Source organism: Corynebacterium kutscheri, assembly GCF_000980835.1.
GTDB classification, from domain to species: Bacteria; Actinomycetota; Actinomycetes; order Mycobacteriales; family Mycobacteriaceae; genus Corynebacterium; species Corynebacterium kutscheri.
Genome location: NZ_CP011312.1, coordinates 2,191,521 through 2,306,863, shown reverse-complemented (window position 1 = coordinate 2,306,863; position 115,343 = coordinate 2,191,521). Strand labels below are relative to the sequence as shown.

Here is a 115,343-nt window from a genome sequence, read left to right as displayed (position 1 = left end):
CTGATCAATGGCGTACCGACGGTTTTCCGCTGACGCTATTAAATCGCCACTTTCTACCGGATCTCTTGATGGGTTGCACACAGCAGATGCTGTAGCATTGTCTAACCGTTTGGGTTGGATGCCTTTCTATCCACAATTTGATAACAATCCGCTCGATTTAGCTGATGAAGCAGAGGCAGCTGTTGCACGTGGTGAAGCTGCTAGTGTCCAGGAATATATTGCGGCGGGATTAAAATCTGGCGAAATTAAGAGCGCAATTGAAGATATTGATGCGCCACAAAACTGGCCGCGCACAATGATGCTATGGCGCTCTAACCTCTTTGGTTCGTCGAGTAAGGGCAGCGAATACTTCCTGCGTCATCTATTGGGAACGCATAACAACGTCATGGAAAATGGCCATGGTGCAGATCAGCGGCCTAAGAACGTTAAATGGCATGATGAAGCTCCAGAGGGCAAAGTTGATTTGCTTATGACCTCTGATTTCCGCATGACTAGTTCGACACTTGTCAGTGACATCGTGTTCCCGGCTGCAACCTGGTACGAAAAACACGATATTAGTTCGACAGATATGCACCCTTATGTGCATGCTTTTACCCCGGCAATTACTCCACCGTGGGAAGCAAAGACTGACTTTGACCTCTTTGCTGATCTAGCCTTTAAGATTTCTGAGTTAGCCAAGGGACGTCTAGATACTCGTCACGATATTGTCGCCGTGCCGATGCAACACGATACCCTAGGCGAAATCGCCCAGCCAGGTGGTCATGTACCAGATTGGAAGAACACCGATCTACCAGCAATGCCTGGCAAGAATATGCCAGTTTTGCAGGTAGTAGAGCGTGATTACACTGCCATTGGTGATAAATTGCTAACGGTTGGCCCGCTTGCCGATAAGCTTGGTTTTACTGTTAAAAATATTACTTATGATGTGAAGCACCAGGTTCAAAAACTAGGGGAGCTTCATGGGGTATATCCATCCGGTGCTGCAGCTGGCCGGCCAGCTATTGATACCGATGAACGCTTTGCACAGGCAATTCTCTCATTCTCAGGAACAACGAATGGCGAATTAGCTACCCAAGGTTTCCGCACCCTAGAACAGAAGACGGGTCGAAAGCTTGCTGATTTAGCCGAAGGCTCTGAGGAACGTGCCATTACTTTCTTACAGACTCAGCAAGCACCACAGCCAGTAATTACCTCACCAGAATGGTCGGGATCTGAAACTGGTGGGCGTCGTTATGCGGCCTTTACTATTAATACAGAACGCCTCAAGCCATGGCACACCTTGTCGGGACGAATGCATTTCTTCCTTGACCATGATTGGATGATTGACTCCGGCGAGCAACTTCCCACTTTCAAACCACCATTGGATATGACCAGGGCATATGGTGAGCCAGAGATTGGCCTTAATGGTGAAAAAGCAATCACTTTGCGCTACTTAACAGTGCACAATAAGTGGGCAATTCACTCACAATATTTCGACAACCTATTTATGTTGAGTCTTGGCCGTGGTGGCCCACAGGCATGGCTAAGCGTGGCAGATGCTGCTTCTATTGGTGTCAAAGACAACGATTGGGTAGAGCTAACAAATGCCAATGGTGTTTTCGTAGCGCGCGCCGTCGTTACGCCAAAATTGCCTGATGGTATCGCTTATGTACAGCATGCACAGGAGCGTACCGTCGATGTGCCGAAGTCGGAAGCTACTGGTCGTCGTGGCGGTATTCATAATTCGGTAACCAGAATTTTGCTGAAAGCAACACATCTTATCGGCGGTTATGCGCATCAGTCCTATGCCTTTAATTATCTTGGCCCAACCGGTGTGCAGCGAGACATCGTTTCGACAGTACGCCGTCGCAAGCAGGAAGTAGATTACTAATGACTAGACGAGTAATGGCTCAAATGGCCATGGTAATGAACCTAGACAAGTGTATTGGTTGTCATACTTGTTCGGTGACCTGCAAGCAGGCGTGGACAAACCGCGCTGGAACGGAATACGTATGGTTTAACAACGTAGAAACCCGTCCCGGTCAAGGTTATCCACGCACCTATGAAGATCAGGAAAAATGGCAGGGTGGCTGGGTTCGTACCGCTAATGGCAAATTAAAACTACGTGCCGGCGGACGCTTTAAAAAGCTTATGACCATTTTCTCTTCGCCCTCACAACCTGAGATTAGCGATTATTATGAGCCGTGGACATACGACTATGAAACCCTTACCCAAGCACCGCTTGGCGACGATTTCCCAGTCGCACAGCCACAATCGCTGATTACCGGCGAAAAAATGGCCATTAAGAATTCTTCCAACTGGGATGACGCTCTAGGTGGTATTGCCGAGACCGGCGATGAAGATCCGATCGTAAAGAAGCTGCGGGAAGAATCGAATTTAAAGATCAAGTTCGAATACGAGAAGACCTTTATGTTCTTCTTACCGCGCATCTGTGAGCACTGCTTGAACCCCTCCTGTATGGCATCGTGTCCATCGGGAGCCATTTATAAACGCAGTGAAGATGGTATCGTGCTTGTCGATCAAGATGCCTGCCGTGGCTGGCGTCAATGTATTACCGGTTGCCCATATAAGAAGATTTACTTTAACCACCGCACCGGCAAAGCTGAAAAATGTACTATGTGCTACCCGCGCCTAGAAGCCGGCTTGCCTACCGTATGCTCGGAAACCTGTGTGGGACGACTGCGCTATCTTGGCATTATTCTTTATGATCCCGACAAGATCACCGAAGCAGCACTTGCCGACGATAAAGATCTATACCAAGCACAGCTTGATGTCATGCTTGATCCTCATGATCCTGAGGTTATTGCTGATGCCAAGGCAAGCGGCATTCCAGAAGATTGGCTGCTGGCTGCTCAAAGATCACCGACTTATGCACTCATTAAGCACTTCAAAGTTGCTTTGCCACTGCATCCTGAGTATCGCACGATGCCAATGGTTTGGTATATCCCACCACTTTCACCAGTGGTTGATTTGCTTAAAGAGCAAGGCCATGATTCGGAAGCCGGTGGTAACCTCTTTGGAGCTATCGACGCTTTGCGTATTCCGGTGGAATACCTAGCAGAACTTTTTACTGCTGGCGATACCGATACCATAACCCTGGTTCTGCAAAAACTTGCCGCCATGCGTTCTTATATGCGAGATGTCACATTAGGACGTGAGCGTCAACCAGAATTAGCCGAGGCAGTAGGTATGGAACCCGGCGCTCTAGAGCAAATGTATCGTCTACTTGCTATTGCTAAGTATGAGGAACGCTACGTTATTCCTAAGGCACATGTGGAACAAGCACATGCCTTAGAAGAAATGGGTTGCTCACTCGATTTCGAAGGCGGCCCAGGTTATGGCGGCACTGGTCCTGAAGCAGGTGGTTGTGGAACAGCTATGGCACCGGGACGACCTGTACCAGTAAGTATTGGTAGTTTTGCAGAGACTCAAGCACGACGTGAGCAGGAAGATTTAAGCCTGTGAATGCAGTAATCTTTCAAGCGGCAGGGCTTTTGTTATCGTACCCAGACGAAGAACTTATTGAACGTCTGCCCATGATCGAACAGGCGGTGGCTGAGGTTGGAGCAGCTGATGCTTTCGCTCCTACTATTGCTCATCTACGAAGCCTGTCTTTGATGGATGCACAAAGTTGGCACGTTCAAGAATTCGATCTTAGTAGGCGACACGCTTTGCATCTGACCTATTGGACAGATGGTGATACTCGCCGTCGGGGTGAAGTACTGCTTGCAATTAAGCAAACATATCGTGATTCAGGATTACTTGTTGATCTCGATGGTGAGCTACCTGATTATTTACCGATGGTGCTGGAGTTTGCTGCTACCGGTGATCCCGAATTAGGTGTGGGCATTCTTAACACCTACCGGGCGTCACTAGAGCTACTGCGCATGAGTCTTAGCGACGATAAATTACCCCAAGCAGCTATTTTGGAAGTGATTTGTCAAACTTTAGGTGGTGGATCACCAAAGACGCGTGCCGAAGTGCAGCAGCTCCTACAAGAACCACCGCAGGAAACCGTAGGTCTGCATGATCCCGTACTCCTGCCCTATCCAAAAGTGCAAGGGAGCACATCATGAATATCTTTCTTTGGGCCGCTTTGCCTTATCTCACATTTGCGGTTCTTATTGGTGGCCTAGTTTGGCGCTACCGTTATGATCAATTCCATTGGACATCGCGGTCGTCGCAGCTGTATGAATCAAAGATTTTACGGGTAGCTTCGCCATTATTTCACTTTGCAATGTTAGCCGTTATTGCAGGTCATATTATGGGTTTGGTTATTCCAAAGCGGTGGACAGATGCTATGGGAATTAGTCAACACAACTACCACCTGGTTGCTCTTATTGGTGGCGCAATTGCTGGTATTGCCGTAGTAATTGGCTTGGTTATGTTGGTTTATCGCCGGTTAACTAATGCGTCAGTTCGTAAAGCAACTACGGTTGGCGACAAAGTGATGTATGTAATTTTGCTCTGTGCTGTAGGTTTAGGAATGAACGCCACTTTAACGGGCGGACACTACCCTAATGGTGAAGAGCACAATTACCGTGAGACAGTTTCCATTTGGTTCCGTTCTCTTTTTACCTTGCAACCAGATATTGATTCTATGGTTGCATCGACCTGGCAATTCCAAACCCATGTGATTATGGGACTGCTGCTGATTGCGATTATTCCTTTCACCCGACTCGTTCATATCTTTGCTGCACCCATTCACTATTTATTCCGCCCATATATCGTGTATCGGTCGCGTAGTACCACTCCAGAAGTAACCCAAACTAAACGAGGTAGCGGCTGGGATCCAGTTGGTACTTTTGATAATGAACACGCAGCTAATCGCTAATTTCTTATACCAGCCCACTGATTCGTATTTCAAGCCCTTCTAGGTGTAAAGAAAGTTTTGATGAGTAAATTAATTGAGGTCGCTCCTATCCATGACACTGGAAAAGGTGCCGGCCGTGTGATGACGATGTCTACAATCGCCTTTACGTGTATTTTTGCCGTATGGCTGATGTTCGGCATCTTAGGTGTGCCCATTCAAAAAGAAATGGGACTCACCGATGGCCAACTAAGTTGGATCGCCGCTCTTGCCGCGCTTAACGGTTCTTTGTGGCGGTTACCTGCTGGTATTATCACCGATCGTATTGGTGGACGTAAGGTAACACTGTTTATTGTTTTTGCTTGTGCTATCCCTACCTATTTAGTGTCGCTCAGCAATAGCTACACAATGGTGCTGATTTTGGCATTCTTTGTTGGTTTTGCCGGCAATCTTTTTAGTGTAGGAACTGCCTGGAACTCGGCTTGGTATTCGAAGAATCGACAGGGTCTAGCACTGGGCGTTTTTGGTGCTGGCAATGTAGGTGCATCAGTAACTAAATTTATTGGTCCACCATTGATTGCAGCCACTGCCGGTTCTACCTATTTTTTAGGAATTCAAGGTGGCTGGCGGTTAATTCCGGTCATTTATGCGGTCTTGTTGATCGTCATTGGTATCGCTACCTATTTTGTTGTTCCACGCGTTGATCGCGCGCCGGGTAAAACAAAATCTGTTATCGAAATGCTTCAGCCATTACGCTATATGCAGGTATGGCGATTCTCTTTGTACTACGTGGCAGTTTTCGGTGCTTATGTGGCACTTTCGGCATGGCTACCAAAGTACTATGTGGATAACTTCCATATTGATTTAACTAAAGCTGGTCTGCTGACCGCTACGTTTATTTTCCCGGCTTCACTACTTCGTCCACTTGGTGGTTGGATGAGTGATAAATGGGGTGCACGCAAAGCTATGTATCTTTCTTTAGGTTTGATGCTATTAAGCAGCGGCATTCTTATGATGCCTAATGGTTTTCTCACGGTAGTTAATTCAGATGGCTCCACTAGTGAACACTTGCACTATTCAATTCAACTTCCCTTGTTTGTATTCTTAGTATTTTTACTTGGTTGCGCCATGGGTATTGGCAAAGCAGCAGTGTATAAGCATATTCCAGAGTACTTCCCAGATAATGTGGGTTCAGTCGGTGGTCTTGTTGGCATGCTCGGTGGATTAGGCGGATTTTTCCTACCACCACTATTTGCTTACTCCAAGAGCTGGACAGGTATGCCAAGTAGTACCTTCTTAGTTATTTTTATTCTTACCGCAATTTGTGCCATTTGGATGCAAGTTAGTATTCACCGCATGCTTGCCAAAGCAACACCCCAATATGACGGCAAAATTGATACCGTTCCTACTAACAACATGGAGAAAGCATGAGTACCAAACTTGCTACTGATGGTGACTGGCTACGGAGCTGGGATCCAGAAGATGAAAAAAGCTGGGATAAATCTCTTGCTTGGAATACGCTTGCTGTTACCACAGTAAGTTTGACCCTATGCTTTGTGGCGTGGTTTTTACCAAGCGCTATCGTCCCAAAAATGGGTGGCCTAGGCTACCAATTTACCTCTAGCCAGCTATATTGGCTTGCCGCTATGCCCGGTCTATCCGGTGGTTTGCTGCGCTTAATGTGGATGGTTTTACCACCTATAATGGGCACTCGTAAAATGGTCTCGCTGACTACTGCCCTACTGTTACTTCCTATGTTGGGGTGGGGTTTCGCTATTCAAAGTCTGAATACTCCGTATTGGGTATTCCTTTTGCTAGCGTTTCTTGCCGGTATTGGCGGCGGCGCTTTCTCTGGCTTTATGCCTTCTACCTCTTTCTTCTTCCCGAAGCGCATGTCCGGCACGGCACTGGGTATTCAAGCCGGCGTAGGTAATTTTGGTGTTTCCTTTGTACAGCTGCTTACCCCATGGCTTATTGGCTTTAGTATGTTTGGCCTATTTGGTGCCTCGCAAACCTTTAACTTCCCTGGCCGTGAGGCACGAGAAGTGTGGTACCAAACAGTTGCCTTCATTTATGTTCCCATTATTATTGCGGTAGCAATTTGGGCATATATCGTACTTCGATCAGTTCCAATCAAGGCTAATGTACGTCAGCAGTTCGATATCTTCGGTAACCAAGATACTTGGTGGATGACTCTCCTTTATATCTTGACCTTTGGTACGTTTTCTGGCCTTTCTGCTCAGTTCGGTTTGTTAATGAGTAACCTTTATGGTCAAGGTAACGCTGCTATCGTTAGTGGTTCTGGTAGTTCTGCTCAGGTACTTATCGACGGCTACTCGCTACCAGATCCAGTTAAATATGTATTCCTTGGCCCACTTATTGGCGCTGGCGCTCGCGTGCTATTTTCACCTTTGACTGACCGCATGGGTGGAGCTATTTGGACGCTTATTTCTAGCGTGGGTATTCTCGGATCGATCATTTATACCATCCCGGCACTTACTCCGGATCTTTCTTCAGCGGAAACGCTCAAGAGTGATTTCAATCATTTCCTCTGGGGAATGCTGTTGATCTTCCTTTTTGCTGGTATTGGTAATGCTTCCACGTTCAAGCAGATGCCTATGATTTTTGAAAAACGCCAAGCAGGTGGTGTGATTGGTTGGACATCGGCTATCGCAGCATTTGGTCCATTCCTATTTGGTATTGGTCTGTCCATTATGTCGAGCACTGTATTCTTCGCAATCGGTGCTGTATGGTCCGTACTTTGTATCATTATCACTTGGTTACGTTACGCTCGTCGAAACGCTCCTAAACCAAGTTAAGGTATTAGTTTTACTAATGAATCAAAGTTTTTCATATATCACCGACAGTGATATTGACGTTAGTGCACTAAGCGCGGCTGTTGAGGATGCTCGCGCTGGTGCACTCGTTACTTTCGCTGGCATAGTTCGCAACCATGACCACGGGAAATCCGTGAGCAGTATCGAGTATGTCTCGCACCCCTCGGCAGAAGAAACAATGCGCGAGTTAGTTGCTGAGTTTGCTTCTCGCGAAGATATTCATGCGATCGTTGCACAGCATCGCATTGGCACACTTGAAATTGGTGGGATCGCACTTTATGTTGCTGTTTCTACTTCGCACCGTAAAGAAGCATTTGAGTACTGCCACGAATTTGTCGATAAGGTTAAGCAATCCCTGCCCATTTGGAAAAAACAATTTTTCCCTGATGGTAGCTATGAATGGTCGTTATGTCCCTAAGTGAAATTCAGCAAGAACGGTATCAACGAAATATCAGCATCCCTGGACTCGGTGAAGCTGGTCAAGAAAAATTACTCGCCGCATCGGTATTGGTTATTGGTGCTGGCGGATTAGGCTCTGCGGCACTTCCTTACCTAGCCAGTGCCGGGGTTGGTCGTATCGGTGTAGTCGATGGCGATGAGGTTGAGCTAAAAAATATGCAGCGGCAAGTGCTGCATACTGAGATTGGTCGAAATAAAGCAGAATCAGCTGCTGAGCGGTTATGCCTTATTAACTCCGATATAAAAGTTGAGGTTTATCCGGAGTACCTAACCTTTGATCGTTGTGTAGAACTATTTCCACAATACGATCTCATACTTGATTGTTGTGATACCTTTGGCGCAAAGATGATGATCTCTGATGCTGCCCAGCACGTTAACGCGGTTCTAGTATGGGCATCAGCGGTATCTATGCAAGGACAATGCTCAGTATTTGGTCTTCCTGATGCTTATGGCGATGCGCTGTATTTACGTGATCTCATTCCGGAAGAACCAGACGCAAGTGATTATCCTTTAGCGGTTAATGTTGGCGTTCTAGGCGCTATGGTGGGACAAGTAGGCACCATGCAGGCAACCGAAGCATTAAAAATACTGGGTGGTTTTGGACAGCCTCTGGTCGGTCGAGTCATGCTCTTGGATGCACTTACTTCTCGGTGGGATGTTATTCCACTGCGGAAAGCTTACTAAGTCTTAGCAGCCATAATAAGCACAGTTATGGGAGGAATATGATGCTAACTGTTGAAGAGTATCTCCAAAAAGTTCTTAGTCTTGGAGCACAGCTACCAGCACAGAAACTGCCCATTGCGGCTGGTATTGGTGGCATCCTTGCTGAAGATTTAACGGCACGGTTTCCAGTACCACCTTTTGATAATTCAGCTATGGATGGTTTTGCTGTGCGGGCTGCAGATATAGCCACTGCTGGCAATGATGACACGGATCCGTGCGCCGGTGGTTCTGCACCTAGCAGCAATCAAACAGTAGTGTTAAAAGTTGTTGGTGATATTCCAGCAGGAGCCCAGCAGGTACCTAGTATTGGTGCAGGTGAATGTGCTCGAATTATGACTGGTGCGCCACTTCCTCCCGGAAGCGATTCTGTGGTACCAGTGGAATTAACCGATCACACGGCTGGGAAAAACGAAGTACCGCAAACGGTGACCATATATGATTCGGTAACACACGGAAAGCACGTACGTCGTAAAGCAGAAAATTGTGCGGTGGGAGAAAAAGTACTGCCGGCGGGGTTACTGTGGACCCCAGCGGCAGCTTCTTCGGCGGCATCTTTAGGCTATGCAGAAGTATCACTTATTCCTCGGCCACGAGTAGCAGTGCTTGCTACTGGATCGGAACTCGTAGCGCCTGGTCAACCATTAGGGTTCGGCCAAATTCCAGATTCAAACTCCATTTTAGTCACTGAGTTGTGCAAACAATTTGGTGCGGAAGTTATTATGGCGGAAGCAGTTTCAGATGATCCAAAACTTTTTAGTAGTGCACTATGTCGCGCCGCCGAAGCTGACATTGTTGTGACCACCGGTGGAGTTTCCGCGGGAGCATATGAAGTTGTTCGCCAAGTAACTGAAGGAGAAGTTCAGTTCACCAAGGTTGCCATGCAACCAGGCAAACCACAGGCATGTGGCACGATACAAGCAGCAGATAGCCGGAAAATTCCGCTTTTAGGTTTACCCGGAAACCCGGTAAGCGCCTATATTTCAGCATGGCTTTTTGTTCGCCCACTTATCGAATTGTGTGCGGGGCGAAAAACTGACTTAGAGTTGGAAGAAGTGGTAGTCGAGGTAGGGTGGCGAGGAGCTAAAAAGCGACGCCAATATATTCCAGTAATTGTAGAAAATAAGTGGGTTCGACCGGCACATCGCTTGGGTTCTGGTTCGCATTTGGTGGCATCGTTAGCATTAAGCAATGCAATAGCGATTATCCCGGCAGAAGTAGCAGAGATTAGTCCTGGAGAAACCGTGCAGATTTTTCGCACGGATAGATTTTCTTAATACTAATAAATGATGTGCTCGTCTAGCGAGTGAAAAAGCGTCGATAGGCAGATAGAAAGAGATAGCTAAATATGGAATTTACGCACCTCAACACATGTGGTGAAGCCCGAATGGTAGATGTTACTGCTAAGCAACCAACCGTTCGCACAGCAGTAGCCCAAGCACTCGTGGCTGTTTCACCAACAGTTGTTGCGGCACTGAGAAATGGCACAGTCCCTAAAGGTGATGTATTAGCAGTAGCACGGGTAGCAGGTATTGCCGCAGCTAAGAAAGTTCCTGACTTGCTTCCCTTAGCGCATGTGATCGGAGTACACGGAGTTACTATTGATCTAGAAATTATCGACGAGGGTGTTTCTATTACAGCTACCGTGCGCACAGCAGACCGTACCGGAGTAGAAATGGAAGCTCTGACAGCGGTAACAGTGGCTTCGCTAGCGGTTGTTGATATGGTCAAAGGCGTTGATCGGTCTGCCGAAATTCAATGCGCCAAAATTATTGCGAAAAGTGGTGGTCGTTCAGGAGACTGGCGACGACAATAGGCTGAAAAATAAAAACGAAAAACTGCCTGGTTGGAGGTAAAAATTAACCAGGCAGTTTTTGCTTAAAACAACTAGTTTTATGCCGTTGATTTAGTTTCCTGGTTCAATGGGATCCATGGGGTGATCGACACCATCGAGTTGTTCCACAATGTGTTCTAGTAGTGGACCAACGACGGCAATAGTATCGCGAGCACCACCGCGTGATCCTGGGGCATTAATAATAACTGCTGTTAACGCATTTTCACGTTGAATAACACCGGCAACTCCACGCGAAAGTAGAGCGCGGGGTTCTTTTTCACTACCAAAACGACGCACGCCTTCCATAATTCCTGGAATTTCATAAGTAATAAGCTCTTTTGTGACTTCAGTGGTGAGGTCAGTAGGGCTGATACCAGTACCTCCAGTAGTAATAATAATTCGATTACCCGCTGTCACAGCATTATGGATAGCTTGGCTAATAAGTTGTTTATCATCGGGAACTATTGTTGCTTCAGCGACGCTAAACCCAAGCTCAGCTAATGCTTCCCGCAAGATTGGTCCGGATCGATCCTCATAAATATTGGCAGCGGCTCGATCAGAGCAGGTGATAACGGATGCAGAATAAGACATATTTTTAGTATACGCCTTATAAAATGGCAATAAATCCGCTTTTTCAACATATAATGTTATTTCATGACGTATTTGCGGATTTCGCAGGCTGCTGCCTTGCTAGGGGTTAGCGACGATACTTTACGCCGATGGATTGATGCGGGTCGGATTAGTGCCAGCCACGATGATTCAGGACGTGCGGTCATAAATAACAAAGACCTTGCTCAACTTGCTGTCGAATTAGCTGATGATCAACTCGAAATTTTTAGTCCGAAAGATTCTTTAAAATCTGCGCGTAATAGCTTGACTGGAATTGTGACAAAAGTTATTTCCGACAAGGTAATGAGCCAGGTTGAGATGCAGTGCGGCCGCTACCGTTTGGTATCACTAATTTCTACCGAAGCAGTCCAGGAACTAGGAATTGAAGTTGGTTCGGTATCAACTGCGGTGGTTAAGGCAACTAATGTTTCTATTGAAAGATCAAAATAATGAAAAAAGTCCTTGTAGCTTTGATTTCTTCTGTAGCTATTTTTGCTGCTGCATGTAGCAGTTCCTCGCAGAATACGGCAGAACAAGAAGTGCCACCAGTAGTTTTTGCTGCTGCATCTCTCAATAAAATTCTCCCAGAAATAAGTAGCGAAGCAGAATATTCCTTTGATGGTTCTTCTGGTTTGGTAGATCAGTTGGTTGGCGGCGCACCAGCCGATGTATTCCTTTCTGCTGATAAGAAAAATATGGATCGTGCCGTTAGCGAGGGAGTAATTGACGGTGATCCAGTTATGTTTGCTACTAACTACCTAGTACTAGTTACTCCTGTTGATAATCCAGCAGGCATTACCGGATTTGATGCCAGCTTGGCAGGAACAAAACTTGTAGTCTGCCAAGTCGAAGTACCCTGTGGTCAGGCGACAGCTCGGGTTGCTGAAAAAGCCGGCATGACTTTGACTCCGGTCAGTGAAGAAACAAAGGTCACCGATGTTTTAGGAAAGGTGCTATCTGGGGAAGCTGATGCGGGTTTGGTTTATGCCACTGATGCCGCCGGTAAAGATGTACTTACTATGGAAATTCCGGGAGCATCTGATGACCCTAATACTTATTGGGCAGCAGTTGTCAAAGATGGTAAGAATCCAGTAGCTGCACAAGAATATATCGACAAACTTACTCATCAATGGCAGCCGCAGCTTGCCGAAGCAGGCTTTGGCGCACCGATTAAGTAACTGTTTTTCAACAATGATTAATTACCCTCGCTGGACACTTATCTTTTCTAGTATCGGATTTATTGTGCTCGCCGTGCCATTGGCGGGCATGCTTATTCAGGCTCAGTGGACGCAGTTTCCGATGTTGTTAGCCTCGCGACGTTCCATTGACGCGATTGTATTGAGCCTAGTTACCTGCTCCATTTCGACAATATTGGTATTAATTATTGGTGTTCCTTTGTCGTTAGTGCTTGCTCGTTCAACCGGGAAATGGGTGACCTGGGCACGGACACTTATTACTATCCCGATGGTTTTGCCACCGGTAGTGGCAGGTTTAGCCCTTTTAACGACACTTGGTCGACGAGGATTAATAGGTAGTTCATTATCAGCGATTGGTATTGAACTTAGTTTCACTACCTGCGCGGTGATTGTGGCACAAACTTTTGTGGCATTGCCTTTTTTGGTGGTTTCCCTAGAAGGCGCATTGCGTACCCAGGGTATGGATTATGAGCGAGCCGCTGCGTCTTTGGGAGCCTCACCCTCGCGCATTTTTTGGCAGATTACTGTGCCTATTTCGGCTCCAGCAATTGCCTCGGGTACCGCATTATCTTTTGCGAGAGCGCTTGGTGAGTTCGGGGCAACCTTAACTTTCGCCGGTTCCCTTCAGGGAAAAACACGAACTTTGCCATTAGAGATTTATCTTCTGCGCGAAACTGATACAGATTTAGCAATTGCCTTATCCGTAGTTCTTTTAGCAGTTGCTGCCATTATTGTTGCTTTATCGGGGAGGCTGCGTGGCCGCTAGGTTGCACATCGACGCTCAACTGCAAGCGCGCAATTTTGATCTTACTTTCAATATTGATCAGGGGGAAACACTTGCAGTTGTAGGTAGCAATGGCGCCGGTAAATCTACATTAATCCAGCTCATCGCTGGAATTTTAATGCCAGATTCTGGTTCGTTGCTTATCGACGGAAAAGAACTTTTAGGCAATAGCCCAGTTTTAGTGCATCACCGAAAAATTGGCTACCTTAGCCAAAAGCCATTGTTATTTCCGCATCTTAATGTAATTGATAATGTTGCCTTTGGCGCGCGTGCACAAGGTTTAAGCAGATCAGAGTCTTATCAGCGTGCTGAGGAAGAATTAGAATTAGTTGGTTGTGGGCATCTTAAATTGCGTCGTGTTCAGCAACTGTCTGGTGGCCAAGCCCAACGGGTTGCTATTGCTCGTGTATTGGTTACTGATCCTGCGGTTTTACTACTTGATGAACCCTTTGCAGCTTTAGACGCAACGGTTTCTCCAGAGTTACGTGGGTTGATGCAGCAACGGTTCAAAGAGAGAACCGTTGTTATTGTTACCCACGACTTCCTTGATCTAGTGGCGTTAGCCGATAAGGTCATTGAAATTAAAAACGGCCATATTGTTGCTTCTGGACAAGTAGAAACCATTATCCGTCATCCACCAACCGCTTTTCTGGCTAAATTTGTTGGGCTTAATTTAGTTCCAGCATATTTTTCCAATGGAGAGCTACTAGTTGATGGCACCTTTTTTGCCATAGAAGATGCACAGCTACAAGACAAACTTAATATGCAATCATCTACGCCGGTACACATAGTTTTTCCCCCAACCGCAATACAGCTTTATCCAGTTGATTTAGCTACCGATATACCTGTGGAAGATAAAAGAACTTTAGCAACTGTAGTTGCTATTGAAGACCGTGGCTTAGCGCATCGAGTGACACTTTCTTGTGTAGGACAATCGCTTATCGCTGATATAACCCCTCACCAATTAAAAGAGTTTAATCTTGCCGTAGAAACAAAGGTGCTGATAAACGTCGACAAGCCAGTGATATATCAACCCTGATTTTCCCTAAAACGTGTCTTATCGCTCACACCTGTGCAAATACCAAGTTCTCAGAGCACTGTTGTGTAGATTCAAAGGGGGAAATGTGCCGGTATTCGGCAGTAGTTCACCTTTTTAAGAAGGGAAAATACATGGACATGTCTACCTGGGAGCCTACGCTTGGTGCGGCTCCACTATTAGCAATCGCGGCAGCAGCGGTGGCAGTAATTCTGCTGCTGATTATTTACTTCAAGGCGCACGCCTTTGTCACCCTGATTGTGGTTTCCGTGCTTACCGCACTTGCTGCGGGTATTCCGCTTTCTGGTGTTGTGGCTACCTTGACTTCTGGCTTTGGTTCTACCTTGGCATCGGTTGCTTTGTTGGTGGGGCTAGGGGCTATGATTGGTCGCTTAGTTGAGCAATCTGGGGGAGCAAAAACGCTTGCTGATGCGTTAGTGAACCGTTTTGGCGAAGATAAAGCACCTTTTGCACTCGGTGTGGCTTCGTTGCTCATGGGTTTCCCGATCTTTTTTGATGCTGGTCTGATTGTGATGCTGCCAGTTATTTTTGCGGTAGCACGACGCCTTAATGGTCCGGTACTTACCTATGGTATTCCCGCAGCCGGTGCATTTTCGGTTATGCACATTTATCTACCACCGCATCCAGGACCGGTAGCTGCTTCGGGATTTTTCCACGCTGATATTGGCTTAGTGCTGCTTTTTGGCCTGATTGTGGCTATTCCTACCTGGTATGTTTCTGGTTACCGGTTAGGTTTATATTTAGGCGGAAAATATAATTTTAAAGTTTCGGATATGCTCAATGGTCCGCAACTAAACGAAGATGAGTTGCCCAAGAATCCGGCTAGCCCAGCACAGGTGATCGCTATTTTGCTGCTGCCACTGGTGCTTATTTTTGGTAATACTGGGTTAACCACCTTGGCAGCTAACGAGACTATTGCGAAAGATAGTAGTTGGTATAGTTTCTTTGTTTTCCTTGGCCAAACTCCCATTGCCTTGCTTATTACCCTGTTGGTGGCCATCATTGTGCTCGGTATTAGGCGTGGTGTAGATCGATCGGTTATCGAGAAAACTTTAGAATCCTCGCTGGCGCCAATCTGTTCGGTTATTTTAATTACTGGTGCTGGTGGTATGTTCGGCGGCGTGCTACGTACCTCAGGCATTGGCGATGCACTGGCTGCTGCTATGGATGGGCTAGGAATTCCGGTGATTTTTGCTTGCTATCTTATTGCTGTAGTGCTGCGCTTAGCTCAGGGTTCGGCTACAGTTGCTTTGACTACAGCTGCCGCGTTGATGGTTCCCGCGGTAGAAGCCGGTGGTTACTCTGAGATGCAATTAGCGCTGATTGTTTTAGCAACTGCCGCTGGTTCTGTATTTGGTAGCCATGTTAATGATTCTGGTTTCTGGTTGGTTGGTCGGCTTATGGATATGGATGTTCCTACTACTTTGCGTACCTGGACAGTTAACCAAGTGCTGGTTTCGGCGGTGGGGTTCGCTATTGTGTTAGCACTGTACGGGGTGACTTTCGCTTTATAAAAAGAAGCGTGATGATGTTAAGCATGGGCGTTATCTGGGGTTTTTACTTGTAACGAAAAGTTTATTTGGTTGGTGTGTGGCTGTGGAGATGCGCGAACTTTTTTATATTTCGTGTTTTGGTCTCATCTTCGATGAGCGTATGTGTTCATCTCAAACAACGGTCGAATACGAGCTGGATTATTGTTGGTTGGTCAGGGAAATATTTTGACTACGAATTAGAAGGTTGGGGGTTTAAATCCCTCCAGGAGAATCACGAAAACACCTAGTAAAAGTTAGTTTTACTAGGTGCTTTCGTATTGTTTTAGGTTTTGCTGCCTATATTCCGGTTGTGGGGAGTCCGATTTATAGGAAGTAGCGCGTGGTTGATAGTGGGGGGGCATATTGTGTTTTTCGGGCAATAATAACTTTAATAGGGGTCTTTTCCCTGGTGGTTCTGTGTGCAAATAGTTATACCAGATTACAAATTTAACCTTTCCTAAGATTTTTCTTAGAAAAACTTTAGTTTTTGTGGAAATTGTTGTAGTGTTTCATAGTGTTCCTACTGGATCGTTTATTTGTTTTCCTATTTTCTGTTAAAGGGGGATTTTCTTGTGAAGATTCGTAAAATCGGCCTAACTATTGCTAGCGCTCTTATGATGGTGGGCTCGGCAGCTGCAATTGCTCCAGCACATGCAGAAACTGTCTCGGATTACACAAAATATTTTACCGGAGAACAATTTGCTTCATGGAAGAGTCGCACTGAAGGTTGCACTAGCTTGTATGGTGAGCAGTATCGTGAAGACTGTGAGTATTACTCCGTAGCGATGGAGTATTATGAGTTTTATTATCAAGAGGGCGATCAGGAAGAATATGAGCGCTATGGGGCTAGGGCAGGTGAGATATGGGGCAAGCTCTTTGACTTAACCTATGGCAAAAATAGCGCTATGGGCTAAAGTAGTATTGGCCTTTTCTGTTTCATTGCTACGCATACTCTTACGATTCTTCATTTTGGGTCGTAAGAGTTTTTGTTGTTTACGCTGGTGGGTATCCATTTTTCTTTACATCTGAAGATATTTATCTTTTAGTTGCGAACAAATACCGAACGGCGTTTATATGTACAGGCAGAAGTGAAAAAACCTTTAGCTTAATAAACAGCATTGCATATCAACTGCAAGTTCCTTAGTGTTTAAAACCAGAGTACGTGCAGTTGATAGTGGAAGTGTTTTAAGAAACTGCAACCTCACGTATCCAGGAAGCTGCCTGCTGAGCGATCTTCTCTGGCGGATCGAGAATATCAAAAACGCGCCCTACTTCATCTGCACTGAGTGCTTCGAGGGTGTCCCATTGTGATTGCAAAAGTGTCGGGGGCATAAAATGCCCTGGTCGGTTATTCATGCGTTGATATAAGGTATCGAAATCGCCGTGGACGTGCACAAATATCACAGTGTTGCAGTGCGAGCGGATAAGATCACGGTAGCTGCGCTTTAATGCGCTACACCCGACGATCGCACCATCGGGTTGCTGGGCAAGCCAGCTGCCAATGCTTTCTAACCAGGGCCAGCGATCTTTATCGTTAAGCGCGATACCTTGTGCCATCTTGTCGATATTTTCTTGTGGGTGCATATCATCGCCATCGCGGTAGTCGATACCCAGTAGCGGGGCAAGTAGTGCGCCTACAGTTGATTTACCGGAGCCAGAAACACCCATAATGACAATATGTTGTGCTGACATTTACCTGCCCACCTTGACGAGCACTTTTCCCGAAAGCTGTGCATTTTTCGCGGTAGCAAAAGCGGTGTGCACCTCGGAAAGATCAAAGGTATGCGTGATGACGGCGTCGAAAAGCTCGTGCTCAGCAAGCAATTGGATAGACTGATTAATTTCGTCATTAAAACGGAATGTACCTTTAAGGGATAACTCTTTTGCTACGAGCGGAGCAAGATTAATACCTACCGGCTGACCTGGTAACATGCCCACCTGCACAACAGTTGCTTGGCGACGAGCCGCCACCAGCGCAGCCGTAGTTGCTGCGGCAACACCGGCGCACTCTAGAACAATATCGAATTCCTCTTCCGGAAGCTGGTCGGTAGAAACATTCACCGTGGTTATCTCACCAAGAGCATGAGCACGCTCAAGTGGTTCATCGAAAATATCGCTAAGCCATACTTGTTGTGCACCTTTAACTAGTGCGGCGGCGGCAGCTAATTGGCCAATAGGTCCAGCTCCAGAAACCAATACTTTCTTGCCATTGAGGTTTCCAGCAAGAGTGATCGCATGTAGTGCAACACTTAACGGTTCTACGAGAGCTGCGCGTCGAATATCTAAGGTAGCGGGTAAAACGTGCACTTGATCTTTACGTACCAGAATTCTTTCTACCATGGCGCCTTGGGTATGTGGCCAGGTGGAGGCGGAACCAAAATATGCACCGTGTGGCCAAATATGCGGCTGATCTTCTAGACCAGGTTGGCAGGTACCAAAAGTGGCGGGGTGAATGGTCACCGGAGTTCCGTCGTCAAGGTAACCACTCATTTCATGTCCAGGAATAAGTGGTTCGCGTAATTCAAATGCGCCTACCTGGCCGTCATAATAATAGTGCAAGTCAGAGCCGCAAATTCCTACATAAGAGACATTAATAGCAACCATATCCTCATTGCTATGGGCGCTAGGCAGGTCAGGGACATCGGTGACCACAAGTTCGTTTTTCTTAAGGATCAGCGCTGCTTTCACTATCTCTTCTTTCGGTACGAGGTTTTATCGACGTCTAGCTCAGGTTTAGACCACGGCGGTCATGCCACCATCAACAGCTAGATTCTGTCCGGTAATAAAAGACGATGCATCTGAGGCTAAGAAAACAAGTGGGCCAATGAGCTCGTTCGGATTACCCCAGCGACCGGCTGGGGTACGGTTGGCTACCCAGGCGCTGAATTCAGGATCGTCGACAAGCGCTTTATTCATATCTGTATCGAAATAACCTGGTGAAATAGTATTAACCTGGATATTATCTTTGGATAATTCCGCTGCCAGCCCCTGAGCGAACATGGCTACTCCACCTTTGGTCGCACAATAAGGCGCAATAGTAGCCCGGCCAAGACGCGATTGCACCGAACCGATCATAATAATTTTGCCACTACCGCGTTGTTGCATCGCCGCCGCAATCGGCCGAGTAACATGGAAAACCCCAGAAAGATTGGTGCCAACAATATCGCGCCAATCGGCATCGCTAAATTGTGCAATGGGGTTGCGACGCTGAATCCCAGCATTATTGACCAAAATATCTGGGGTACCAAACTGATCTAATAACTGTGCCATCGCCTCTGCTGTTGCTTCTGGATTATCTACCCGAAAGCCAACACTGCCATGTGCTCCTAACACCGCCGCCTGTTGTTGGGCAGTTTCTGGGTTGGAACCATGGATAATAACCTTCGCCCCATGAGCAATAAGACCCGCGGCTAAAGTAGCGCCCAAACCCCTCGTCGAACCAGTAACAAATGCCAGTTTACCTGCAATATTAAAGTGATTGTCAGGGTGATAGTTAGACATGAAGTTAAGCGTACCAGCATCAAAAATCATTAGTGCCCAGTATCATGTGGTACGTACTACACCTAATAATAGTTACGTGTCGACGAGGCACTTAACTACACTTCCTACCGCGCCGGGCGCTTAGTATGAGCTACCCGGCGCAGCACCATAGTGACCTAGAGGCTGATGTATTTGGTGTCTAAATATTCCAGTATTCCTTCTTGGCCGCCTTCTCGACCAAAACCAGATTCTTTGATGCCACCAAAAGGTGCGGCAGCATCAGAAATAGCACCTTTATTAATACCCACCATGCCAGCTGTTAACGCAGTAGCTAAGTGGTGTGCAGTATGCACATTCTCGCTAAAACCATAAGCAGCTAGACCATAAGCGGTATCATTAGCTAACTTAATTCCCTGCTCAAGCGTACTAAAAGTAGTAATGGTGGCAACGGGGCCAAAGATTTCTTCGTTAAAAATCCGTGATCTAGTGCTTACATTATCGAGTACTGTTGCCGGATAGAAGAAACCTTTACCCGACGCAACAGTGCCACCACAACGGATAATCGCACCATCATCTACCGACTGTGTTACCAGTTCAGCCACCTGATCACGTTGTTTTTGTGAGATCAAAGGACCCAATTGAATATTGCTATCGAGACCGTTGCCTAGGGTTATTGCTTGCATTTTAGCTACTAACCGGGCACTAAAATCTGCTGCGATTGATTCATGGACAAGAAAACGATTAGCTGCAATACATGCTTGGCCACCATTGCGCATTTTCGCCTGCATAGCACATTCTAAGACCAGATCAAGATCGGCATCGTGGTGAATAAGAAATGGCGCATTACCACCTAGCTCCATCGAGGTACGCACCAAATTACGCGCTGAAAGTTCCACGAGGGTTTTACCTACCGCAGTAGAACCAGTAAAGGTAAGTTTGCGCAATCGAGAATCGTTAAGCAAAGTGGCAGAAAAATTGGTTGCATCTGTGGTGGGAAGAATATGAATCAGGTCGGTAGGTGCATTGGCTTCTGCCAACACTGACTTTATTATTTTTCCGGCCAACAGCATTGTTAGTGGCGTGAGTTGGGCGGGTTTAATCAATATTGGACAGCCAGCCGCTAGTGCCGGGGCAATTTTGCGTGCAGCCATGGCTAGCGGGAAGTTCCATGGGGTAATTGCTAACACCACACCTACCGGTTGATGCGTTACGACGATGTGTCCCCCACCCGCAGGCGCTGGGGTAATACGCCCCGGAATCCGAACTGCCTCTTCGGCAAACCAGCGGAAGTATTCATTGGCATAGTCTACTTCCCCACCGGCTTCGGCAAGTGGTTTACCCATTTCCAAGGTCATTGTGCGGGCGAAATCATCGCGCCGGGCGGCGATACGAGAATAGATTGTGCGCAATATTTCGCTTTTTTCTCGGGGTGAAAACTCAGCCCATTTACTTTGTGCTGCGTGAGCGCGCGCTAAAGCTGAAAGCCACTGAGTCGAATCAGTATCGCAGACCTGGGCAATGACTTCTTCGGTAGCGGGATTAATAACCTCAAAAAACTTATCAACACCGTCATGCCGAGTAGGAATATCAGTTGGTAGGTAAGTAGAAAGAAGCATGGAGATCCTTTTCTTCGTAGTAAATGCCGGTTATTTCTAGTGTGACACATCTTGCTTGAGCCGGTAGTGAATGTATTTTCACTATCTGGAACTATTCGATATGTGAAGACTCGTCGATAAGCAAAAATGAGTTAGCAGAAGTGATAAGAGGCATATTTATCTAGCTCATATGTGTGTTTCTCTGTTATGCCTTAAAGGATAAAATTATTGTCGCACCAAGGAATATGAAATGGATTCGCTGGCTGATTATCGGCGTATGGGCATTGAGGCGGATGTAGTTTTACGCCTTGGAATGATGTTGATGGGAGCCGGTACCTCGGGTTATCGGGTGTTACGCGCTATGAAGCGTACTGCACGCGCAGTTGGTTTTGATCAGCTCGATGCAGTGGTAGGCGTTACTCAAATTACCGTTACTTTTCACCGAGGTGAGCATTTTCGCACTATAGTCGCCCAGCAAAACCCACCCACGGTGGATGCTTCCCGAATTGAAGCGCTCGAAGATCTCACCCACAATCGTCTGTATTACGGGATTAGTGCCTATGAGCTTACGACGTTGCTTGATGAAATCGAACATAATGTGCGCAAGCGATGGAATATTGGGGTGCTTTGTTTGGCAGCAGCTTTCGCCTGTGCAGCTTTTGCCTTATTGAACTTTTTCCCCTGGAATTTTGCTATTATCGTCGGTATTTCTGCTGCTTGTGGACAATTGGTACGTGGGTTATTGCATCGTTGCCACATTAACCAATTAGGCTGCATTGTGATGGCTGGGCTTAGTGCATCCTTGAGTTATTTTCTGCTTGCTCCAGAGTCCTATGCTCCTGGTTATATTGCTGCCGTCCTCTTTTTGATCCCCGGTTTTCCACTTTTCTCTGCACTTATTGACCTCGCCCGCTTTGATCTTGATGCAGGTATTAGTCGGCTAGTGTACTCACTGACTATCATTGGCGTAGCTGCATTTACCGTTGCCCTTATTAGCTGGGGTACCGGGTTAAGTCCGGATCTGCCGCCCCAAGAAAGCAATTTAAACTGGTATTTAGTTGCTGCCGGAGCAAGTTTTGTTGGTATCGCTGGTTTTGCTTTTTTGTTTAATTCTTCGCGACGAATGGTTCTCGTGGCTGCTTTAGTAGGAACCATAGCGAATATGGCGCGTTTGGGCATTATTGTCTTAGGTGCAACTGACTATGTGGCAGCATTTGCTGGTGGTTTAATTGTGGGATTACTTGGTGCGGTAGTTGCTCGGTGGACATCCTTGCCACGAATTACTACTACTGTTCCGGCTGCGGTGATTATGATTCCCGGAACCGCAATTTTTAGATCGGTCTATTACTTTACTACTGGGCAAATGGATCAAGCGCTTTCTTTTGCCAGTACCGCAATGATGTTCATTGTAGCCATTGGTTGCGGCTTGGTGGCTGCTCGAATGTTTAGCGATCGAGATTGGACGATTGGCCGCCATATTGATTTTAGTCGTCGATAAGTAGGGTTAATGAACACCCACCTTAGTTTTGGAGAGAAAATAAGGTGGGCGAAAGAGCATTAAAAAATAGAATCTTAGCTACTTAAACGATTGAGCATGTCCTTAAAGCCGGGGAAAAGCATATTAGCCAGGAAAGCAATAACACCACTGATCAGCGCAGTTGCGGAAAGAACCGCCAAAATTGTCTTCCATACGCCAGGCTTGGCACTTGAGGAATCATCAGGGTCTTGTGGCTGAGACTGTTTTTCAAAGAGGTCAAAACCAACCTTGATTGGATCGTGGTCGGAAGAACGGAACACATTGTCCTGGTAGAAATCCACGGCATTGAAATTACGCAGTGCATATTCAAATGCAACCGGTTCATCGGAGTTAATATCCCACACCTCAGCACCACGCACAAGCTTCATCGCAGCCTCATTGCCTAACGCATGATCGAGCGAACCTAGCCGACCACTAAACTGATAAGAAATACCAGCGTCATATTTCTCAGCAATATTACTAAAACCAGCTTTTTCGATGGTGGTTACTGCATCTTCGCGACTATAAGAATTAAGGTCACCTAAAATAAAGACCGGCGAATTATTCCATTCAGTATGTGATTTCAGATGTTTGATTAATGCCTCGGATTGCTTACGACGAACAGTGGCATTATTGCCCTGACCATCGCCGGTGTCCTGGTCATTATCAATAACTGAACCCTTGGACTTGAAGTGGTTAACTACTACAACAAAACGTGCCTTTTCATCTTTAATTGCCGAAAATTCCTGTGCTAATGGTTGACGAGCTTTGCCGGTAAAGGCATCATCATTAAAGATATGAGACTGACCTACTGGTTTAATGGTGGCGGGATTATAAATAAAGGCGACCCGGATAAGATCTTCGTTATCGCCACGAGTTTCTGGTGAAGCAACATATGCCCACCGCTGTGAACCAGCCGCTGCATTAAGCGCATCAACTAAGTTCTTGAGTGCATAATCACGATCACCTGATCCAGTGGTTTCAGTGTTTTCAATTTCTTCGAGACCTAACACATCAACATTAAGTCGGTTGATTGCGGCAACAATTTTACGCTGCTGATCTGCAAATGCGTTGTGGGTATGTGCACCGCGTACCGCAGAACACTTTGCCGTGACTGGGTTGCCGTGGCGATCATTATTCGATTTACACCCTTTAGTCTCGCCCAAGGTGGTGAAGTAATTGAGCACATTGAAGCTAGCAAGTGAATATTGACCAGCAACATTATCGACTCTACCTAGTTCTGCCTCACGTGATTCTGTCCAGGTAATGGGCAAATCAACCCCAGCGGTATTACCGGTAATCGGCGTAGTTGGCTGGAAATTCCACTGGTCAAAACGATAATCCACAATTACTGGGTGCTGGAAACTTACTGGATCACCGGTACGCAATGATTTAATAACGGTGGCATTATCTTGTGCGATATAAGGCAAGGGGGTGTTTTTATCGCTGTACAAGTAGTTAACGCCGCGTCCGTCATCAAGCGTAAATTGTTCAGCAGCTTGCTGAGCCATGATCTCGGCAGCTTTTCGCCCTGGTGCAATAAAGTCAGTGGCTTGACGATACGCGGAATCTCCTAGGGCAAGACCAATAGTGCCGTATGTATTTAAGGTGTAGTTACTAGTAACTGTATGAGCACCAGTAGGTTGTACCAGCATACCTTCATACGCTTCTCGAATATCACCGGCAGGAATATTGGTTACCTGGATCGGTACCACTGGTTCAAAGGCAGTATCGCTTATGGTAACCACGGGGTTGTTAAGCTGGGTGAGCTCTTTAAATTCGACGACCTGTCCACGCACTATGACAGAATCCCCAACTTTAGGCATTGTTTTTAGTTTTTTCTCATTCTTTCCCAGGTAAACATACAGCCCATCGGAAGCATCACCGCTGTGCTTTTCCGTTTTACCGGTTCCGGGTGTTTGGATATAAAAGCCACGGAAACCACCTTCTGGATAAGCCGCAGTCACAATACCTTGGGTGGTTACTTGTTGTTTGAGCAGCGGACTTTCTGCACTGGTTCCTTGAATTTCAGCAATAGGGGTGATGCTGGAATCTGGGTGAGCAGCATTTGCTGTCTTAGTCTCATCTTTTTCTGCTTCCTCAGAACCATCAGGATCATCGGGTGGCGGTGAGTCTATGTCTTCGCTGAAATCCGGGACATAATCGGGATCATCCGTGTTGTCTGTTATTTTCTCAAGCTGGCTGTCTGTGACAACTGTACTGGTATCAGAAGGAGTTGCCTGCGCTACAGGAGCAAATCCGGTAGCTATAAGGCTGCTTACCAGAATAGGAAGAGTTACTCTTTTTAACCGGACATAGAGATACTTGTTATGCATAATTCTCCATAAAAATGTGTGAGAAAAAGGAACTCATTTACCATTACTCCGCCGCCTAAACATAGGGGGCATAATTCCTCTGGATATTGCTCACATTGGGCATTTATTGACTATTAACTTGGGGTTCATGAACTTTTCGGGGGTGAAAGAGGGGTGTCCTTAACGGGCTTCGCTCAGGCGGAAAAGTGGCGTCGATAAGCAAATAAAAATAAGGCTGTAACGATTGTTGCTCTCTACACACAAATAAGGTGACAAGACGCTAGTTACGTTGTTTTAAAAGGAGTTGGTTGTCATGAAAAAGAATGCAGTACTTGTGTCTGCTATAGCCAGCGTGGCTCTGGTATTAACCGGTTGTTCTCAATCGCAAGCAGAGTCTGAGCCGGCTCCAACGCTTACCATCCAGGATTCGGTTACCCCAGGTGCGGAAATCCTTGTTTCTTCCACCTGTGAAGGGGTGTCAGCAAAGTTGGAGACCAGTTGGGGCGAGAACACAACAATGAGCCCGGCTGCCGATAAAGGCGAGCTCATCGCTTATGTTAATGCTCCCGACCCGCTCACTGGTGATGAGACGTTGACCGCAACCTGTGCAGATGGCACAACCATTATGGTAAATCTGCTAGGCGATGAGAATTAGTTCCACTGAACAAGTACGTGAGGAGTTTTCCGATATTTATCGGCAAACCTACCCACGCATCCGAGCCTATTTTCGCCGACGCGTCAACAAAGAATTGGTTGATGATCTAACAGCCGAGACCTTTGCGCGTGCGTGGCGAAAATGGCATAGTCGAAAAGGAGAGCCGATGCCGTGGATCTACGGCATCGCTCACCATGTCGTTTTAGAAGCATATCGGGCTAATCCCCCACAGCTTTTCGACGATCTCAGCTTCATGAGTGCTTATAGCGAAGATATCGCTGATGAAGTGTCAACAAGTGTAGACATTTACCGTGCGCTTCGTAGGCTGAGTGAAACAGATCGTGAAATCTTAACTTTGCATGCGTGGGAAGGACTAGAGCCTAAAGAGCTTGCAGAAGTTCTTCAAGTAGGTGGAACCCAAGCACGAGTTCGTCTTCATCGCGCCCGCAAACGCTTAGCTCAAGGAGTAAAAAACAGTGAATCCTATTGATCGACTTCGGGATGCAAACCTAGTCCCTGATGAGGCACTAGATACCTACTCCTATCAGCATGCTGAGGACACTCTCAAAGAAATTTTGAATGAGGAATCCCCAGCGGCTGCTACTAGTGGCCGACGATTGAGAAAAATGCCCGCACTTGTTGCCGCTTGTGCCCTAGCTGCTACTGCTCTTACTGTGACCGCTATGCTTCCCTCGAATAGTAATGAGGCTCGTGATGTGTTGCTGGCGAGTGCCGAGGCAGCAAATGCGCAACCTGATTTAGTTGAGCTTGCTACCACCGGGCGCGATTATGTACTGCGTACTGATTCACGTGGTCAAACGCGAGTACGTACTGAATATGTTATTGATGCCAGCGGCGATGTTCATATGGAACAACAAGTCGAACCTGCGGCAGGCAGCGGCGATAGTGCTGAATTGCTTAAAGAACTTGGTGATCTTTCCCCTGCGATTAGTGCAGAGCAATTTGCAACTACACCTGGTTCCACTCAAGAAATGGGCCGTCTTATTACCGAAACCTATGGTGATGCTTCTGCACGGAGTTTGTTAAAAACTCTGCTTACTCCAGGTATTCGCGGTATTCAAGAAAAAGCTATCTATGAGTTGCTTGCTTCACTTGATGGTAACGATCTTGCCCAAAAAAACGGAGAAATCTTAAGCATTATTCGTGAAGAAGATGAACTGAGTTTCGATATTCTAGCTACTACCGGACAGCTTATTCGTACCTATGGACTAATGGGCGTTGACATTACCACGAGTGTAGAAACCGCAACCATTTTGGATTGTAATGCGGTGACTGGCTTAGCCGGACCAGATCAGATCAGTCTTGGTTGTGCCGATAATAATCACTATGTGGATCGACTAACCTGGCAGAACTGGGGTGGCGATCAAGCAAAAGCAACCGGCACTTCGGTCAGCAACTCTTGTGATCCCTCCTGCGCAGAAGGAAACTATCAAGAATATCCGGTCGTGGTCACCGCGCGGGAAAAGAAAACCTGTGGCTACCAGGTAGATGTCTACACCATATTAGATATTGAATATCAAGGCAAGAACGCACCAGCGAAAGAAAGCGTAGAAATCGGTTGTTTCGATGAGACAACCGGGGCTCCATAAACTGCACTGACCGGCGACATAAGCATGTGTTTATTCATCTGCTTATGTCGTCGTTTTTCTTTTTCATTAGCTGGGGAGGACGTCGAAAAGCAATAAAGTCCACCCAGGGTACTACACTGTTTACCCATGAATACACTGAGCGACCCAGCAGCTAATTTTGCGTTTCGTTACACTCCGGAACTTGCAGGTAGCATTGAGAAAAACTGGCAGCAATTCTGGATTGACCACGGTACTTTTGAAACCCCGAATCCCGTGGGTGATCTAGCAACCGGTGGTGAGCTTTCGCCAGATAAGTTATTCGTTCAGGATATGTTCCCTTATCCCTCCGGAGCTGGTCTGCATGTGGGGCACCCATTTGGGTATATCGCAACCGATGTTTTTGCTCGGTTTCATCGTATGTTGGGCAAAAATGTTTTGCACACCATGGGATACGACGCTTTTGGTTTACCAGCAGAACAATACGCTATTCAAACTGGTACACACCCGCGTACAACGACCATGCAAAATATCAAGAACATGGAAGCGCAACTTGATGCGCTGGGTTTAGGCCACGATCGACGTCGTAAAGTAGCTACTACGGATCCAGAATTTTATAAGTGGACGCAGTGGATTTTCATTCAAATTTTTAATGCCTGGTTTGATAAGCAACAAAACAAAGCGCGACGTATTGAAGAACTTATTCCATTGTTGCTTTCCGGTGAGGTAGCTACCCCAGCTGAGTTTGGTGCCCCCTATGGTGAGTTAGATGAGATTACTCAGCGCAAGGTAGTAGATTCTTTCCGTCTGGTTTACCGCTCTAATTCGATTGTGAATTGGTGTCCGGGTTTGGGAACTGTGCTGGCAAATGAGGAGGTTACCGCCGATGGTCGCTCAGAGCGCGGTAATTTCCCGGTTTTCCGCAAAAACCTTTCCCAGTGGATGATGCGGATCACCGATTATGCTGACCGTCTTGTCGACGACCTAGAACTTCTTGACTGGACTGAAAAAGTTAAGAGCATGCAGCGTAACTGGATCGGACGCTCGCAGGGGGCGGAAGTTGATTTTGCAGCTGGTTCACAAAAAATCACTGTTTTTACCACTCGTCCAGACACGCTTTTTGGTGCTCAATATATGGTGCTGGCCCCAGAGCACGAGCTTGTCGACGTTTTGGTTGCTGAAGGAGCTGGCGTATATGAGGGTGTTGATCCTCGCTGGACTTTCGGTGAGAACTCCCCTGCCGAGGCGGTAGCCGCTTATCGCAAGGCGATTGCTGCGAAAAGTGATGTGGAGCGCCAAGAAAACAAAGAAAAAACCGGTGTTTATCTAGGCATAGATGCCATTAACCCGGTCAATGGTCAGCCTATCCCAGTCTTCATTGGCGATTATGTACTCACCGGCTATGGCACCGGTGCAATTATGGCTGTGCCTGCTCATGATGAGCGTGACTTTGAGTTCGCCACCGAGTTCGGATTGCCCATTGTGGAGGTCGTTGCCGGTGGTGATATTAGTGTGGCGGCCTTTAGCGGTGAGGGAACAATGGTTAACTCCGCTAATGATGAGGGACTAGATATTAATGGTTTAGATAAAAAGTCTGCTATTGCCGCTACTATCGAATGGCTTACCCAGCGTGGCCTGGGGGTTGAAAAAATCCAGTACAAACTACGCGATTGGCTTTTTGCTCGCCAGCGCTATTGGGGCGAGCCTTTCCCGGTGGTCTACGATGAGCACGGTCTTGCTCATACCTTGCCTGAGTCAATGTTGCCTATCGAACTTCCTGAGGTGGAGGATTACCAACCGGTATCGTTTGATCCCAATGATGCTAATTCTGAGCCACAGCCGCCATTGGCTAAGGAAACCCAGTGGTTAGAAGTAGAACTTGATCTTGGCGATGGGCTGAAAAAGTACACCCGCGATGCTAACGTTATGCCGCAATGGGCAGGCTCTTCCTGGTACCAGCTGCGCTATATTGATCCCACCAATAATGAAGAATTCTGCAATATTGAAAACGAACGCTATTGGACCGGACCGCGCCCAGAATTGCATGGGCCACAGGATCCAGGCGGTGTTGACCTCTACGTCGGTGGTGTAGAACATGCTGTGCTGCACCTTTTGTATTCACGTTTTTGGCATAAGGTACTTTTCGACTTAGGCTATGTCAGCTCCCGGGAGCCGTATCGTCGACTCTTTAATCAGGGATATATTCAGGCCTATGCGTATACCGATGCCCGTGGGGTGTATGTTCCAGCTGCTGAAGTAGAAGAAAAAGACGGCGAATTCTACTATCAGGGTGAAAAAGTCACTCAGGAATACGGCAAAATGGGTAAGTCATTAAAAAACGCTGTTTCCCCAGATGATATTTGCCGGGACTATGGTACCGATACTCTGCGTGTTTATGAGATGGCGATGGGCCCACTGGATACTTCGCGTCCTTGGGCAACCAAAGACGTGGTGGGATCGCAACGGTTCTTGCAACGCTTGTGGCGGTTAGTAGTTAATGAAAATACTGGCGAGCTAGCTATCACCGATGCCGAGTTGAGTGAGGATGATTGTAAACAATTACACCGCACAATTGCGGGCATCCGGGATGACTATGAAGGCCTGCGGATTAACACTGTGGTGGCCAAGGCAATCGAATATGTTAACTATCTGACTAAGACTTACTCAGCTGGTGCTCCTCGTGCTGCGGTAACTCCATTGATACAGATGATTTCCCCAGTTGCCCCGCACATTGCTGAAGAGTTGTGGCAGCGACTTGGCCATACCGAGACCATCACCTTTGAACCATTTCCTACCTTTGATGAGAAATGGCTTGTCGACGATGAGATTGAATTACCGGTGCAGATTAATGGCAAGGTACGTACTCGGATTATGGTTCCTGCCGATGCTGATCAGGCTGCGATTACTGAGCTTGTACTAGCTGATGCAGATGTGCGTACGCATATGGCAGGAAAGAATGTGGTGAAGACGATTGTGGTTCCAGGACGCATGGTCAACCTCGTGCTGAAATAAGTATATGTCCCGTTAAATACTGAAACCCATAGGGTCAGTGTGGATACACACCAACTGGGTTGTGATGGGTAAAAATGCTCTGTCTGCCGAAGTTTTTATTTTCCCATTTTTGGGTGAAAACTTCGGCAGATAATTTATTTTCTCTTTGAATGGTGCTGTTGTTTCTGGTGGCTCATACCGTATTGTTTTAGGTGCTAGTGGTGGGGTTATTTCTATAAAAAGCTTGGCATAAGATAGAAATGTCGGCATAAGATGCAGCAGGTATGAGCTTCTGGAGAGGACGAATTTTCATGCGCAAAGATCGTGTCACTTTGGGCGTCGATCGGATTATGCAAAGCATTGCAAATGGAGAATTCCAACCAGGCCAAGCCTTACCGAGTGAGGCTAATCTTGCTGCATTTTTAGATGTTTCTCGACCCACTATGCGTGAGGTGGTGCGTACGCTTGCTGATCGCGGTGTGGTTGAGGTGGTTCATGGTCGGGGCACATTTGTTGCTGAAGTAAGTGCCTGGACGGATGTGCGCTCCCGTGTTGATATTATTTCGCGTACCACCAGCAAAAATCAGGTAGGTTTTTATCTCACTGAAGTTCGACGCATGATTGAAGTGGGTGCTTCGGGGCATGCGGCAGCGCGGGCAACAGATGAGGATATTGCGCGTATGCGAGCAGCATTGGATGCTTATGATGCAGCCGTTGTTGCCAATGATGTGCTAGCAATCGTAGACGCGGACGTTGAGTTTCATACCGCGCTGATTGAGGCTAGTAAAAACCCGTTTATTACTGCGGTGATGATTCCGCTTGCTGATGAATTGGCTGCTTCCCGGTATGAAACTAGCTCGGTGCCTGAGGTGTGCCAACGTGCGCAAAAACATCACCGAGAGATTTTTGTAGCTGTGAAAAATCGTGATGAAGAAGGTGCAAAGAATGCCATGCGCCGACATATGACACAAACCTTCGATGATATTGCGCGTTTTGTAGATGCTGATGATTAACTAGTGGCTAGCACCTTATTTTTAGTAGCTCATGTAGTAGAACTTGGCATGTGGTTGGGGTGTTACCTGGTTAGCACTAGTGAGATCGCGTGATAAAGCGAGTGTAAACCTGGGGTGATCGCTGAGCTTATTTATGTAGCTCAGTAGAATAATTTTGTCGTGGGGGTAGGTAAAACAGAAAACTGTGGCACATCAGGGGGTAAATGGGTGTGTTAATGACGTATTTCACTTTCTTTTGGTGTTGATCTGAGCGCTAATAAGTTATTTTTGATGAAAGATAGTCCTCAGAGGTCTAAGAACAAAGGAATTGTGATGTCTTATCGAAGTGGAACAGAACTACTTGCTCCTTTTCTAGGGGATGTGCCAACCACTGCCGCCGCTGTTCGTGAAACCATTGCTATAGCTGAAAGCAAAGGTCATCACGATCCGATTCTGGTCGTGCTGGACGACGATCCTACCGGTACCCAATCAGTAGCCGATCTACCGGTGCTTACCCGCTGGCGAGAAGAAGACTTAGCATGGGCATTGGAACAAAAAACTCCGGCCATCTATGTAATGACCAACTCGCGCTCGCTAAGCCCAGCAGATGCTCAAGCTATCAACAATGAAGTTGCCACGGCAGCTTATGCTGCAGCACAGAAATATGGCGTGGAACTAAGCTTTGTTTCTCGAAGTGATTCCACCTTGCGCGGACATTTCCCGCTAGAGCCAGATACACTTGCCGATGCTGCCCGGCTGCACGACGTAGATATTGATGGCTACCTACTGGTTCCTGCCTTTGGCGATGCCGGACGTATTACTGTCGCTGGAGTGCACTATGCCGGTAATGACACCGATGGATATTTACCGGTCGGTCAATCAGAGTTTGCCCAAGATGCAACCTTTGGTTACCACAATTCTGAGTTGGCTAAATGGGTGGAAGAAAAAACTGAAGGGCGAGTCACAGCAGATGAAGTCCTCGTCATCGACCTGAACACCATTAGAAGTGGTGCCGATGCCATTGCGGAAAAACTGCTTAGTGCAACTCATCGTCAACCAATTGTTAGCGATATCGTCACCGAAGATGATCTACGTTTGCTAAGCCTGGGTGTGATCCAAGCAGAAGCACAAGGTAAGCGCTTTATTTATCGCGTCGGCCCACCATTTGTTCGTGCTCGTATCGGACAAGATGTTCCTAAGCCACTAAATAAAGAAGATCTACACACACCAGATAATGCCGTTGCTGGCGGACTGATTGTTGTCGGTTCCCATGTTCCCACCACAACTCGCCAGCTTAATCATCTATTGGAAAACACTAAGCCATATGTCGTAGAGCTTGATGTAGCTGAAGTACTAGGTAATCGTCGAGAAGAATACCTCACTGGATTGGTAACGCTTATTGCCAACCAACTAAGCAATGGCAATGTTGTTTTCCATACCTCACGACAACTGGTGAAAGGCAAAGATGGGGAAGAATCACTAGCTATTGCACGCAAAGTCTCAGCAGCACTAGTAGCAGTAGTCAACCAGGTCATTCATCAGGTTACTCCCCGGTTTGTTATTGCCAAAGGCGGAATTACCTCTTCTGATGTTGCCTCAAAGGGTCTAGAAATGACCCGCGCTATGGTGGTTGGCCCGATGCAGGAAGGAATTATTTCCCTATGGGCAAGTGCTGATGGTCCAGCAACTGGGGTGGCCTATATCGTTTTCGCCGGCAATGTTGGCACTGATACCTCATTGGCAGAAGTCGTCGAAAAGCTTTCTTAAACTTACTAATTTTCCCGAAAGGATCCTCCTATGATTATCACCGTTGTTGGACTAGGTGCAATGGGTTTGCCAATGGCTACCAACCTGGCAAAAACTTTTAGCGTACGTGGGGTCGATATTGCCGAAGACCGCTGTGCACTTGCCCAAGCAGCTGGTATTGAGACTTTTAGTTCAGCTCGGGAAGCAGCTCGTGAATCAGATGTTGTTTTATTAGCGGTACGTAATGAACCACAATTACTTGAGGTTCTCTTTGGCACAGAAGGCATTGCTGAGGTTATGCCAGCAGGGGCGGTTGTCCTACTCACCTCAACTGTGGGCATGACCGCCGTGGAACAAGCCGCTGCATTATTAGCCGAGAAAAACCTAGGCCTGGTTGATGCTCCGATTTCTGGTGGCCCGGTACGCGCCGGGGAAGGTGATCTACTAGTAACTGCTGGTGGGAAGCCAAAAGTAGTCGAGTCAATCCGCGAAGTATTAGAAGCTATGGCCTCTAATCTAGTAATTGTTGGTGACGCCCCCGGTAAAGGACAAGCGCTAAAAACAGTGAACCAATTACTCTGTGGCGTCCACATTGCGGCAGCCGGCGAAGCTCTAGCCTTAGCTGATCGCTTAGGACTTGATCCGGCAGCCGCACTCGATGCACTCATGAGTGGTGCTGCGGCTTCCTTCATGCTCGGTGATCGTGGTCAGCGCATGTTAGAGGCCTATACCCCAGAAGGCGCAGAGGTAAAAAGCCGCCTAGATATTTTTGTGAAAGATATGGGCATTGTTACTGCTGCTGCAAAGAAAGCCGGCATTGGTGTTCCCCTTGCTGCCGCCGCTGAACAACAGTACCTAGCCGGACTTGTGCGAGGTAAAGCTGCTCAGGACGATTCCAGCATTATTACCGTGGTAGCCCCAACACAGCTTGCCGATACAGTTGATGACACCGCCCAAGGAGGTAAACCATGACCGGAACAGCGCTTCTTGGTTTAGGTATTGGCGCCGTTGCCGTTTTACTTCTACTAGTTATTTGGTTGCGGGTTCCAGCTTTTGTTGCACTCATTGGCGTAGCCATTGCTACTGCTGTAGTAGCAGGTATTCCGCTTGCCGATGCAGTAAGCACTGTTACCGGTGGCGTAGGAAAAACACTAGGATCAGTAGTGGTAGTTGTTGGCCTCGGTGCAATGCTAGGGCGGATGATTGAAGTTTCTGGTGGTGCGGAAGCAGTTGCACAATACTTCACCACGAAACTTGGGCCAAAGAAGGTTGTTGCCGCAGTAACCTTAGCAGCCTTCGTGCTAGGCATACCGGTGTTCTTTGATGTGGGATTTATTATCCTGGCACCAATTATTTTTGGTTTTGCTGCTGTAGCTAAAATCAATCCGCTAAAAATTGGTTTACCGGTTGCCGGCGCTATGTTAACCGTGCATGTAGCATTACCTCCTCACCCAGGACCGGTTGCGGTGGCAGGTACTTTGGAGGAAGATCCTGGTTTAATGCTTACCTTTGGTCTACCGATTGCCGCCCTTACCTGTGTGATAGGTTATTTTGCTGCCAAACTTTTTAAGGTTGATGGCATCAAGCGGCTTGCGTCACCAGTTGAAATAAATGATTCTGGTCCTACTGGTGTTGCACCATCACCATTTATGATTATTGGGTTGATTTTGCTGCCGATTCTTATGATCATGGTGGGCACAACCGGTGCCATGTTAAGCGAACCTGGTACTAGTTTTCATTCTGCGGTGAGTTTTATTGGCTCCTCCCCCGTCGCGCTATTAACTGCTGTGGTAGTAGCTTGGATTTTTATTGGTCGCCAACAAAAATGGAACCTTGACCAGGGCGCTGGCATTATGGATTCCGCATTACCAGCCGTGGCTGTAATTATCTTTGTCACCGGTGCCGGTGGCGGCTTTGCCAATGTATTAGTCGAATCTGGAATTGGTCAGGTTCTATCCGACATGCTCATTGGCATTAACATGCCACTGATTTTGATGGCCTTCCTATTATCCTTAGCATTGCGTGCTTCCCAAGGCTCAGCCACAGTAGCCATGCTTACCGCGACCGGATTATTAGTACAGCCCATTGCCGATGCCGGACTTAATACCGTGCAGGTCACGTTGATTATGCTATCCATTGGTTTTGGTGCGCTGGGATTGTCCCATATCAACGATTCCGGTTTCTGGATCGTGACCAAGTACCTTGGGCTCAGCGTTAAACAAGGCCTAAAAACCTGGACAGTCTTATCGACGATCTTTGGTACCGCTGGTTTCTGTTTATGCTGGCTACTTTATGCACTGGTTGGTTAAGCCAGAAATATAATAAAGAAAAAACACTTCCCGGTAGGCTGATGCTAACCTGCCGGGAAGTGTTTTTATGTGAGCTAGTCCTAGCTAGTGCGAAGAATTGCCGTTTTCTTGGACAAGCCTGGCTACATGCAGACTCAAATAAGCAAGTTCATCAGCAGAAACTTCCGCCCCTAACCGAAGTTCTAATACCGCAGCAAGTTTAGCTGCACAACGCACTGCTTCTGGATGGGTAAGTTCCATAGAATCTTGTAGCACATGCATTCCTTCATTGAGCTGCTTATTTTGGTTTACTCGAACAAAGAAATACCGCAGGTGAGTAATAAAACGTGCCGCAGAAATAGAGTGCTGGTTGACCTCAATACCAAAGCTTGCCGAGATGATTTTAAATAGTTGTTGAAAAATTCCCGTCATGCGGTAGGTTTCCAACAAACTATCCGTGCGAAAACCAGCATTGACTAGGTGTAGTGCAATAGCAATCGCCTCTTCTTCCGGAAGCTGAAGCGATAATTGAGTATTGACCTCACGCAAAATATTTTGGGCAGCCTGATACTCGGTGGCATAGAGATGCACTACTTCTGCATGAAGTGGATGCACGCTAGTATCCCCAGCCTGATAGCGCTGTTGGGCCACATCTAAGTGATCGGCCAGGGCAATAACCGAAGCTGAGGTTGCTGGTATGTCTAAAGTTGCCGCAACCTTTTTTAATGCGTCGTCGGCAGCTGCTAAAAAGAGGGGATTAATGTGCGCGAGTTGATCGGCAAGATTATCACTATCGCGATCCGCTTCCGGGCGGAAAACCCGATTGATTTTTTGCTTGTCGACGAGTTCCCCCGGCTTCTTTTGAAAGCCGACTCCCCAGCCGGTAAGGACTGCTTCCTGGTGGTGCTCATCAATGGCAAGCACCACGTTATTGTTCAATACGCGCACAATTTTCATAGTGATTATCGTGTGAGGGTTCCACCATTGCTGGCAATGAGTTCGCGGTACCAATTAAAAGACTTTTTCTTATAGCGATCTAAGCTACCGGTGCCATCATCGTTGCGATCCACATAAATGAAACCATAGCGCTTAGACATTTCCGCTGTTGATGCTGAGACCACATCAATGCAACCCCAGGTGGTATAACCCATGAGTTCAACTCCATCGGCAATGGCTTGTTCAACTTGCACGAGGTGTTCATTGAGATAGTCAATGCGGTAATCATCGGCAACGGTGGGTCCAGTTGGGCCGTCGATAAGCACATCCTTTGCACCTAAACCATTTTCGACGATAAAAAGTGGCTTTTGCCAGCGATCCCAGTACTCATTGAGCACAATGCGCAAGCCTACTGGGTCAATCTGCCAGCCCCATTCGGAAGCTTGCAGTGTGGGGTTGGGTACCCCGCCAATGATATTGCCCTTACCTGGGGCTTGTTTGGTGGGGTCGGCGGTTTCGCATACCGACATATAGTAGGAGAAGGAAACGAAATCGACGGTGTTTTTGAGATCATCACGGTCTTGATCCGTGATCTCAAGTTCTACCCCTAATTCACGTAGTTTTCGCAGGTAGTAGCCGGGATAGTAGCCGCGGCAGTGAATATCGCCAAAGGCGTAGTCATCCTGGCTGCGCTGGAGAGCATGCAATGCATCGTGAGGATCTGGGGTCAGTGGATACCGTGGTGCCGCAATAATCATGCAGCCGACCTTATTATCTGGATCAATCTCATGAGCGAGCTTAGTGACCCTGGCGCTGGCCACTAACTCGTTGTGGATTGCCTGGTAAAGACGCTGCGGGCCGATTTCCTCAACGGTACCCTCCAGACCACCAAAAACTGGAATATGTAGGACAGAGTTGACTTCATTGAAGGTCAGCCAATGTTGTACGCGGCCTTTATAGCGGTTAAAAACGGTGCGACAGTATTTTTCAAAGAAGCCAATGACCTCGCGGTTGGTCCAACCACCGTATTCACGCATAATCGCTAGTGGGGTTTCATAGTGCGAGAGAGTAACAAGTGGCGTGATTCCGTATTTTTCTAATTCATCGAGCACACGATCATAAAAAGCCAGGCCTTCCTCATTGGGTTGGTTTTCATCCCCGCGTGGGAAAATACGTGACCAGCCGATAGAGAACCGGAATACTTTAAAACCCATTTCAGCAAATAACGCAATATCTTCAACATACCGGTGATAGAAATCAATGGCAGTGTGCTTGAGGTTATCCTCGGTGGGTTCTGCGGTAGGTAGCGCCATAATGCCTTGGGGCATAACATCTTGAATGCTTAATCCTTTGCCGTATTGGTTATAAGCACCTTCGATTTGGTTGGCGGCAGTAGCGCCGCCCCATAAAAATCCCTCGGGAAAAGCAGTGGTAGACATGGTAGAACTCCTTAATAGAATGATGATAGAACTATTTTTCAGTGCGCAGTAGTGGTTCACCGCTAATAACAGAACCAGGTTGGCCAAGCTTATCGACGCTGGTTAACTTCTTAGAATTAGTCACAATAATAATTGTGGTGTTCTGGTAACCAGCCTCGCTAATATCGGTTAAAGAAACATCAACAAGTTTATCTCCGACAGTGACTTTATCGCCCACTTTGACTGCGGGAGTAAAACCCTTGCCTGCCATCTGAACAGTGTCGATACCGATATGAATGAGCAGTTCAATGCCATTATCTCCCTTAATGCCAAAAGCATGACCAGTTTTTGGGGCGGCAATGATTGTGCCAGTAATCGGTGCCAGGAAAGTACCATCAGTAGGGTTAATAGCTACCGAGGCACCCATGGCCTCAGAAGCAAAGACCTTATCGGCTACATCTTCAATCGGAATTAATGTGCCAGCCACTGGTGCAATAACTGTTGTGATAGCTGAGGCAGCAGTACTTTCAGCGGTATTCTCTTCGGCTTTAGCTGCAGTGGTTTCTACAGGTGCGGGATCAGTGGTGGCATCGAAATTACGCTCTGCTTGTGGAAGTAAAAACCAGGTGCCGACAAAACCAATAATCATGGCGACAACTGTGCCAATAACAAAGAGTGTGAAATTACCGGTACCTAATACTGCGGGGAAAGCGAGTAAGGATGGGAAGACAAAGGAGGTGAAACCAACATCGGCAAGCCCAATGATAATGCCACCGACAACACCACCAGCAATGCCAGCATAGAAAGGAACTTTAAGCGGTAAGTTAACGCCATAGATAGCTGGTTCAGTAACACCTGCTACCAATGCGGAAATAGATGCAGGCCCGGCTAGTTTTTTACGAGCAGCATTGCGGGTGCGCAGACTTACTGCCAGCACTGCCATAGCTTGGGCTAGTACGGCTGCTTGGAGTGGAGCCAGAATTGGTGATAAGCCGGTCGTAGCAATGTCATTGAGGAAAATTGGTACAAAACCCCAGTGCAAGCCAAAGATAACCAGCACCTGCCAGAAGCCACCCATAAGGCCACCAGCTAGCCAGGGGGCAACGTCGGTAAGCCAGGTAACACCAGTAGAAATCCCCTGAGCTAACAGCATGGTCAGTGGGCCAACTGTGAGCAAAACCAATGGCACCATAATGGTCACAGTTAAAACTGGAGTCATAAAATTACGGATTGCGCTGGGCAAGTATTTTTCTAAGAAACGTTGCACATAACTAGCTAGCCAGACTGCGACAATAGCTGGGATGACCGACGAGGTATAGTTCATTGCTACCAGCGGTAGACCAAGTAGAGTCAGTGGCTCAGTGGCATCGGTAAGTGCAACAATACTGGGGTAAACCAGGGGAGCTACGACAGCAAGAGCGATGAATTCATTCATCTTAAATTTGTGTGCTGCGGTAATAGCTAAAAACAGCGGTAAGAAGTAGAACAGGCCATCGCTTGCGGCTTGGAAGACAATATAGGTAACGGATTCAGTACCAAACCATTCTAAGGTGGTACCCATAGACAAAAATGCTTTAAGTAGTGCGATACCAGCAAGACACCACAAAATAGGGCTGAAAATTGAGGAAATAAGATCAATAAAAGCGTTAAATGCATTTTTCTTTTCGACGGTTTGCTCACCGCTGGTATTCTCACCACCGCCTTCTTTAACTCCCTTGGCTGCCATATGCGGTTGGGCAACTATTGCCTCATAAGCAAAAGGAACATCATTTCCGATGACAATTTGATGCTGGCCACCAGCTTTAACCAAGGTGAGAACCCCAGCGGTGTTTTTAATTGCTGCTTCATTAATTGCGGTGCTGTCTTTGACCTTAAAGCGTAACCGGGTAGCACAGTGGGTGACTGAGGTGATGTTGTCACTGCCGCCGAGAGCGGTTATTACACTGCGTGCTAAAGGTTCAAAGTCTGTCTTTGTGCTCATGTGTGTGCCTTAATGAATTGTTGTTAGTTGTTAGTAGAAATAAAAAAAGACCCGAGCGCCACCTCAGTCATAGACTGTGTGGTTCTCAGGTCTTGCCCCGAATTTAATCGGGTTACAATCCTTTCCCATTATTTGGGAAGCCATTGTGGATATTACTCAGTTTTTTCATAATCACTAAGCAAAGTGACTGGGATTACTTGTGTGTTGTTGGGTAGGTAAAAGAATGAGATAGTTCCGCATCGCACATCATAAATAATGCTATTGATTAGTCGTTTTTATTGATATCACAAGGAAAAATTAATGTGATACTTACTACTTACTTTTGTTCGTGTGAGGAGAAAAGCGCAGGTTGGTGCGTCGAAAAGCAAAAAAGAATTATAAGAAATAAGTGAAGTTTTCTACAACCTAAAGGTTTTGTTTCTTAGAAATAAGCATTATAGGCAATAATTGCTAGAGCAAAATATGATTTCGCAGTTGGTATCCCAAAGGAAAACGAGTCCATGTCTATGATGAACACTACACAATCGGGTACGGCAGTCGCCGCAGATGCCCAAAAATTCAGCTGGAAACGCCTTTGTGCAGTGGTGTTTTTATTGCTGCCCGTGTTGGTGAGTGTCATTTATATGTGGGCAATGTATGACCCCACCAAAAAATTACGCGATGTGCGCCTTGCAGTGGTCAATGAGGATGCCGGTGCAGAGATCAACGGTGAGCACTCCGTTTTTGGCGATAACGTGGTAGCCGGACTACTGAAGCGCGAATACCTTTCCTTTGAAGAGGTAAGCTCAGAAGATGCTGAGCGCGGCCTTCATGATGGTACCTATATGTTTACCGTGGTTATTCCGAAGGACTTCTCCGCTAATGTAGGTACCCTCTTTGCCGATGAGCCGATCAAACCAGAAATTGCCATTAATTACAATGACTATAACGGCACGAACGGTTCAATTCTTACCGGCGGATTAGTGCCAAAAATCCAAACTGCCGTGAGCTCTTCCATCTCAGAATCATATGCCAAGAAATTAATTGGTGGCGTCAATAAACTAGGTGATGGTCTTGGCCGCGCCGCTGAGGGCTCGACCAAACTTGACGACGGCGCAGGTCGCTTAAACGCCGGTTTAGCACAGGGGCTCAGCGGAGCGAATCAGCTTAACGACGGTGCCCAGCAACTCGCTGAAGGCTCTACCCGCCTAGCAAGTGGTACTCAGCAACTTAGCGATGGTGCAGGCCGACTTGCTGCCGGTACTGAAAAACTTGGTGATGGTGCCCAGCAGATCAGCGCCGGTGTTGATCAACTCACTGGAACGCTTATTCCCCTGCTCAGCAGTGCCCAACAAGCAGCACCACAATTACACCAAGCCGTTGAAGCGTTACGGTTAGCTGGGATGAATGAGCAAGCTCAAAAGCTTGATGAGCTTGCCACCAAGTTAGATGCCAATAACCCTAATAACCAGGTTGCTCAGCTGAATAAACTCAAAGACGGTACCGCCACCTTGGCGTATATGCTTTCTGACCCTACTAGCGAGTACTACGGTGGCATCCTGAAACTTCAAGACGGTATTAATCGTGCCAATGAGGGCGCAGCCAAGTTAAGTGATGGTGCAGGCCGACTCGCTGATGGTACTCATCGTTTAGCCAGTGGTACCCAACAGCTTTACGACGGCTCCGGTCAGCTCAAGGGCGGCACCGGTGAACTTTCTAGTGCCCTTAGCGATGGTGCCTCGCAAGCACCTCATGCTGGCAACCTAGAAGCTTCGGCAAAACAAGTAGCCGTTCCTATTGTGTACAAGGAAAATAACGTTAACCCAGTGCAAACTGTTGTTGATGCCAGTGATCCGACGGTGAAAAACCTAGGCAGCGGTGCCTCGATGCTGATTATTATGGTTTTCGGTTTCTTGCTCATGGCACTGATCGCCATGTTAGTTCCTACCATCTTTGGCACTGGTGCTCATGGTTCCTTTATTACCCCAACGCTAAAATCTTTTGCCGGCTTGTTTGTATTTGGTCTTATTGCTCTAGGTGTGCTCTCTATTGTGGCAGTAAGCGTGGGTTGGTCACCAAAGAATTGGCTAGCGATCATTCTTAGCTATATTGGTATGAGTGCTGCCGCTGCCGCAAGCAACCAAATGCTACGTGTAGTCTTTGGTCAGTTCATCGGTGGTATTGCAATCTTGGCGGCCTTTGCCTTTGGGATGTTCTCTTTCGGTGGTGTGTGGCCGCTAGCAACAGTGCCAAAGGTATTCCAGCTTATACACCCAATTACCCCAATGACAGCTGCCCGCCAAGCATTTATTGATGCTTCTCAGGGTAACGTTAGTGGGCACTTCGTGGCCTCGTTGGCGGCATTGTTCTTCTGCGCGGCGGTGTGCTTGGGTATAACCTTGATTGTGCGTGCTCGTCGAGCTGGCAAGTATAAGCCAGAAGCTCAAGAGGCTGGGATGCACGCAGCATTAGCCTAAGCGCTAGGTTAATAAGTGTAGTTTTTGCTACAGCTCTTATAGCGGTACCACGTTTTATTGGTGCCGCTTTTGCTTATGCTCTGGTGCTTTTTCCTGCTACCTAGTAGCTGAGTAGCTAGCTATAAAGTACTAGGTAGCAGGTTGTTAAGCTGCTATTTTTAAGGCGATGCTGAAATAACTATGAATGGATTTAGCCAGATTAGATAGCTAGGTTAGCGGGCTATTCTTTTGAAAAATACTGGAGTTCAAAACTGCACAGAGTAGTTATCAGTGAAAATGCAAGTCGCTTTGCGCTAAATTCTTCACCTATCGCATAAAATGCTTCGGTTTCTAAAATTAAGTTATCCACCCATGCATGGGTAATAGGGACTTTTTCAGCTAATAGTTCTTTTTTGGCCGCATAGAGCAGTTCTAAAAACTCTTGATCGGTGGGATATTTGCTTTCTTCCACTGTGAAACTCCTATCATTCGGTACGTGGACTTGCCCTAAAAGTACATATTTTGGGTAGGAAAATTTTCCTACCATTTTTATATTAGTGAGATTGTTTTATGGCAGCTCGTACCACGAATATGACTGAAGTGCCTTCGATTCCATCAGATATAGCTGCCTTTAACCTATAAAAGATCTTTGGGGGCAAATGATCGGAATGACTTTTTCCCAGAGGGACAAGTAGTACTGGGGTGGTGGACTCTCCGGTATGGAATACCAGGCTTTTATATGCTTGCCCCTAAAGGTTAAGGAACATGGTTAGTTACGAAGACGAATTTTTTGTTAGCGTGATAATACATGAACATTTATAGTGAGTAATTGGTTATTTCATAGAGATGCGCAGCAAAAACATATGATCCAAAATTCTTTAGTTTTTACTGGTGTTTATGGGCATAAACAGCCGGTAGGTTGTAGCTCCCATTCATTTGAATGTGGTGTTCTCTATGGAGTCTCCGGTGTAAATGGAAGTGGAAAATCAACACTTTTGCAAACCCTTGCCGGAGAAATAGAACCACTAACAGGAAAAGTTCTTATTGGCGATAAAAGTCCTGGTGATCGTTCTTGCTTGGGAAAAATAAAACTCATTTCTACTCCAACTTTCATACCGGATATCTCTATTGGAGAACATTTCGATCTTGTTTTTCCTCATCACAAAGAAAAACGGTTGGAGCAAATAGAAACGTGGCAATTAGAAGAACTTCTAAAAGTTCCTCCTTCTTGGTTATCAAGTGGGCAAAAACAACGAGTATTTCTTGCTTTACAACTTGCTGCTTCCGTGGATTTCTTATTGTTGGATGAACCTGAAAGACATCTTGATGATTTTTGGGTGAATTTCCTTGCCGAAGTGCTTCAGGTTACCGCAGCTGCTGGTAGCTGTGTCATAGTTGCCACCCACAACTCGACGCTTATTAGGAAGAGCATGCAAGAGATTGTGCTTAAGCTATGAATAAGATTGTGGGCGTTGTTCTTGATTTTTGCTACCGACTGGTTCTGATCGGTCTTGCAGTAGGCGCAGTAGTATCAATTATGTTCAAGGTTTCGGCTTATTTCCCCGAGTTAAAAACCACTTTGCCGATATCACTACAGCTACCTTTATTAGGGGTAACGCTAGTTATTACTTCGATTTTTTGTGAAAAATTAGCGCCCCTGCGAGCTATCACTACAGAAAAATTGCTGTATTTTCCCGATTCATTGAGCACTCGGTGTGGATTATCTTTATTGTCATATCTACAAGTCGGTGTATTAGGAGGTGTTACTTTTCTAGTTTCCCCAATGGGGATGCGTCTCGAAATGTGTGCTGTGGCAGTATTTTTACGAGTGCTTTGGGGAACAAAAAGGTGGCAACTTCCCCGGTTAATTGGAGCAGGCCGTAAACAAACAGCTTTAACGGCACCCTTTTATATATTAGATTCGGAATTGCTTTCTGGCGCATACGCGCAAATATATATGCACTGGCGACTTTTGCCTTGGTTTCCGTTGATTATTCGCAGGTTATTTCGTCGGGGGTACCTGTTATTTTCGTTAGTTTTATTATTTTTATGGAGTGCAGTTTTTTCCTTTCAATCCCCAGTGGGATCAATTTTTATCATTTATGTTGGTGGAGTAATCCTTAATGCAGGGTTACTTCGGTGTACGCGATACCATGGATATGGAAGTGATAATAAAAAGACTGGCTTAGCTATCTTGCTTGCCTCAGATTTACTGTTGGTGGGGTTGTTAGCAGTCGAAACAGGGATCAATTATATTTCTTTAACAATATTTTTGATGTTGCTGGCAATTTTTGTAGGAAGTATTCGACGATCACGCCCGCGACGTACTGATACCCCGAATTATTTTGAAACGGGATTTGGATTATTTTCCCCCGATCTTTTCCGCTACTACACCTCCGGTTTTGGTGGAAGCTCTATTTTAGTAGTCGCATCTTTATACCTATATCAAATAGGAGTATAAGAATATTTGCGGGTGGGTAAATCTAACCCACAAAGAGCAGCTGCAGCTAATACAGCTTGTTCATTCACAGGGTTAGATTTTCACATCAAACACGGCTTCTTTAGATATGTTCTTTCGCCGCTTTACTAATGAACTCATGTTCTTGAAACCGACTGGATTGGGTCGGGAACTATCTATGTATAATCTTTTTCCGTCTGAATTACTCACCCTGGTCAAGTCCATAGATTATGAACTTGACCTGCATATATCTTTAACTACCCCTGAGTTAAATTAGGTATTAGCATCTGCCATATCGGACGTACTAGGTGAGCATGCCGCTGGGAGGCGAGTTACCACTGCTGAGCCAATGAGTGCCACGGACAAAAGAATAGCGGCAGTGTTTGGGTGTTCCGAAAGTACCGCAAACAAGATCATGCCAAGCGGAGTACCAGCGGTAAACACCAATTGATCTTTCGTCGCAAATTGGTGTACTAGTTCATCATTGCCCAAGGATTGCCCCAAAGAGTCCCAGGCTATGCCTGCAGCAGTCATTAATAAGGACGCGCTAGCACCCACTATGACAATGAGAGCAAACACCGGAGAAAATGCCAAAGCTAACACTTGGCCTGTTAAAAGCAACAGCATAAAAAACTGCAAGGTACTAAATCGCACTCGATCCAGTGCCTTTAAAATGGTGGCAGCCGAACCCAATAATGAACCCACGGCCAAGCCAGTAGCCATGAAACCCCAGGTCTTTTCATCAAAAGAGTTCATAATCCACGTCGGACCAGCACTACCTAAGAAACCATTGACAAGGGCTGCCACTAACCAAGTTCCGAGTCCCATGTGTACCCAGCGTGGCAGCACTACCGGAGCTTTTTTAGTATCAGGTGGCCGAATCGCTTGAGAGGTTGATTCAGCGGTGGAAGGGGTGGTTACTTCGGCAGTAGATACAGTTTCCGCATTAAATACGGTGTCAGATGCAAGCATTTCAGCATCATCAGCCGCTGGTGTTCTGCGTACCGAAAGAAACGGTAGTACAAATAGCATCGCCACGAAGAAGGTTGCACCGTCAATCAGTAGTACTGTGCGAAAACCTAACATAAGAACTGCCGCTGTACCGATAAGTGGACCAGCAATAAACAGCACATCACCAAGCATTGATAAGGCGCTATTGACCCGAGTCCGCTGCGCATCAGTAAACAGCTGAGACATGAGCCCAAAGCGAGCTGGTGCGAAGAAGGAAGAAGCACAACCGTACACACAACTAGATACTGCGAATGCACTAATCGAATCACCATAAGCGACCAACCAGGCAACCAATACCCATTGAGCCAGCATACGAACTAAGTCACTGCCTAACATCCAGGTTACCGGGCGCGTTGGTGGTGGTAGCTTGCGCACCACCAAGGAACTGACGAAACGACCCACCCACAAGGCGATAAGTACCATCGTTAAACCCCGACCAGAGGGATCTACCCGGTGAGCTTGCAAAGCAAAAGCAATCGGAATCATTCCGTCTCCCAAACCAGAGACCAATGTGGCAGCGAAGACAAACGAAAAAGTTGCTTTAAAAGATAACTTATTCACTACATTCCATCCGTATCATCAAGCACGGAAGCTAGAGCTAACCGCTTTGATCCCAATTTGATGTGAAACTTACTGTTGATGACTAACCATGTGAGATATTGAAGGGCTAATCTCATAGCAGTAGTAGAGTTAACCGGAAACCCCAGAGCATAGGGGATTTCATTATCTCTACGCAGTGAATTTACTGATCCATTAAAGTTCTTAAATGTAACCATAAGGTGCATGGTTACATCAACCGTACCACTAATGTTACGGTTGTATCCTCGTGGATAAAACACAATATTTTTCGTCCCGATGCGAGCTAAAGGCTTAAACAATAACCCCACCCTCGAAACCTGAACTCTAATTTCCGAGAATCTTTTATCTCAGATCCTTTCTACTTATGGCAATAAATTGATCTAGAGTCACATTTAATCCTGTGACAAGCCATATAACTTAAATATGACACACGTCATATTACGTAAAAATATATCCCACGCCACATTTATTCATAATTGTTATTACAGTGCAGCCCCATCAGAGGGGATATCCACTGGTTAAACAGATATAAAATTATGATCCAAAAATTTTGACAAAATAAGTTCACCCTATTTGGTGTGGAATAACCTTTTGTGCATGGTTTGCATGTGCCCATCAAAGTCAACGTATGAACGTCTAAGCCAAGCGATTTTAAGCCGTTATTGGTTAGTGGACTAAGTGTTAATTCAAAGGTCATAGAACCAATGTTGCCGATAGAGGAATGCATGCAATAGTGATCATAAAATCTTTCACTCTGCTTCTTTCGAAATAACCTGGCTTTGTGTTTCTTGTGATGCGATCATCATGAAGTTTTCATAATTTGGCTAGATTAATTGTCTAGGTTCGGTAACTATGACTTTTGTGAAGATGGCTACTCGGCAAGCAACAGCAGTAACCTTTGTACTGTTCTGTGGCATGTTGCTTACCATAACCCTATTGAAGAATCGCCTGCGCTTGGGGTACATGTGGTCAACGGAAGTCCATAATCAGCGTTCTATTGATCTTGTGCTTTTCGACGGTTGGCAAAGGACAGCCCTGTGGTATGGGGCATGGATGGACAGCCTGGGCAATATTATGCTCTTTTTGCCCTTCGGTTTCCTTATGATGGGTTTGCTACAGCAACGCTTTCGCTACCCTGTGCTCTTAGCTTCACTAGCTGGATTTCTAGCTAGTTTAAGTATTGAGATTGCCCAATATGTATTTGCTGTGGGTTTCACCGATATTGATGATCTTTTCTTTAACACTATCGGTAGTGTGCTGGGCGCAGTAGCTTTTGGGCGAGTCTCGCCTAATACACGAGGTAAGTTTTCGGTTATTACCTTGATTATTGCGGTAGCTGTAGTAGTTGCAATGCTAGTTAGTATGATGTTCTAGTTTGTGCGGAAAGATTTACTCAACGCCTAGATAATACTTTTCTTCGATAGTGTGCACTAAAAATAGCTGCCGCAGTTAATGTTGTAGCACGCTTGAAAAGTGGGCATTTTTGGCTTTGCTCGTCGAAAAGCTTTTATCCATATTTAACTTATGTGTAGTACTGTGGTTGTTCAGTCATCAGTGCTATTGCAGGGGAAATATGTTCGGCGATCTGGCGGGCAGAAATAGGTGCCATACCATAAGCAGTATGCGCGCTTAACCATCCGGCCAGGTTATGCGCGTGAACCCCAGCAATAATAGTGTCAAACACATCATTGGGGTTTCTAGCTAGCCAAGCACCCAATAAACCAGCTAGCACATCACCTGATCCAGCAGTGGCATTCCACGAATGACCAGCATTAATAGCAACACTGCGGTGAGAATCGGTAATAAAGGTGAGTCGACCTTTAAGCAGCACAATACAGCCTAATTTTTTAGCCAATTCTTCTGGATCAGCGGCATCAAAGCGTGCAAACTCGCCCGCATGTGGGGTAAGCACAGTGGGGGCTTTTCGGTGGGTAACCTGGTTGATTAGCTCTGGGTGTTGGCTTAAAGTTGTGAGCGCATCGGCGTCGATAAGCACCGGGAGATCCTCGGCTAGTACTTGTGCCAAAATTTGTGGTTGATCGCCAAAACCTGGGCCGATAACCAGTGATTGAACACGCCCAGGATGTAAGACAACTTCTGGTAACTGCCACACCACATCCCGATCACCATAAAAACGAACCAGCGATGAGCTTGCCCGCACAGCAGCTGTGGCACAGAGCAGCCCCGCGCCGGGATAGGTGGGACTGCCAGCATAAAGACCAACTACCCCGCCGGTGTATTTATTGTCGTGCATACCAGGTTCAAAACTTTTTAGCTGAGGAAAACCAGGCAGATCAAGGCTATGAGGTTGGCGATAAACGCTGGCCTGTACCGCAATATCGGTGTGACGGTGCGCTCGTTGTGCGGCTAACTCACCCAAACTGGGATGCCCAGGGATGTCTACGTCGGCAAGCAAAACCTGACCACAGTCGGGATTAAGCGCATGGGCGCGCCGCAAACAACCAAAAGTAATGGTGTATGTGGCCGGTGTATAGCGCCCTGCCCCAGTATCTGCTGCCATGCCGGAAGGAAGATCAACCGCCAAGATGGCAGCGTCGGTAGGCAAAGAATAATCTAAATCGCGCCCAGCTAAACCTACAATGGCATCAATATAAAGATCCGCCTTATCAGGCTTGTCGACGATTTTTCCACCGGCTTGTTTATATGCTGCGTAGGCTGGTGGATAAAAACTATCCCCGCTGGCAGTGACTATAAAACCTCGCCGGATCAACTCTGCACCCGCATAAAGACCATCGCCACCATTACCACCCGATCCAGCAAAAATATGGATCCGGCAGCTGGTATTGTGTGCAAGAATTTCCTCAGCAGCACCAGCTACTGCATGCGCTGCTGATTTCATTAATCCATCAGGAAGTGCATTAATCAGTGGTGCTTCGAGTGTGCGGATTTCTTCAGCATATAAGGCATAGGGGTACCGGGTGTCGGACATGGTTCTAGCCTAGTCGGATTGCTTAACAGGGTGTCTGTAATTTTAGTTATGTGCGAAACAGTAGATATCCACGTCTTTGATGTTTATGCAGGTGCTGTAGGTTTTTATTGTTTTACGTGTGGCGATGAGGTGTTTCTTCCAATTGCTAATAGGATTAGCCCATTTAAGAGTGCATTAAAAATGGATAACAGATTGAGATACTCCCAATTCCATTCTTGTACCAGAGCGATTCCGAGAAACAGTGATACACATAAGTTACCTATAGCTGCGATAAAAACCCATTTTGCAGTGGTCTTTCGTTGATAGAGCAGCGCTACCCAGATAATGAGCGGAATGCTTATTAGGACAATAAAAGTTTCCATAATTTATATTCTTGAAAATTTTTTAGCACTGTGTGACATATGTGAATATTAGATTTGAAGAGTACTTGGATCCCAATGTGCGAATGATAAAACGTCGCCCAGTACTAACTGCGTGCGCAGTGACGGTAGACGTTTTTGTGTATGTGTCGCTTATGATCCAAGCAGCAAGAACCGGCTGCCCGAATTTTTCCGGTGCCGAATGCAGCTCCGATAACAATCATATTCGTTTCATTTGTAAAAAAACTAGTTCCTGTCCGATCTTCTTACTCTATGCGTAAACATTATGAATATAGGGATCAGTAATTACTGGAGTATCGCTTTCACCCTTGTCCACATGAGTATTCATCTGATTGCATGTAAAAACAAGGTTTTATAGCATCGACGCATGACCGTTATCGCAAAGGGTAACGGGAAAAGCATAGGTAAATATCTTGAGATAAAGGCTGGTATTTTCCTTTGGATAGCAGTAGTAAAACTTAGCCCGGTTGGCAGGTTGGGCACCAGAAAAGATTGCGTCCTTCATAGGTCTGCTCAAGAATGGGGGTGCCACAGATATAGCAGGGTTGGTTGGCGCGTCGATAAACGTAGACTTCGCCGCCGTGATCATCTTTGCGCGGGTCTCGTCCCATGGCTTGCGGGGTGTGTTCTGGTCGAACCGTATCTATTTTGCCAACGCGCACTCCCTCATTCATGAGGAAAACCAGATCCTGCCAAATATCATCAAATTGCCCTAGGGATTTGCCGGTAATAAAAGGATTAATCCCTAACCGGAACAGGGTTTCGGCACGGTAAATATTGCCCACCCCGGCAAAAAGTTTCTGATCCATAAGCAAACTAGCAATACTGCGCTGGGAGCGAGCGATTTTTTGTTTGATTACTTCTGGGTTAGCATCGTCGCGCAGCGGGTCAGCTCCTAGCCGAGAAATAGCTTGCTGCATATCGGCTTCAGTAACTAGTCGACACCACTGTGGGCCGCGTAGGTTGGCTGCGGTATCAGATATTGCTATGCGAAAGCGGATCTGTCCCCAGGTTTCATCACGAGGTTCAAAGCGCAGGGAACCAATCAACCCCAGGTGGATATAAACAATATTTTCTATCTGGGAACTATCAAAATGAATAAAAAGGTGTTTGCCCCACGCCTCGGAATGGCTATAAGCACAGCCGTCGATAAGCGATGCTTCGGTGTTAAAACGCCCCTGCGGGGAACTAACCTGCGGGATAGTGCCCGAAAAAGTTGTATCGAGCATATGGGCGAGGCGATGAATGACGTGACCTTCCGGCATAGTTGAAAAGTGTAGGTATTCGATTCTCAAAGCCCAAACGCGTAGAGTTTTTACCTGTGACCGTTGGAAAAATTCTTCTGTACTACAAATTCACCCCCATCGCTGACCCAAAGGCATTAATGTTATGGCAGCGCGAATTATGTGAGTTGCTCGGGCTCAAAGGACGCATCCTTATTTCCGAGCACGGCATTAATGGCACCGTCGGCGGCGATATTGATGCCTGCAAGGCGTATATCAAGAAGTTTCGGGAGTACCCCGGTTTCAAAAAGACCGCTTTTAAATGGTCCGATGGTGGCGCGGATGACTTCCCTCGCCTATCAGTGAAAGTGCGCGATGAGATCGTGGCTTTTGGCGCGCCGGGCGAGTTAAAAGTAGATGACAATGGTGTCATTGGCGGTGGCGTGCACCTTAAGCCTGCCCAGGTCAATGAGCTTGTTGAACAGCGTGGCGACGAAGTAGTTTTCTTCGACGGACGCAATGCCATGGAAGCACAAATTGGCAAGTTTAAAAATGCCGTTGTGCCTGATGTGAACACCACTCATGATTTCATTCGAGAATTAGAGTCTGGCAAATACGACTGGATGAAGGATAAGCCAGTCATTTCTTATTGCACCGGTGGTATTCGATGCGAGATTCTTTCCGCTTTGATGAAAAATCGTGGCTTCAAAGAGGTGTACCAAATCGACGGTGGCATTGTCCGCTATGGTGAGCAATTTGGTAACGACGGCCTCTGGGAAGGTTCGCTGTATGTGTTTGATAAACGCATGCACATGGAGTTTGGCAATGGTGTGGAAGACCCCGGCTTTATCCAACTCGGCCACTGTAAATGTGGTAAACCTACCAATAAATTTGAGCACTGCATTAACGAGGACAACTGCCGAGACCTTGTTCTCATGTGTCCAGAATGTCATGAAAACCTAGCAACCCGTCACTGTGGGCGACCAGAATGCGCTGAGGTTGCGGCAACAGCTGCTACACGCGTTAAGGTGAGCAACTAAGCCAATACAATAAAAGTACAAAAACCCGCACCCAGCGTTCGTGAATTGTTGAACTGCTCCCTGTTAGTTGGACTGAGAAAATTAGTCACAAACTAGTGGGGAGCAATTCATTGAGAACACAAAGTTCTCTATCTAAGCCTCAACACGAACAGCTCATTGAGCTTTGTGAACAAAACTTGAGATTTAAGACCACCGCTAATCACCTCAAACTCGGCTCTTACCCGGTCAGAGAATTGCATCAACGTTAGGTGCTTCGTGGCAAACTATGCCGCATAGAGAAACCAACTAAACAGTCGTATTCCTTCGAACTGAAGAAGGAATATTATTGAACGCAGTATCTCCAGCGAATCTCGCATGGCGCTGGCCAAAGAGTTTGATTTGTCATCAACAAATTTGACCAAGGATTGGGTACGAAGATGACGCAGGGGCGGTGATGAAGCACTCATACCTCAACCCAAGGACAAGCCGAAAGGTCCTACCAAACCGAAGCTGTCGACTACGGAAGACAAACTTTCGACATAAAGCTGAAAAAGCTACGGGCTGAAAACACATATCTAAAAAATTGCGGGACTTATAGAAACCAGCAACAAGGTTAAAAGCCGAGACCATCATCATTTTTAAGTCAGATCACAAACTCGACTACCTTCTTCACACAGCAGGTCTAATCCATTCGACATATTTCTACCACCAGCAACGCCATGATCAACCAAATAAATACGCTGAGCTAAAGAAAGAAATCCGTATCGTCTTTGAACACAAAAGCCAACACTACGACTACCGCCGGGTACTTACTGAACTGCGGCAATAAGGGTGAAGCATCAACCATAAATTGGTTTACAAACTCATGGATCATATGGGGCTAAAGTCCAAGTACAGAACATGTAAGAAATACAACTCTTATAAAGGGCAGATCAGTCATATTGCTGAGAACATCCTCAATCGCAATTTCACACCAGGGCGATCAAACGCGGTGTGGATCAGTGATGTCACGGAATTTCGTATTGCCGGCACCAAGGTGTATCTGTTACCAATCATGGATCTGTATGATCGGATCACCTTGTCCTATGCACTAGCAACATCACCTTCGATAAAGTTCACATCTTCATCGTTACACAACGCTTTTACCTGGTACCGACTAGCAGAAGGTTTGATCGTGCACACAGATCAAGGTTTCTGGTACCAGCATGCAAGCTGGCAGAAACTGATCGAGTCAGTCGGTGAAGTGCAGTCCATGTCGCGCAAGGCAAACTGCTATGACAATACGGTCATGGAAAACTTCTTCGGGTATTTGAAAACCGAGATGTATCATGGCGAAAGTGCTGACGAGTTTTACTAAGCGGTCGATGACTACATTTTCTGGTACAATAATGGCCAACTCCAACAACGATTCAAGGGTCTGATCCCGATGCAATATCAAAACCAGACCCTTGAAACTCTAACAACCTAGAATTAAACCAGCCTAATTAACAGAGGCTAGTTCATTTGTGGTTGGCAGGGAGGGTTGTTTTTGTGCTTGAGTGTCGAAGTTAACGTGAATCATGTGTTGTCTTTATTAACTAATCGACGCGTGAACATTATTGAAAAAGGCAATGGGAAAAGCGCATAGGTAAAAACCTTGAGACCGATGCCTATATCTTCAGTGCCTAATATAGATTCTAGTCTGCTGCCCGGTACAACTATTTCTGAGAAGCCCCAGATGCAGATTTGAGTTACCGACCAAATTATAAACAGGGTTAGAAAAAAGCGGAGTGATTGCATTTATGGCCTGCAGTTTCCGCTTGCTGGAACAGTATTCATGTAATAAGAACCGACTTTCCACTGATAGCAGGTTCCATCGTTGATTGACCTAAGGTTGTTGAGAGCATAGCGCAGAGATCTTATAGCTACTGGTGATCCAACGGTCAGACACAGTAGTCCGGCAATTGCGATAAGTGCGGGGTGGCGTAGCTGACTGACTTGCGCACATCCGTATCCTGCTGCCAATGCAAGGGAAGTAGAACCAGCTGCTTTTAGGGCGCGAAGTTCTCCACCGTACCAATTGATGTATATTCCTCGACCGTAGGTAACTCGAGGATCCAGAATAATTTTGCCTTCGATATCCTGGGTGTTTACTATCTGTGTAATAGAAGAACCATCGGTGCTGATTTCATACCATGTTTCGAGAGAATTTCCATGTTCATCAACAGCCCATGGTGCAGAGATTGTTGTTTCGGATATTGCAGATACACCGTTTTCGGTTTCCATACGGAATCCGATAGACCCGTCATCGAAAGAAATGGCTTCTACACCTTCAGGTAGAGATAAATCCCATTTACTTTCAATGAATTGTTCATGCTTTTCGACTTTTTCAGTTTGTAACAGCATACCAACTTCAGAAGTTGCCTTTGCTACGGCACCTACTTCTGTGTCTACGGCGTATTCCGTTTGTGCAATGTCTTCGAGTCTTACATGTTCGTCGAAAGATACAGAAATTTCGCCAAATCCAGAGTCTCCGGTTACTCCCTTATCATTTATTTTTGCTTCTGTGGGTTGGGACACTTCCACATGTTTGATGATACCTTTTTGTGTCGCATTGCTTTCTGCAGTGGTTATTGTTTTAAGAAGATTTTCTTCCTCATTTACTACTACGGCAGATACATTGGCGGATCCGAGGGATAGGGTGGCTATTACTGCAATAGCTGTTTTGATAAAAATGGACGTTTTCATGAGATTGACTCCTAAGGAGATTTTTCTATTACAGGTAGAGATGGTAACGATTGTTCCATGTTGTACCTCATTTCAAGTTAACACCAAAAGTTTTTGTTTTGGAATGAAATTATATGGATGGTGGAGAAAGTCTCTTTTTCTTGTATGGTTGCCTGATGCTTGATAAAGGCATGATGTTTTGTTTCCCGTTATTTTTCTTTTGTGTCTGAAATTTAGGTGATAGTGGTTGAAATGGCCGCCTGAACAGTCACCAAATGTAGGTTGAGTTGCTACTGACAGGGAAAAAATATTCTGACTACGGATCTCAGGAGGTTGCGGCAACAGCTGCTACACGCGTTAAGGTGAGCAGCTAAGCCAGTACAATAAAAGTACAAAAGCCCGCACCCAGCGTTAGATAATTTGCTAGGGTGCGGGTTTGTTTAGTCAGTGCCTTTGATACGTGGCCGACCTGGTTTAGTTATTTTCCCGACTTCTTTGGGCAGTCGCCCAGCGCGTCGTAATTGATCCCGCAGCATAACCTCAATTTGCGCATTAACACTGCGGGCCTCATCATTTGCCCACCGGGTAATGGCTTCGGCCACTGCGGGATCAATTCTTAGCGGGATATTTTTCCGAGGCATATTAGGTATAAAGAGTACCGGTATTAATCATCGGCTGGGCATTATTATCGGAGCAGAGAACAACCAAGAGATTAGATACCATTGCTGCGCGACGTTCTGGATCAAGATCAACTATATCTCGTTGTTCTAACTGATCAAGAGCAGTTTGTACCATCGAAACTGCACCTTCGACAATAGTTTCGCGTGCATCGACGATAGCAGTTGCCTGCTGACGCTGCAGCATTGCTTGGGCAACCTCAGGGGCATAGCTGAGATTAGAAATGCGGGCTTCAATAATTTCTAGTCCGGCAACTTTTACTCGTTCGGCAACTTCTGCGGCTAGCTCTTGAGAAACTAACTCGGTTGAGCCGGAAAGGCTCGGCTGATTGGCGCTGCCACCATCATAAGGGTGGGTGGTTGCTACATGTCGTAGTGCGGATTCCGATTGGGAGTAGATAAATTCCTCAACATCTTCCACGGCAAAGTGTGCCTTGGCGGTATCGGCTACCTGCCACACAATAATCGCGCCAATATTAACCGGATTACCATTGAGATCATTGACTTTGATTGAACTGGTTTCAAAGTTACGGATTCGTACCGAAACCTTCGTGGAATTGCTCAGCGGTGGAATGATGGTGAAACCGGTGTTTCGGTTAGTGCCAAGATAACGGCCAAAGAACTGCACAACGTGAGTATGCCCTGGTGAGGTAACTCGAATACTTATCAGCAGTAGGGCAAAAATAATCCAAGAAGCTAAGGTGGCAAGAACAAGAAGAGTCAGGATAGCAGGGTGAAGGCTGGAATTTCCGTCTTCAGAGGAAATAAGTAGTAACAAACCACCAATGCCAATACTTAGCGTAAGCAGCAAAGTAAGTAGCGCGGCACCGGTGTTAAGTAATGGGACAGGTTTTTCGTTGATTTCTACGCGAGCACCGTCATGTCCTACCGGACGGTCGGCGACTTCTGGTTGCGGGGTCTGTGTCGTCATTGTTTTCCCTATCGTTGATAGATGCCTTGAGAAATTTGATATCACATTTAAAAAAATGATATCACTTTTTCTTTCGTGAGTGGAGAAAAAGAAAAACGTGACAATAAAAGCAGTGCGCTTTCGTCGTCACGTAAAAATAAGTAGTTAGGCAAAAAGTGGTTAATGGCCAACAATGCTCATTTGCAAAACAGTCACCATCCACAGCATTGCGAACGGAACCAGAAACCAAAATGTTCCCATCCATGGCCGCCACCGTAAATAATGGGTGTACTTGCGATAAAGCATAATCGCACAACCAATAACCCCTAATACCGGCACAATCGAGGTACTAATTGGCCACCAGATTTCTGCTGAACGGCTACAAATCCACTTAGCCTGGCCAAAATCGCATAACATGCCACCGGTATAACGGGCAACCAACGCGAGGATAAATGCAATAATGAACGTTAGTATGGGGGTCATAACCGCCCAAGCAATGGCCTGGTAGGTGGAACGTCGATTAGCAAGTGCGATCAACAATGGATCAGGACAGGCCGCTAACTCATCAAAATCTGTGGGGTCAGGACGGTAGCGATTGGCAAAGTCGGCATCCGTACTGAGATCATTTTCTGGATGCTCTTGATGCTTATTAAACTTTGTCGCCATCCTCTTTTCCTTAGATAATGCAACCTAGCCACGGGGACGAATCGTGATGTCCGGAATATGGGCATCTGCGGGGGATTCTAATGCGTAAATAATGGCCTTGGCTACTGTCTCCGGGCGAAGAAACCGAGATCCATCATAAGTTTTACCCTCTTGGCTAATAATCTCACGCTGCATATCAGTATCAATTCGCCCTGGATAAATGCTAGTAACCCGTAAGGACGGTTCTTCCTGGCGCAGCGTATCCATAAAAGCTTTAGCAGCAAACTTGCTCGCTGAATATGCACCCCAGTGTGGGTTGGTATGCTGCCCAGCTCCAGAATTGATATAAATAACCTGCCCCGAGGCATTGCGCAAAGCCGGTAATAAGGCCGCAGTAAGTTCCATAGGAGAAAGCACATTAACTGCGAGATGTTTGTGCCACACCTCTCGACGCGCATCGGCAATAGTACCTAATTGAGCTACCCCGGCACAGTGAATAAGCGCATCAAGCTGATCAATATCAGGCGGAGTAATAGGCTGGGCATCATTGCTAAAATCTGCCTGCCAGTGAGTAACTCGTGGATGCTCCAGCGGTACCTGATGACAATAATGCGCGATTATCTCATAGTTACGGCTAATCAGCTCACTAAGCAGCGCATGGCCAACTCCTCTACTTGATCCAGTAATAAGTACTCGGGGCATAGTGGTTTTCCTTTGTGTAGAAATAGATATGGAAAACGCCGATACGCTTGGTGTTATACGGCGTATCGACGTTGGTAAAAGGTGGTTATTTTGCTTGCTAGAATCCGTCTTCGTGTTCTTCTAGGATTCGGGGATAGGTTTGTGCGAGGGTTTTGACCACATCACTGAATTCCTCCACCCGATCGAGTTGATCAGCAGGCAGTGAATCCAACATTTGGGCAAGGTATTGGGTGCGCTCGTCACCAACGCGTTTAAGCTCAGAAAAACCGAGTGTGGTGAGCTGAACTTTCACCCCACGACGATCTTCTTGGTCACGAATGCGCTCCACAAGACCACGAATCTCCAGCTGGTGAAGAGCATTAGAAGCAGTAGGCATACGAATGCCCTCAGTCTGGGCAATGTAGCTAATGCGTGATGGACCATGCTCTTTGAGGCTGGTCATGATAGTGAGCTGAGGACCAGTAAGGTCGGACTGCTCTGCAATACGGAAGTACAAAACATAAAGCTTCGTCAGAGCGGGACGGATCTCAGCAGCAATCTCTAATGGAGTTTTATTAGGCATACCAGATATTCTAACTCTTTAGGCAGAAAGTTCTCTTCTACTAAATAAGTTTGTCTTAAGAAAATGTCTTACATCTCTCATATATTTTGCCCCTAATAGGGGTAGAATGACGCAATGCTTCAATTTTTTAATGAAGTTTCGCATGAATTAACTCGGCATCGCGTGCTGACAGAGTATCGCGCCGGGGCGATAACTCGAGAAAGCATTTGCGATGCAGATTATCTTTTAGCTACTGCTGCCGCACACCACGGTTGGGCGTCGAAAAGCATATGTCCGGTGTGCGAATCGGAAAATTTACGCATGGTGTATTGGATTTATGGAGAACAACTAGGCAAAATATCAGGTAGCGCGCGAAGCCTTGCCGAAATTGAAGACTTTGCGAAAACCGGACGTGAATTTACCGTGCATACGGTGGAGGTATGTCCAGATTGTAGGTGGAACCATCTGCTTACAATCGCAACTGCTGTAGATAGATAGATCTTAAAGGAAGCGCGAATCTCGTGGCAGAGAAAAAAACAGAGGAACAAAGAAAGCCTCGGACGCACAAAAAGAAGGGTGGCTGGGTTAAACCTACCATCTTCGGTACGTTGGCCGTGCTCTTTCTTACCCCAATTATTGCCTTCATGGTGGCATATATGGTGGCGGAGGTGCCAGAGCCAGACGAGCTTGTTTTAGATCAGGTCTCGGAAATCTATGCTTCCGACGGGGTTACTCAGCTGGCCCGTATCGTTCCACCAGAAGGCAACCGGCGTGAAGTTCCGCTAGCACAGATCCCTGAGGTGACTCGAAATGCGGTGCTCGCTGCGGAGGATCGCGAATTCTATACTAATTCTGGTTTCTCTTTTACCGGTTTTGGTCGTGCCGTTATCGGCCAGATTACCGGTGATGCCTCTGCTGGCGGTGGCTCAACTATTACCCAGCAATACGTGAAAAATATGCTGGTAGGAAATGCACACAGCTATGAACGCAAGGCAAAAGAGCTAGTGTATTCCATTAAAATGACCAATGAGTGGACCAAAGAAGAGGTACTCGGAAGTTACCTCAACACCATTTATTTTGGTCGCAACGCCTATGGCATTGATGCCGCCGCAAACGCTTATTTTGGTATTCCATCCAGCGAACTAAATGTTGCTCAATCTGCAGTATTGGCGGCAAGCATTCAGCTACCAAGCCAACTTGATCCCTGGACTAACCCAGCAGGAGCAGAAAGCAGATGGAATTATGTGCTTGATGGCATGGTTTCCGAAGGCTGGTTAAGCGCAGCAGAACGCGCTGAATTAACCTACCCAGAAACCCAAGATCCAGCACTATATCAGGCTTATACTGAAGCCACCGGTACGAATGGGCTTATCCAAAGCCAGGTCATGGCCGAACTGACCACCCTGGGAATTACTCAAGAAGAAGTACAAACCCTAGGGTTAAGAATTACCTCAACTATTGATATGCAGGCACAAAATGCCACCGTCGAGGCAGTAAACACCAATATCGCTGATGAACAAGACAATGTTCGCGTGGCCGCGGTATCTGTGGAACCAGCAACTGGCGCAGTACGTGCCTACTACGGTGGTGAGGAAGCTACCGGTTATGACTATGCAAATGCCGCCCTACAAACTGGTTCTACCTTCAAAGTTTTTGGGTTAGCAGCAGCCGTGCAACAAGGTATTCCCACCTCAACTTATTATTCCTCGGCACCATATACGCTACCCGGAAATATTGTGGTGAAAAATGCTGGTGAAACTCCTGGTTGCGGACAATGCTCGATTAAGGAAGCTCTCAAGCACTCCTATAACACTAGCTTTATTCGCCTGCAGGAAGATTTAGAAAATACCACGCAAGATACCGCTGATATGGCGCATGCACTAGGCATTGCGGAGTCGTTACCAGGTATTGAAAAAACACTGACCGAAAATGGCGAGCAGCCTTATGAAGGCATTATTTTAGGGCAGTACCAATCACGCCCCTTAGATATGGCGCATGCGATTGCTACCCTAGCGAACCTTGGTGTGCGTCACGATGTGTATTTTGTCCAACGAGTAGAAACTGTCGATGGCAAGTTGCTCTATGAACATGAACAGGCAGAAGGACAGCGAGCAGTCAGCGAAGCTGTAGCTACCAACGTATTAGACGCGATGATGCCTATCGCTGCCTATTCTAAAGGTAATGCTCTTGCTAATGGACGCGAGTCAGCAGCAAAAACTGGTACTGCTCAATTAGGTGACACCGGCTATAACAAGGATGCCTGGATGGTTGGCGCAACCCCACAGCTAGCAACCGCAGTGTGGGCAGGCACTGCCGATAACTCCCCACTTTTTAACTCCTGGGGCGGATTAATGTATGGCGCAGATTTGCCGGCAGATATTTGGAAAGACACCCTCGATGGTGCACTGTCCGGCAAAGACTTGGAGCGATTCCCAGATCGACAACCGGTGAACTGGGCCGGCTACGGTTATGGCTCTGGCTATTCCCAAGATAGTTGGAGTGGTCAGTACAACCAAGATAGCGGTAGCCAGGATACTGTTGAAGAAGTTGCTCCAGCACCTGAACCAGAAGTACCGGATACAGATGCTGATACTGGCCTGGAAATAATTCCTGGTGTGGTTATTCCAAATATTTTTGGCTAAACCCTGACCGAATGCTTGTCGACGACATGCGCAGCTAAAGAAGATCGTCGATAGTAAAAAGTTGCCAAACGCTTATGACTGCCTCCTTAAAAATAGGGGGCAGTTTTTTCGTGCATTATCTCTTGTTGCATAGATGAGCAGAAATGATGCGAGAGATGTCCAGGTGAAGTTGTAAGCTATCAAAGAATTCCCTCTTATTCCGCAGTGATTGCGCTAGACCAGTAAAAGGAGATATTGTGACGGCAGAAAAACCTTCGTCGCAAGTAGAAGAATCAAAAGCCAAGAAAACTCGTTCCGGGTTTTTAGGCGATCCAGCGCAACGCATCGGCGTTACCGAACCTTTAGCACGCGATTTTATTGAATTTTTGGGCGGGAAAATGGGGCGCTTTGCCCGAATTGGTACCCAACCTTTTTGGACCCCACTGCGCTGCCTTATCTTATTAAGCTTGACCTTTTTAAGCCTCGGTTTTCTAGCCAAAGCCAATTGCGTCCAAAGCAACTTGGTAGATGGTATTGCACAGTTAGATTGGTCCGGAAATAGGCAATATACCTCTGCCTGCTATAACGATATCGTTCCGCTCTATGGTGGCCGTGGCCTTGATGCACTTTCCTTCCCCTATGCACATTCCTGGCAAGAAGATGGTCTGACCAGATATATGGAATATCCCGTATTAACGGGTATTTTCCAGTGGCTGATGGCAGTACTCGCCACACTGTTTATCCCCGTGGCACAGGTGCTGCCCTGGGCAATTAGCGACGTTGCGGTGTACTACGCGGTGACCTGCTTTGTTATGTCCTGCATGTGGGTGTGGGTGGTACGTGCTGTGTCCGAACTAATGGGCAATCGTGTGTGGGATGCTGTGCTGGTTGCTGCTTCGCCACTGGTTGTTATTCATGCTTTTACCAACTGGGATATTGTCTCGATTGCTGCTGCCACAGCTGGGCTATTAATGTTTGCTCGCTCAAAACCATTAGCTGCTGGTGTATGGATAGGTATTGGTATCGCGTTAAAATTATGGCCACTATTTTTATGCGGCGCGTTTCTTGTGCTTGCGATTAGAGCGAAAAATTATGCACCAGTACTAAAAATGTATGCTGCTGCGGCTTTTACTTGGCTGCTGGTTAATGCGCCAATTATGGCGCTCTACCCTACTGCCTGGCGAGAATTTTCTCGGCTTAACGCAGAGCGTGGTTGGGAATGGACCACGATCTACGCATTATCATCGCGTGAGTTTGGTTGGACGGGTTTCGACGGTTCGGGCAAACCAGTCATTCTTAATACAGTTACTTTGTTAGCTTTTCTTATTTTGTGCCTCGCCATTTTGCTACTCGGTATAAGCACTAAACGTCGTCCTAGAGTTGCGGAACTGTGCTATCTCATCGTGGCGGCGTTTTTGTTGGTCAATAAAGTCTGGAGTCCGCAATATTCCATTTGGTTAGTAGTTTTAGCGGCATTGGCATTACCAGAATGGAAGCTTATTTTTAGCTGGGGGCTTATCGACGCCTTGACCTGGCCAGTACTTATGTGGCACATGCTTGGTACCGACAACAAGGGGGTACCGGGGCAATTCCTTGATCTCTTTATTATCGGCCGAGACGCAATGATTATTACTATTGCCGTGCTGATAATTCGACAAATGTTAGGAAAACGTCCAGATAAAGTACGCGATGCTCATGGTGGAAAAGACCCGCTATCAGGAGTATACGGCGAAGAAGATCAGTTCGTACTAGCGTTGGGCAAGCAACGCAGCCCTAGTCGTCGAATAGCTAAAATACCGGTAGATACTGTTGAGCCGGAAGTCGCACAATGAGTTCAGTACTAATTTTAACTATGGCAAGTGTGTTCATTGGTTTCCTGTTTTTTGGTGGTGCCTTTGCCAGTTTTATGTATAAGAAATCAGCTGCGCTTATTTGGACTCTATTTGCCATCGCGGTGGTACTTATTACTGTGATCCCAGTATTTTTGGCAGTTTTTGTCGCTAGTACTGCGTAGGCTCGACTTTTCCGTGGGCAATAAGCTACATTAGTAAGGTTGCTGACGCAACGACCCTCCTGCCACATCCAATCGGGATGAGGCCGTAAATATTCAATACTAAAAGACCATAGGAGGTGATGAGGTCCGTGCGTCACTACGAAGTTATGATTATTCTGGATCCTTCCCAGGATGAACGCACTGTTGCCCCGTCCCTAGACAAGTTCCTAGAGATCGTCCGCAAGGATAACGGTACTGTCGAAAAGGTTGATATCTGGGGTAAGCGCCGTCTGGCCTACCCAATCGCTAAGAAGGAAGAGGGAATCTACGCGGTAGTGAACCTCAACTGCGAGTCTGCAACTGTTCAGGAACTCGACCGCGTGTTGAACCTGAACGACGGTGTTATGCGCACCAAGGTTCTGCGCAACGAGAAGTAAAATTCTCTTATAACACCTCGCTATGTTGTTTTAACAGCACAGTGATCGCGTTTAAACCATATAACCAGTTAAAGTACGAAGGATAGAGAACAATGGCACCTGGAGATGTGAATATCACCATCGTTGGCAACGTTGTTGCTGATCCAGAGCTTCGCTTCACTCCAGCGGGCGCGGCAGTAGCAAACTTCCGCGTTGCATCGACTCCACGTCGCTTTGATAGTGCGACAAATCAGTGGGTTGACGGAGAAGCAATGTTTCTCACCTGTAACGTATGGCGTCAAGTAGCCGAGAATGTCGCAGAAACCCTGACTAAGGGCATGCGCGTCATTGTCACCGGTCGGTTAAAGCAGCGTTCTTTTGAAACCCAGCAGGGCGAAAAACGCAGCGTATTTGAGATCGATGTTGAAGAAGTCGGTCCATCTTTGCGCTATGCATCTGCACAGGTAGCCCGTAACTCACGTGAGGGTGGCGGTAACTATGGTGGTGGAAACTTTGGCGGTAATCAATCAGGATTCGGCGGACAGCAAGCTAACCAGTCTGGTTTTCAATCCGGTAACCAAGCTCCTTCACAGAGCTTTGGTGGACAGCAAAACCAACAGGCACCGGCTAATGATCCATGGAGTTCTGCACCGCAAGCTGGTGGTTTTGGCGGAGATGACGAACCACCGTTCTAAGATTTATTGGCTAGCTAGAAACTGGTTAAAAGTTTAAGAACGTATCTCCTCAAGCGTTAATTATTCAATCTTTTGGCTCACTCGCATGAGCCTAGACAGTACCCACGAAAGGCAGGGATCATGAAGCTGATCCTCACCGCCGCCGTTGAGAACCTCGGTGTCGCAGGCGACATTGTTGAGGTTAAAGACGGCTACGGACGTAATCTCCTGCTTCCTCGCGGTTTGGCTATCGTTGCCACCCGCGGTGCTGAGAAGCAGATCGAGGGAATTAAGCGTGCCCAGGAGGCTCGCGCTATCCGCGACCTCGACCACGCACGCGAAGTAAAGGCACAGCTAGAGGCACTCGAAGGTGTTTCTGTTGCAGTACGTACTTCTGAGAAGGGCAAAATCTTCGGCTCCGTTTCCGCTGAAGATATTGCAGCAGCCGTTAAGGCAGCTGGTGGCCCTAGCCTAGATAAGCGTTCCATCGAGCTAAAGAAGAACTTGGTTAAGTCCGTTGGTTCTTATAGCGTGGACGTAAAGCTGCATTCTGATATTGCTGCAGCTAAGGTGAACTTTGAGGTTGTAGCTGCCTAAAGAAGGCGTGAGCTACAACGGCTTGTATTAAACAAGCCCAACGACAACAGCACACTATGGGCGGTTATCACATTAGGTGGTAACCGCCCATAGTGATTTTTATTGCTTACTTATGTGCGGTGATGGATCGCAGTTGTAGCGCTGAAGAAACGTTAATGAAAAGTGAAAATAGGGGTCTCTGTAAAAGATGTGATACATGTGGATAACTTGTGGAAAACTCTGGTTGAGATAACCGCAGGCAGTGCGATTTTTACCCCCTAATCATGTAAAAAATACATTGTCAAATGTGCTGGTAAGAAAGTTTTCCACCGTTAAATAAAACTTTTTCCATAATTTATAAATAGGCTATGAACTGGTCTTTTAGGGTAATTTCGGAAAATTTTTTCTAAGTTTTCCACAGGCTATCCACACCCATTGGGGAAAACTCACTCGGGAAACACCATTTTTTCCACAACCCCCTGTGGAAAACTTTTGAAAATTGGCCAACCTGGTCTAGGTTAGGCTTATTTTTGTCCGGTGTGGTGGTTGCTCGAAGAATAAAAATTAGATTGGGTACCAGACCTGATACTAAAAATAGGGAAAGAAAGAATCGTTTTAGGATAGTGCGGTACAAATGAAGTATGACTATTGTCAACCGCACCGTTTCTGACCAACCTGTTGATCGTCATCGCAGCATTGTTCTAGAAGATTATGCCTTATTATCTGATCTACAAACCGGGCCATTGGTTTCTAGAGAAGGCAGCATTGATTGGCTTTGTTTACCTCGGTTTGACTCCCCAGCAGTATTTACCTCTATTTTGGGAACACCAGACGACGGGCGTTGGAAATTGAGCGTGCGTGGCGGCATGGTACAAGAACGTCGTTATATACCGCAGACTTTTATCCTAGAAACGATATGGCAGTGTCCAACTGGTAAAGCCAAGGTCACCGATTTTTTGCCACCATCGAGTGTTCATGCTGATGTGATTCGCATGGTGGAATGTTTAGCAGGTGAAGTCACCATTACCCATGATTTACGAGTGCGGTTTAGTTATGCACGGGCACTACCCTGGTTTAGAAACACCACTATTCCTGGTACTGAGGAACCGGCATTATTGTGCACCGCTGGCCCCGACGGATTGTTATTATCCGGGCCGATGCTGGTGGCGGCACATGATGCAGAACAAAATCCAGATGCTGAAACCGGATCACAGGTAGTACCTCGTTTGGTTGGCGATTTCCATCTACACGCCGGCGAAAAATTAGACTGGTCCTTAACCTGGTTTCCTTCCTGGGAAGATACTCCCCGCCCAGCAACCGCAGCACCCGCACTGACCGAGACCCAACGCTATTGGCAAGAATGGATTGGACACCTGAACACCAATGAGAAATATGGAGAGCTTGTTCAGCGATCGCTTTTAGTTCTGCGGGCATTAACCCACTCCGATACTGGCGGCTTGGTCGCTGCCCCGACTACATCCTTGCCGGAAGATTTTGGTGGTGTGCGCAACTGGGATTACCGCTACACCTGGCTCCGCGATGCAGCATTAACCGTCGAGGTGATGGCATTGCATGGTTATGTCGATGGCGCACGAGACTGGCGTAACTGGTTATTGCGTGCAGTAGCTGGGGATGTAGAAAATTTACAAATTATGTACGGCCTTGGCGGTGAACGTGAGCTAGCAGAATATGAGCTTGATCATTTAACAGGCTATGAGCATTCCCGTCCGGTGCGTATCGGTAATGGTGCCGCCAACCAGTATCAGGCTGATGTTGTTGGTGAGGTGATGTTAGCGCTTGCCAAGCTACGCGATGCCGGTTACCCGGAAGATGAGTTCTCGTGGGGGCTGCAAAAACGGCTTTTGGATTATCAAATTGAGCATATGCACCGCAAAGATCATGGAATTTGGGAAATGCGCGGCGAACTTCACTTTTTTACTCATGGCCGGGTGATGATGTGGGCGGCATTTAATGAAGGCATTCGGGCAGTTCAGGAACACAACCTTGATGGGGATGTAGCTCTGTGGGAATACCATCGTGATCGTTTGCGCGAGGAGATCTTAGCTCATGGTTTTAATAAAGAACTCGGTAGCTTTACTCAAACCTATGGTGGGACAGAAGTTGATGCATCCTTATTACAATTGCCGCACACTGGGTTTATCAGTGCCGACGATCCAGCAATGCTAGGTACGGTGCGTTGCATTGAAGAAGAGCTTGTCGACGAACACGGCTTCGTCTACCGTTACCGCACTGAACAAGGCCTCGACGGTATCACAGGTGCTGAATATCCCTTTGTTATGTGCACCTTCTGGCTTATCGAGCAGTATGCCGCTTCCGGGCGCTTAACGGATGCCGAACAGCGCATGGAGCTTATGCTTAGTGTGGTTAATGATCTTGGACTTATCGCAGAAGAATATGATCCAGTACAAAAGCGACTAGCTGGTAATTTTCCGCAAGCTTTTTCTCACCTATCGCTTATTCGAGCAGCGGATGCCATCGCTATTGCTCGAGCAGGTCGATCGACTGCGGGAAAAACAGAAAATACGTAAAGAGTAGAAAAAGAGCTAAAGCTCAGCCAGGTGAGGTCGTCGTTAAGCACAAGGTGAGATCGTGGCTGAATGAGAAATGTTGGTGGGGTATGGCTTAAGTTGTTGGTTTCGCTATTTTTAACGTAGTGCACGAGATAATGTGTACAGTTCGATTGGGTTGTTTGAGTTAGTTGCATGCGCCTGAGCAAATGTGAGGATGCGCTAAGGTGAGAAGAGGAAAGGATTATCCGGTGAGCAGTGAGGACAACACAGCGTATGCCAGCTTTGACGATGAGTATGTGCCGCCATCGGATAATGATGCTCCCAGCGAAAACTTTGCCTATGAGCGATCCCAGGGAACAAGAAATAACGATTACTATCGTCGTGACCAGCGCAGGTCGGATCCTGGCGTAGAATACCGCAAACCACCGCATGATACTGAAGCTGAGCAGGGTGTGCTTGGTGCGATGATGCTGACATCCAGCGTTATCCAAGATGTGGTGGATATTCTTTCCCCAGAAGACTTTTATCGACCAGCACACCAGCTGATTTATGAAGTCATTATTGATCTTTTCGCCGATAATAAAGAGATCGATCCGATTTTGGTGGCAGGTGCTCTGGACCGAAATAATGATCTTGATCGAGTCGGCGGGGCACCCTATCTACATACGCTGACCTCCAGTGTGCCCACCGCCGCCAATGCTGCCTACTATGCGCAAATCGTTGCGGATAAGGGCGTATTGCGTCGCTTAGTTGATGCCGGCACCCGCGTAGTTCAACTGGGTTTTGAGGGCACTGAAGATGCGGAAATCGATGCTGTTATTGATATGGCTCAGCAGGAAGTTTTTGCTGTTTCGCAACGACAAACTACCGAAGACTATTCAATTTTGGCAGATATGCTCCAACCCACCTTGGATGAACTTGATGAGATCAGCTCTTATGGTGGGCTCGCCCAGGGCGTGCCGACGGGGTTTATTGATCTTGATGCGCTTACTAATGGTCTCCATGGCGGACAGATGATCATTATTGCCGCGCGACCTGGTGTGGGAAAATCTACCCTGGCCTTGGATTTTGTGCGTTCTTGTGCGATTGAAAATAATAAAGCCGCGGTAATTTTTTCTTTGGAAATGTCGAAAAGCGAAATTGTTATGCGCATGCTTTCGGCAGAAGCATCGATCAAACTTTCCGATATGCGCGGTGGCCGTTTGGACGATAATGCATGGGCAAAGCTTGCTGATCGCGCCGGGCAAATAGCACAAGCCCCCATTTTCGTGGATGATTCCGCCAATCTCACCATGATGGAAATTCGCTCAAAGGCACGTAAGCTAAAGCAAAAATATGATCTGAAAATGATCGTGGTTGACTATCTCCAGCTAATGAGTTCCGGCAAGCGCGTGGAATCTCGTCAGCAAGAGGTTTCGGAGTTTTCCCGCCAACTGAAACTGTTGGCCAAGGAATTAGATGTGCCGTTGATTGCCATTTCACAGCTTAACCGTGGTCCAGAATCGCGTACGGATAAGCGCCCGCAGCTTGCTGATCTTCGTGAGTCCGGTTCACTAGAGCAAGACGCGGATATTGTTATGCTTTTGTATCGGCCCGACTCGCAAGATAAAGATAATGAACGAGCTGGTGAAGCCGATATTATCTTGGCTAAGCACCGTGGTGGTCCGATTGACACTATCGCGGTAGCACACCAATTGCATTATTCGCGCTTCCAAGACCTAGGCCGTGGGTAATACTAAAAATGCACTTTCCTTCAACGGTAGTTCGCTTTTCGACGAAATACCGTTGAAGGAAAGTGCATTTTTTTAAAAAATATTAATCTGCGGTAATAATCGCACCAAAATCGTAAAATGTTGTTGCAAGCGTGGCTAGAAAAGCAAAAAGAAAGAACCCTGAAATGAGTAAGAAATTAATACTAGGCGGGGTAGCCCTCACCCTTGTCTTAACCCTTGCCACCTGTGGAGATAATGAAACTCCTGACAATGCCACTACTGTAGAACCTACAAGCACAACGCCCTACAGCTCTAGCGTCACCACTACAAATACAAGCGCTACATCTTCAATTACTAGTACTATCTCGGAATTATCCCCGGCACCTGTAGCAGAACCTATAAAAGATACTCCCTTACCTGTAGATAACCGTCCAATTGGCTTCCTCGGAGCGCCAGGGCAAGAAGCACCAGCACCACTAGATAAAGTAGTCCAGTCATGTGGCGACCCTGCGATACACGAAACCGGCACTACGTTTTTTACGGATGGCAGTAGCGGATGGACTGAACAATGCGCGCAAGAAATGATGTCAACGTGGCAAGCACCGATACAACAGTTTGTTGTGTCCCCGCCACCTGCTAATAACTCACCGGTGCAACAAGAGTATGTGCCGCAGGAGGACTATGTGCATCCGGGGTCTTTCTGTACTGGTGGTAGCGGAGTAAGTAAAAATGGTGTCCCTATGACATGCGCACCCGGTTCAGACGGTAGAAACCGTTGGCAGTCAGCCAGCTAGAGAAGACTTGAGCCTAGAAATAGAAGTTGTTAAAAAATCTCGGATAACCTCTATTTTTAAACGTGAACTCTTAAAATAAAAAGATGCTGATTTCAGCTGCAAAGGAGTTCTTAAGTTGAAACAGCGTTTACTTTTATCTGAGAACCTAGTCTGATCTGTCGTAAATTAGCGTCTCTTTGTCAGAGATACCACTTTAACCGCGTCTTTTATGTGAGGTTTAGTTTTCTATTCTTGTGATAGTCAAGGATGGATTATTTTTATCGAGCTTGGGAGGTTCATTATTAATATTGTGCTCTGATAAGAATGGAAGCTAAGAAAAGAAGAAAAGGTAACCGCTTCGATAGTAGCGATTAGCACAGAAGCCCGAAAGTGGTACACCATCATCAAAGGCTCAAAGAAACGCAAAAAGTAAGCGCCTGGGTTCGAAATGTCCTAACCATTCCGAACCCGGGGCTTACCCCCTATTCTCTACAATAGGAAAAGAAAAAGCAATGACCGCATCGTCATTGTCTAAGATACAGGCGCCTCTCTATAACGGGTAGTTGACTGCGTCGTGCATTGTGGAGTCACTGAATCTACATGGCACTTCTATTTACACACAAAGGTAGTAAAACTCAACCCACCTAAACTGGTAGCCACCTGGGTCAACGTACACCACTCTGGGATACAGAAGAAGTTAAAATCTGACATAAAAACTGACCTGGATCGTCGGTCGCTAACAGTCTTAAGTCGAAAAAGAAATAACACCCAATAAGATAAAGAAGGTAGGCTATGACACATGACCACAATACGCGCAACACTGAACAGTCTGAACAGCGTCAATGCGCACCAGGCTGGACGGATAGCGAAAGCTGCTCAGGAAGCTCACCTGCGTACACAAACCCGGTCGACCAGAGCATATGGCAACATAGACCAGAAAATATCTCAGCGGATCAGCCAGTACTACCAGGACTGCCCGCAGATTTAGTTAAACTTACCTACAGTGGGCCAACGCCTCACTCTAGTGAAATTCAACGGCTTAACGACATCCATCCAGGACTGGGAACCCGCATTATGGATGACGCGCATGAAGATATTAAGTCTGACCGTGCAATTACAGAACAATCTTTTGCTTATGCGATTTTCGAAGCTAAAGTTCGCCTGTGTACAGCTGTATTAATATGCGTTGCAGTAGTTGCACTTATTCCAGTCTTACTTCTACTTCTTGATCCACCTGAATCTCTAGCGGGGGTAGGTGCTCTAGGGCTTGTTGCTTTAACTCCGCTTGTGAATACTCTGATTAATAAGCAGTCTGAAAAGAAAGAAAAAATTCAACCCTAAAGTGTAGTCATACTCCTGCCCCTATTGTTACCTTGAAAGTGGGTTTCCTTCTGCTCGCGGTAGAATCCGCGGATTTTTATGGCATTCTTTAGGTTTTATGGGACTATAAACGGTCACGCATAGTGCGTATAACGCTTCCTCTGGCCAGTGATCACACATCAATCACGGGCTTCGCTAAAGGGTTAGCCCAGAGTTGGGCGGACGAAATGCTATCCTTGTACATGCTTAGTACTTGGGTAAACCCTGCGTATGGTATGGCTACAATCGGTGATTTTTTGGTGTAGTCCTAATTACAGTTCGTGGTATTACAAAGATCTAGAGTATGTTATGGGGCGTGATCCTGAGTTTGCGCGCATTGTCCCGCATGGGTTAAGGCATATAATGGCGGAGTTTAGTATCTCAGGGTATGAAGGTTGCGTAAAGATTGGACATACAAGTGTGTCGATGACTCTTGACGTGCATGCGGATTTTTGTGGGGGATGTGGATGAGGCACTGAGAGGGGTGGTATAACACTGATTCCATGACAATTTCGTGACATGTATCATGTTTTACCGGTTTCTACAGTGCCGTACGATCCGTGGAGAAAACCTAGAATGATCTGGAAAATAATAGATGATCAGCAGGTTCGAAAAGCACTACCAAATAATAAGATGTCAGTTAGCCTTCAACGAGTTCGAAGCCTGCTTCTTCAACTGCTTTTTTAATATCGGCGTCGCTAAAATCTTCGCCGGTTACTATAACGCGACCGCTTTCCAGGTCTACCTTAACTCCCTGGGTTCCCGCGATTTCTTCGATTTCTTCGGTGACAGATGCAACGCAGTGCTGGCAGGTCATTCCTTTAACAACATAAGTTTTGGTCATCGGTTACCTTTCACATTTTGTGGCGAGGATATATCTCTTGTAGAGCATAGCGCTGCTTTAATAAGTAATTTTTTTATATTTACCTCATCGGGGGTGACCAATTGAGCTATCACCTGCCGGTTGTTCGGTGGGTTTTAGCTGATGATGTAAATAAAATCCCTGTGACCAGGTGATAACAATGTGCAGTTCAGATTTGCGTGACACATAAACATAAAAGTTATGTGATGAAAAACTATAGGATTTTGTTTAGTCAGCACGTTATATTTTGCGTGTGGAATAGAATAGTTATGCCTATCGTTTCTGCTTATCGAGTAAGAAAATTTTTATTGATACGAAAGAGATTCCATTATGGCAACTATTGATATCACCGAAGATACTTTTGAGCAGACAGTTAGTGCTGAAGGTATTGTGTTAGTCGATGCGTGGGCTTCCTGGTGCGGACCATGCCGCCAGTTTGCTCCTACCTTTGAGAAATCTTCGGAGAACCATCCCGATGCGACTTTTGCCAAGCTAGATACTGAGGCTAATCAGGGGCTTGCAGCTGCGCTACAGATTCAGTCCATTCCTACCTTGATGGTTTTCCGTGATGGTATTTTGGTGTACCGGGAAGCGGGTGCTTTACCACCGGCTGCTTTAGAAGATCTTGTTGGTCAAGTTAAAGCGTTAGATATGGATGATGTGAAAAAGCAGATTGCTGAACAGCAGCATTCTGAGAGCTAATTACTTCATATTTTCTGTACCTGTACTCCCCGCTTATCTAGTGGGGAGTTTTTGATGGTCGGGGTAGTCGTCGAAAAGAAAAAATAATTGCCGGCTTTTGGCGACGCAGGTAGACATTTTTCTTTAGAGTGGAAAGAGTAAAAAGAAAATTTACTACCTTATGAAGGAAATCCCCTATGGCTAATCCATTTTCTAAAGGCTGGAAATACTTAACTAGCTCGCTCGATATGAAAATTGATGAGAATGCAGATCCTATGGTACAGATCCAGCAGGCTGCTAACGAAGCCAAGAAACAACATGAGGTTATTGAAAAACAAGCCACTCAGGTTATTGGTTCGCGCAATCAATTAGCTATGAAGTTAGATCGTTTGCTCAAAGAACAAGCTGCATTACAAGATAAAGCGCGTCAGGCAATTCAGCTTTCCGATCAAACTCAGGCTGCTGGCGATAGTGCTAAAGCTAAGGAACTGCTGAACGCAGCAGAGATTTATGCTAGTCAGCTAGTGAGCGCAGAGCAGCAGTTAGAAGAAACAAAAGTACTTCACCAGCAGGCAGTCCAGGCAGCAGAGCAAGCAACTGAACAAGTTAAGCAGTCTGAGGCACGGTTGAAAGAACAGCTGGGGCAGATAGATCAGCTGCGTACTCAGGTAGAACAGACAAAACTGCATGAGACCACCAATAAAACCATGGATTCGATTACCGAATTGAGTGTGGAAAAAGATGTACCGAGTTTGGATCAGGTACGTGAAAAGATTGAGCGTCGCTACGCTAATGCGGTAGGTGCTCAGGAACTTATGCAGGCTACCGGTCGCTATGAAGAGGTTGATCTTCATGGCGTGGATATGAAAGCTGCAGATCGGTTAGCACAAATTCGAGCAGAGCTTTCTGGCGAGTTAACTGCTGGTACGGCACAAGCAGAACTAACTAGTTCTCCGGAAGCGACTTCTGAAACTGAGAATGCGGATGTAACGACTGAAATAGATGATGATTACATCGAATCAGCTGCTGAAGAAGAAATTGATGCCGAAGCGGATACCGCTGTAGATGAAGCTGAGAAATAAACGCTAGTTAAGCTATGGTGCTAGTTTAATAATGGCCGACCAGAGACTATTTGGTCGGCCATTATGTATGTTTGCATGTGATTGCTGGTGGAACTTCTTAGCTCATACTTTTGTTATTGAGCAGTACGGTTCGAATGCCCGAGTGGAAACCGTCGCGCAGATTAACTCGTTGGTTTTCGGTGAGGGTGTATTCATGCAAGGTTTCGCAAGCAAATTGCAAGAGCGGACGGTCAATTTCTGGTGGCAAACCGCCGCCAGAAAGCAGATGCGCGGAATCACGCTGCTCAACAGTGGCAGCATTGTCGTACCACCAGCGAGCATATTGCTGGCCGACGTCGAAAGGCGTTTGATAGCCAGCTGAAGCCCACACCTCATTAGGTAGTGGAACATAGCGGGAGCGCAGTTTACGCCGTGGAGCCATCATGGATGGATTCGGCCGCGGTGTGGGGTGAGTAGCTTCCTCAGTAACCGTAGTTGAAGAGCTTTGAGTAGCGGTTTCTGATTCGTCGCCTTTGCTGACGGTAACCGAATAAGACTCCTCATAAGTAGTTACCCGTAAAGAACTAGGTTTAGGAATATTTGGTTCAATACTCGGAAAGTTGTTGAGCTTAGGCACTCGGACCAAATCAGCGGCATGGCGAAGCCGGTTATCGAGTACTTCGGCATCGGCTTCGTTTTCTGGATCAACAGGGGCAGCAACTGTATGTTGTGGCTGGTTACTAGCACTTTCAATGATCGTGCTGGTTTCTTGAGTAGCTACTGGTGTCGTGGCATGAGCGCTGGTATCAGGAGCAGCAGCGGTAGCGGAACCGTGATTATCGGTATTGTTCGCAGCGATACTATTGGAACTTTGCGTGTCTTTGCTGGTATCGGTGTCGGCATCGTCGTTAGGCGTAACCTCGATGGTTTCGCGCTCTGCTGGGAAGTCTTGTGGTACTGGGTTAGTCTCAGTGTCTTCCCAATCCGGGTTTTGACGAATAACCGGTGGTAGCGGTCCTTCAAGTACTTGCAATTGCATACTATCTTGGAAATCCTCGCGCGGATCCAACAAGGTGGTGGAATCACAGGCATGTCGAAGTGCGGAACTCATAGAATCCCAACCGAAGCCGTAGAGGTGAACACGGACCCCGCGTTCGACGGCTTCATGGACACCGGGAATCATATCGGCATCACCAGAAACAAGCACAATATCGCTAAATTGTCCCTGAACACCGGCTAAAACTAGATCTGCTACTAAGCGCGTATCGACGGCCTTTTGCGTGCGTCGTTCGCCCCACTCAATAAGCTGACCGGTACGTAATTGCACGCCGTCGCAGGTGCGCAGGGCACGTTGATAGCGATGCGGCCCGGTTTCTGGAATACCGTCATACCAGAGTTGGCGATGAACCGGCTGACCAAGGTGATTTTGCACCATAGCCCCTAGAGTGGCTACTACTTCAGGTAAATCAATTTCTAATTGTGCGCGGGCTCCGGTTTCCCACGAGTTATAAAAGCTAGCCAAAAGATAGCTGGTGTCAACGAAGATTTGTGTGCGTTCAAGCATGGCTCCTGCATTTTCTATTTATTTTGTGATTACGAAAATATTAAAAGTTATGCCTTCTAGCATGCCTTATATCACCTTGTTAAGTCGATATATCTGCTGAAAATGCAGGATATAGCGAGAAATTTTCTTTATATTAAGGCAGGTAGGTCTTTATGACGGTTGTTTTTATTTTGTGGTGATCTTTAAAACTCTGGTCACAGTGGTCACTATGGTTAGTTGGTAGAGTAGCTAACCGTCTAACGGGATGCATGGGTGCTATGGTGGTTGGTCATGCTGGGAAAGGTAGTAAAGATGGATGACCAAGCGGCACCGCTTTTCCGACAAATTGCCACTCTCATCGAGGATTCCATTGTTGAAGGTGGTCTCGTTACCGGTAGCCGTGCGCCGAGCACAAATGAGTTAGCTGCTTTCCATTCAATCAACCCGGCAACGGCGCGTAAAGGACTCAGTGTGTTAGTGGCAGAGGGGATCTTAGAGAAACACCGTGGCGTGGGAATGTTTGTTACCGAAGAGGCTAAAGAGCTTATTCTTGCTCGTCGACGAGAACATTTTGCAGCACATTATCTTGCTCCGCTTATCGACGAAGCAGTCAAACTCGATGTTGACCGCAAACAACTACATGAACTAGTCGACAAAGTAGCAGAAAGTCGAGGGTTATACCGGTGACTCAATGCATATGGCTTAGTGTTGTTGGCCTTTAAGGCGTGCTTTACTAGGGTCTTACCGGCGTCTTATCGATGTCTTCATGGCGGTGAATGAGTTTCTGTAGCCATACAAATTGTCTTGATAGTGACAAACGATTTTTAGGGTGCTTTGAAAGCTGAGTGCAGGCGAGCCTATGACGCTAATCTTCCTTCACGTTTTTTCACGGGCATGTCAAAAGTTATTGATTTTTATTATGAGACGGTGAGAAAATACGGAGCAAGATTTTACAAAGGCAGAGGTTCTAATAATTAAAGGGAGCGGGGTGAAACTATGGAACGGGTATTGGTTTCAAGCATCGCGCTAGGCCTTATTGCCGCCTCGCTACGCGTATTTATAGCATTCACGGCTAAGGCGGGCTCTAGCTTTCCATTTTTACCGGTTTTGTTATACCAAGGGTTTGCATCGCTTGCGGTTATCTTGTGGGCAATAACTATCAGTTGGTGGCTTTACCGTATGTTGCGACGGATTTTCTTGGGACGACCTGGTGCCTATGGCGTAGTGGCTGGATTGGGCATTTTTGGTTGCTGTGTTTTTGCCTTAGCTACCTTGGTGTGGCTATTTTCAGCCGATAGTCACACCAGTAGCATTTTTGATAGTGCGCCTTGGTTAGCTGCTATCGCTGTGGCTAGCGGGTGGGCTGGTTTTATTTGTTTTGTGGTCTTTTCAGATGTTCTCGTGCCTCAGTCTGAATTACTTTTCTTTGGTGTGCTGATTATTGAGTCGGCTTTAAGAGCACGATCACTGCAATTGAGACCGTATTTTGTTCTTTTCTCTGATGATGCGCACTTCGCGACGAGCCTTAAAAATTGATCTAGATAGGTTTTAAAAATATATAGTTGATATTGTGTGTGATTGTTTAGATAAAAGAGCGCTTTAAACTGCGGATTTGTGTTGTTGTGAAGTGGTGTGTAACTTTATGTGAGTCGCCGCGGCCGGTAGCACAAACAAACATGTGCAAAACACCAAGCCAAGCGGCGAAGAAAATAAAAACTCTTGATCCTTTAAAACAGCAAAAAAATTTGCTAGGATCACCAAAGCATCCCATTGTATTGCAACAAGTATTTGTTTGTTGTGTGGTGGGTGTGGGTTGTTTGAGAACTCAATAGTGTGCCAAATCATTTGTTACAACATGTAACACACAGAATCTAGTGATTAATGATGAATGCTGAATAAGTGTTTGTGTTTGGTCATTGTGTTGTGTGTTATTGTTTTTTGTTTTACACATATTTTCTTTTTCTTATCACGTATTCACATATGTGTTTATTGTGGTGGGGGATAATGGTTTTTGTTTTTACGCCTGATACTGTGGTGATCAGATGTCACTGATGGTGTTGTGGTGTGACCGGCAAGTGACCATGATTTGTTTTCTTGTTTCTTATCTTTTTTCTTCAATATAGTTTTTAGGATTTTATTGTGTTGAGGGTAAGGGGCTGGGGGATGGTTGTGGGTGCTTGTTAAATACTAAAAATTGTTTTTGTTTATTTTTTGCCAGTTGTTGGGCTTTCCCAATAATTTTTCTTATTTTTTGTGGAGAGTTTGATCCTGGCTCAGGACGAACGCTGGCGGCGTGCTTAACACATGCAAGTCGAACGGAAAGGCTTTCTTGCTTGCAAGAGAGTACTCGAGTGGCGAACGGGTGAGTAACACGTGGGTGATCTGCCCCTAACTTCGGGATAAGCTTGGGAAACTGGGTCTAATACCGGATAGGACCACATTTTAGTGTGTGTGGTGGAAAGTTTTTTCGGTTAGGGATGAGCCCGCGGCCTATCAGCTTGTTGGTGGGGTAATGGCCTACCAAGGCGTCGACGGGTAGCCGGCCTGAGAGGGTGGACGGCCACATTGGGACTGAGATACGGCCCAGACTCCTACGGGAGGCAGCAGTGGGGAATATTGCACAATGGGCGCAAGCCTGATGCAGCGACGCCGCGTGAGGGATTGAAGGCCTTCGGGTTGTAAACCTCTTTCGCTAGGGACGAAGCTTTTTTGTGACGGTACCTAGATAAGAAGCACCGGCTAACTACGTGCCAGCAGCCGCGGTAATACGTAGGGTGCGAGCGTTGTCCGGATTTACTGGGCGTAAAGAGCTCGTAGGTGGTTTGTCGCGTCGTCTGTGAAATTCCGGGGCTTAACTTCGGGCGTGCAGGCGATACGGGCATAACTTGAGTGCTGTAGGGGAGACTGGAATTCCTGGTGTAGCGGTGGAATGCGCAGATATCAGGAGGAACACCGATGGCGAAGGCAGGTCTCTGGGCAGTAACTGACGCTGAGGAGCGAAAGCATGGGGAGCGAACAGGATTAGATACCCTGGTAGTCCATGCCGTAAACGGTGGGCGCTAGGTGTGAGCCTCTTCCACGGGGTTCGTGCCGTAGCTAACGCATTAAGCGCCCCGCCTGGGGAGTACGGCCGCAAGGCTAAAACTCAAAGGAATTGACGGGGGCCCGCACAAGCGGCGGAGCATGTGGATTAATTCGATGCAACGCGAAGAACCTTACCTGGGCTTGACATGTACAGGATCGGGCTAGAGATAGTTTTTCCTTTTTAGGTCTGTATACAGGTGGTGCATGGTTGTCGTCAGCTCGTGTCGTGAGATGTTGGGTTAAGTCCCGCAACGAGCGCAACCCTTGTCTTATGTTGCCAGCACATTTTGGTGGGGACTCATGAGAGACTGCCGGGGTTAACTCGGAGGAAGGTGGGGATGACGTCAAATCATCATGCCCCTTATGTCCAGGGCTTCACACATGCTACAATGGTCGGTACAACGCGCTGCGAGCCTGTGAGGGTAAGCGAATCGCTGAAAGCCGGCCTCAGTTCGGATTGGGGTCTGCAACTCGAGCCCATGAAGTCGGAGTCGCTAGTAATCGCAGATCAGCAACGCTGCGGTGAATACGTTCCCGGGCCTTGTACACACCGCCCGTCACGTCATGAAAGTTGGTAACACCCGAAGCCCATGGCCTAACCACGTTTGTGGAGGGAGTGGTCGAAGGTGGGATTGGCGATTGGGACGAAGTCGTAACAAGGTAGCCGTACCGGAAGGTGCGGCTGGATCACCTCCTTTCTAAGGAGCTTATATTTTTTGTTTTGTTTTTGTTTATCCGGGTGGAGCACATCACCCACGCACATTGTGTGTGGTGGGGTGAAACAAAAGACTAGTGTGTGAAACATCCATGATGTCATCATGGGGTAGCTGGAGCATGACACAGGTTGTTTCATGTGTGGTTTGGTGTGCTGTTGGGTGTCTGGGGCAATCCTTGTGGGTTTGTTCTATATGTGGCTTCAACCAAAAAAGCAACAATGATACTTAAAGTGTGTGGTTGTTTTTTTGTTGGGGTTGTGTTGTGTGAGAACTGTATAGTGGACGCGAATTTTTTAAATTATTGTTTTTAACATGAATGCATTGTTTATGTGTGTTTGTGTTTTGTTTCTTTGTTCTTAGTGTTTTTTATTTGTTTTTTGTGTTGGTTTGTTTGTTTTGAAGGGCACACGGTGGATGCCTTGGTAATCTGAGCCGATGAAGGACGTGTAAGGCTGCGTTAAGCCTCGGGGAGTTGTCAATAAAGCGTTGATCCGAGGATGTCCGAATGGGGAAACCTTACTACAGTGATGTGTGGTAGCCCAATGGTGAATATATAGCTGTTGTGGAGGTAACGCGGGGAAGTGAAACATCTCAGTACCCGTAGGAAGAGAAAATAATAATGATTCCGTTAGTAGTGGCGAGCGAACGCGGATGAGGCTAAACCGTATGCGTGTGATACTTGTCAGGGGTTGCGTGTGCGGTGTTGTGGGGTGTATGTGTCATTGTTTCTGACAGGACAGTGGCTATGGTGTGTGTGTTAGTGGAATTAGGTTGGGATGCCTAACCGTAGAAGGTGAGAGTCCTGTACATGAAAACACGCATGGTGTGGTGATGTATGTCCCCGAGTAGCAGCGGGCTCGTGGAATCTGCTGTGAATCTGCCGGGACCACCCGGTAAGCCTAAATACTTGGATTAACCGATAGCGGATAGTACCGTGAGGGAATGGTGAAAAGTACCCCGGGAGGGGAGTGAAAGAGTACCTGAAACCGTGTGCTTACAATCCGTCAGAGCCTGTCTTTTGGGTGGGTGATGGCGTGCCTTTTGAAGAATGAGCCTGCGAGTCAGCGGCATGTCGCGAGGTTAACCCGTGTGGGGTAGTCGTAGCGAAAGCGAATCCTAATTGGGTGTGTTAGTGGCATGTTCTGGACCCGAAGCGGGGTGATCTACCCATGGCCAGTGTGAAGCAGCTGTAAGAGGTTGTGGAGGCGCGAACCCACTTAGGTTGAAAACTGAGGGGATGAGCTGTGGGTAGGGGTGAAAGGCCAATCAAACTCCGTGATAGCTGGTTCTCCCCGAAATGCATTTAGGTGCAGCGTTGTGTGTTTCTTGCCGGAGGTAGAGCTACTGGTTGGTTGAGCGGGACTACAATCTTAGCAATGTCAGCCAAACTCCGAATGCCGGTGAAGTGAGAGCATGGCAGTGAGACTGCGGGGGATAAGCTCCGTTGGTCGAGAGGGAAACAGCCCAGATCGCCGGTTAAGGCCCCTAAGGGTGTACTAAGTGGGAAAGGATGTGGGATCGCGAAGACAGCCAGGAGGTTGGCTTAGAAGCAGCCATCCTTGAAAGAGTGCGTAATAGCTCACTGGTCGAGTGGTTCTGCGCCGACAATGTAGTGGGGCTCAAGTACACCGCCGAAGCCGCGGCAAGGCAACAATTTTGGTTGTTGTTTTGGGTAGGGGAGCGTCGTGCATGGTGTGAAGCAGTGTGTGGAAACGATTGTGGACTGTGTGCGAGTGAGAATGCAGGCATGAGTAACGAATGAGAAGTGGAAAACTTTTCCGCCGGATGACTAAGGGTTCCTGGGTTAAGCTAATCTTCCCAGGGTGAGTCGGGGCCTAAGGCGAGGCCGACAGGCGTAGTCGATGGATAACCAGTTGATATTCTGGTACCCGTGTGTAAGCGACCATGGTGAATCAATGGTACTAACCATCCATGTGTCATGGTGTGTGCCTTTTGGGTGTGTGTCATGGTGTGTGCGTGGGATCTTCGTTGGTAGTAGCTAAGTGATGGGGTGACGCAGGAAGGTAGCTGAGCCACTTATTGGATTGTGGTGTAAGCGTGTGGCCCGTGGTATAGGTAAATCCGTACCACTTGTGGGTGAGGCGTGATGCGTACCCTTTTTTGGGGATGTTGGTGATCCTATGCTGTCGAGAAAAGCCTCTAGCGATGTTTATATACGGCCCGTACCCATAACCGACACAGGTGGTCAGGTAGAGAATACTAAGGCGTTCGGGTGAACTGTGGTTAAGGAACTCGGCAAAATGCCCCCGTAACTTCGGGAGAAGGGGGACCACTGCTGGTGACTAACTGTTTGAGCTGGTGGTGGTCGCAGAGAATAGAGGGAAGCGACTGTTTATTAAAAACACAGGTCCGTGCGAAAACGTGGAAGTTGATGTATACGGACTGACGCCTGCCCGGTGCTGGAAGGTTAAGAGGACCTGTTAGATGCTTTTGTGGTGTCGAAGCGGAGAATTTAAGCCCCAGTAAACGGCGGTGGTAACTATAACCATCCTAAGGTAGCGAAATTCCTTGTCGGGTAAGTTCCGACCTGCACGAATGGCGTAACGACTTCCCTGCTGTCTCAACCACAGGCCCGGTGAAATTGCAGTACGAGTAAAGATGCTCGTTTCGCGCGGCAGGACGAAAAGACCCCGGGACCTTCACTATAGCTTGGTATTGGTGTTTGGTTCGGTTTGTGTAGGATAGGTGGGAGATGTTGATGCATATGCGCTAGTGTGTGTGGAGTCGCAAGTTGAAATACCACTCTGATCGGATTGAGCACCTTAACCTTGGCCCATGATCTGGGTTGGGGACAGTGCCTGGTGGGTAGTTTAACTGGGGCGGTTGCCTCCTAAAGTGTAACGGAGGCGCCCAAAGGTTTCCTCAGCTTGGTTGGTAATCAGGTGGTGAGTGTAAGTGCACAAGGGAGCTTGACTGTGAGAGTGACAGCTCGAGCAGGGACGAAAGTCGGGACTAGTGATCCGGCACCTACGTGTGGAAGTGGTGTCGCTCAACGGATAAAAGGTACCCCGGGGATAACAGGCTGATCTTCCCCAAGAGTCCATATCGACGGGATGGTTTGGCACCTCGATGTCGGCTCGTCGCATCCTGGGGCTGGAGTAGGTCCCAAGGGTTGGGCTGTTCGCCCATTAAAGCGGCACGCGAGCTGGGTTTAGAACGTCGTGAGACAGTTCGGTCTCTATCCGCCGCGCGCGTTGAAACTTGAAGAAGGCTGTCCCTAGTACGAGAGGACCGGGACGGACGTACCTCTAGTGTGCCAGTTGTCACGCCAGTGGCATGGCTGGTTGGCTACGTACGGAAGGGATAACCGCTGAAAGCATCTAAGCGGGAAGCCTGTTTTGAGATGAGGTTTCGTTTGAGGTTCCCTAGAGATGATGGGGTTGATAGGCCAGGTCTGGAAGTGGGGTAACTCATGGAGGTGACTGGTACTAATATGCCGATACAAACAATCCTTTTTTTGACACATGAATAAGGCAAAATAGGGAAACATGTTAATGGGTTCAAAGAAACGTGAATAATTGTTGTTCTGCTGCTTTATGGTGGTGGTTGTTGTTGGGTTTGTGTTCACTGTGCAGTGTCTGACACAGCACACGCACGTTAACAAGCACATGTGTGTTTGTGGGGTGTGTACTGTGTTGTTTATAGTCGTGTTGGTGGTTATAGCGTTGGGGAAACGCCCGGTCCCTTTTCGAACCCGGAAGCTAAGCCTGATTGCGCTGATGGTACTGCACCTGGGAGGGTGTGGGAGAGTAGGTCACCGCCAACCTAAAACTTGATAAAGCAAAAAGAAGGGGAGAGGGAAACATCCGCACAATGTGTGTGGGATGTGTTTCCCTCTCCTTTCTTTTTGTGTGTGGTGGGTGTGCAGGGCGCGTGGGGGCGGCACATATTTGTAGAGAGAGACCACCTATTGTGGGTTATAGCAACCCACGTGTGGGTGATGGTTTCAGAAAAACAAGGATTCTGTTTCAAAAATCCTATCAACACCACTAATCGGATCAATAAAGCTTAAACCTACCGCACATAAACACAACGGTATGCGGTAATCTTCTACTTCTTCGGGAAGAACTATCGGGTACACTGGATCACCAAGAATAGGTGTACCAGCCTGATACATATGCACCCGTAATTGATGAGTCCGCCCAGTTTCCGGGGCAAGTATGTATGATGCTAATTGGGGTTGGGCACCAAAAATTTTTTTTAATTCTGTTTGCCGCGAAGCTGAAACAGCAGCGATGGAAACAACAGTAGTAATGGCATTAGGTTTACCATCGAGTATTCGGGTTTGGTGTTCACCGGCGTTTTTTTCTAGGCGGGAGCACCAACGAGAACCGGCTTGGAGTTGGTTATTAAACCGTGCGATAGCTTGATATGTTTTATGCACCTCACGCTTAGCAAAAAGCGTTTGGTAAGCACCGCGAACTTCGCGTGTTTTGGTGAAAACAAGTACCCCGGAGGTAAGTCGATCAAGACGGTGTGCGGGGCTTAATTCACCGTTTTCCGTTAATCTGCGAAGCTGTGTGGTCACACTATTGGTGATGTGTTTTCCTCTGGGCATGGTGGCATAAAAAGGTGGCTTGTTTACCACTAAGAGATGATCGTCTTCGAAAAGGATCGGAATATCATAAGGAATGACTGGTTCAGGCGCAGGAATGCGGTAAAACCATACGTCTTCGTCTTGGTATACCTGATCTTGGGTGGTTAAAATGCGCGCTCGATGCCCACGAACTGCAATGACTTCTTGGTCGTCGAAACGCTTATGGAGTGCGTGCTCATTATCTTCTGGGTGGCGATGCCGCTGACTGTTAATCAAGTGATGAACAAATTCTTTAGCATTAAGCCCATCAGCCTCGGCGGGAACTCGAACTCGAGAGGGGTTAAGACCATCTTTTACGGCGAGTGGCGCTTGTTTGCGCGCTAACTGTATTACCCTTTGAGACATGGATATTAATGCTATCGTGAATCCGATTCTTGAGTTCTTTTCGACGGGCATTGGCAAGGTAATCGCTGATGTGTTGAAGGTCATCTATACCATTTTGTATCCGTCTAATGCAGACTCTGCGACTAAGGCCGTGCAGTAGTTTTTTAAACTATTATTTTTATATCAATAAGGTGAACCTTAAGCCTGATCCGGGATAAAGGGATACAATAGGACGTGACAGAGCAGGTCTGTCAGCCTATTAGCCTCGGGAAAGGTGAGAGAAATGACCGTTGAGAGCATTGTCGTTGTTGCCGTTGATGGGTCCGACGCCTCCAAAAATGCCGTGCGTTGGGCTGCAAATACTGCATATAAGCGCGGGATCCCGCTGCGCCTTGCATCTAGTTATACGATGCCGCAGTTTCTTTATGCCGAAGGCATGATTCCTCCACAAGAGCTTTTCGACGAACTGCAAAACGAAACCATGCATAAGATCGACGAAGCACGTGAAATAGCTCATAGCGTTGCTAAGGATCTTAAGGTTGGCTACACCATTGCTGAAGGTTCTCCAATTGATATGCTGCTCGAAATGAGCGCAGATGCCACCATGATCGTGATGGGATCGCGTGGTTTGGGTGGACTATCCGGTATGGTCATGGGCTCTGTTTCTGCTGCGGTGGTTTCCCATGCGCAGTGTCCAGTTGTAGTCGTGCGAGAAGATAATCATGTGACCGAGAGCAATAAGTACGGTCCAGTGGTGGTCGGCGTTGATGGCTCTGATATTTCTCAGCAGGCTACTGCATTTGCGTTTGCTGAAGCCAAAGCACGTGGGGCAAAACTTATTGCGGTACACACTTGGATGGACATGCAAGTACAAGCATCTTTGGCAGGCCTAGCTGCAGCTCAGCAAGAGTGGAATGTTATTGAAGATGAACAGACCGAATTACTCAAAGAACGGGTAGCACCGTTTATCGCTGAGTACCCCGATGTGGAAGTAGAGTTGGTTATTACTCGCGATCGTCCAATTCGTGCCCTGGTGGATAACTCCCAGGATGCACAGCTTTTGGTGGTTGGCTCGCATGGACGCGGCGGCTTCCGAGGCATGCTTTTAGGCTCGACATCGCGTGCCTTGTTGCAGTCGGCTCCTTGTCCAATGGTTGTGGTGCGTCCGCATATTAAGTAGTTAAAAGTACACTGCATAAAAATATGTGGTGGTAGTTTTAAGAATTTGATTTTAATAGCGTCGCTGTCTACCGATGTATAAATATATGTGGGAAGATAGCGACGATTTTAATAAGTTTTAGTGCAAACGTTAGCGCTAGCTATTGCATTTTTTACCTCTGATACGCATAGTAATGAGATTGTTATAAGTGCAGTTCACGTTAGTTTTTTGAGCTACTTTCTTGTATTTAGCGGCGACGGTATTTTTGTTTTGTTATTAGACTTGATGTGTATCCCAAGAGTTCAAGAGTTTTAGTGAAGAAAGAAGGAACACATTATGCCACCACTAGGAATTCTCGGTTGGATCATCATTGGCGGCTTAGCGGGTTGGATTGCTTCTAAAATTAAGGGCACCGATGCACAACAGGGTGTTGTATTAAACATCATTGTTGGTATTGTCGGTGGTTTTATTGGCGGCTTTTTGCTCGGCTTATTTGGTGTTGATGTAGCTGGCGGAGGCCTTATCTTTAGCTTCTTCACCTGTTTACTAGGCGCGGTGATTTTGCTCAGCATTGTGCAGGCGATACGAAAGTAACTAGAAAAGTACCCTGCTTTTTATCGGCTTCCGAGATAGTTTCTCGGAAGCCATTTTTGTATGTATTGGGTCATTTATAACACTGTAAAAGTGTAATAGACCAACCGGTTTGTATATAGTGGAACGGTCACTATAGATCAATCGTCGGAAGGAAATATCTGTGGCTGAAGCGAAGGCAGCAGGACGCCGGAAGAACCGGCCAAGCCCGCGCCAGCGTCTGCTTGATAGCGCGACGGAGCTCTTTAGCACCCAAGGTATTCGAGTTATTGGCATCGACCGTATTCTCAGAGAAGCTGATGTTGCCAAGGCAAGTCTTTATTCCCTTTTTGGTTCTAAAGACGCATTGGTTATCGCATATCTAGAGGAACTGGATCGAAAGTGGCGCGATGCTTATTCTAAGCGCACCGAAGAAATGTTGAGTCCAGAAGAAAAGATCTTAGCTTTTTTCGATCAGTATATTGAACAGGAGCTACAGCGTGGTTTCCGGGGTTCGCTGTTTCTCAACGCAGCCAATGAGTATCCTTGCCCGGAAAGCACCAGCGAACACGGAATCCTAGAGGCAGTTATTCGTCACCGCAGTTGGATGGTTGATGAGATGACGACTCTTTTGGAGCTGAAAAATGGTTACCCTGGTTCCACTCAAGCCCAGCAACTGATGATTTATCTCGACGGAGGACTTGCTGGTGGGGTTATTAATCGAGATGTCTCTTCGCTGCATACTGCCCGTGCGCTCGCGGTACAGCTGCTGAGCGAACCTCCAGCAGATTACTCGATCTAATCGCGTGCTTCCTTTTCCTTCTTAGCAGCTTCTTTCTTTGCTTTTTTCTCTGCTGCTCGCTGTTGGCGCAGTTCTTTTTGTGCCTCAGTACGCAAAGCCGAGTGTTTGGAGCGTTCGGCTTTTTTGGCTGCCCGTTCGGCCTTATGCTGTGCGATGAATTCCCGGTATTCTTTTCTTGCTTCAGCGCTATAAATTTTTTTCAAGCGCAGGTTTCGTTTGCGTCGTTTGAACTCTCGTTTTTGCTTTCTGCGCTGGTTAAGAAGCTGACGACGTTCATTAAGGAAATGTAGGTGTTCTTCTTCTAATGGAAGCACCTTATACAGCGTCAAGGCGACTACTATGCTCTGAATCAGCGTCCAGAGGTTATTGGCTACCCAGTACAAAATGATTGCCACCGGGATGGGGCCGTACATGCCGATGCCATATAAAACAAAGGGCATAATAACGGCGGATATGACAATTAGTTTGAGCGCAAATACAGCGGCTGCACTATCGGCATCGAGAGTTACCCAAGTGCGATAGATCGAAATGAGCATGTTTAATAAGGTAAACACGCATGAGGCGATAATAAGGGGGAAAATGAACTCTCGAATTTCCGATTTGGTGGCACCTAATAAGCTGAGCTGTTCAGTTGTTAATGTGGTGTACGCGGCAATAGGGATATCACCGATTTTGGTTTGTAGGAAGGCACGTACGTCGTCAGATGTTAAGAAACCGATGGCTGAGAAATGATCAGCATCTATGCCCTCTGCCGGTCGTGACATGCGTAAAAGAACTTGATACAGACCTAAAAATGCTGGAAAAAGAATAAGTGAAGGTAAACAGCCTGCCGCTAGGCTGTAGCCATATTCGGAACGCAATTCCTTTACTTTTTCTTCATGCTCTTTAATAGATGATGCGTCATGGCGATTGGCATACGTATCTTTTAAGGCACGATCTTTAGGTCGGATAAGCACAGCGATACGGCCAGACTTCATTTGTAACCAGGTCAACGGTATGGTGATGGAACGAATCGTGATGACAAGGCCAAATAACGATAAAATCCAGGCCATAGAATCATCTAAACCGAAACCTGAATGCAGCATACTATGCCACATCTTCATGATGCCGGAAATAGGATAAATGAAGAGTTCGAGCACGCCAATTTATGCTACGCGATATGGCGAAGTGCGGCTAACAGACTATGCTTTTCAGAATAGAAAATAAGCAAACTTTTAAGGATTTTAAGGAATAGTGTGACCGAAAAACAACACCGGGTGAGTATCTCTACTGTTCTTGGTGAGCTCATGCTTACCTGCGGCCTGTTACTTTTCCTTTTTGCCTTTTACGAGGCCTATTGGACAAATATTGAGGCTGGTAAAGCTCAGAATATAGTTGCGGGCAAACTTGATGAGCAATGGAAAAACCCACGTCAGAAAATCAATCCAGAACTAGGCGAGGCCTTTGCGCGCATGTATATTCCGCGCTTTGGCTCAGATTTTCAATTCGCCATTGTTGAAGGTACCGAAGACGCCGACTTATTAGCTGGTCCTGGACACTATGTGGGCACCGCACTACCAGGTCAGAAGGGCAATTTTGCGGTTGCTGGACACCGCGTGGGTAAGGGAGCACCCTTTAATGATTTAGGGAATTTAGAAGTCTGCGATGCGGTGGTCGTCGAAACGCAAACTCAGTGGGTTGTTTATCGGGTCTTGCCGATTGGACTCAGCGGCCCTGAGCGTCGTGCTGCGGCAGAGTCGTGCTTGACCCCGCAGCAAGCAGAGAGAGTTGCTGCTGGCGAGTACTCGACTGTCGAAGGACGCCACATTACTCTTCCGGGAGATATTGGAGTTATTGACCCCGTACCAGGGATCAACCTGGCCGAACCAACAGAGGGCTTAGTCACTTTGACCACCTGCCACCCACAATTTTCCAATGCAGAGCGCATGATTGTGCATGCCATGGAAACTGAAGTCATTGCTAAAGATGGGGTCACCCGTCCAGCAGTATTGGAGGAAAACTAATGTACGGATTACTATGGCGCGCACTTCCTGGCCCATGGCTGGTCAAACTCATTATTACCCTGGTGCTACTTACCGCAATATTCTTCCTACTCATGGAAGTTATCTTCCCGTGGGTCTCAGCCATGATGCCTTATAACGACGTTTCGGTATAAGGCCATAAAACTACCCAGGTGTGTAGTGAAGGGGTGTGCAGCCAACTAGTAGCCGAGTCGAGAAATAACTTCCTCTGCAATAAGCTGTGTTTTTAAACTTTGCTGCTGATTACTCCACACCACCACGGCAATAGTATCTTTTTGCACTGCATAGATAGCGCCCTGCTCATTGCCAATGCGCCCGCCTGACCAACCAGCTGGTTGGTCGGCGGGTTCTGTTGTATTAACCGGTGCCGCCCAATCGACAACTGCAATGGCTTCTGCAACAGTATTCATATGGCGCACCAACACTTTTACGTGCGGTTCTTCTGGATAAGACCAGAAAGTACATGCCGGAGTATCGAAGCGATCGTCGATAGTTTGGCCCAGAGTGCGCTGACCATTGGTATCAGAAACCCACGCAGTATCTAGATAGGGGCATTCTTGCCAAGCATTTCTATCGCCAGTATCAGGGAAAGTATCGACGGGAAGATTGTGATCATGAACCTCTAGAGCAGCGCTTTCCGAAACCTGGGCGGCCTGTTCGGACATGCCACTGGCATCGGTTGTAGTTGGGCTAGTACTACAGGCACTAAGCAAGCTAACGATAAGGCTGACACCGAGAAGAGACGGTAATGTACGACGCATGAGTAGTAGCCTAGAACGAGATCGTGAGTTTTCCCAGATTGACCTTCAGATGAGGGCCGGCGATGTAGATACTTATGATTCTCAACCAGGGGCAGCAAGTTTTCGCATTGCTATGAACTTATTAACCGCGGTGCTGCTCATTGTCACCTTGGGAACAATTGTAGGTTTTCCGCGAGCGACTGCAGTTATGGCAGTATGCGTTGCCGCTGCTTTTGGTGCGCTTTACGCCGCCTCTGTGGTACGTAGTAGCGATAGTCTTTGGATGCGGGTATGCCTCCTTATTGCATTAACCGTGGTGTGGTCACTCATGCTGCCCATTATGCCGGTGAGTGTTTACCTTGTTTTCCCACTATTTTTTCTTTACCTGCGAGTACTTCCAGATTACCGGGGCATGATAGCAGTATGTGGTGCTACCGCTATTGCAATTTTTGCCAATTGGAACCATCTGACCATTGGCGCGGTGATGGGACCGGTGGTATCTGCTTTAGTCAGTATTGGTATTCATCTTGCGTTTTTAGCATTGTGGAAAGGTGCCCGCCAGCGTGAAGCACTTATTACCGAACTACTAGAAACCAGAAACCAATTAGCTGAAACTGAACGCGCTGCTGGCATCGCTGCCGAAAGACAGCGCATTGCCCACGAAATTCACGATACGGTTGCCCAGGGACTATCCAGCATTCAGATGCTATTGCGGGTAGCTGAGACTGATATTGCTGCCCTAGATGCTGAAGAGAGCGCAAAAAATGTGCCAATTTCGCGCATTGAACTTGCTCGGCGCACTGCCGCTGATAATTTAAGCGAGGCGCGCGCTATGATTGCCGCCCTACAACCAGCAGCATTGGCAAAAACTAACTTGGAAGGTGCGCTAGAGCGGGTTGCTACGCATATGGTTGGTCCGGACTTTAGCATCGAAGTTGATGGTGAGGAACATCAATTACCGATGCGTACTGAGGCCGCACTCTTGCGTATTGCACAGGGAGCGATGGGTAACGTCGCAAAGCATGCCAATGCCACCTTATGCCATGTGACCTTGAGCTATTCCGATAATGAGGTGCGGTTAGATGTGGTGGATAATGGGCAAGGCTTTGATCCGAATACGATTAAGGATCGTCCAGCAGGCTTGGGACATATCGGTATTTCTGCTATGCGCCAGCGTGCCGAGGAACAAGGCGGTACCTTGGAGGTGGAATCAACTCCTGGAGGCGGCACAGCGGTGAGCGTGGCACTGCCAATTAGTTCTGCTGATGTAGTCGAGACGCCTGTGGTTGATACGCCGCCACTACTGGATTCCTCTTCCAAACAAGGGGATACTAAGTTATAAAGAGTTAGAGAGAAACAAAGGTCTTTATTTCTTTGTCCGATATTCTTCGAAAGGTTCATGAATGATCCGAGTTTTGCTTGCCGACGACCACGAAATTGTTCGGCTGGGTCTGCGCGCGGTTCTCGAAAGCGCTGACGATATCGAAGTAATCGGTGAGGTGGCCACTGCCGAAGCAGCCATTGCCGCAGCGCGTGCAGGTGGCATTGATGTCATCCTTATGGATCTGCGCTTTGGCGCTGGAGTAGAAGGTACCCGATTAGCCACCGGCGCAGATGCCACCCAGGAAATTAAACGCACTATGGAGAAACCACCGCATGTATTGGTGGTAACCAATTACGATACCGATGCCGATATTTTGGGTGCTATTGAGGCTGGTGCACTGGGTTATCTACTAAAAGATGCTCCTCCAGAAGAACTATTAGCGGCAGTACGATCAGCAGCAGAAGGAGATTCCACGCTATCTCCCACAGTTGCTAACCGCCTTATGACCCGGGTACGCACACCACGTACCTCGCTTACCCCACGGGAGCTAGAAGTTTTGAAACTTGTTGCCTCAGGTTCTTCCAATAGAGATATCGGTCAGATTTTGCTGCTTAGTGAAGCAACCGTAAAAAGCCACTTGGTGCATATCTATGACAAATTAGGGGTGCGTTCTCGTACCTCGGCGGTAGCAGCAGCTCGGGAACAAGGCGTTCTTTAAAACCCTATCCGTGATACAGCAAAACCCCAGTTCATTACAACACTGTTGAACTGGGGTTTTATTTAATTAAGCCAGCTTTTCTTGAATTTGCTGGGTGATTTGATCGAGATCTTTAGTAATGCTGCGATGGGCACGAGTTCGTTGATCATTAGTCATATACTCGGAATTATCGACGGCAATAACCAACTCCGTTAGTCTTTCTTCAACATCGCGCTTAAAACCTACCGGAAGAGAGGAGGCCGCCACCGAACTGCGAATACCAGAAATACGTGCCTTTAATGGGCCACCATGGCCAGAAAACTGCGCTAGCTGATCGGTAGAAATACCTAGCTTACGAGCACGCTGAGCACTGACCTGTTCCCGTCCAGCGGTAATCAGGCGATAGATAACCGGTAATAAAAATGGAGCAATTGTACGCAGCGCAGTTGCATAGCGAAGTATCGTGGAAGCATTAAAGCGACCGGCACGCAGTTGCTTTTGCATTTCTTTAGCTTCTTTAACGTTGTACTTATGCTGGCGCTTGGCCGCCTTTGCCTGCGACTTATACAATCGGTTTTCCTGCTGAGCTAAAAGCTTGTCCCGCTTGAGTTCAAGTTTGGCAGCGGTTTTAACTTCTTGGCGGGCACGAGCCTGGGCGGCTTTTACATCGATTTTCTTTTGACGTCGTGCTTTGCGCAGCTTTTTCAGCAGTCCCACGATTGATCCTTTCTCTTGTCGCCGACGATTATGCAGCGCTTTTTATTCTCTGTGCGTCTAGGTGAGGCACAGATTCCACACTACCTGCAAAATCGTAATAGGCTTAGAGCATTGTGGAAACCGAGATGAAATTGTCGCCAAAAGATCTGGTAGGTTGTCGCTACCGGATGGTACAACGACAACGATGGGGAGATATTGCTCCCACCTCCTCGGCGCTAGCGCGAAGTATTCGGCTTGCCGAAGCACAAGACGAGGTTTTTTCGTTGCTTCCCACCCGAGCTAGTCGCGGTGATACCGTACGCTTTTCTCGAATTGATATTGGTGTTGATACTACGGGGGATCTTGCTCATCGCGTAGCAGATGCGGAAGCAGCAGTTTTTGAAACCTGGGAAGCACTCGCTTCCGGGGCAACGCTTATTACTAATCCGATGCTAGAGGTCGCTGATTTTCGATTTAGAGTCGCCGCCCTGGTTCGGCGCGGCGATGGCAACTATATGCCAGTTATTGTCAGTAACCACCGTATTGCTAGGCCGTCGTCACGCAAAGAAATTGCGATGATTCCTACCACCCGGTTGGGTTTGGGGATACAGCATAAGGTTGCTTATGAGATCAAAAGTCATGCACATGATTCCTATACTTTGGCGCTAGCTGCGCGTGCTTTAGCAGAGGTTGGGCTCTCAGCACAGCGTGGTGGGGTGATCGGACAGGATCACCATCGGGTTTTTATTCTGAATACAGATTTACTCCAACATGGGCTAGACCAGGCGTTAAACCAGCCAATTCCTACCCAGGCGCGCCGGGTTAAAGAATGCGGGGGCTGTAAGTTTTGGCAGTATTGCCATGACGAACTAGTAGCTCGTGATGACCTTTCGCTATATCTTTCTGGTGATCGAGCAAACACGTATCGGGATCAAGGAATTAATACGGTACAGGGGCTTATCGACGCTCAACTAGGCACCGCAAGCGTGCTAGCCCAAGCATGGCGCGATGATATCGCGGTACTGCGTCAACCTGATTTTTCCAGGCACGATATCCCGCGTTTCGACGTAGAAATAGACATTGACGTGGAAGCATATCTCGATCAAGGTGCCTATTTATGGGGAACCTTTGATGGTGATGAATACCGAAATTTTGTAATTTGGCATGGCCTAGGGCAAGAAGAAGAGGCAAAGAATTTTGCGCGTTTCTGGGATTGGCTGAGCACACAGCGTCGTCAAGCTAGTGCCAATGGAAAAACGGTAGGTGTATTTTGCTATTCTGCGCATGGGGAAAACCACTGGCTTAGCTTTAGTGCTCGCAGATTTAGCCAATATCCCGGGGTGCCAAGTGAACAAGAAGTGCGAGATTTTATCCAATCTGATTCGTGGATTGATGTGTTTGCACTGGTGAAGCGAAGCCTTGTCGGCCCTGGTGGGTTGGGTTTGAAAGTCGTTGCCCCGGAAGCGGGTTTTTGTTGGGAAGAACAAGATGTCGATGGTGAGGAATCGGTCAACCTGTTTATGCAAGCGCGAGCCGGTGACGAGCACGTGCGCCATCGGCTTTTAAGTTATAACGGTGATGATTGCCGTGCTACCCGAGCAGTGCGCGAGTGGCTTAGCGCCGGGGCGCCGGGGTCGGCAAAGTTATAACGATTGTTTCACTCGGTATAGTCGTTCCAGGGTACCGCGGCATGTGAGGAAACAGCCTTCCGCCATGCTTTGAAGACGAAGCACCGCTTGTGTAGTCAAGGCCAACGCTTGACCGATGTGGCGATTATCGATGCCTACGAGCATGCCGATAACGGTCGCTTAGGCTCTGGCCTTCATCCCACCCTACGGCTTATGCCTTCCAAATCACTCCTACGGCTCCTGGGTGCTCCTCCGAATTGCTGCTTTCCTCAAAACCGGAAAATTCTCGACTTGCCATCGCCCCTACACACGACACAGGATGCGCATGGAATTGTGCCGGCGGTCAGGCATGCGATTGAGCTGGGTATGCAGATGCGACCTAGCAATCCGTTTTTTTCGGACGTTGTCGCGTTGGCAGACATGGCGAAGCCCACGTTCCAACACAAGGTTGGACGTGGACAACTTGGCGGCAGTCAACGCAACGAGCGTTAAGAGAAGCACAAACGTTAGAGATAGTTTTTTCGACGGTTTCCTTTGATTCTTCTGCGGTTCTCAATTGCATTTTGGTTGCTACTTCCCTCCACCTGCGGATATGTACCCGGCAGCGCAAGTGATTAGACCGATGAAGCCGCAGCCGATTGCTGTTGCTTGTGGCAGCGACAGCATTAGCAAAACGCAGGCAACTGCGTAGAAAAGAGTTGCAAAAAAGAACCACCACACTGCGGCTGCAGATTGATCTTTGACCAAAGGGTGATTTATTCTGGTGTTATGCGCGGCCAGCATGGCGGTAGCGCATAGGAGGGTGGCACACACCATTATGAAGATCGGAAACCAGAGACTACCCAAAATTCCTCAGCTTAATAATGGTGGCAAGGACGGCACCTGCGAACTTTACTCGCACCGCTTGGCTGGTGAGTGCTCCTAATATTGGGCCTCCGGCACAGCCGAAGATGGCGCTCATGACCCAATCAGGCGGCGGAATATTCGAATTAGCCTGATGTACCATTTCCTGCAACGCTGAAGGGACGAGACTTGATAATGCCCCTTTGGCGCACCATGCGACTCCTGCAACAGCAAGTGCCGCAACTGCGGGCAACGCTCGAGGCTGTGGTCCAACAACAGTAACGTTCGGGTCAGTGTCGTTAAGTGCAGAAACGATGTCATCATCAATGACCCCATTGGCGATGAGCTCTTCCGCAGCAGCCACTGCTGCATATGGAACAGTAACTGGTTCATTATTAGGTAGGTTTACACAGTCAGCAGGGTCGGTTGCTGCTTTACTTATCTCTTGCGACAAGATTGGGAAATTTGGAGATGCCTGTGCATGTGGAGCCGGAATCATGGACAGTGGAAGTGCTACTGCCAGAATTGAGGAAAGAAAAGCTTTGTGCAATCTGAGATGCATGGTAGTTGCTCCTGTCGTTGCTTTGGGGCTTGCATATCCCGATCGATTGCTCGATCCATCCTGGAGGATGCGGTGGTGTCAGGGCTACTAGGAGTAGCGTGCGCCTCATAATAGAAGTGTGAGTGTGCACTGTCAAGGGTGGAGTTTTTCTAGGGGCCCCTAGAGCCCCAGGAACATCTGACTCGGTTCGTATCAATTTTGAACATACCGAGCGCCTGCACCTTGCACACCCAGCTGTGGAAAGCCTCCGGAGATAGAACGAACCCGGCCGCCCCGTACACAGCGACAAGGCATATGGTCGACGCGTTTGCTCACTCGTGTTGTGCGAGACGAAGCCTCGACGGTGAAGTCGAAGCGGGCAAGTGCCGGAGGGGAAAAGAGCGCTAACGCATCCCGCTCGGAGCCGTCCGCCGGGGCGCGTTAGCGCCTTGGAGAGTGCGTAGTGCAGGAGCTGTTTTGGGATAGGGAAATGCTGATTTTGCGCACTCAATTTTTTGAGCGCGCTGGCATCTTGAAGTCGTTTTAGCCGGATGAACGCTAGTGTTCATCCGACTGACCTTTCGTCTAACCGAGCTAACGTGGGTTAGTTCATGGTGCATTTTCACTAAAGTGCCATGGGGTGTCCGATTGTTACCGTGCTGGTCAATGAGGCGGCGGACGTGCTGACTATCACGAAGATGGGGCGCACTAGACCAGTATGACCCGAAGCTTAGCGCCGGGGCGCCGGGGTCGGCAAAGTTATAACGATTGTTTCACTCGGTATAGCCGGTGAAGTGGTAGGTGTTGCTGAGGTGGTTTCTGCCGTGGTAGCTGTAGGTGTTGGGTTAGCTGTGGTGATTTCTGCTGCGTTAGTAGCGATAATTTTCATCTCCATTCCCTGTGCTCGGTGTCCGGCAATGGTGCACCAGGCGAGTTGGTCATTTTCGATAATTCCAGCATTGATTTTCACGCGCTTTCCAGGCAGTACCCGGCCGGATTGAACACTATTTTCAAAGCGAATATCGTGGGCTTTTGTATCATCATTAATCAAGACCACATGGAGTTCATTACCTTGGGGTACTTGGACTTCGTCGGGAAGAAAATGCGTACCCTGAGCGGTGATTTCCAAGGTGGTAATTTTATCTGCTGCGGCGGTAGGAAGAGCTGGCGATGAAGCACGAGAGTTATGATGAAGACCGCCGGCACAAGCGATAATAAACGCGAGGATAGCAATGGCTGCGTTGATCTGATTCCACTTTGGTTTATCTGGTACTGGGCGTGCTTCGTGTTGACGACGAATAACACCTAGTTGGTTGCGCACGGCAATTGGGGTAAGCACTAGGAATATCGCTAGCGAACCTAAACATAATAGAGAAGTAACGATGCGCAACAGAGAATGCTCGGTATAAAGCCAGATGCATAATCCCACGTTGAGCATGGTTGATCGGAAAAGCCCAGCGGTGTCATAGATCAGCATTCCGGTACGCACTGCCTGTGGTCCGCCACCAATATTGGAAGGCAAAAGATAGCTCATGACCCCGATGAGTAATTGTCCGGCAAAACCGATTAGCAGTGCCATGGTGGGAAGAGTGATATCAATAATTGTGTCCGTCTGGAGTGCTCGAACCCCTAGGGTGCCTAGTGCTCCAATGAGCCATAGCGGTGCCATTGCTACTGAAACAGCGGCAAAGGTGATCCGGTCGCGTGGGTTGCTCAGTACAGTGATAACGCAGCGATACCAGTTATATGTGGCGTCAATAATTCCGGCGATGTATAAGAAAATTCCGGCAGCGAGCAAGGTAGGTTCGTCGATAAGCGCACCGCTGGTAGCGATGATAAGCCCTAGCATCATCAGTGCGAGAACTATGGAATTGTGCTCGATTTTTGCTTGGGTACGCCAGATTGCCGGGAAAAGTAACATAAGCGTACCCATGGAAGCTAACCCAACGAAACCGCCAATATTAAGAATTAGGTGCGCTAAAAGTACGCGTTCTTGCCACGGTGAAGAAAGTTCTGCGGACATGAGTCCACCGCCTAGCGCGCCGATGGGAAGACACGCTGCACTGCACACATAGGCCAGCACACTTGCTTCATAGCGTTGTCCGCGTTTGGCTTGCAGTAATTGGCGGGCAACATAATAGGCATGGAAAGTAAGTGAGGCGCCCACAATAAAAGCACCGGTGCAGGTGATCCACCAATGCCAGGTAACTATTTCTTTGAGCGCTTGACCAGTAATGACAGCAATGATGCCGAAATTAAGAATCCAGAAGCGACGCAGCTGCCAGATGCGGGTATGTTCAGCGAGCGGGGCATGAAGAAACTTCTCGGTGAAATGTTGGCTCCACAGCATAATCGAGTTTGTGAGAATGCCAAGGGTGAAAATATGGATGAGTATCCACCGATAATCGGGTAGTCGCCAATGGAAAAGGCTAACTAAAACTAAGGTCATCATCCAATAGGTGACCGGTTTTGAGGCTTTACGATGCCACGCATGACGTTGAAGGCGAGTTGGGCGAGCGCTGGTGTCTTGGGCATCGAAAGTGCTGGGAGTCATGCTTTTATACGATAATGTTCGCTTTGTTTTAGCGCTAGTATCGTGGAGTTTTTCACGCAGTATGCGTGAGTATGTTTTTCGACGCCGCTAAGAACGCGATAAAAATATAGAGACGCTAAATATAAAAATTTCCCCCGCCATGGTTAAGCGGGGGAAGTGAAGCAAAAGGATTACAAGGATTACTTGGTGGCAGCTTCGTAGCGTGCGGCCACATCATCCCAGTTGAAGACATTCCAGACGGCTTCAACATAATCAGCCTTGACATTCTTGTACTGAAGGTAGAAGGCATGCTCCCACATATCAAGCATGAGCAGTGGGACGATATGTGTCGCAACATTGCCCTGCTGATCGGTAAGCTGCTGGATTACTAGAGTCTTGCCTATGTTGTCATAGCCAAGTACTGCCCAACCAGAGCCTTGCAGGCCAAGAGCGGCAGCGCAGAAGTGATCCTTGAACTGCGCAAAAGAGCCAAAATCACGGGTGATTGCCTCGGCAAGTGCGCCGGTTGGCTCACCGCCGCCCTGTGGGGAAAGGTTCTTCCAGAAAATCGAGTGGTTTGCGTGTCCACCTAGGTTAAAGGCTAGATCTTTAGATAAAGCGGTAACGACGGATGCGATTTCACCGTTTTCCCGAGCAGCGCGTAGTTTCTCTAGGGTTGCGTTAGCACCATTGACATAATTCTGGTGGTGCTTTGAGTGGTGGAGTTCCATGATCTCAGCTGCGATATGTGGTTCCAGTGCATCATATGCATAGTCCAACTCTGGCAGTTCGTACTTAGTCATGTGCATTCCTCTCGTTGTCGGTATGCCCAGTTAATCATGCTGGCTAGTGTATGGGTGTCGTTAGGCTGCATGAGAAGTGGTGGCGGTTGCGGACTGGTATGTGCTTTATGCGCCATAATCCACGTTCTAAGGGCGAGTCTATATGTTAAATACGACACCTCTATGATAGGACAAACTATAAATTTGGCAACATTTGTATGTTTTAATCTTATTAATTTACCCCTGGATAGGTCACTGTACTGCTGTTTTTTAAAACACCCTGGTTAAAAATTTTTTGAAAATAAGAACGTTGTGGGAATAACCCATTACCGCAGCGGTTGATAAAAACATACGCTATCGTGGCTAACCTGCTTTATAGGCACGAAAGGTTAGTGATACGCGTGTGGTAAAGAACGTGGCCTCAAGCGATAAGGAGAAAACTCATGGGATGGATGTTCGGCCCAGCACCGCGACTATTAGCGCCGGAGAAAGCCCTAGCAGGTGGAAATCATCCAGTATTACCGCACCCACGCGCGCATATGGTGTTAGGAACCCCTATTACCGGCCCATGGGAAGAAGGACAGGCGGTTGTTTATATCGGAATCGGTTGTTTTTGGGGTGCCGAGAAAATGTTCTGGGAGACCAAAGGCGTTGTGTCTACCTCGGTTGGTTACGCCGGTGGAGTGACAAAAAATCCTACCTACCGGGAAGTATGTACGGGACGCACGAACCATACTGAGGTTGTGGAAGTTGTTTTTGATCCAAATGTGATTACCCTAGAGGAAATCGTCGTTAAGGCCTTGGAAGCACATGATCCAACCCAGGGGTTCCGACAAGGAAATGATGTGGGCACTCAATATCGTTCCGCATTTTATACCGCCACTGAGCAGGATGCGCGCCGGGTACAAGCCGTGGTCGATCATTATGCACCCCGGTTGCAAGAAGCCGGTTTTGGTCCCATGACTACTGAGGTTGCTGCACTGAGCGAAACGGTTTCCGGACAGTATTATCTTGCCGAGGATGAGCACCAGCAGTATTTACATAAGAATCCTGGTGGTTATTGCCCGCATCACTCCACCGGAGTTGCTTGCGGTTTGCCGCAATAATTAGTGCACCTACTGCATAGCTAAGCCGGCCGCAGGCAATATTTTGCGGCTGGCTTATGGCTTGATATTAGCTGGGAAGGACGTCTGTGGCCTGCGGATAAGAATCCTGTGCGCCCTCTCCGGTAGCGGCAAAAGCACCCACTCGAGCGGCAAAGGTAGCTGCTTCGTCGATAGTCAGTCCTTCATCGAGCTTTGCGACGAAAGCCCCAGTAAACGCATCACCAGCGCCGGTGGTATCAACCGCAGTAACTACCGGGGTCGGGATAAAACGGAAGCCTTGACTATCGGCAACAGCTGCTCCTTGTGCGCCAAGGGTAAGAACGACGGAATGAAAACCAGCAGAAAGTAACGCAGTGCATAAGTCCTCTGGTTTTTCGGATGGGCAATGAACTCCGAGCTGGTTAAGTATCAGGCCAGCTTCATGCTCGTTAGCGATAATTGGATCAGCCTGCAGTAATGCATCGCGATCTACATCAATAACCGGGGCTAGGTTTACCACGACTCGATGCGTGCTTAATTTGATGGCTTCGGCAAAGCCAGAAGCTGGGATTTCACCTTGTAGCAGCACAATATCGGCGTTTTTAATCACTTCAGTATGCTGAGCGACGGCCTGATCGGTCATCGTAGAATTTGCCCCAGGAATAACAATAATCGAGTTTTCACCAGCATTATCGACGGTAATAATGGCTAGTCCGGTGGGTTGTTGCACCTCGACGACATGGCTGAGATCAACGCCAGCTGCCCGAAGGTTTTTTGTTGCTGGTTGTACGTAAGCATCATTTCCGACCGCGCCAACTAAGCTCACCTGTGCACCAAGTAGCGAGGCAGCGACAGCCTGGTTGGCACCTTTGCCGCCAGCGGAGATATATCCGCCAGATCCTAAGAGGGTTTCGCCGGGGTGCGGATGACGTTCAACCTGTGCTTTAAGGTCAGCGTTAATGGAACCAATCACTGTAATCATCTACTTTGTTCCGCCCTTTCGTGTTCTATTTCTGTTAGCTATGCGGGGTATATGCCTATTAGGTTATGGTGGAGAAATAAAAGTAAGTACTGAAGTTTATCCCGGTTAAGTGAACTAGCCGGTGTGTTAATACTTGGTTTGGCAATCACCGTTAGTGAGCTTTCCTTCTAATTTTTTAATGGGAAGAAAGCGAACGTCGAGCGAAGTCCACCTATTCGACGTTTTTTATCTTTAGTAATCAGTATAAAGACATTTCGATCAGGTAGCTCCATTTTAGGCAGCACTAAATTGTGTACGTGTTTAAAATCCTCGTTCGCTTTGTTGTGTTTTTCTGGTTTATCGGGTGACGTGCCAAGTCATATAAATGAGAGTGCAACAAAATTACCTCCCTATATATTTGATTGAGAAGCTAGTACGCGGTGCTCTCATTGAGATAGGGGAAAATATTTCAATATTTATTTTTGCTTGCGGTACTAAGCCTGACGTTGGTTATAGTTGGTTTGATGGGTATGACTGTTCAGGCCACAGAGCTGGCACACCCTTTTTCTTTTTAGGCTCAACAATGAGAAAAGCTCACATATTCAAGTATTTCGATGGAACTATGGTGACTGGTGTCGCAGCGGTTGCAACCTCGGGAATTATTGGTGCTACTGGAACGAAGTATTAGCTGATGGTTAGACAAAAACGAGAACAATTGAGTAGACCTCAGATTATTTCTGCGAGTGCGACTTTGCTTGCTACTGGTGTTACCTGGACTGTTGTAATCCTTTACCGAATGAATGTGAAATCCATAGATGGTGAATGGGGAAATGTGGTACTGGCTTCTTTGGGGCTAGGCTTTGTTTTTCTGCCTTATGTGCCGGCGTCAAGCAGCAGAGGAGATTAGTTTCTTTCGTGGTTTTAGGTATATTGGCGAGTCTTTTCTTGCTGATTGCATTGGCGTATTATTCGCATGCTCTTTAAGTAGTACGATTTTCATCGTTAGTTGGGCTACGTAGTGCAGTACTGACTAGGCCGCAGATTTTAACCCTGCACTGGGATTGTTTCGCCAATTTCTAGCGTGGTGGGGGTTAAGATTCGTGACTCGGAAATTACTAAGCCATTAATGAGCTCCATGATGAGTTTAACTGCTTGTTTGGACATAGTTTCAACGTCTTGGCTAATAACGGTTAATGGCCTGGGTTGAATACTAAAGATGAGGAAATTATCGAATCCGACAAGCGCAATTTCTTCACCTGGGATCATTCCTAGCTGGTAAAAAGCGCGAATAGCACCGGCAGTACTTATAGAATCGCCGGCAATAATGCTTTTAGCGCCTTTTTTAATAAGTTCTTCGGCTCCATTCTCGCCGGAAGCAAGATCAAAGATATCGTAGATAATAAGATCATCGCTGATCTGGGCTTTTTTGGCGGCATGTTGAAATGCCTTGGTACGCTGCTGGCTCGTGGAGGTGTTTTGTACTCCGGTAAGAAAACCAATCGGGGTGCATTGTGCGTCGATAAGCCTATGTACGGCTTCGGTTATAGCGGGGGTGGAATCTGAGACGACACTTGGGATAGTGCTGTCTTTGATTTCGCGGTCGATACAAACAATAGGAATATGTTGCTCAACAACAGCTGTTAAGGCTTCTTGGCTGTCATTGTGTGGAACAATGATCATTCCGTCGACTTGCTGGGCAATGAATGCATTAATTGCTTCGTTGAGTTGGTTCGGATTTTCGTTGGTAATCGAGATGATGGTGATAAAGCCAGCTTGACGACCCAAATTCTGAATAGTGGTTGCCATCTGTCCGAAATAAGGATTTTGTAGGTTCGGTAGGGCTACTCCGATCGTGTTGGTCCGAGAATTTTTTAGTGCACGAGCCTGCGCATTTGGTCGATATTTAAGTTTGGCCGCGGCTTCTTGAACCTGCCTGCGGGTACTCTCGGCGATAATTGGATTATTAGATAGCGCACGCGAAGCCGTAGATATTGATACACCAGCAGCATGAGCAACATCCTTGAGGGTTGCTTTTCTACGGATAGGGAAGTGCGTCATGAATTTTCTTTCTAAGTTGTGGTCTTGTGCAGTGCTGGCTTAATAATTTGGTTTCCAAATGGAAGGTTGCCGTGCTGTAGGTAGACATAGTGAATGTGCGCCCGAGGGGTACGCACATTGTGGGGGATTTCCATAGATATCTTGCTTAATCTATGTGATAGAGAGCACTTAGATAGATATTTGCTATGAAAATCGTAACCGTCGATTATTATACGGGTTACATATGGTTGGTATTGCCATTAAGGGGGATTAGACGATTTTAATAGGACTTTCACAGCCAACTTTATAAAACCGACTTTATAAAATTTTTCTCACGCCAGCTATGGCAGATGAGCATTACTTTTATGAAGATCTAATTATTAGTTTTGCTACATTATGTGGAAAATATCTCAATTCGGATTCAAACGGGCGCAAACACACAAAATCGGTCATAATGATTGAGAAGGCGTCGAGTGCAGAACTCATGATTGTCTCGACGCAGGCATTGAAATGCAGCTATAGCAAGTTATGCCGGGCTGGTCGGCAGGAAGGTAATCATGAAGAAAAACGTCGGAAATAAAGTCGTCCTTATTGGTGCTGGTGACGTCGGAGTTGCTTACGCTTATGCTTTGGTAAACCAGGGCACTGCAGACCACCTAGCCATTATTGATATCGATGAAAAGAAGCTAGAAGGCAACGTTAAAGACCTTAACCATGGTGTTGTCTGGTCCGGACATCGCACCACCGTTACCAAGGGAAGCTATGCCGATTGCGCTGATGCATCGATGGTTGTGATCTGTGCCGGTGCTGCTCAGAAGCCAGGCGAGACGCGCTTGCAACTGGTGGGTAAGAATATGGGCATTATGAAATCCATCGTCGATGAGGTCATGGCTAATGGTTTCGACGGAATTTTCCTTATTGCATCCAACCCAGTAGATATTCTTACCTACGCAGTATGGCAGTACTCCGGCTTGGACTGGCACCGTGTTATTGGATCCGGCACCGTTTTGGATTCGGCACGCTTCCGCTATATGCTCGGCGAGCGCTACCAAGTGAATCCATCTTCGATTCACGCTTATATTATCGGTGAGCACGGCGATACTGAGCTACCAGTGCTGTCCTCAGCGACCATTGCTGGTGTGTCTATGCGCAAGCAGTTGGAGAAGAACCCAGGCCTGGAAGCAGAACTAGAGAAGATCTTCGAAGAAACCCGCGACGCCGCTTACAACATTATTGAGGCCAAGGGATCAACTTCCTACGGTATCGGCATGGGGCTTGCTCGCATTACAAAAGCGGTTTTGCATAATCAGGATGTTGCTTTGCCATGCTCCGCATTGTTGGAAGGACAATATGGCCAGGAAAACATTTACATTGGTACCCCAGCTGTGATTAATGGTGGTGGAATCGAGCGCGTTGTTGAACTTGAACTTACCGATCATGAGCGGGAGCGTTTCACCCACTCAGCTGATACCTTGCGCTCAATCCAGGAAGAATTCTTCCCAGCTAAGTAAAATATGGGTTAAGTTCAAGGCTTAGTCTGGTATAGCTTTGGGCTGTTATAACTTTGGTGCGACTAGTCGTTAATAACGATTTTCATGTGCAGCAGCATTGATTTCACGATCATGCTGCTGCATTTTTTGTCTGTAGGGGTGTGGTGTAGTTGTAGCTGGGTGCGTTATGAGTGGAAAATGAGAACAGCAGATTCAAACACAGATTAAAACATATCGCGCTAGGCGAAATATAAAGGGGAACTGATGGAGATTATCGCGCATCGGGGTTTTAATGGGCGCTTTCCAGAAATGAGCGAGTTGGCTTATGAAAAATCCCTGGAACTACCTATTCATGGCGTCGAGTGCGATGTGCGGCTAAGTAAAAATGGCGAACTAGTTTGTGTCCATGATGCACATTTCTTAAGGGTAGCAGGTGATCCACGACGAGTTTCTACCTTGACTATGTCCGAAATCCGGCACATTCCGATTGAGTTTGAGGGACTGACAAGTTATTCAGTCTCACTTGATGACCTGCTTGATCTGGTGTTACCCACTGGTAAACACCTCTATATTGAAACAAAACACCCAGTCGCTGAGGGACGCATGGTAGAAGAAGCTGTTGCGCTGTGCTTAGAGCGGCATGGTTTGCTTCACGACGAGCGCATTCACCTGATTTCTTTTTCCCATTTAGCTATGCGACGGGCGCGAAAACTTATGCCGGATATAGATCGCTACTATCTTCGCCGTGATTGGGAACAACGAGTAAATCCACGCGATATACAACTGAGCAGGCCAACTGGACTGGGACTATCTGTAGAACGTGCCCGTCGGCACGTAGAATTAGTAGGTGCGCAGGGACTAAAAACCTACGTGTGGACGGCTAATACAATCGAGGAGCTACATTTCTGCTATACCGCAGGAGTAGATTATGTAGCCACGGATTTTCCTGATCGTGGACTCGAGGTAGTTGCTAGCCTTTCTTTATGATGCGGTAGATTAATTGCATGGCTAAGAAGAAAAAGAAGAACGAACAGCTGCCTGAGGGCATGAGCCGTCGTCAGGCAAAACTTGCTGCACGCGCTGCAGAGCGAGCTGCTTTAGAGCGAGATCCGCGCCCATATGGTGAGTTTTCCTTTGAAACGGAACTCATTGCGATGCAGGAATTCGTTCCTTCTGCATTAGCAAAAGTTGAAGTAAAAGACATTGACCGCGAGGTCTTTTTAGTAACTGTGCTTCCCGGTGGTGCAGCAGCAGTTGTTCGTGAAGAATCTGCAGGTGGGGAAGCCTTGGTAGCGTTGCAAACGCGTAATCGCACTCATAATCCTGGCCGTGATTTGGCATATGCATTGAATTGGGTAAAAACTGCGAAACCAGGTGACACACTCGAGGTTGGTATTGCTGATGGTAGCCAGCCGGCGCTTTCCGATGTGCTGGTAGCTAAGCAGGATTTTGAAGTTGTCAGCCATGATGATTTCAATTGGTGGATTCCAGAAGGCACCGCTTTGAATCCCATGCATGCCCAGGCGGTACAAGCTGCCAATGATTCCATTATTCCTTCGCGCAAGATTGATAGTGCAGTTGCTGGCTCGGTGTACTGGGTTTGCCCTGGTGATAAAGCCCATATTCGCTGGGTACGAGATGAAGCCGAAGAGAAGCTACTGCGAGCATTGGCACGTATTGCTGCACGCGGTGAGCTGAAACTGGGTGAAGAAACCAAGTTCGCTGGTGCATTCCGGGCACATGGGGTTACCGTTCCAGTGTGGGATCTCGATCCGCAGCGTGCGTTTGATAGCTACAGCGATGATCTTCTGGCATTGGATAAGAAGATTAATGCTGAGTTGGATAATGAGGAACCATTAACGACCCAAGAACGTAAGCAATTAGAAAATATTAAATCTCGTCAGGTAACTATTCGCTAGTTACTCGGATAGAGCGCGGCGAGCGCTATGAGATTTTTACCTCGACTAAACAGGTTTGTTCTGTTTTATAGTCGAGGTTTTTCTTTTTTGAATAACTAGCAAGTGAAGTAGGAGATATATACAGACGGTTCTGGGGAGCATTATTCGGTTTCTATCATGCAATAGGCTTATAGTGTGGGGACAGAAAACTGCTCTTGTACTCGGTAATAAGGCGCTACGTCTTTTTATCCGGCGGTTTTATACAACACGGTAGGGCAGAAATAATTTTTATGAGATATGGAGGGCACTATGGTTGGTTTTTTGGATACTCTAGGTTCCCTCATTTGGTCACCAGCGCTTATTTTCTTGTGTCTAGGTGCAGGGTTGTATTTCACTGTTGTGACTGGGTTCTTACAAATCCGATGTTTGCCAGATATGCTGCGTCAATTGCGAAATGGCGATAAGTCGGAAAATGGCATTTCTTCTTTTCAAGCATTAATGTTGGCACTAGCTGGACGTGTGGGAGTAGGCAATATTGCTGGTGTCGCTACAGCTATTGCTTTTGGTGGTCCCGGAGCAGTGTTCTGGATGTGGGTTGTTGCTGGTTTGGGAGCTGCAACTAGTTTTATTGAGTGCACTCTGGCGCAGATATACAAAGAACATGATCGTGATAGCGGTGAGTATCGAGGTGGGCCAGCCTTCTATATCGAAAAAGCATATCAGCACACTAAGGCTGCTCCAGTGATGGTGATTTACGCGGTAGTTTTTGCTATTGCCATGATTATTGCTACCAGTTACTTTCTTCCGGGAATTCAAGCGAACGGAATTGCAGCAGCGCTGAGTAACGCCTGGGGTGTAGATACCCGGATCACAGCACTATGTATTGCGGTGGTGCTATTGACGATTATTATCGGCGGTATTAAACGTATTGCTACCTTCGCCGAATATATCGTTCCATTTATGGCCGGTGTATATATCTTGATTTCGGTCGTAGTTATGCTGCTTCATTTTAACCAAATCGACGATGTGTTCTTATTAATCTTCCGTTCAGCATTTAACCTTGAATCTACTTTTGCCGGATTACTAGGTGCTGCAATCATGTGGGGAGTCAAGCGTGGCATTTACTCCAATGAGGCAGGACAAGGAACTGGTCCTCACCATGGCGCAGCTGCAGAGGTATCCCATCCTGCACAACAAGGTTTTGTCCAAGCTTTTTCGGTATACGTAGATACGCTTTTTGTGTGCTCGGCAACAGCATTCATCATTATCTCTACCGATATGTATAAAGTTTTTTCTGGAGAAACGGAGGCTGGTGCAGTTATCTACTCGGGTTCTTTAGCCGATGGAATAGCGGTGGGACCAGGGTTTGTTCAGGCCGGACTTGACTCTTTAATCTCCGGGGTAGGAGCAAGCTTTGTTGCTATTGCCATTGCTTTCTTTGCTTTTACCACGATCCTGGCTTACTACTATCTTGCCGAGGTCAATGCAGCCTATCTCAATCGGTGGGTAAAAAATAAGACAGCCCGACGGGCAATTATTTGGCTTTTACGGACAGTGGTAGTTCTTTCAGTAGTTATTGGCGCGATTACTACTCCAGGTACTGCGTGGGCGCTAGGTGATATTGGTGCCGGGACAACCGCATGGCTTAATATCATCGCCATTTTGATTATCCAGACACCAGCATTAAAAACCTTCCGCGATTATCAACGCCAACGCAAACAAGGACAAGAGCCAGTTTTTGATCCAGAGCGTCTGGGAATCAAAAACGCTGATTTTTGGGTGGAGCGTAATCGACAGAAAACACATCAAACCCTATAAAAAGGGCTAATACTAACTTAACCCCTGGAAGAGAGCTTGGGCGGCAGGTTCATCCCACAGCACCACATTTCCGACATCATAATCGGCAAAGCCGGCATAAGGAACGGTCTCAGTGGTCAGGCCGCCGCGCATAGCTAAAGCAACCCGCAGTAGATGCCAAATATGGTCTTTTTCGTCTACCGTAAAACTATTAGCAACCGTATTAATCGTGGGAATAATACGGAAAGGATTAGCTAGCGTGCCAGTTGAAGTGAGCTTAGCAACTAATGCAGCAAAGAATTCACGCTGACGTTGTACTCGATCAAGATCGCCTAGCGCAGTAGCTCGGGTACGCACATATCCTAGTGCAGTGGGACCATCAACAGTTTGGCAACCTGCTTGAATATTGAGGTTAGCTAGTGGATCATTAATCGGTTCTGCAGGACAAATCTCAATTCCACCGATTGCATCGACAGTGTGTGCAAGTCCACCCATGCCGATCTCTGCATAATGATCAATGCGTAACCCAGTAGCTTCTTCTACAGTTTGCATTAAGAGTGGTGCACCACCAAAAGTAAAGGCAGCATTGATCTTATTCATGCCGTAACCTGGGATATTCACATAAGAATCTCGCGGTAAAGAAATAAGCGTTGCTTCGCCAGCTTTACTCAGATGCAGCACCATAATGGTATCGGTTCGCATAGAACCGAGATCCCCACCGGTACCTAAAATCTGGACTTCCTCCTCGCTTAACCCCGCACGAGAATCTGAACCTACTAAAAGCCAGTTGGTTCCGGCAGTATTAGCTACCTGGGTAGCTGGTTTAGCGGAAGTGCGATTAAGTTTTGAATCAAGCCAGAAGGTTGTCGCAAGTGATAGCACCACAATTATTGCTAGCAACCAGGTAAAAATTGATAAGCAGCCGGAGGCGCGGAAATTCTTTTTCTTTCGACGAGGCTGAGCAGGTGCAGCATAGGCATTATGCGGTAATACTTTTTGTCTAGATTGTGGTGCAGCTGGGCTAGCATAGCTGCTGCGGCTGCGCTGCTGTGTCGGAGGAATATACTGACGCGGTTGTTGTGCAGGACGTGATTGTTGACTAACGCGAGGTTGCTGTGCAGCAAAGCCGTCGAAACGCGTTGGCTGACTATTGTACCTAGTGGGAGGCGGATCATTATGCTGCACCTGATGCGGTGGCTGAGTACGTTGCCCATTGCGTCGGGGTGGGCGCTGAGTCGTGGGGCGTCGCCTGACAGGACGTCCAAAACGATCAAGGATCGGTTTTCCGTCGGCACCGAGGACGTACTCATCCCGAAAAGATGGTTGCTCTGTACCCACCGCGTTCCTCCCGGTCATTGCGAAAAAAGTTAATGAAAAATTAATACTGTTACCAGTGTTACCTTACCCTGCTTGGGAATTAAAACACATTAATATATCCCGCTCAGCAGCGTGAGACGTGTATGTAGATGGGATTAAATCCCAAGGAAACTGAGATTTCCATCTAAGAGCGCATAACCGATAAAAGCGACAACATCGATAGCTAAATGCCCAATAATAAGTGGCCAGATGCGTCCTGTTTTATAGAAGAAGAAGCCAAAGATTAATCCCATAATGAGATTTCCCAAACCGGCAGATGCCCCCTGATAAAGATGATAGGAACCACGCAGAATAGCGGAGTACATAATAGCTACCGGCACAGAATTACCCAGTTGACGCAGCCGGGTAATAAACCACATAACGACTACTACTTCTTCGGCAAAAGCATTAGCAGCAGACCATAATAAAATGACTGGAATTTCCCACCATAAATGATCAAAAGTGGTTGGAATTACTTGCTTTGACCAACCAAATTTTATTGCTGCGACATATAACAACAATCCGGGGAAGCCAATAAGCGCAGCTAATGCGCCTCCCTGCAGGAGATCTTTAGCTGCAAAAAAGCGAAGAATTGGTGCCAGCAAGTGATGCGAAGATTCTTCTTTGCTCACAGAGTTTTTTGTTGTGAATAAAAGTGGTGCGGACAGCAAATAAAGTGCTAAGAATCCCCAACCAAAAAGTACTGCTGCACTGGATAATTGCAAGGCAAGATCAATCCACGAATGATCTGCTTGGGAAGTAGTAATAGCAACCGATTGCTCATTGATTGGTTGTGGCGATAGCAAGGCATCGATGAGTCGGAAGAGGCTGCGCAACCCAGAAATGCCAAAAGTAATGGTCAAAACAATTGCTATTTCGCACAGCAGTCGATTCCGTGTTGAACCAGGAGGGAAGAGAAAAGTAGAAGACATAATGTTTGATAGTCGAAAATAAGGCTTAAGTTTAATAAAAAATAATAACCTTATTAATCGCAGTACTGTTATGTGTTGCGTGAGGGGGTGAGTAATTGCTGTGCTAGTCCAAAAAGCTCGGCACCACTAACTCGCAAACTGCCTAAATGCACGCTGATTGGGTAGCCATTAGTAGTAGGCAGCGGAAGCGAAAGTGCTGCTCCACCAGACATATTGAACATAGTTGCCCATGGTGTCCATTGAGTTTGAGCATAAAAATCTTCTTCGGGGGCGAGTTGAGAAAAATAGCCTAGTGGTGGGGGAGTAAAGGCAAGCGTAGGAGTAAGCACAACATCGCATTCCCACGCGCTGAGTAACTGCTTTTTAACGCTCATAAATTCAGTTATTGCCTCATTACGACGGGATTCGCTAATACTATGTCCACGCTCACGTAACCAGTGCACCAGGGGTGATGCTTCACCAGTGATCTGAGTAGAACGCAAACATAAAATATCTTTAAAAGCTTCAATAGGCTGGTTGCCGTAGGGGCGCGATAGGGTAGCCACGCTGTGCCCATATGCGGAAAGTTTACTTGCTGCTTGATCTACAGCAGCTAACATGGACTCTTCTACAGTCACTTCTGCATGAACGGGTTGAGTAAGTACACCAATTTTTAGTGTTCGTTTGCGTGGTGTGATTCGGGAGAGAAAAGCAGCATCATCTAGCGTGGCAGTAAGAAAGCCTTGCGAAACTGGAACTGCTTGGTAGGTGTTATGTGCTGGTTTAAACCCAATAAGACCAGTACAGGCGGCAGGAATACGGATCGATCCGCCACCGTCGGAACCGTGAGCAGCGCGAACAAATCCACGCGCAACAGCGACCGCAGCCCCACCAGAACTACCACCCGGCGTACACCCCGGTAACAATGGATTGACTGGGTGAGCTAAACCGACCGGTTCGGTATAGGCACTCAGTCCAAATTCAGGAGCCAAAGTTTTTGCGCCAATGATTGCACCTCGGGCAATGTAGTTTTGAATAAATTTTTCGGTGTCTATTGCCTGATATGTGCGTTGCACATTACCAAGAGTCGTGGGATAGCCAGCAACATCTGAGAGATCTTTCGCTGGAATGATCCAGCCTAATAAGTCCTGCTGAGGCCGTGATTGTGCAAATGCTTTGTCAGCCTCTTCGTGCGCAGCTGCCGCATCAAAGTACGCGAATCCGTGAATACTGGCATCATTGTTAGCAACAATATCAGCGAGGGCATCGATTCGACTGTGAAGCATAGTAAGCGCATCGGACATGAAATAAGCGTACCGCTAAGCTAGAGGCTATGAGTGTCGTCGTTGCATATTTAGGCCCAGAAGGAACTTTTACTGAGGCTGCAATGCAGAAGTTTATTCACCGAGGTAGCTTTGGAGACAAAGATATCCAGGCACTACCGTTAAAAACTCCCTATGAAGCCATTGAAACAGTACGTCAGGGCACTGCAGATTTTGCGTGTGTGGCGATTGAAAATTCCGTGGACGGTTTTGTCACCCCGGCTTATGATGCGCTCGCTGCCGGATGTGGAGTACAAATCTATGACGAGCTTGATTTACCAATTGCTTTTACAGTGATGAAATCTCCAGGGAAACCCATAGGAGAAAATCCGGTCGTAACTACACATCCGGTGGCTCATCAACAAGTGAAAAAATGGTTACGCGATAATATTGGCAGCTATGAATTTTCTCCAGCACCTTCGAATGCGCAGGCTGCTATTGAGGTTGCGCAGGGGCGAGCAGATATTGCTGCCGCACCACGGTTAGCTGCGCACAAGTATGGTTTGGAAATTATCGAAGACCAAGTAGCAGATGTAGTAGGAGCAAGAACTCGTTTTGTTGTAGTCTCCACAGCTGGGCGGCCTGCGCCGCGTAGTGGTACAGATCGCACTGCAGTAGTTTTTATTTTGCCTAATAAACCTGGTTCACTGGTGTCAGCTCTTAATGAGTTTTCTTTACGTGGGGTGGATTTAAGCCGAATCGAATCGCGACCTATTGCGCAAGGTTTAGGTGACTACCGATTCCATGTGGAATTTAATGGGCATATTGATGATCTACCGGTAGCAGAAGCATTACGTGCGTTGTATATGCACTGTGAACAGGTACATTTTTTAGGTTCCTGGCCAGCAGATAATGCCAATGCACGCGAAAAAGAACTTGAGCGAGATGACTATCGATTACAGCAAGCCGATAGGTGGGTTCGCAGTATTCGAGAAGGAAAACCAGATAGCGAGAAAGACCGGTAACCCATGGGAAGAATCATTTTATTAAGACACGGACGCACCTTGGCAAATGCGGCGCATATTTTAGATACGCGCCCGCCAGGAGCCGAGCTTAGCGTCATTGGTAGGCAGCAAGCCCATGCAGCGGGTCAAGAGTTAGCTGATCTTGGAATAAATCTTGGTGGGATTCTTTGCTCTGTTGCACTCCGGGCGCAACAAACCGCAGTGGCAGTTGCACAATCATATACCCAAGCCCGTGGGTTGGATCTTACCGTGGAAGTAACACCCGGAATCCATGAGATTTTTGCTGGTGATTATGAAGCATCTGCTAGCGAGGAAGCACATGAGCAGTACCTCAAAGCATTGTATGGTTGGATGCATCGACAACCAGATACCGCAATGCCCGGTGGAGAATCAGCGACGCAAGTGCTTGAGCGTTTTCAACCAGTACTCGATACTCTTGCTAGTCGGATAATGGAAACCGACCAGGACTATCTTGTTGTTACCCATGGCGCTGCGATGCGGATTGCAGGTTACTATTCTTCTGATGTACCAGATGAAGTTGTTCGTACTGTATATATGCAGAATTGTGGAATGATTATTTTAGAACCACAGGATTATTTTGGTACCTGGCATTGCTTGCAATGGGCTAACGAAAAGCTAGGTTAATCGTCGAAAAGCTTAGTGAAGAGATTTACCCATAACCGAGTCTATGGAGATCATCTTCGTCTAGGCCAAAGTAATGCCCGATTTCATGCATGACCGTAATGCGGGTCTGCTCAACTAGTTCTTCTTCGGTATAACAATAGGCCTTGAGCGCTTCTCGATAAATTGTGATGGTATCAGGTAAAAAACCGGTGTGATCAAAAGTGCGTTGTGGCAGTGCTACACCGGTATAAAGCCCAAGAATACTAGGTCTTTCTGGGTGGTATTCTTCAATGAGTACCGCGAGATTACGGACATGCTTGGTCATTGATTCCGGAATCTCGCTGAGTGCCTGATCGACGAGTTCCTCAAAGCGTTCATTGCTGATTTCAACCATTTTCTGCCGCCGGTGCTAAGGAAGCTAACGCTTCTGGATTAACAATGGGGGCTCGCTCTGGTAAAGACTCTGGAGCCTGACCATTAATAGTAAAACCAGTTTTTGCACTACCGCTTAAAACCGCAAACCCTTTTTCTGGCGTAGCTTTAGTTAACGCACAGTTCACACTATGCGAACCACCTGACCAGGAATTAGAATTTAGCGTAGTCCAGAATGGTTGCAGGGTGGAGTAATACAAAGCATCATCACTGCCTAAATAATCAAGGGCAGCTTGAGTGCACACGCTTTGTAAATGTGCATCTTGTTCCTCAATATTAGGGATACGATCTGGAAAAGCAGGTTGAAGATCAACCACCGAAGTTATTTCCAAATGATGGTCTTGGGCACAATCAACAATGTGCGTAGCACTTGCTGCATCAACAAAAAGACATTGCCCAGCAGCAAAAGTTCGGGCTTGATCCTGATTCGCAGCATTACCGGTAGTCATAATTACTGTGCCGTTATCATCGGTTGCTTGTACCCCACATAAAAGAGTGCGATCACCAGCAGCCCATTCCGTCTCCGGTGGCAAAATAGAAGCCACCGAATAACGTCCTAGTGGATCAAAGGTTCCGCCAAGATAAGAAATTGTTGAGTTATAACAGAGCTCTTCACGTAATTGAGCTTGACGAGTTAAATTCGGCATGCTTGCATCAGAACCAAATTCAGAAGAAGGATAGGCACTTAAATCTTCCCGGGAAGAAATTTCAAAGCGATGCTCGCCGGCACAATCCGTTTGCTCAAAATTAGAAATGACACCATCAGTGCTTTCCCATGTCAAACAAGATCCGGTATCTGCGGTGGTGAAAGTAGCAGGATTAACTTGCTTCGTGTTTGAGCTACTAGAGGAATTTGACGGGCGGATAGTATCAGATGTTGTACCCCAGTTATAGCTGCCTAGTCCCACAGATACGGTGAGTGCTGCAATAAGCATCGTGCGGGTGGCTAGTGCGGAACGCCAAAAATTACTCATAGTGCCTCCAATCATGCCACTATCACCAAAAACAGACTAGTTTTTTAGCTCTTAGCAGTTAGTATTGCTGGCGAGTTACTATCGAATGTAGAGCATAGCGATCTGGTCGATATAAAGAAACACACAGCTCAATGGGGTGTTCATTCGAGATTGATAAACGAGTCACCATTAATAACGGTTCTTTGGGTTGGATATTAAGAATTTCTGCATCTATTTTTGACGCAGCGATAGCCGTAACGGTTTGATCCGCACGAGTAATGGGCATGAGATAGCGTTGAGCAAGAATCGCGTATACGGATTTATATACGTCGTTTTCAAGAAGATCTGGCGCAAAACGATCATTGTACCAGGCGTCATCAATGCATAATGGTTCACCATTGCCAAGACGTAGTCGTCGTAGGTGAGTATGCTGCGAATGTGGGGCGGCATGGAAGAAATCTAATACTCGGTGATCTGGTACATCCCAGGCAGAAGCTAAAATTTTTGATGTTGCCCTAATATTTTGCCGCTGCATCTCTTCGCTGAAACTAGATAATCTTGTATGGGTAACCATGGGCGTATGCGTGACAAAAGTGCCTTTTCCTCGTGCCCGGCGAAGATGCCCGGAAGCAACAAGATCACCAATTGCACGCCGAACCGTAATACGACTTACCCCGTAGGTTTCTTCAAGAGCTCGTTCTCCTGGCAGCATATCACCAGGGTTGAGTTCATTTTGGCACAGGTCAAGAAGTATTTCCCTGAGTTGAGCATGTTTTGGAATGCGCTTCCCACCAGTCAGGGTCTGGGTGGGTGACTCCTGAATAGTCTTGGACATACTTCTCATAGTAGTGCCAGTGGTTATTACCAGTCATTAAAACGGAATAATTCGGATAATTTTTCCAAAATTTCATAAGCCTCTTGTCTACTGGGTATAAACACAACGTATGCCGCTTTTCGACGGAAAATGTTTGCACGATCGATGGGTGTCTTAGAGTAGTAAATAGGGTGGTGCGTATTAAGTGACATGTGATGTTTTAAAGTGATCAGATGAAAAGATGAGACAGGGTAAACTACTACGCATGATTGATCTTAAGTTTTTGCGGGAAAACCCAGAAGTAGTGCGCGAGTCTCAATTGACTCGTGGTGAAAACCCAGAATTAGTTGATCAACTAATTATTGCCGATGAAAAGCGTCGCGAGTCAATCAAAATTGCAGATGAACTTCGCGCTGAGCAAAAAGCCTTTGGCAAGAAGATTGGTCAGGCTAGCCCAGAAGAGCGCCCGGCACTTTTAGAAGGATCAGATGAACTCAAAGCAAAAGTAAAAAATGCTGAGACTGAACAGGCCGCTGCTGAAGCCGCAGTGAACCAATTGCAAATGCAGCTCAACAATATTGTTGAGGGTGCCCCTGCCGGTGGCGAGGACGATTTTGTTGTTTTAGAGCACGTTGGTGAAATAACGAAATTTGATTTTGAACCTAAAGATCACCTGGAGTTAGGTGAATCTTTAGGTCTTATTGATGTCCAACGTGGGACGAAGGTTTCCGGTGCACGTTTTTATTACCTCACGGGAGATGGCGCATTCTTACAATTAGGAATGCTGACTTTAGCTGCACAAAAAGCACGTGCTGCTGGATTTGAACTAATGATTCCGCCAGTATTGGTGCGGCCAGAGATTATGCAGGGAACAGGTTTCTTAGGAGCACATGCCGAAGAAGTTTATTACCTAGAACGTGATGATCTCTATCTAGTCGGTACTTCTGAGGTGGCGTTAGCGGGTTATCACCGTGATGAGATTATTGATCTTTCAGCAGGTCCAAAGAAATATGCTGGGTGGTCATCATGTTTCCGTCGTGAAGCTGGCTCCTATGGCAAAGATACCCGTGGCATTTTGCGAGTACACCAATTCGATAAGCTGGAGATGTTTGTTTATTGCAAACCAGAAGAAGCAGCGGCCCAGCATCAAGCACTATTGAATATGGAACGTGACATGCTTTCAGCGATTGAGGTGCCATATCGCATTATCGACGTTGCTGGTGGTGACCTTGGTTCTTCGGCAGC

General features: G+C 47.1%; 102 protein-coding genes, 3 rRNA genes and 2 pseudogenes (2 of these 107 cut by a window edge). 71 read left to right on the top strand and 36 right to left on the bottom strand.

The genetic code is table 11. From position 1 onward, the window contains the following. The 10 genes and pseudogenes from UL82_RS10330 to moaC form a co-directional block, all read left to right on the top strand. Positions 1 to 1,870 (top strand): annotated as a pseudogene (locus UL82_RS10330) (nitrate reductase subunit alpha) (it extends 1,843 nt beyond the left edge of the window). Further along, positions 1,870 to 3,465 carry a nitrate reductase subunit beta gene (gene narH, locus UL82_RS10325; protein ID WP_197719643.1) on the top strand — a complete coding sequence of 532 codons (1,596 nt, stop codon included), beginning with the start codon at positions 1,870 to 1,872 and terminating at the stop codon, positions 3,463 to 3,465. Before UL82_RS10330 ends, narH begins: the two are co-directional and overlap by 1 nt. Beyond that, positions 3,462 to 4,076 (top strand): nitrate reductase molybdenum cofactor assembly chaperone, encoded by a 615-nt coding sequence (narJ, locus tag UL82_RS10320; RefSeq protein ID WP_046440909.1) that lies wholly within the window; start codon positions 3,462 to 3,464, stop codon positions 4,074 to 4,076. The genes narH and narJ overlap by 4 nt, the downstream gene beginning before the upstream one ends. Beyond that, a complete protein-coding gene (gene narI / locus UL82_RS10315; RefSeq protein ID WP_046440907.1) occupies positions 4,073 to 4,834 on the top strand; it encodes a respiratory nitrate reductase subunit gamma in 762 nt (253 codons plus the stop codon). The genes narJ and narI overlap by 4 nt, the downstream gene beginning before the upstream one ends. 60 nt (positions 4,835 to 4,894) lie before the next feature. Next, the gene (locus tag UL82_RS10310; protein WP_046440905.1) at positions 4,895 to 6,241 is read left to right on the top strand and encodes an MFS transporter; all 1,347 of its coding nucleotides are present in this window, start codon (positions 4,895 to 4,897) and stop codon (positions 6,239 to 6,241) included. After that, positions 6,238 to 7,629, top strand: coding sequence for an MFS transporter (locus UL82_RS10305; protein WP_046440904.1), 1,392 nt, complete (start codon positions 6,238 to 6,240; stop codon positions 7,627 to 7,629). Before UL82_RS10310 ends, UL82_RS10305 begins: the two co-directional genes overlap by 4 nt. A 16-nt stretch (positions 7,630 to 7,645) precedes the next feature. Continuing rightward, a complete protein-coding gene (locus UL82_RS10300) occupies positions 7,646 to 8,065 on the top strand; it encodes a molybdenum cofactor biosynthesis protein MoaE (protein WP_046440902.1) in 420 nt (139 codons plus the stop codon). Then, positions 8,056 to 8,790 carry a HesA/MoeB/ThiF family protein gene (locus tag UL82_RS10295; RefSeq protein ID WP_158407838.1) on the top strand — a complete coding sequence of 245 codons (735 nt, stop codon included), beginning with the start codon at positions 8,056 to 8,058 and terminating at the stop codon, positions 8,788 to 8,790. Before UL82_RS10300 ends, UL82_RS10295 begins: the two co-directional genes overlap by 10 nt. 38 nt (positions 8,791 to 8,828) lie before the next feature. Further along, on the top strand, positions 8,829 to 10,103 hold the full coding sequence (locus UL82_RS10290) for a molybdopterin molybdotransferase MoeA (RefSeq protein ID WP_083966478.1): 1,275 nt from the start codon (positions 8,829 to 8,831) through the stop codon (positions 10,101 to 10,103). Positions 10,104 to 10,174: 71 nt separating this feature from the next. Continuing rightward, positions 10,175 to 10,642, top strand: a complete 468-nt coding sequence (moaC, locus tag UL82_RS10285; RefSeq protein WP_046440896.1) for a cyclic pyranopterin monophosphate synthase MoaC — start codon at positions 10,175 to 10,177, stop codon at positions 10,640 to 10,642. A 90-nt stretch (positions 10,643 to 10,732) separates the two neighbouring features. Here the strand turns inward: moaC and UL82_RS10280 are convergent, their stop codons facing one another. Further along, a complete protein-coding gene (locus UL82_RS10280; protein WP_046440894.1) occupies positions 10,733 to 11,251 on the bottom strand; it encodes a MogA/MoaB family molybdenum cofactor biosynthesis protein in 519 nt (172 codons plus the stop codon). A 63-nt stretch (positions 11,252 to 11,314) separates the two neighbouring features. Here UL82_RS10280 and UL82_RS10275 point away from each other — a divergent pair, with 63 nt between their 5' ends. The 6 genes from UL82_RS10275 (at position 11,315) to UL82_RS10250 (ending at position 16,752) form a co-directional block, all read left to right on the top strand. Further along, entirely contained in the window at positions 11,315 to 11,719 is a 405-nt protein-coding gene (locus UL82_RS10275) for a TOBE domain-containing protein (RefSeq protein ID WP_046440892.1), read from the top strand. After that, positions 11,719 to 12,447 carry a molybdate ABC transporter substrate-binding protein gene (gene modA / locus UL82_RS10270; protein WP_046440890.1) on the top strand — a complete coding sequence of 243 codons (729 nt, stop codon included), beginning with the start codon at positions 11,719 to 11,721 and terminating at the stop codon, positions 12,445 to 12,447. The genes UL82_RS10275 and modA overlap by 1 nt, the downstream gene beginning before the upstream one ends. A 13-nt stretch (positions 12,448 to 12,460) precedes the next feature. Beyond that, positions 12,461 to 13,231 carry an ABC transporter permease gene (locus UL82_RS10265; RefSeq protein WP_046440887.1) on the top strand — a complete coding sequence of 257 codons (771 nt, stop codon included), beginning with the start codon at positions 12,461 to 12,463 and terminating at the stop codon, positions 13,229 to 13,231. Further along, positions 13,221 to 14,288, top strand: coding sequence for a sulfate/molybdate ABC transporter ATP-binding protein (locus UL82_RS10260; RefSeq protein ID WP_052735969.1), 1,068 nt, complete (start codon positions 13,221 to 13,223; stop codon positions 14,286 to 14,288). The genes UL82_RS10265 and UL82_RS10260 overlap by 11 nt, the downstream gene beginning before the upstream one ends. Before the next feature lie 137 nt (positions 14,289 to 14,425). Beyond that, a complete protein-coding gene (locus tag UL82_RS10255; protein ID WP_046441548.1) occupies positions 14,426 to 15,820 on the top strand; it encodes a GntP family permease in 1,395 nt (464 codons plus the stop codon). Positions 15,821 to 16,410: 590 nt separating this feature from the next. Then, on the top strand, positions 16,411 to 16,752 hold the full coding sequence (locus UL82_RS10250) for a hypothetical protein (RefSeq protein WP_046440885.1): 342 nt from the start codon (positions 16,411 to 16,413) through the stop codon (positions 16,750 to 16,752). A gap of 271 nt (positions 16,753 to 17,023) precedes the next feature. Here UL82_RS10250 and UL82_RS10245 read toward each other — a convergent pair whose 3' ends face one another. From UL82_RS10245 to UL82_RS10230, 4 genes are all read right to left on the bottom strand, one after another. Then, positions 17,024 to 17,506 (bottom strand): gluconokinase, encoded by a 483-nt coding sequence (locus UL82_RS10245; RefSeq protein ID WP_126317131.1) that lies wholly within the window; start codon positions 17,504 to 17,506, stop codon positions 17,024 to 17,026. A 24-nt stretch (positions 17,507 to 17,530) separates the two neighbouring features. Next, positions 17,531 to 18,526, bottom strand: a complete 996-nt coding sequence (locus UL82_RS10240; protein WP_046440882.1) for a zinc-binding dehydrogenase — start codon at positions 18,524 to 18,526, stop codon at positions 17,531 to 17,533. A 45-nt stretch (positions 18,527 to 18,571) separates the two neighbouring features. Then, positions 18,572 to 19,339: an SDR family oxidoreductase gene (locus tag UL82_RS10235; RefSeq protein WP_046441546.1), complete on the bottom strand. Its 768-nt coding sequence runs from the start codon at positions 19,337 to 19,339 to the stop codon at positions 18,572 to 18,574. 155 nt (positions 19,340 to 19,494) lie between these two features. After that, entirely contained in the window at positions 19,495 to 20,934 is a 1,440-nt protein-coding gene (locus UL82_RS10230; protein WP_083966476.1) for an NAD-dependent succinate-semialdehyde dehydrogenase, read from the bottom strand. A gap of 256 nt (positions 20,935 to 21,190) precedes the next feature. On the opposite strand from UL82_RS10230, the gene UL82_RS10225 reads away from it, so the two are divergent. Beyond that, a complete protein-coding gene (locus UL82_RS10225; RefSeq protein ID WP_126317132.1) occupies positions 21,191 to 22,411 on the top strand; it encodes a threonine/serine exporter family protein in 1,221 nt (406 codons plus the stop codon). Positions 22,412 to 22,485: 74 nt separating this feature from the next. Here the strand turns inward: UL82_RS10225 and UL82_RS10220 are convergent, their stop codons facing one another. Then, positions 22,486 to 24,765 carry an ExeM/NucH family extracellular endonuclease gene (locus UL82_RS10220; protein ID WP_052735967.1) on the bottom strand — a complete coding sequence of 760 codons (2,280 nt, stop codon included), beginning with the start codon at positions 24,763 to 24,765 and terminating at the stop codon, positions 22,486 to 22,488. Between the two features lie 292 nt (positions 24,766 to 25,057). Here UL82_RS10220 and UL82_RS10215 point away from each other — a divergent pair, with 292 nt between their 5' ends. The 8 genes from UL82_RS10215 (at position 25,058) to UL82_RS10180 (ending at position 35,023) form a co-directional block, all read left to right on the top strand. Beyond that, complete coding sequence (locus UL82_RS10215; RefSeq protein ID WP_052735966.1) at positions 25,058 to 25,399, top strand: hypothetical protein; 342 nt, start codon at positions 25,058 to 25,060, stop codon at positions 25,397 to 25,399. Then, a complete protein-coding gene (locus UL82_RS10210) occupies positions 25,389 to 25,889 on the top strand; it encodes an RNA polymerase sigma factor (RefSeq protein WP_046440878.1) in 501 nt (166 codons plus the stop codon). Before UL82_RS10215 ends, UL82_RS10210 begins: the two co-directional genes overlap by 11 nt. Next, positions 25,876 to 27,009: a hypothetical protein gene (locus UL82_RS10715; protein ID WP_052735965.1), complete on the top strand. Its 1,134-nt coding sequence runs from the start codon at positions 25,876 to 25,878 to the stop codon at positions 27,007 to 27,009. Before UL82_RS10210 ends, UL82_RS10715 begins: the two co-directional genes overlap by 14 nt. Before the next feature lie 126 nt (positions 27,010 to 27,135). Continuing rightward, positions 27,136 to 29,997, top strand: a complete 2,862-nt coding sequence (leuS, locus tag UL82_RS10200; RefSeq protein ID WP_046440875.1) for a leucine--tRNA ligase — start codon at positions 27,136 to 27,138, stop codon at positions 29,995 to 29,997. 290 nt (positions 29,998 to 30,287) lie between these two features. Beyond that, positions 30,288 to 30,989: a FadR/GntR family transcriptional regulator gene (locus UL82_RS10195; RefSeq protein WP_046440874.1), complete on the top strand. Its 702-nt coding sequence runs from the start codon at positions 30,288 to 30,290 to the stop codon at positions 30,987 to 30,989. Positions 30,990 to 31,301: 312 nt separating this feature from the next. Then, positions 31,302 to 32,735, top strand: a complete 1,434-nt coding sequence (locus UL82_RS10190; RefSeq protein WP_046440872.1) for a four-carbon acid sugar kinase family protein — start codon at positions 31,302 to 31,304, stop codon at positions 32,733 to 32,735. Between the two features lie 30 nt (positions 32,736 to 32,765). Further along, positions 32,766 to 33,686, top strand: a complete 921-nt coding sequence (locus UL82_RS10185; protein ID WP_046440870.1) for an NAD(P)-dependent oxidoreductase — start codon at positions 32,766 to 32,768, stop codon at positions 33,684 to 33,686. After that, on the top strand, positions 33,683 to 35,023 hold the full coding sequence (locus UL82_RS10180) for a GntP family transporter (RefSeq protein ID WP_046440869.1): 1,341 nt from the start codon (positions 33,683 to 33,685) through the stop codon (positions 35,021 to 35,023). Before UL82_RS10185 ends, UL82_RS10180 begins: the two co-directional genes overlap by 4 nt. Positions 35,024 to 35,107: 84 nt before the next feature. On the opposite strand, the gene UL82_RS10175 is transcribed toward UL82_RS10180, so the two are convergent. The 3 genes from UL82_RS10175 to UL82_RS10165 are packed head-to-tail and all read right to left on the bottom strand — an operon-like array spanning position 35,108 to position 39,337. Beyond that, positions 35,108 to 35,959: a PRD domain-containing protein gene (locus UL82_RS10175; RefSeq protein WP_046440867.1), complete on the bottom strand. Its 852-nt coding sequence runs from the start codon at positions 35,957 to 35,959 to the stop codon at positions 35,108 to 35,110. Positions 35,960 to 35,964: 5 nt separating this feature from the next. Next, on the bottom strand, positions 35,965 to 37,377 hold the full coding sequence (locus tag UL82_RS10170) for a glycoside hydrolase family 1 protein (RefSeq protein ID WP_046440865.1): 1,413 nt from the start codon (positions 37,375 to 37,377) through the stop codon (positions 35,965 to 35,967). Between the two features lie 31 nt (positions 37,378 to 37,408). Next, entirely contained in the window at positions 37,409 to 39,337 is a 1,929-nt protein-coding gene (locus tag UL82_RS10165) for a beta-glucoside-specific PTS transporter subunit IIABC (protein WP_046440863.1), read from the bottom strand. 500 nt (positions 39,338 to 39,837) lie between these two features. On the opposite strand from UL82_RS10165, the gene UL82_RS10160 reads away from it, so the two are divergent. Beyond that, on the top strand, positions 39,838 to 41,793 hold the full coding sequence (locus tag UL82_RS10160) for a YhgE/Pip domain-containing protein (RefSeq protein ID WP_232009490.1): 1,956 nt from the start codon (positions 39,838 to 39,840) through the stop codon (positions 41,791 to 41,793). A 220-nt stretch (positions 41,794 to 42,013) separates the two neighbouring features. On the opposite strand, the gene UL82_RS10155 is transcribed toward UL82_RS10160, so the two are convergent. Beyond that, on the bottom strand, positions 42,014 to 42,244 hold the full coding sequence (locus UL82_RS10155) for a hypothetical protein (RefSeq protein ID WP_046440861.1): 231 nt from the start codon (positions 42,242 to 42,244) through the stop codon (positions 42,014 to 42,016). 391 nt (positions 42,245 to 42,635) lie between these two features. Between UL82_RS10155 and UL82_RS10150 the strand changes: the two genes are divergently transcribed. Further along, a complete protein-coding gene (locus tag UL82_RS10150) occupies positions 42,636 to 43,229 on the top strand; it encodes an ABC transporter ATP-binding protein (protein WP_046440858.1) in 594 nt (197 codons plus the stop codon). Further along, positions 43,226 to 44,233 carry a hypothetical protein gene (locus UL82_RS10145; RefSeq protein ID WP_046440857.1) on the top strand — a complete coding sequence of 336 codons (1,008 nt, stop codon included), beginning with the start codon at positions 43,226 to 43,228 and terminating at the stop codon, positions 44,231 to 44,233. Before UL82_RS10150 ends, UL82_RS10145 begins: the two co-directional genes overlap by 4 nt. Before the next feature lie 270 nt (positions 44,234 to 44,503). On the opposite strand, the gene UL82_RS10140 is transcribed toward UL82_RS10145, so the two are convergent. After that, on the bottom strand, positions 44,504 to 45,802 hold the full coding sequence (locus UL82_RS10140) for an MFS transporter (protein WP_052735964.1): 1,299 nt from the start codon (positions 45,800 to 45,802) through the stop codon (positions 44,504 to 44,506). Between the two features lie 870 nt (positions 45,803 to 46,672). On the opposite strand from UL82_RS10140, the gene UL82_RS10130 reads away from it, so the two are divergent. After that, a complete protein-coding gene (locus UL82_RS10130) occupies positions 46,673 to 47,194 on the top strand; it encodes a VanZ family protein (RefSeq protein ID WP_046440853.1) in 522 nt (173 codons plus the stop codon). A gap of 148 nt (positions 47,195 to 47,342) precedes the next feature. Here the strand turns inward: UL82_RS10130 and UL82_RS10125 are convergent, their stop codons facing one another. Both UL82_RS10125 and UL82_RS10115 read right to left on the bottom strand, forming a co-directional pair. Then, positions 47,343 to 48,770, bottom strand: coding sequence for a bifunctional ADP-dependent NAD(P)H-hydrate dehydratase/NAD(P)H-hydrate epimerase (locus UL82_RS10125; RefSeq protein WP_046440852.1), 1,428 nt, complete (start codon positions 48,768 to 48,770; stop codon positions 47,343 to 47,345). 838 nt (positions 48,771 to 49,608) lie between these two features. Next, entirely contained in the window at positions 49,609 to 50,415 is an 807-nt protein-coding gene (locus UL82_RS10115; RefSeq protein ID WP_046440847.1) for an Fpg/Nei family DNA glycosylase, read from the bottom strand. A gap of 56 nt (positions 50,416 to 50,471) precedes the next feature. Between UL82_RS10115 and trhO the strand changes: the two genes are divergently transcribed. The 3 genes from trhO to UL82_RS11665 all read left to right on the top strand — a co-directional run bounded on the left by trhO (position 50,472) and on the right by UL82_RS11665 (position 52,860). Next, positions 50,472 to 51,413, top strand: coding sequence for an oxygen-dependent tRNA uridine(34) hydroxylase TrhO (trhO, locus tag UL82_RS10110; protein WP_046440845.1), 942 nt, complete (start codon positions 50,472 to 50,474; stop codon positions 51,411 to 51,413). An 844-nt stretch (positions 51,414 to 52,257) separates the two neighbouring features. Beyond that, complete coding sequence (locus UL82_RS11670) at positions 52,258 to 52,749, top strand: IS3 family transposase (protein ID WP_407921679.1); 492 nt, start codon at positions 52,258 to 52,260, stop codon at positions 52,747 to 52,749. Between the two features lie 15 nt (positions 52,750 to 52,764). Further along, entirely contained in the window at positions 52,765 to 52,860 is a 96-nt protein-coding gene (locus UL82_RS11665; RefSeq protein ID WP_407921691.1) for an IS3 family transposase, read from the top strand. A 311-nt stretch (positions 52,861 to 53,171) separates the two neighbouring features. Here UL82_RS11665 and UL82_RS10100 read toward each other — a convergent pair whose 3' ends face one another. The 6 genes from UL82_RS10100 to UL82_RS10075 form a co-directional block, all read right to left on the bottom strand. Beyond that, positions 53,172 to 54,119 (bottom strand): hypothetical protein, encoded by a 948-nt coding sequence (locus UL82_RS10100; protein ID WP_046440843.1) that lies wholly within the window; start codon positions 54,117 to 54,119, stop codon positions 53,172 to 53,174. A gap of 419 nt (positions 54,120 to 54,538) precedes the next feature. Further along, a complete protein-coding gene (locus UL82_RS10095; protein ID WP_046440841.1) occupies positions 54,539 to 54,739 on the bottom strand; it encodes a hypothetical protein in 201 nt (66 codons plus the stop codon). Between the two features lies 1 nt (position 54,740). Beyond that, on the bottom strand, positions 54,741 to 55,706 hold the full coding sequence (locus tag UL82_RS10090; RefSeq protein WP_046440839.1) for an SPFH domain-containing protein: 966 nt from the start codon (positions 55,704 to 55,706) through the stop codon (positions 54,741 to 54,743). A gap of 159 nt (positions 55,707 to 55,865) precedes the next feature. Beyond that, positions 55,866 to 56,351 carry a hypothetical protein gene (locus UL82_RS10085; protein ID WP_046440837.1) on the bottom strand — a complete coding sequence of 162 codons (486 nt, stop codon included), beginning with the start codon at positions 56,349 to 56,351 and terminating at the stop codon, positions 55,866 to 55,868. 24 nt (positions 56,352 to 56,375) lie between these two features. Next, complete coding sequence (locus tag UL82_RS10080) at positions 56,376 to 57,032, bottom strand: SDR family oxidoreductase (RefSeq protein ID WP_046440835.1); 657 nt, start codon at positions 57,030 to 57,032, stop codon at positions 56,376 to 56,378. A 97-nt stretch (positions 57,033 to 57,129) separates the two neighbouring features. Beyond that, positions 57,130 to 57,594, bottom strand: coding sequence for a MarR family winged helix-turn-helix transcriptional regulator (locus tag UL82_RS10075; RefSeq protein ID WP_046440833.1), 465 nt, complete (start codon positions 57,592 to 57,594; stop codon positions 57,130 to 57,132). Between the two features lie 114 nt (positions 57,595 to 57,708). Here UL82_RS10075 and UL82_RS10070 point away from each other — a divergent pair, with 114 nt between their 5' ends. The 11 genes from UL82_RS10070 to UL82_RS10020 all read left to right on the top strand — a co-directional run bounded on the left by UL82_RS10070 (position 57,709) and on the right by UL82_RS10020 (position 70,210). Further along, positions 57,709 to 58,071: a DUF5318 family protein gene (locus UL82_RS10070; RefSeq protein WP_046440831.1), complete on the top strand. Its 363-nt coding sequence runs from the start codon at positions 57,709 to 57,711 to the stop codon at positions 58,069 to 58,071. Positions 58,072 to 58,094: 23 nt separating this feature from the next. Next, a complete protein-coding gene (locus tag UL82_RS10065; protein ID WP_232009489.1) occupies positions 58,095 to 60,215 on the top strand; it encodes a transglycosylase domain-containing protein in 2,121 nt (706 codons plus the stop codon). 377 nt (positions 60,216 to 60,592) lie between these two features. Further along, entirely contained in the window at positions 60,593 to 62,026 is a 1,434-nt protein-coding gene (locus UL82_RS10060; protein ID WP_083966532.1) for a glycosyltransferase family 87 protein, read from the top strand. Next, positions 62,023 to 62,208, top strand: a complete 186-nt coding sequence (locus tag UL82_RS10055; protein ID WP_046440827.1) for a hypothetical protein — start codon at positions 62,023 to 62,025, stop codon at positions 62,206 to 62,208. Before UL82_RS10060 ends, UL82_RS10055 begins: the two co-directional genes overlap by 4 nt. A gap of 128 nt (positions 62,209 to 62,336) precedes the next feature. Beyond that, the gene (gene rpsF, locus UL82_RS10050) at positions 62,337 to 62,624 is read left to right on the top strand and encodes a 30S ribosomal protein S6 (RefSeq protein WP_172595873.1); all 288 of its coding nucleotides are present in this window, start codon (positions 62,337 to 62,339) and stop codon (positions 62,622 to 62,624) included. A gap of 92 nt (positions 62,625 to 62,716) precedes the next feature. Then, positions 62,717 to 63,298, top strand: coding sequence for a single-stranded DNA-binding protein (locus UL82_RS10045; protein ID WP_046440823.1), 582 nt, complete (start codon positions 62,717 to 62,719; stop codon positions 63,296 to 63,298). 120 nt (positions 63,299 to 63,418) lie between these two features. Continuing rightward, on the top strand, positions 63,419 to 63,874 hold the full coding sequence (rplI, locus tag UL82_RS10040) for a 50S ribosomal protein L9 (RefSeq protein WP_046440821.1): 456 nt from the start codon (positions 63,419 to 63,421) through the stop codon (positions 63,872 to 63,874). A 620-nt stretch (positions 63,875 to 64,494) separates the two neighbouring features. Next, on the top strand, positions 64,495 to 66,402 hold the full coding sequence (locus tag UL82_RS10035) for a glycoside hydrolase family 15 protein (RefSeq protein ID WP_046440820.1): 1,908 nt from the start codon (positions 64,495 to 64,497) through the stop codon (positions 66,400 to 66,402). Between the two features lie 206 nt (positions 66,403 to 66,608). Beyond that, complete coding sequence (gene dnaB / locus UL82_RS10030; protein WP_232009488.1) at positions 66,609 to 68,117, top strand: replicative DNA helicase; 1,509 nt, start codon at positions 66,609 to 66,611, stop codon at positions 68,115 to 68,117. Positions 68,118 to 68,281: 164 nt separating this feature from the next. Beyond that, on the top strand, positions 68,282 to 68,890 hold the full coding sequence (locus tag UL82_RS10025) for a hypothetical protein (RefSeq protein WP_052735963.1): 609 nt from the start codon (positions 68,282 to 68,284) through the stop codon (positions 68,888 to 68,890). 771 nt (positions 68,891 to 69,661) lie between these two features. Then, entirely contained in the window at positions 69,662 to 70,210 is a 549-nt protein-coding gene (locus UL82_RS10020; RefSeq protein WP_046440815.1) for a hypothetical protein, read from the top strand. Positions 70,211 to 70,868: 658 nt separating this feature from the next. Here the strand turns inward: UL82_RS10020 and UL82_RS10015 are convergent. After that, the gene (locus tag UL82_RS10015) at positions 70,869 to 71,072 is read right to left on the bottom strand and encodes a heavy-metal-associated domain-containing protein (protein WP_046440813.1); all 204 of its coding nucleotides are present in this window, start codon (positions 71,070 to 71,072) and stop codon (positions 70,869 to 70,871) included. A gap of 348 nt (positions 71,073 to 71,420) precedes the next feature. On the opposite strand from UL82_RS10015, the gene trxA reads away from it, so the two are divergent. Further along, on the top strand, positions 71,421 to 71,792 hold the full coding sequence (gene trxA / locus UL82_RS10010) for a thioredoxin (protein WP_046440811.1): 372 nt from the start codon (positions 71,421 to 71,423) through the stop codon (positions 71,790 to 71,792). A gap of 176 nt (positions 71,793 to 71,968) precedes the next feature. Further along, positions 71,969 to 72,853: a PspA/IM30 family protein gene (locus UL82_RS10005; RefSeq protein WP_046440809.1), complete on the top strand. Its 885-nt coding sequence runs from the start codon at positions 71,969 to 71,971 to the stop codon at positions 72,851 to 72,853. Between the two features lie 97 nt (positions 72,854 to 72,950). Here UL82_RS10005 and UL82_RS10000 read toward each other — a convergent pair whose 3' ends face one another. Continuing rightward, complete coding sequence (locus UL82_RS10000; RefSeq protein ID WP_046440807.1) at positions 72,951 to 74,396, bottom strand: NYN domain-containing protein; 1,446 nt, start codon at positions 74,394 to 74,396, stop codon at positions 72,951 to 72,953. Positions 74,397 to 74,687: 291 nt separating this feature from the next. Here UL82_RS10000 and UL82_RS09995 point away from each other — a divergent pair, with 291 nt between their 5' ends. From UL82_RS09995 to rrf, 5 genes are all read left to right on the top strand, one after another. Continuing rightward, entirely contained in the window at positions 74,688 to 75,062 is a 375-nt protein-coding gene (locus tag UL82_RS09995) for a GntR family transcriptional regulator (RefSeq protein WP_046440805.1), read from the top strand. Between the two features lie 309 nt (positions 75,063 to 75,371). Beyond that, complete coding sequence (locus tag UL82_RS09990) at positions 75,372 to 75,911, top strand: hypothetical protein (RefSeq protein ID WP_046440804.1); 540 nt, start codon at positions 75,372 to 75,374, stop codon at positions 75,909 to 75,911. Positions 75,912 to 76,625: 714 nt separating this feature from the next. Next, a 16S ribosomal RNA gene (locus UL82_RS09985) occupies positions 76,626 to 78,157 on the top strand. A gap of 405 nt (positions 78,158 to 78,562) precedes the next feature. Continuing rightward, positions 78,563 to 81,647: ribosomal RNA gene (locus tag UL82_RS09980) — 23S ribosomal RNA — on the top strand. Positions 81,648 to 81,845: 198 nt separating this feature from the next. Further along, positions 81,846 to 81,962, top strand: a 5S ribosomal RNA gene (gene rrf / locus UL82_RS09975). The 16S, 23S and 5S rRNA genes sit together here, the layout of an rRNA operon. Before the next feature lie 180 nt (positions 81,963 to 82,142). Here the strand turns inward: rrf and UL82_RS09970 are convergent. Then, positions 82,143 to 83,201 carry a pseudouridine synthase gene (locus UL82_RS09970; protein ID WP_046441531.1) on the bottom strand — a complete coding sequence of 353 codons (1,059 nt, stop codon included), beginning with the start codon at positions 83,199 to 83,201 and terminating at the stop codon, positions 82,143 to 82,145. Here UL82_RS09970 and UL82_RS11250 point away from each other — a divergent pair. The 4 genes from UL82_RS11250 (at position 83,137) to UL82_RS09955 (ending at position 85,648) form a co-directional block, all read left to right on the top strand. After that, positions 83,137 to 83,277 carry a hypothetical protein gene (locus UL82_RS11250; protein ID WP_169746261.1) on the top strand — a complete coding sequence of 47 codons (141 nt, stop codon included), beginning with the start codon at positions 83,137 to 83,139 and terminating at the stop codon, positions 83,275 to 83,277. The two genes, UL82_RS09970 and UL82_RS11250, sit on opposite strands and share 65 nt — an antisense overlap. A gap of 123 nt (positions 83,278 to 83,400) precedes the next feature. Further along, positions 83,401 to 84,297 carry a universal stress protein gene (locus UL82_RS09965; RefSeq protein WP_046440802.1) on the top strand — a complete coding sequence of 299 codons (897 nt, stop codon included), beginning with the start codon at positions 83,401 to 83,403 and terminating at the stop codon, positions 84,295 to 84,297. A 315-nt stretch (positions 84,298 to 84,612) separates the two neighbouring features. Then, a complete protein-coding gene (locus UL82_RS09960) occupies positions 84,613 to 84,870 on the top strand; it encodes a GlsB/YeaQ/YmgE family stress response membrane protein (protein ID WP_046440800.1) in 258 nt (85 codons plus the stop codon). A 160-nt stretch (positions 84,871 to 85,030) separates the two neighbouring features. Beyond that, positions 85,031 to 85,648, top strand: coding sequence for a TetR/AcrR family transcriptional regulator (locus UL82_RS09955; RefSeq protein WP_046440797.1), 618 nt, complete (start codon positions 85,031 to 85,033; stop codon positions 85,646 to 85,648). Here the strand turns inward: UL82_RS09955 and yidC are convergent. After that, positions 85,645 to 86,787 (bottom strand): membrane protein insertase YidC, encoded by a 1,143-nt coding sequence (gene yidC / locus UL82_RS09950; protein WP_046440796.1) that lies wholly within the window; start codon positions 86,785 to 86,787, stop codon positions 85,645 to 85,647. The genes UL82_RS09955 and yidC overlap by 4 nt on opposite strands. 96 nt (positions 86,788 to 86,883) lie before the next feature. Here yidC and UL82_RS09945 point away from each other — a divergent pair, with 96 nt between their 5' ends. Then, positions 86,884 to 87,651, top strand: coding sequence for a class E sortase (locus UL82_RS09945; protein WP_269078401.1), 768 nt, complete (start codon positions 86,884 to 86,886; stop codon positions 87,649 to 87,651). Continuing rightward, on the top strand, positions 87,651 to 87,803 hold the full coding sequence (locus UL82_RS11245; RefSeq protein WP_046440792.1) for a hypothetical protein: 153 nt from the start codon (positions 87,651 to 87,653) through the stop codon (positions 87,801 to 87,803). Before UL82_RS09945 ends, UL82_RS11245 begins: the two co-directional genes overlap by 1 nt. A gap of 45 nt (positions 87,804 to 87,848) precedes the next feature. On the opposite strand, the gene UL82_RS09935 is transcribed toward UL82_RS11245, so the two are convergent. Then, a complete protein-coding gene (locus tag UL82_RS09935; RefSeq protein ID WP_046440790.1) occupies positions 87,849 to 88,430 on the bottom strand; it encodes a DUF2020 domain-containing protein in 582 nt (193 codons plus the stop codon). Here UL82_RS09935 and UL82_RS09930 point away from each other — a divergent pair. Beyond that, positions 88,429 to 89,751, top strand: coding sequence for a sensor histidine kinase (locus UL82_RS09930; protein WP_126316548.1), 1,323 nt, complete (start codon positions 88,429 to 88,431; stop codon positions 89,749 to 89,751). The genes UL82_RS09935 and UL82_RS09930 overlap by 2 nt on opposite strands. Positions 89,752 to 89,812: 61 nt before the next feature. Then, positions 89,813 to 90,451, top strand: a complete 639-nt coding sequence (locus UL82_RS09925) for a LuxR C-terminal-related transcriptional regulator (protein ID WP_046440788.1) — start codon at positions 89,813 to 89,815, stop codon at positions 90,449 to 90,451. 66 nt (positions 90,452 to 90,517) lie between these two features. Here UL82_RS09925 and UL82_RS09920 read toward each other — a convergent pair whose 3' ends face one another. Further along, positions 90,518 to 91,147 (bottom strand): DUF6474 family protein, encoded by a 630-nt coding sequence (locus tag UL82_RS09920; RefSeq protein WP_046440786.1) that lies wholly within the window; start codon positions 91,145 to 91,147, stop codon positions 90,518 to 90,520. A gap of 113 nt (positions 91,148 to 91,260) precedes the next feature. Between UL82_RS09920 and UL82_RS09915 the strand changes: the two genes are divergently transcribed. Together UL82_RS09915 and UL82_RS11505 are read left to right on the top strand one after the other, a co-directional pair. Next, entirely contained in the window at positions 91,261 to 92,775 is a 1,515-nt protein-coding gene (locus tag UL82_RS09915; protein WP_046440784.1) for a TM0106 family RecB-like putative nuclease, read from the top strand. Positions 92,776 to 92,802: 27 nt separating this feature from the next. Continuing rightward, positions 92,803 to 92,928 (top strand): annotated as a pseudogene (locus UL82_RS11505) (replication initiation protein); the annotation flags it as partial. Positions 92,929 to 93,592: 664 nt separating this feature from the next. On the opposite strand, the gene UL82_RS09900 reads toward UL82_RS11505, so the two are convergent. The 3 genes from UL82_RS09900 to UL82_RS09890 form a co-directional block, all read right to left on the bottom strand. Beyond that, on the bottom strand, positions 93,593 to 94,159 hold the full coding sequence (locus UL82_RS09900) for a hypothetical protein (protein ID WP_046440778.1): 567 nt from the start codon (positions 94,157 to 94,159) through the stop codon (positions 93,593 to 93,595). A 709-nt stretch (positions 94,160 to 94,868) separates the two neighbouring features. Next, the gene (locus UL82_RS09895) at positions 94,869 to 96,692 is read right to left on the bottom strand and encodes a cupredoxin domain-containing protein (protein WP_052735962.1); all 1,824 of its coding nucleotides are present in this window, start codon (positions 96,690 to 96,692) and stop codon (positions 94,869 to 94,871) included. 179 nt (positions 96,693 to 96,871) lie between these two features. Continuing rightward, positions 96,872 to 97,474: a superoxide dismutase gene (locus tag UL82_RS09890; RefSeq protein WP_046440776.1), complete on the bottom strand. Its 603-nt coding sequence runs from the start codon at positions 97,472 to 97,474 to the stop codon at positions 96,872 to 96,874. 422 nt (positions 97,475 to 97,896) lie between these two features. On the opposite strand from UL82_RS09890, the gene msrA reads away from it, so the two are divergent. Further along, positions 97,897 to 98,559 (top strand): peptide-methionine (S)-S-oxide reductase MsrA, encoded by a 663-nt coding sequence (gene msrA, locus UL82_RS09885; RefSeq protein WP_046440774.1) that lies wholly within the window; start codon positions 97,897 to 97,899, stop codon positions 98,557 to 98,559. 67 nt (positions 98,560 to 98,626) lie between these two features. On the opposite strand, the gene UL82_RS09880 is transcribed toward msrA, so the two are convergent. Next, positions 98,627 to 99,520 (bottom strand): ribokinase, encoded by an 894-nt coding sequence (locus UL82_RS09880; protein ID WP_046440772.1) that lies wholly within the window; start codon positions 99,518 to 99,520, stop codon positions 98,627 to 98,629. 364 nt (positions 99,521 to 99,884) lie between these two features. Between UL82_RS09880 and UL82_RS09875 the strand changes: the two genes are divergently transcribed. Together UL82_RS09875 and UL82_RS10980 are read left to right on the top strand one after the other, a co-directional pair. Continuing rightward, on the top strand, positions 99,885 to 100,187 hold the full coding sequence (locus tag UL82_RS09875) for a hypothetical protein (protein WP_046440770.1): 303 nt from the start codon (positions 99,885 to 99,887) through the stop codon (positions 100,185 to 100,187). A gap of 3 nt (positions 100,188 to 100,190) precedes the next feature. Further along, on the top strand, positions 100,191 to 100,406 hold the full coding sequence (locus UL82_RS10980) for a hypothetical protein (RefSeq protein WP_236685498.1): 216 nt from the start codon (positions 100,191 to 100,193) through the stop codon (positions 100,404 to 100,406). A gap of 137 nt (positions 100,407 to 100,543) precedes the next feature. On the opposite strand, the gene UL82_RS09870 is transcribed toward UL82_RS10980, so the two are convergent. Further along, positions 100,544 to 101,557, bottom strand: coding sequence for a LacI family DNA-binding transcriptional regulator (locus UL82_RS09870; protein ID WP_046440768.1), 1,014 nt, complete (start codon positions 101,555 to 101,557; stop codon positions 100,544 to 100,546). A gap of 433 nt (positions 101,558 to 101,990) precedes the next feature. Between UL82_RS09870 and UL82_RS11565 the strand changes: the two genes are divergently transcribed. The 5 genes from UL82_RS11565 to UL82_RS09850 all read left to right on the top strand — a co-directional run bounded on the left by UL82_RS11565 (position 101,991) and on the right by UL82_RS09850 (position 106,742). Continuing rightward, positions 101,991 to 102,116, top strand: a complete 126-nt coding sequence (locus tag UL82_RS11565; protein WP_269078400.1) for a hypothetical protein — start codon at positions 101,991 to 101,993, stop codon at positions 102,114 to 102,116. After that, positions 102,094 to 103,047 carry an L-lactate dehydrogenase gene (locus UL82_RS09865; RefSeq protein WP_046440766.1) on the top strand — a complete coding sequence of 318 codons (954 nt, stop codon included), beginning with the start codon at positions 102,094 to 102,096 and terminating at the stop codon, positions 103,045 to 103,047. Before UL82_RS11565 ends, UL82_RS09865 begins: the two co-directional genes overlap by 23 nt. A 243-nt stretch (positions 103,048 to 103,290) precedes the next feature. Then, a complete protein-coding gene (locus tag UL82_RS09860; protein ID WP_046440764.1) occupies positions 103,291 to 104,013 on the top strand; it encodes a glycerophosphodiester phosphodiesterase family protein in 723 nt (240 codons plus the stop codon). Positions 104,014 to 104,030: 17 nt separating this feature from the next. Next, a complete protein-coding gene (locus UL82_RS09855) occupies positions 104,031 to 104,945 on the top strand; it encodes a DUF5926 family protein (RefSeq protein WP_046440763.1) in 915 nt (304 codons plus the stop codon). Positions 104,946 to 105,233: 288 nt separating this feature from the next. Then, entirely contained in the window at positions 105,234 to 106,742 is a 1,509-nt protein-coding gene (locus UL82_RS09850) for an alanine/glycine:cation symporter family protein (RefSeq protein WP_046440761.1), read from the top strand. A gap of 12 nt (positions 106,743 to 106,754) precedes the next feature. Here UL82_RS09850 and UL82_RS09845 read toward each other — a convergent pair whose 3' ends face one another. The 3 genes from UL82_RS09845 to UL82_RS09835 form a co-directional block, all read right to left on the bottom strand. Beyond that, positions 106,755 to 108,059, bottom strand: a complete 1,305-nt coding sequence (locus tag UL82_RS09845) for an LCP family glycopolymer transferase (RefSeq protein ID WP_232010957.1) — start codon at positions 108,057 to 108,059, stop codon at positions 106,755 to 106,757. 134 nt (positions 108,060 to 108,193) lie between these two features. Then, positions 108,194 to 109,009, bottom strand: coding sequence for a CPBP family intramembrane glutamic endopeptidase (locus tag UL82_RS09840; RefSeq protein WP_046440757.1), 816 nt, complete (start codon positions 109,007 to 109,009; stop codon positions 108,194 to 108,196). Between the two features lie 68 nt (positions 109,010 to 109,077). Next, complete coding sequence (locus tag UL82_RS09835) at positions 109,078 to 110,292, bottom strand: amidase (protein WP_046440756.1); 1,215 nt, start codon at positions 110,290 to 110,292, stop codon at positions 109,078 to 109,080. 29 nt (positions 110,293 to 110,321) lie between these two features. On the opposite strand from UL82_RS09835, the gene pheA reads away from it, so the two are divergent. Both pheA and UL82_RS09825 read left to right on the top strand, forming a co-directional pair. Next, a complete protein-coding gene (pheA, locus tag UL82_RS09830) occupies positions 110,322 to 111,275 on the top strand; it encodes a prephenate dehydratase (RefSeq protein ID WP_046440754.1) in 954 nt (317 codons plus the stop codon). A gap of 3 nt (positions 111,276 to 111,278) precedes the next feature. Continuing rightward, on the top strand, positions 111,279 to 111,920 hold the full coding sequence (locus UL82_RS09825) for a histidine phosphatase family protein (protein WP_046440752.1): 642 nt from the start codon (positions 111,279 to 111,281) through the stop codon (positions 111,918 to 111,920). A gap of 25 nt (positions 111,921 to 111,945) precedes the next feature. Here the strand turns inward: UL82_RS09825 and UL82_RS09820 are convergent, their stop codons facing one another. The 3 genes from UL82_RS09820 to UL82_RS09810 are packed head-to-tail and all read right to left on the bottom strand — an operon-like array spanning position 111,946 to position 114,119. Further along, positions 111,946 to 112,293, bottom strand: coding sequence for a metallopeptidase family protein (locus UL82_RS09820; protein WP_046440747.1), 348 nt, complete (start codon positions 112,291 to 112,293; stop codon positions 111,946 to 111,948). After that, positions 112,286 to 113,305, bottom strand: coding sequence for a septum formation family protein (locus UL82_RS09815; protein WP_046441525.1), 1,020 nt, complete (start codon positions 113,303 to 113,305; stop codon positions 112,286 to 112,288). Before UL82_RS09815 ends, UL82_RS09820 begins: the two co-directional genes overlap by 8 nt. A gap of 58 nt (positions 113,306 to 113,363) precedes the next feature. Beyond that, on the bottom strand, positions 113,364 to 114,119 hold the full coding sequence (locus tag UL82_RS09810; protein ID WP_046440745.1) for a GntR family transcriptional regulator: 756 nt from the start codon (positions 114,117 to 114,119) through the stop codon (positions 113,364 to 113,366). A gap of 244 nt (positions 114,120 to 114,363) precedes the next feature. Between UL82_RS09810 and serS the strand changes: the two genes are divergently transcribed. Beyond that, positions 114,364 to 115,343, top strand: the 5' portion of a protein-coding gene (serS, locus tag UL82_RS09805) for a serine--tRNA ligase (RefSeq protein WP_046440742.1). The gene runs 280 nt beyond the window's last position; only the first 980 of its 1,260 coding nucleotides appear in the window; its start codon is at positions 114,364 to 114,366; its stop codon lies off the right edge, out of view.

Excerpts from the sequence above, each read along its gene's own strand:
- narH (WP_197719643.1), top strand. The coding sequence starts at position 1,870 with ATGACTAGACGAGTAATGGCTCAAATGGCCATGGTAATGAACCTAGAC.
- narI (WP_046440907.1), top strand. The coding sequence starts at position 4,073 with ATGAATATCTTTCTTTGGGCCGCTTTGCCTTATCTCACATTTGCGGTT.
- UL82_RS10310 (WP_046440905.1), top strand. The coding sequence starts at position 4,895 with ATGAGTAAATTAATTGAGGTCGCTCCTATCCATGACACTGGAAAAGGT.
- UL82_RS10305 (WP_046440904.1), top strand. The coding sequence starts at position 6,238 with ATGAGTACCAAACTTGCTACTGATGGTGACTGGCTACGGAGCTGGGAT.
- UL82_RS10300 (WP_046440902.1), top strand. The coding sequence starts at position 7,646 with ATGAATCAAAGTTTTTCATATATCACCGACAGTGATATTGACGTTAGT.
- UL82_RS10295 (WP_158407838.1), top strand. The coding sequence starts at position 8,056 with ATGTCCCTAAGTGAAATTCAGCAAGAACGGTATCAACGAAATATCAGC.
- UL82_RS10290 (WP_083966478.1), top strand. The coding sequence starts at position 8,829 with ATGATGCTAACTGTTGAAGAGTATCTCCAAAAAGTTCTTAGTCTTGGA.
- moaC (WP_046440896.1), top strand. The coding sequence starts at position 10,175 with ATGGAATTTACGCACCTCAACACATGTGGTGAAGCCCGAATGGTAGAT.
- UL82_RS10280 (WP_046440894.1), bottom strand. The coding sequence starts at position 11,251 with ATGTCTTATTCTGCATCCGTTATCACCTGCTCTGATCGAGCCGCTGCC.
- UL82_RS10275 (WP_046440892.1), top strand. The coding sequence starts at position 11,315 with ATGACGTATTTGCGGATTTCGCAGGCTGCTGCCTTGCTAGGGGTTAGC.
- modA (WP_046440890.1), top strand. The coding sequence starts at position 11,719 with ATGAAAAAAGTCCTTGTAGCTTTGATTTCTTCTGTAGCTATTTTTGCT.
- UL82_RS10265 (WP_046440887.1), top strand. The coding sequence starts at position 12,461 with ATGATTAATTACCCTCGCTGGACACTTATCTTTTCTAGTATCGGATTT.
- UL82_RS10255 (WP_046441548.1), top strand. The coding sequence starts at position 14,426 with ATGTCTACCTGGGAGCCTACGCTTGGTGCGGCTCCACTATTAGCAATC.
- UL82_RS10245 (WP_126317131.1), bottom strand. The coding sequence starts at position 17,506 with ATGGGTGTTTCTGGCTCCGGTAAATCAACTGTAGGCGCACTACTTGCC.
- UL82_RS10235 (WP_046441546.1), bottom strand. The coding sequence starts at position 19,339 with ATGTCTAACTATCACCCTGACAATCACTTTAATATTGCAGGTAAACTG.
- UL82_RS10230 (WP_083966476.1), bottom strand. The coding sequence starts at position 20,934 with ATGCTTCTTTCTACTTACCTACCAACTGATATTCCTACTCGGCATGAC.
- UL82_RS10225 (WP_126317132.1), top strand. The coding sequence starts at position 21,191 with ATGGGCATTGAGGCGGATGTAGTTTTACGCCTTGGAATGATGTTGATG.
- UL82_RS10220 (WP_052735967.1), bottom strand. The coding sequence starts at position 24,765 with ATGCATAACAAGTATCTCTATGTCCGGTTAAAAAGAGTAACTCTTCCT.
- UL82_RS10215 (WP_052735966.1), top strand. The coding sequence starts at position 25,058 with ATGAAAAAGAATGCAGTACTTGTGTCTGCTATAGCCAGCGTGGCTCTG.
- UL82_RS10210 (WP_046440878.1), top strand. The coding sequence starts at position 25,389 with ATGAGAATTAGTTCCACTGAACAAGTACGTGAGGAGTTTTCCGATATT.
- leuS (WP_046440875.1), top strand. The coding sequence starts at position 27,136 with ATGAATACACTGAGCGACCCAGCAGCTAATTTTGCGTTTCGTTACACT.
- UL82_RS10195 (WP_046440874.1), top strand. The coding sequence starts at position 30,288 with ATGCGCAAAGATCGTGTCACTTTGGGCGTCGATCGGATTATGCAAAGC.
- UL82_RS10190 (WP_046440872.1), top strand. The coding sequence starts at position 31,302 with ATGTCTTATCGAAGTGGAACAGAACTACTTGCTCCTTTTCTAGGGGAT.
- UL82_RS10185 (WP_046440870.1), top strand. The coding sequence starts at position 32,766 with ATGATTATCACCGTTGTTGGACTAGGTGCAATGGGTTTGCCAATGGCT.
- UL82_RS10180 (WP_046440869.1), top strand. The coding sequence starts at position 33,683 with ATGACCGGAACAGCGCTTCTTGGTTTAGGTATTGGCGCCGTTGCCGTT.
- UL82_RS10175 (WP_046440867.1), bottom strand. The coding sequence starts at position 35,959 with ATGAAAATTGTGCGCGTATTGAACAATAACGTGGTGCTTGCCATTGAT.
- UL82_RS10170 (WP_046440865.1), bottom strand. The coding sequence starts at position 37,377 with ATGTCTACCACTGCTTTTCCCGAGGGATTTTTATGGGGCGGCGCTACT.
- UL82_RS10165 (WP_046440863.1), bottom strand. The coding sequence starts at position 39,337 with ATGAGCACAAAGACAGACTTTGAACCTTTAGCACGCAGTGTAATAACC.
- UL82_RS10160 (WP_232009490.1), top strand. The coding sequence starts at position 39,838 with ATGTCTATGATGAACACTACACAATCGGGTACGGCAGTCGCCGCAGAT.
- UL82_RS10150 (WP_046440858.1), top strand. The coding sequence starts at position 42,636 with ATGATCCAAAATTCTTTAGTTTTTACTGGTGTTTATGGGCATAAACAG.
- UL82_RS10145 (WP_046440857.1), top strand. The coding sequence starts at position 43,226 with ATGAATAAGATTGTGGGCGTTGTTCTTGATTTTTGCTACCGACTGGTT.
- UL82_RS10130 (WP_046440853.1), top strand. The coding sequence starts at position 46,673 with ATGACTTTTGTGAAGATGGCTACTCGGCAAGCAACAGCAGTAACCTTT.
- UL82_RS10125 (WP_046440852.1), bottom strand. The coding sequence starts at position 48,770 with ATGTCCGACACCCGGTACCCCTATGCCTTATATGCTGAAGAAATCCGC.
- UL82_RS10115 (WP_046440847.1), bottom strand. The coding sequence starts at position 50,415 with ATGCCGGAAGGTCACGTCATTCATCGCCTCGCCCATATGCTCGATACA.
- UL82_RS11670 (WP_407921679.1), top strand. The coding sequence starts at position 52,258 with ATGGATCATATGGGGCTAAAGTCCAAGTACAGAACATGTAAGAAATAC.
- UL82_RS10100 (WP_046440843.1), bottom strand. The coding sequence starts at position 54,119 with ATGAAAACGTCCATTTTTATCAAAACAGCTATTGCAGTAATAGCCACC.
- UL82_RS10095 (WP_046440841.1), bottom strand. The coding sequence starts at position 54,739 with ATGCCTCGGAAAAATATCCCGCTAAGAATTGATCCCGCAGTGGCCGAA.
- UL82_RS10090 (WP_046440839.1), bottom strand. The coding sequence starts at position 55,706 with ATGACGACACAGACCCCGCAACCAGAAGTCGCCGACCGTCCGGTAGGA.
- UL82_RS10085 (WP_046440837.1), bottom strand. The coding sequence starts at position 56,351 with ATGGCGACAAAGTTTAATAAGCATCAAGAGCATCCAGAAAATGATCTC.
- UL82_RS10080 (WP_046440835.1), bottom strand. The coding sequence starts at position 57,032 with ATGCCCCGAGTACTTATTACTGGATCAAGTAGAGGAGTTGGCCATGCG.
- UL82_RS10075 (WP_046440833.1), bottom strand. The coding sequence starts at position 57,594 with ATGCCTAATAAAACTCCATTAGAGATTGCTGCTGAGATCCGTCCCGCT.
- UL82_RS10070 (WP_046440831.1), top strand. The coding sequence starts at position 57,709 with ATGCTTCAATTTTTTAATGAAGTTTCGCATGAATTAACTCGGCATCGC.
- UL82_RS10060 (WP_083966532.1), top strand. The coding sequence starts at position 60,593 with ATGGGGCGCTTTGCCCGAATTGGTACCCAACCTTTTTGGACCCCACTG.
- UL82_RS10055 (WP_046440827.1), top strand. The coding sequence starts at position 62,023 with ATGAGTTCAGTACTAATTTTAACTATGGCAAGTGTGTTCATTGGTTTC.
- UL82_RS10045 (WP_046440823.1), top strand. The coding sequence starts at position 62,717 with ATGGCACCTGGAGATGTGAATATCACCATCGTTGGCAACGTTGTTGCT.
- rplI (WP_046440821.1), top strand. The coding sequence starts at position 63,419 with ATGAAGCTGATCCTCACCGCCGCCGTTGAGAACCTCGGTGTCGCAGGC.
- UL82_RS10035 (WP_046440820.1), top strand. The coding sequence starts at position 64,495 with ATGACTATTGTCAACCGCACCGTTTCTGACCAACCTGTTGATCGTCAT.
- UL82_RS10025 (WP_052735963.1), top strand. The coding sequence starts at position 68,282 with ATGAGTAAGAAATTAATACTAGGCGGGGTAGCCCTCACCCTTGTCTTA.
- UL82_RS10020 (WP_046440815.1), top strand. The coding sequence starts at position 69,662 with ATGACACATGACCACAATACGCGCAACACTGAACAGTCTGAACAGCGT.
- UL82_RS10015 (WP_046440813.1), bottom strand. The coding sequence starts at position 71,072 with ATGACCAAAACTTATGTTGTTAAAGGAATGACCTGCCAGCACTGCGTT.
- trxA (WP_046440811.1), top strand. The coding sequence starts at position 71,421 with ATGGCAACTATTGATATCACCGAAGATACTTTTGAGCAGACAGTTAGT.
- UL82_RS10005 (WP_046440809.1), top strand. The coding sequence starts at position 71,969 with ATGGCTAATCCATTTTCTAAAGGCTGGAAATACTTAACTAGCTCGCTC.
- UL82_RS10000 (WP_046440807.1), bottom strand. The coding sequence starts at position 74,396 with ATGCTTGAACGCACACAAATCTTCGTTGACACCAGCTATCTTTTGGCT.
- UL82_RS09995 (WP_046440805.1), top strand. The coding sequence starts at position 74,688 with ATGGATGACCAAGCGGCACCGCTTTTCCGACAAATTGCCACTCTCATC.
- UL82_RS09990 (WP_046440804.1), top strand. The coding sequence starts at position 75,372 with ATGGAACGGGTATTGGTTTCAAGCATCGCGCTAGGCCTTATTGCCGCC.
- UL82_RS11250 (WP_169746261.1), top strand. The coding sequence starts at position 83,137 with ATGGATATTAATGCTATCGTGAATCCGATTCTTGAGTTCTTTTCGACG.
- UL82_RS09965 (WP_046440802.1), top strand. The coding sequence starts at position 83,401 with ATGACCGTTGAGAGCATTGTCGTTGTTGCCGTTGATGGGTCCGACGCC.
- UL82_RS09960 (WP_046440800.1), top strand. The coding sequence starts at position 84,613 with ATGCCACCACTAGGAATTCTCGGTTGGATCATCATTGGCGGCTTAGCG.
- UL82_RS11245 (WP_046440792.1), top strand. The coding sequence starts at position 87,651 with ATGTACGGATTACTATGGCGCGCACTTCCTGGCCCATGGCTGGTCAAA.
- UL82_RS09930 (WP_126316548.1), top strand. The coding sequence starts at position 88,429 with ATGAGTAGTAGCCTAGAACGAGATCGTGAGTTTTCCCAGATTGACCTT.
- UL82_RS09935 (WP_046440790.1), bottom strand. The coding sequence starts at position 88,430 with ATGCGTCGTACATTACCGTCTCTTCTCGGTGTCAGCCTTATCGTTAGC.
- UL82_RS09925 (WP_046440788.1), top strand. The coding sequence starts at position 89,813 with ATGATCCGAGTTTTGCTTGCCGACGACCACGAAATTGTTCGGCTGGGT.
- UL82_RS09900 (WP_046440778.1), bottom strand. The coding sequence starts at position 94,159 with ATGCATCTCAGATTGCACAAAGCTTTTCTTTCCTCAATTCTGGCAGTA.
- UL82_RS09895 (WP_052735962.1), bottom strand. The coding sequence starts at position 96,692 with ATGACTCCCAGCACTTTCGATGCCCAAGACACCAGCGCTCGCCCAACT.
- UL82_RS09890 (WP_046440776.1), bottom strand. The coding sequence starts at position 97,474 with ATGACTAAGTACGAACTGCCAGAGTTGGACTATGCATATGATGCACTG.
- msrA (WP_046440774.1), top strand. The coding sequence starts at position 97,897 with ATGGGATGGATGTTCGGCCCAGCACCGCGACTATTAGCGCCGGAGAAA.
- UL82_RS09880 (WP_046440772.1), bottom strand. The coding sequence starts at position 99,520 with ATGATTACAGTGATTGGTTCCATTAACGCTGACCTTAAAGCACAGGTT.
- UL82_RS09875 (WP_046440770.1), top strand. The coding sequence starts at position 99,885 with ATGAGAGTGCAACAAAATTACCTCCCTATATATTTGATTGAGAAGCTA.
- UL82_RS10980 (WP_236685498.1), top strand. The coding sequence starts at position 100,191 with ATGGTTAGACAAAAACGAGAACAATTGAGTAGACCTCAGATTATTTCT.
- UL82_RS09870 (WP_046440768.1), bottom strand. The coding sequence starts at position 101,557 with ATGACGCACTTCCCTATCCGTAGAAAAGCAACCCTCAAGGATGTTGCT.
- UL82_RS11565 (WP_269078400.1), top strand. The coding sequence starts at position 101,991 with ATGATTGAGAAGGCGTCGAGTGCAGAACTCATGATTGTCTCGACGCAG.
- UL82_RS09865 (WP_046440766.1), top strand. The coding sequence starts at position 102,094 with ATGAAGAAAAACGTCGGAAATAAAGTCGTCCTTATTGGTGCTGGTGAC.
- UL82_RS09860 (WP_046440764.1), top strand. The coding sequence starts at position 103,291 with ATGGAGATTATCGCGCATCGGGGTTTTAATGGGCGCTTTCCAGAAATG.
- UL82_RS09855 (WP_046440763.1), top strand. The coding sequence starts at position 104,031 with ATGGCTAAGAAGAAAAAGAAGAACGAACAGCTGCCTGAGGGCATGAGC.
- UL82_RS09850 (WP_046440761.1), top strand. The coding sequence starts at position 105,234 with ATGGTTGGTTTTTTGGATACTCTAGGTTCCCTCATTTGGTCACCAGCG.
- UL82_RS09840 (WP_046440757.1), bottom strand. The coding sequence starts at position 109,009 with ATGTCTTCTACTTTTCTCTTCCCTCCTGGTTCAACACGGAATCGACTG.
- UL82_RS09835 (WP_046440756.1), bottom strand. The coding sequence starts at position 110,292 with ATGTCCGATGCGCTTACTATGCTTCACAGTCGAATCGATGCCCTCGCT.
- pheA (WP_046440754.1), top strand. The coding sequence starts at position 110,322 with ATGAGTGTCGTCGTTGCATATTTAGGCCCAGAAGGAACTTTTACTGAG.
- UL82_RS09825 (WP_046440752.1), top strand. The coding sequence starts at position 111,279 with ATGGGAAGAATCATTTTATTAAGACACGGACGCACCTTGGCAAATGCG.
- UL82_RS09820 (WP_046440747.1), bottom strand. The coding sequence starts at position 112,293 with ATGGTTGAAATCAGCAATGAACGCTTTGAGGAACTCGTCGATCAGGCA.
- UL82_RS09815 (WP_046441525.1), bottom strand. The coding sequence starts at position 113,305 with ATGAGTAATTTTTGGCGTTCCGCACTAGCCACCCGCACGATGCTTATT.
- UL82_RS09810 (WP_046440745.1), bottom strand. The coding sequence starts at position 114,119 with ATGTCCAAGACTATTCAGGAGTCACCCACCCAGACCCTGACTGGTGGG.